A 115,343-nucleotide genomic window follows, 5' to 3' on the forward strand; every position below is an offset into this window, starting at 1 on the left:
TCCCGCGGCTCACCAGACGGTTGTACAGCCCCTTCTCGGGCCGTACGTCGGCGTACTGCAGGTCCACCAGATGCAGCCGGGCGGCGTCCCAGCCGAGGCCGTCCCGGCGCCGGTAGCCCTCCAGCAGCTCCCGCTTGGCGACCCAGTCCAGCTCGCCGGCGAGGCTCATCGGATCGCGTTCCAGCCGGTTCAGCACGTCCTCCCAGCGGGCCAGGACGTCCTTGGTCTGCTCGTCCGCGTCCGCGCCGAACCGATCCTCCACATACTTCCGGGCGAGCTCGAAGTACTCCATTTGAAGCTGCACGGCGGTGAGTGTCCGGCCGCTGCGCAGCGTGACCAGACGGGCGAGCGTCGGATCGTGCGAGACCTGGTGCAGGGTGCGTACGGGCTGGTCGACGGCCAGATCGACGGCGATGAAGCCGTCCTCGATCATGGACAGCACCAGAGCCGTGGTGCCGAGCTTCAGATACGTCGAGATCTCCGACAGATTCGCGTCGCCGATGATCACGTGCAGCCGGCGGTACTTCTCCGCGTCCGCGTGCGGCTCGTCCCGGGTGTTGATGATGGGCCGCTTGAGGGTGGTCTCCAGGCCCACCTCGACCTCGAAGTAGTCCGCTCGCTGGCTGATCTGGAAACCGTGCTCGTGCCCGTCCTGGCCGATGCCGACCCGGCCCGCGCCCGTGACCACCTGGCGGGACACGAAGAACGGGGTGAGGTGGCGCACGATGTCGGAGAACGGCGTCTCCCGCTTCATCAGGTAGTTCTCGTGCGTGCCGTAGGAGGCGCCCTTGTTGTCGGTGTTGTTCTTGTAGAGGTGGATGGGCTGGGCGCCGGGGAGCTGGGCGGCACGCTCGGCGGCCTCGGCCATGATCCGCTCGCCCGCCTTGTCCCAGAGCACCGCGTCACGCGGATTGGTCACCTCGGGGGCGCTGTACTCGGGGTGCGCGTGGTCCACGTAGAGCCGTGCGCCATTGGTGAGGATGACGTTGGCCAGGCCGATGTCCTCGTCGGTCAGCTGGCTGGCGTCCGCCGACTCGCGGGCGAGGTCGAAGCCACGGGCGTCCCGCAGCGGGTTCTCCTCCTCGAAGTCCCACCGTGCACGGCGCGCCCGGTGCATCGCCGCCGCGTAGGCGTTGACGATCTGGGATGAGGTGAGCATGGCATTGGCGTTCGGGTGGCCGGGGACGGAGATGCCGTACTCCGTCTCGATGCCCATTACTCGCCGTACGGTCATGCGGCCCTCCTTGCCCGGCGCCGCCCCCGGATGGGGTGGGCGCTCAAGTACCGCTGCGTCTTCGTTGCGTGCGCGGTGCCCGTCCCCACACTGCGCGACACGGCGGTACCGATGAGCCTAGAACGCCTTCGCGGCGGTGGGGAGATCATTCTGGTCATTCTCGGACCCCGTCGGACGACCCGCGACCCCGGAAAGCACCCGGCTGCGGGAGCCCGCACCGGGCGCCCGCAGCCGGACTGCCGTTTACAGGTACTGGCCGGTGTTCGCGACGGTGTCGATGGACCGGCCGGTGTCCGCGCCCTGCTTTCCGGTGACGAGAGTGCGGATGAAGACGATCCGCTCGCCCTTCTTTCCGGAGATCCGGGCCCAGTCGTCCGGGTTGGTGGTGTTGGGCAGGTCCTCGTTCTCCTTGAACTCGTCCACGCAGGCGGCGAGCAGATGGGAGACACGCAGACCCTTCTGGTTGTGATCGAGGAAGGCCTTGATCGCCATCTTCTTCGCCCGGTCCACGATGTTCTGGATCATCGCGCCCGAGTTGAAGTCCTTGAAGTACAGGACTTCCTTGTCGCCGTTGGCGTACGTGACCTCGAGGAAGCGGTTCTCCTCGGATTCCGCGTACATCTGCTCCACGACCGACTGGATCATGCCCTCGACCGCGGCTTCCTTGGAGCCCTTGTGCTCCGCCACGTCGTCGGCGTGCAGCGGCAAGGACGGGACCAGGTACTTCCCGAAGATGTCCTTCGCGGCCTCCGCGTCCGGACGCTCGATCTTGATCTTGACGTCGAGACGGCCGGGTCGCAGGATCGCCGGGTCGATCATGTCCTCGCGGTTCGAGGCGCCGATGACGATGACGTTCTCCAGGCCCTCCACACCGTCGATCTCGGCGAGCAGCTGCGGGACGATGGTGTTCTCCACGTCCGAGCTGACCCCGGATCCGCGCGTGCGGAACAGCGACTCCATCTCGTCGAAGAAGACGATGACGGGGGTGCCCTCGCTCGCCTTCTCGCGGGCGCGCTGGAAGACGAGACGGATGTGCCGCTCGGTCTCGCCCACGTACTTGTTGAGCAGCTCGGGGCCCTTGATGTTGAGGAAGTAGCTCTTCCCCGCGGGCCGGCCGGTCACCTCGGCGACCTTCTTGGCAAGGGAGTTGGCGACAGCCTTGGCGATGAGAGTCTTGCCGCAGCCGGGCGGCCCGTACAGCAGCACGCCCTTCGGCGGCCGCAGTTCGTGCTCCTTGAAGAGGTCGGGGTAGAGGTACGGGAGCTCGACGGCGTCCCGGATCAGCTCGATCTGGTTGCCCAGACCGCCGATCCGGCTGTAGTCGATGTCCGGGACCTCTTCGAGGACGAGCTCCTCGACCTCGCTCTTCGGCACGACCTCGTAGACGTAGCCCGACCGGGGCTCGAGCAGCAGGGCGTCACCGGGCCGGATAGTGGCGTCCAGCAGCGGCTCCGCGAGCCGCACCACCCTCTCCTCGTCGGTGTGCCCCAGCACCAGGGCGCGCTCGCCGTCCTCCAGGATCTCCTTGAGGGTGACAATGTCCCCGGCCCGCTCGAACTCCATGGCCTCGACCACGTTGAGCGCCTCGTTGAGCATGACCTCCTGGCCACGCTGGAGCTCGTCGAGCTCGACGCTGGGGCTGACGTTCACCCGGAGCTTCCGGCCACCGGTGAAGATGTCCGCCGTGCCGTCGTCGTTCGCCTGCAGGAAGACCCCGAAACCGGCCGGAGGCTGCGCGAGCCGGTCGACTTCCTCCTTGAGGGCCACGATCTGGTCGCGGGCCTCACGGAGCGTGTTCGCGAGCCGCTCGTTCTGTGCGGAGACGCCGGCCAGATTGGTCTGCAACTCGACGATCCGCTCTTCGAGAATCCTCGTGTGACGCGGAGAGTCGGCGAGCTTGCGTCGCAGGACGGCGATCTCCTGCTCGAGATAGGCAACCTGTCCCGCCGGGTCCTCTGGACCACGTCCGGGCCGGATGCCGCGGTTGATGTCGTCGTCGTGGGCTGCCACGGTCCTCACCTCCTCCAAGGGGAGCTGGACGCTTCCTGACCCTACCTGGGCCGGTGTCGGTTGAAACCCCTAGATCACAAAGACGGTCGGGGGTGTGTCCGATCTTCACCCTTGCGCACTCCCTTACGCCAGGGGAATACCCACCCAACAACATCGGAAAGCGACCGGTTGTATCGTCGAGACGGTCAACACCCGTCAGGGCTGGCTCCAATTGATTCCCGTACGCAGGAACGGCAGGCGAGATGACCACGCAGAACGACCCGCTCGAGGTGTGGATCGATCAGGACCTCTGCACCGGCGACGGGATCTGCGCGCAGTACGCCCCGGAAGTCTTCGAGCTCGACATCGACGGGCTCGCGTATGTGAAGGGACCTGCTGCGGAAGGGGTCGAGGCCGACCTGCTGACCGAGCCGGGAGCCACAACGCCCGTCCCCCTGCCGCTCCTCCGGGACGTGGTGGACTCGGCCAAGGAGTGCCCTGGCGAGTGCATCCATGTACGTCGCGTTTCGGACAGGGTCGAGGTCTACGGCCCCGACGCAGAGTGACGGATCACACACTCCCCGCGACGGGGAGCGCGATCAGCGCGAACTTTCCGTCCCGCCAGCGCCACTTGACCTTCCGCTGCTTGTCCGGGCAGCAGCGCGGCACGTTCTTGGAGGAGTAGCCCAGCAGCGTCGCGGAGACCGTACGGCCGCGCACCGCGAAGTCCGTGACGCTCAGCCCTTCCTTCGGGTCGAGGAAGGTCTCCGCGACCCGCGGGGCTCCGTTCGCGGTGGCGGGGTGGGTCAGGACGTAGATGCCGCTCGGCGGGGTGCCGAAGCCGGTCGCGCACCGCACGACGGCCACCGTCTCCTGCCGTCCGTCGCCGTCCAGGTCGCCCGATCCCCGGTCGATGACCTCCGGCTTCTCCGGTCCGCAGTCGACCGGATACACCGCCTTCTTCGGATCCGGTGCGCCGACCGGTGCGGACGCACTCGGTGCCGGGGTGCCCTGCCTGGCCGGCGGAGGCGTCGCGATGGCGCCGGACGGCTGGACGAGGGCCGAGACGCCCAGCACGGCGGCGAGTGCCGTCGCGGTGGCGATCCAGTGCACCGGACGGGCGCGGGTGTGGGGGAGGTCCGGCTGAGGCGACGGGAAGGACACAGAGCCTGGCGAGGGCTGCACGCTGGGTGTCTCCTGTGAGAGCGGAGCCGACGGGGTGGCCGCAATCGTGCCACATCTCACATCGGACCGGAAACGACCTCCCGCCCCCGGCGCGACCCGTCCGGCCGGCTCGGACGCCACGCCGCCGCCGATTTCCCGGCAGGAAGTCGGCGGCGGCGCCTGGGTGTTGGGGACAGGACGCGCCGTCAGGCGCCGTCGGGGCCGGGGCCGGCTTTCCGCTCCTCACGCGCGGCCGGCGCCTTTTGCTCCCGCCCGCCCGGCGCCTTTTGCTCCCGCCCGCCCGGCGCCTTTTGCTCCCGCCCGCCCGGCCCTGTGTAGTCCTCGCCGTAGGCGCCCTTGGCCGGCCGGCGGCGGCGCAGCGGAGGCTCCACGCCGTCCGCGAGACGACGCGCGGTGAGCAGGAAGCCGGTGTGGCCGACCATTCGGTGATCGGGGCGCACGGCCAGGCCCTCGACGTGCCAGGTGCGGACCATGGTCTCCCACGCCGTCGGCTCGTTGAAGGTGCCGTGCTCGCGGATCTCCTCGACGGTCCGGGCGAGCTGGGTGGTGGTCGCCACGTACGCGCACAGGATGCCGCCTGGGACGAGGGCCTTGGACACGGCGTCCAGGCACTCCCAGGGGGCCAGCATGTCCAGGATGACGCGGTCGACGTCGGTGTCGGAGAGGTTGTCCTGCAGGTCGCCGACGGTGAGCTGCCACGCGGGGTGGTCGGCGCCGAAGTAGCGGCGGACGTTCTCCGCGGCGATCTCGGCGAAGTCGGCCCGGCGCTCGTAGGAGTGCACCATGCCCTGGTCGCCGACGGCACGCAGCAGGAAGGTGCTGAGCGAGCCGGACCCGACGCCCGCCTCGACGACGCGCGCGCCGGGGAAGATGTCGGCCATCGCCAGGATCTGCCCCGCGTCCTTGGGGTAGACGACGGCGGCGCCGCGCGGCATGGACAGGACGTAGTCGGGGAGCAGGGGGCGCAGCGCGAGGTAGGCGACGTTCCCCGTGGTGCGGACGACGCTGCCCTCGGGGGCACCGATCAGCTCGTCGTGCGGGAAGGCGCCCTTGTGGGTGTGGAAGCTCTTCCCGGCCTCGAGCGTGAAGGTGTAGTGGCGTCCCTTGGGGTCGGTGAGCTGCACCTGATCCCCGACCTGGAAGGGCCCGCGACGGCGGGCGGCACCGGTCGGTTCGGACATGTGAACAGCGTACCCGGGCGCGCGGACGGGACTGGACACACCCTGGGAAGGCGACCGCCAGGAAGGCGTCCTCCAGGAGGGCGTCTTCTAGGAAGGCGTCCGCGCCATGGCCGCGACGAATGCGCGTTCGACGTCGGCGGTGGAGAGCACGCCGTACACCTCGCCCGTCTCCTCGACGACCAGATACTCGGTGGCCGGGGTGGCGCGCAGGGTGTCCAGGAGCTCCTCCCCGGAGAGTTCGGCGGAGATCCGCATGCCCTGCTTGATCTCCTGGGCGAGGCTGCTCACCGCGACCCAGGGCCGGCGGTGCTCCGGAACGCCCACGATGGCCGCCTCCCGGACCACCGCGGTGGGCGTCCCCTGGCCGTCGACGACGACCAGGGCGCGGGCTCCGGCCTCGTTCGCCCGGCGCAGCGCCTCGGACAGCGGGGTGTCGGATTCGACGGGGACGGCTCGGCGGGTGAGCGCCCGGACCCGGAGCTCGGGCAGGTGCTCGCGGAGCCGGGCCATCCGCAGGCTGTTCCCGGCGCCGGTCCAGATGATCGCGGCCAGGATGGCGGCCAACAACGCGTCCGTGATCGTGTCGACTCCGCCGACGTCCTCGCTCGAGCGGCCGAATGCGCCGCTGTGGGTGAGCAGCGGGAGCCCGACCAGGACGGCGACGGCCAGCGCGCGACCGGTCCAGGCCGCGGCGACCGTGCCGGTCATGGGCTTGCCGCTGAGCTTCCAGATCACGGCACGCAGCATCCGGCCGCCATCCAAGGGCAGCCCGGGCAGCAAGTTGAAGGCGGCGACGATGAGGTTGGAGATCATCAGGCCGGCGAGCAGCACACCGGGAACGGTGCCCGGCTCGACCGCCTGGACGCCCAGATAGAAGACTCCCCCCAGGACCAGCGAGAGCAGCGGTCCGACGAACGCGAGGACGAACTCCCGGCCCGGTGTCTCGGATTCCTTCTCGATCTCCGAGACACCGCCGAAGAACTGCAGCTGGATGCGGCGGACGGGCAGCTTGAAGGAGAGGGCGGCGACCGTGTGGGCCAGCTCGTGGACGAGTACGGAGGCGTAGAAGGCCACCGCGAAGAACAGCGAGACGAGGTAGCGCGCGGCGCCCAGATCGGGCAGGACACGGTCCAGCTGCCCGCCGAAGACCCAGGTGATGAGCGCGGCGACCAGGAACCAGCTGGGGGCGACGTAGACGGGAACGCCGAAGAGACGCCCCATCAGGAGACCGCCACCCGTCTCACGAGGGGTCCCCTTGCCACCTCCCCCTGCCGAAGCCTGGGGGCGTTCCCCCTGCGGCCTCCCGCTCTCGCCGCTGTCGTCCACGGTGTCCCCTCGTTCGCGTCGACCCCCGCTTCCGCCCGGATCGCTTCGTGCGATCCCACGATCATGCCGGGCAGAGGGCTCTGCCGTCGATGGTATGCGGCCGGATGTCAGTGACGGGTCATAGGGTCGTACGCCATGGAAGCCAGCACCGACATGACCGGCGGCGAAGCGGCCGCAAGCCCCGACAGCACCGATTCCTCGGGTGCGGGCCGCGACGGCGAGGGGCCGGCCTGCGAGCCGCCGGCGTCGCTGTCGCCCTCGCGGGCACGCGACTTCGTGACCTGCCCGCTGCTCTATCGGTTTCGGGTGATCGACCGGCTGCCGGAGAAGCCGAGCGAGGACGCGACCCGTGGGACGCTAGTGCACGCGGTGCTGGAGCGGCTCTTCGACGATCCGGCGGTGGAGCGTACGGCCGCGCGGGCGCGGTCCATGGTCGCGGGTCAGTGGGAGCGACTGCTGGCCGAGCGGCCCCGGCTCGCGGAGCTGTTCGCCGAGGACGGGGACACGCCCGGCGAGGAGCCCGAGGACGGTGCCGGGCCCGCCCAGATGCGGCTGGCGCGGTGGCTCAGCGAGGCGGAGCAGCTCGTCGAGCGGTGGTTCACCCTCGAGGACCCCACGCGGCTGGAGCCCGCCGAGCGCGAGCTGTTCGTCGAGACCGAGCTGGACTCCGGGCTGACGCTGCGCGGCATCATCGACCGGGTGGACGTGGCGCCCACGGGCGACGTGCGCATCGTCGACTACAAGACCGGCAGGGCCCCCCGGCCCGAGTACGCCGCCGACGCGCTCTTCCAGATGAAGTTCTACGCCCTGGTGCTGTGGCGGCTGCGCGGGGCCGTGCCACGCCGCCTCCAGCTCGTGTACCTCGGCAGCGGGGATGTGCTCACGTACGACCCGGCGGAGGACGATCTGCGGGCCGTGGAGCGGAAACTGCAGGCGCTGTGGGCGGCGATCCGGCGTGCGACGGAGACGGGCGACTGGCGCCCGCGCCGGAGCAAGCTCTGCGGCTGGTGCGATCACCAGGCCGTCTGCCCGGAGTTCGGCGGCACTCCCCCTCCCTACCCGCTGCCGGTGCCCCTCCCCCAGGAGTCGCCCGTTCCGCAGACCAGCCGCGTACCCGCCGGGGCGCCCCCCGTGCCCACCGTTCCGCGGCCCACGGTCCCGGCCGACTCCGCCGATCGCCCCCAGGGCAGAATGGGGCAGATCTAGCGAAGGAGCTCCTGTGGCGATCCGCGTCCTGCTGGTCGACGACCAGCCACTGCTGCGCACCGGCTTCCGGATGATCCTCGAGGCAGAGCAGGACATCGCCGTCGTCGGCGAGGCCGGCGACGGGTTGCAGGCCCTCGACCAGGTGCGGGCGCTCCAGCCCGATGTGGTGCTGATGGACATCCGGATGCCCCGGATGGACGGCGTGGAAGCGACCCGGCAGATCACCGGACCGGACCGCGACGGACCGGCGAAGGTCCTGGTGCTCACCACCTTCGATCTCGACGAATACGTGGTGGAGGCGCTGAAGGCCGGGGCCAGCGGCTTTCTGCTCAAGGACGCTCCCGCGGCCGAGCTCGTCCAGGCGATCCGGGTGGTCGCGGCGGGCGAGGCGATGCTGGCGCCGAGCATCACCCGGCGGCTGCTGGACAAGTACGCGGGCAAACTCCCGTCCGGCGAGGAGCCGGTGCCGGACACGTTGGACACGCTGACCGAGCGCGAGGTCGAGGTGTTGCGGCTGGTCGCTCGAGGCCTGTCCAACGCCGAGATCGCCGCCGACCTCTTCGTGAGCGAGACGACGGTCAAGACGCACGTCGGGCATGTGCTGACCAAGCTCGGGCTGCGCGACCGGGTCCAGGCCGCGGTCTATGCCTACGAGAGCGGACTGGTGCGGCCCGGCGCACAGTGAGCACGCCGGGCCGATCGGTCCCGGGCCGGGCAGGACCGCTCATCCGCCTGTGCCCTAGGAGCTCTTGCTGATCTCCCAGAAGCGGAAGACCGTCGACGCGTCGAGGGTCCACTCCAGGCCGGAGATGTTCTCCCGGGTCACCGCGTACTGCTTGCCCTGCCACAGCGGCAGCACCGGCACCTCGTTCGCGACGATGTTCTGCAGCTCGTGGAAGCTGGCGTTGGCGGCCGCCCGGTCGGGTTCGGCCGCGGTCGTCGGCATCAGCTGCTCGATGATCCGCTTGGACCAGTAGTTGTTGCCCAGCACATTGCCGTCGCCGAAGAACGGCGCGGTGAAGTTGTCCGGGTCGGGATAGTCGGGGATCCACTCCTTGACGAAGACGCCGTACTCCCCTTTCGCGATCCCCCTCTGGTACTCCGCGCGGGGGACGGTCTTCACCTCGACGTCGAACAGCCCACTGGCGTTCAGCTGCTGCGCGAGCGCCTCGAACGCGGGCGTGGTGCCGGTGGCGTAGCGCGCGGGCGTGGTCCACAGGGTCAGCTTCACCGTGCCCTTGATGCCCGACGAGCGGAGCGCCGCTGCCGCCTTGGCGCGCTGCGGGTGGTCGCCGTAGGTGTCGAAGAAGGCCGTGTTGTGACCGGTGATTCCGGCCGGAATGATCGAGTACAGCGGCTTGGCGGTGCGCTCGTAGGCATCGCGCACCAGTGCCTGGCGGTCCACGAGGTACGCGATGGCTCTGCGCACGCCCGGCTTGCCGGCCATCGGGTGCTTGACGTTGAAGACCAGGTGCTGGACCTCGGCACTGGTGCCCTCGACGACCTCCACGCCCTGCTGGTCACCGGTTGCGGCCTCCAGGTCCGCGATGTCCTTCATCGCCAGCCCCCGGTAGGCGAGATCGACGGTGCCGTCCTGCACGGCCTGCTTGAGCGCCTTCTGGTCACCCTGGAAGAACTTCATCGTCATGCCGGAGTTCTGGACCCTGGCCGGGCCCTTGTAGTCCGAGTTGACGGAGAAGGTGGCCTCCGTGCCGCGGTCGAAGGAGTCCAGCCGGTACACACCCGAGCCGACGGCCTCGCCATCGGTGCGCAGCGCGTCCTCGGGGTACTCACGGTGGTCCACGATCGAACCGGCGGCCGAGGCGATCTTCATGGGGAAGGTCGCGTCCGGGTTCTTCAGGCGGAAGACGACCGTCTTCTGGTCCGGCGTGTGGATGCTCTTGATGCCCGTGAGCATCACCGCCGGACCGTTCTTGTCGTTGATCTTCAAGGTCCGCCGGAAGGAGAACGCCACGTCCTCGGAGGTGAGTTCGTTGCCGTTGGTGAAGGTCAGATCGTTCCTGAGGACGCACGTGTAGACCTGACTCGTACTGTCGTCGAAGCCGCAGCGCTCGGCCGCCTCGGGTTCCGGGGTCGTGCCGCCCCGCGGGAAGCTCATCAGCGACTGGAAGACGTTGTTGAACAGCAGCCAGGAAGCCGGGTCGTAACCGGATGCCGGGTCGGTGGTCGTAACCCGGTCCGTCGTTCCCATGACCACCGGCTGTCCGGTACCTGCGGCACCCGCGTCATCCGAGCCGCACCCGGTGAGCAGGCCCGCAGCCAGTCCGGCCCCGAGGGAGGCAGCCAGCCACTGATGACGTTTCCGCACGGGAGTGTTCCTCACAGTGTTCTCGAAGGCGTTGCGATTGTTGTCGTCCGGGTTGCCGGACGGGTTCACCGTGCTGCGGTGGATCAGTCGCCGGCCGAGCGGCCCAGCTCCCAGAGCTGCAGCACATGCGAGGAGTTGAGCGACCACTCCACGCCCGTGATGTCCTCGCGGGCGGCGATGTACTGCTTGCCCTGCCACAGGGGAAGTACGGGCACGTCCTCCGCAACGATGTCCTGTGCCCGCTGGAAGCCCTTGTAAGCCCCGCTGCGCTGGGCCTTCTGGCGGGTCTGCGGGATCAGCTGGGTGCGGATCGTCTGGTTGTTGTAGGGCGTGTTGAGGAAGTTGTCCTTGGCGAAGAACGGCGCGATGAAGTTGTCGGCGTCGGAGAAGTCGGGGAACCAGCCCATGCCGTAAATCGCGTAAGCGCGCTTGGACTGCTCGGGACGGAAGGTCTTCCACGGCACCCCCTTGATCGACACATCGAACAGACCGGACCGGTTGAGCTGTGCCTGGAGCGTCTTGAACTCCTTGGCAGTGGCAGAACCGTAGTGGTCCGTGGTGTACGTGAGGTTGAGCCGTACCGGCAGGCTGATGTTGGCTGCGTTCAGTGTCTTGCGCGCTGCCGTCACATCGGGCTCGCCGTACTTGTTGAAGAAGGAGTTGACGTGCGAGCCGACGCTGGCCGGAATGATCGAGTACAGCGGATCGGCGGTGCGCTGGTACACATCGCGGACCAGCGCCTGGCGGTCCACCACCTGCGCCACGGCCTGGCGCACGGCCTTCTCGCCCGCCGTGGAGTCGTCGGTGTCGAAGGCGAGGTAGCGGATCTCCTGCCCGGGCATCTGGACCAGTTCGATGTCCTTGGCGTCGGTGCGCTCGAGCCGACCGATCTGCTCGGGCGACATGGACCGCCCCATGACGTCGATCTCGCCCTTCTTCAGGGCCTCCTCCATGGCCTCCGCGGAGGGCAGACGGCGCATCTCGACCTTGGGGTTCTTCAGCCTGACCCCGCCCTCGTAGTGCGGGTTCTTCGTGAAGACGGCTTTGACGACGCGACCGTTCTTCACCTCGGTCTTCAGGGAGTACGGGCCGGAGCCGTCGACCGCGAAGCCGTGCCGTAGCCGGCCTATGTCGTAGACCTGGCTGTCGACGATGGCCGCGGCGGGGGTGGCCAGCTTGTGCGGGAACGTCGCGTCCGGGCGCTTGAGGTGGAAGACGATCTCGTTCTGCGAAGGGGCCTCGACGGTGTCGATGTCCGACAGCAGGGACGACGGACCGGCGGGGTCCTTGATCTTCAGGCTGCGATCGATGGAGAACTTCACGTCATCCGCCGTGAGGGCGTGCCCGTTGGCGAACTTCATCCCGCTGCGCAGCGTGCAGCGGTACGACTCGTTCCGCCGGTCGGTGAAGCCGCACCGGGTCGCGGCTTCGGGCACCGGTTCGCCGCCGGAGCGGGGCAGCGCCATCAGCGTCTGCAAGGTGTTGCGCAGGACGTTCCACGAGCCGACTTCGTAGGCGAGGGCGGGGTCGAAGGGCGCCGGGTAGTCCTTCGAGACCACGAACTCGTCCGTGGTGCCGACGACGATGGGGCTGCCGCCCGTTTCCTCCTTCGAGGCCCCACATGCGGCCAGCAGCGGTGCCAGCAGGCCGGCCAGGGCCGGCAGCACAAGGGTCTTGCGATTCATCGTCGGAGGTCTCCTGCACAGCGATCATTCCCGGGGCGATACCGACGAGAGGGCTCGCTGGTCACGGGTTACGGCACATTCTTTCGCCATGAGATTAGTAGGAGGTGCCATAGGCGCCGGAACACCCCGAAGTTGAGGCGATATAACGCATGGATCACGGCCGACAGCTGTCCAGCATCTGGACGTTGGAACGATACGTGCACCGACCCATCAATCCGGACAGAAGGGTGGCTGCGCACTGCAGGAGAACCACTCTGGACCAGGCGGCGGGAGCCATGTCGAGAGGGCGGGGCGTGAGAAACGTCACTCATTCAAAAGTGGCTGAGGTGGCGCGGAAAATGATCGTTGCCTCGATTACGGAAAATAAGCGATCCGGTGCCCAGAGTTCCTGACTACTGCTGGGGTGGCCCCAGGAATCATGAAGCACATGCTGTGTGCACGTCAGTGCATTCCCGTGATGAGGCCGCGGAGAAAGGAAAGGTCGACTTCCTCGAGCGAGCGGACGACCGTGCGCCCGGCGGCGGGCTCGATCGGCACCACCGACGGTACGGCCACCACGACGCAGCCGGCCGCTTCGGCAGCCGCCACCCCGGTCGCCGTGTCCTCCACCACGGCGCAGCGCGCCGGGTCGGCACCCAGCCCGGTCGCGGCCACCAGATACGGGTCGGGGTGCGGCTTCGTCCGCTCCAGCTCGTCGCCGGCCACGGTGAGCGCGAAGTGCTCCGGGCCGATCGACTTGAGCACCCGGTCGATGATGCGGCGGTGCGAGGCGGACACCAGGGCGGTCGGCACCTGGTGGGCGGCGAGCTCGGCGAGCAGCTGTGCGGCGCCGGGCATCAGCGGCACTCCGCGGTCCACCAGCTCCTCGAAGCGGGCATTGAGCAGGTCGGAGAGCGCGGGCAGGGTGATCTCCGCGCCCGTGGCCTGGATGAGGTACGACGCGCTGCGCGTCATGGGGCCGCCGACGACCACCTCGCGGTGCTCCTCGTCGAGCATGTGGCCGAGTTCGGCGAAGACCTCGACCTCGGCGTCCCACCAGAAGCCCTCGGTGTCGACGAGAGTGCCGTCCATGTCGAGGAGCACCGCCTGGAGGGCCGATCCGTCGGCCGATCTGGTGTCGAGTGCGGGGACGATGCTGGTCATCCGTGCTCCTCTCGTCAGGTTTGCCCCCAGAGGGACAAAGGGGCCGGCCGCCGCCCCCAGGTGGGGCGCCGACCGGCCTGCACCGGACCGACCAGTGTACGACGCTTCGGTAACCGAACGGGTGGGCACACCGAGGCGGCACCGCGGAGCGGGCGGAGCCGCGTGGCGCCGCCGCCCGCCCGAATCTCCGCCCCTGCCTTCACCACGCGTTCCGGGCCGTGTCCCCCAGGCCCCGTGGATCAGCCCCGGCGTCTGGTGTGGGCACTCCCCCGGCTTCCTCCCTTGGGGGAGCACCTCCCGGGCCGTACGGCCCGGGAGATACCCACCTGGAGGATCCGGGGAAGATCGCGGACCGCTGTCTAGCGGGCGTTGAAGTACTTGGCCTCGGGGTGGTGGATGACGATGGCGTCGGTCGACTGTTCGGGGTGGAGCTGGAACTCCTCGGAGAGCTGGACGCCGATCCGCTCGGGCCGGAGGAGGTCGGCGATCTTCGCCCGGTCCTCCAGGTCGGGGCAGGCGCCGTAACCCAGCGAGAAACGCGCGCCGCGGTACTTCAGGGCGAACATGTCCTCGACATCGGTGGGGTCCTCGGCCTCGAAGCCCAGCTCGGCCCGCACGCGCGCGTGCCAGTACTCGGCCAGGGCCTCCGCGAGCTGCACCGAGAGGCCGTGCAGTTCCAGGTAGTCGCGGTAGGAGTCGGCCGCGAACAGTTCGGCCGTGGCTTCGCCGATTTTCGAGCCGACGGTGACGACCTGAAGGCCGACCACGTCGGTCTGGCCGGATTCTTCGGGGCGGAAGAAGTCGGCCAGACACAACCGGCGCCCCCTGCGCTGGCGCGGGAAGGTGAACCGCGTGAGCTCGGTGCCGTCGTCACCCAGCAGCACGAGGTCCTCGCCCTTGGAGTAGCAGGGGAAGTAGCCGTAGACGACCGCCGCCTCCAGCAGGTTCTCGGTGTGCAGCTTGTCGAGCCAGCCGCGCAGCCGGGGACGTCCCTCGGTCTCCACCAGCTCCTGGTAGCCCGGGCCACCTCCGGTACGGGCCTCCTTCAGCCCCCACTGGCCCTTGAAGAGCGCGCCCTCGTCCAGCCACGAGGCGTAGTCGGCGAGCTGGATGCCCTTGACGACCCGGCTGCCCCAGAACGGCGGCTCCGGGACCGGGTTGTCGGTGGCGACATCGGACCGTACGGCGCCCTGGTCCGGCTCAGGCTCGCCGATCTGGAGGTCCCGCTTGGGGACGCGGCGCTGCTTGAGCTCGGGGAGGGCGGCGCCGGGCACGCCGCGCTTGACCGCGATGAGCGCGTCCATCAGGCGCAGGCCCTCGAAGGCGTCGCGGGCGTAGCGGACCTCGCCCTCGTAGATCTCGTGCAGGTCCTGCTCGACGTAGGCACGGGTGAGGGCGGCGCCGCCGAGGATCACCGGGTAGTCGGCGGCCAGCTTGCGCTGGTTCAGCTCCTCCAGGTTTTCCTTCATGATCACGGTGGACTTCACCAGCAGCCCCGACATGCCGATCACATCGGCCTTGTGCTCCTCGGCGGCGTCCAGGATCGCCGAGACCGGCTGCTTGATGCCGAGGTTGACCACGTTGTAGCCGTTGTTGGACAGGATGATGTCGACGAGGTTCTTGCCGATGTCGTGGACGTCGCCGCGGACGGTGGCCAGCACGATGGTGCCCTTGCCCTCGTCGTCGGACTTCTCCATGTGCGGCTCGAGATGGGCCACCGCGGTCTTCATGACCTCGGCGGATTGCAGCACGAACGGCAGCTGCATCTGGCCGGAGCCGAACAGCTCGCCGACGACCTTCATGCCGGCGAGCAGCGTGTCGTTGACGATGTCGAGGGCGGGGCGGTCCTGCAGGGCCTCGTCGAGGTCGGCCTCCAGCCCGTTGCGCTCGCCGTCGATGATCCGCCGCTGGAGGCGCTCCTCCAGCGGCAGCGCGGCCAGCTCCTCGGCCTTGCCCGCCTTGAGCGACTTGGCGGTGGCACCCTCGAAGAGCTCCATCAGCTTCTGGAGCGGGTCGTAGCCCTCGGAACGGCGGTCGTAGATCAGGTTGAGGGCCGTCGTGACCTGCTCCTCGTCGAACCGCGCGATCGGCAGGATCTTGCTCGCGTGGACGATCGCCGAGTCCAGGCCCGCCTTGACGCACTCGTCAAGGAACACCGAGTTGAGCACGATGCGGGCGGCCGGGTTGAGGCCGAAGGAGATGTTGGACAGGCCGAGCGTGGTCTGCACGTCCGGGTGGCGGCGCTTGAGTTCCCGGATGGCCTCGAATGTGGCGATGCCGTCCTTGCGGGACTCCTCCTGGCCGGTGCAGATGGTGAAGGTGAGGCAGTCGATGAGGATGTCCGACTCGTGGATGCCCCAGTTGCCGGTCAGGTCGGCGATGAGCCGCTCGGCGATCTCCACCTTCTTCTCGACCGTACGGGCCTGGCCCTCCTCGTCGATCGTCAGCGCGATCAGCGCGGCGCCGTGCTCCTGGGCGAGGCGGGTGACCTTGGCGAACCGTGACTCCGGCCCGTCCCCGTCCTCGTAGTTGACCGAGTTGATCACCGCGCGGCCGCCCAGCTTCTCAAGACCGGCCTTGATCACGTCGACCTCGGTGGAGTCCAGCACGATGGGCAGGGTGGAGGCGGTGGCGAAGCGTCCGGCCAGCTCCTCCATGTCCGCGACACCGTTCCGGCCCACGTAGTCCACGCACAGGTCGAGCATGTGGGCGCCCTCGCGGATCTGGTCGCGGGCCATCTCCACGCAGTCTTCCCAGCGGCCCTCGAGCATGGCCTCGCGGAACTTCTTGCTGCCGTTGGCGTTCGTCCGCTCGCCGATCGCCAGGTACGAGGTGTCCTGCCGGAACGGGACGGTCTGGTAGAGCGAGGCGGCACCCGGCTCCGGGCGCGGGGAGCGCTCGGTGGGCCGCAGGTCGCGGACCCGCTCGACGACCTGCCGCAGGTGCTCCGGGGTCGTACCGCAGCAGCCGCCGACCAGGGACAGGCCGTACTCGCGGACGAAGGTCTCCTGGGCGTCGGCCAGTTCGCCCGCGGTGAGCGGGTAATGGGCGCCGTCCTTGCCCAGGACGGGCAGGCCCGCGTTCGGCATGCAGGACAGCGGTACGCGGGAGTGGTGGGCCAGGTAGCGCAGGTGCTCGCTCATCTCGGCGGGTCCGGTCGCGCAGTTCAGCCCGATCATGTCGATGCCCAGCGGCTCCAGGGCCGTCAGGGCGGCGCCGATCTCGGAGCCCAGCAGCATCGTGCCGGTGGTCTCGACGGTGACCGAGCAGATCAACGGAAGGTCGGCCCCGGCGGCGTCCAGGGCGCGGCGGACGCCGAGGACGGCCGCCTTGGTCTGCAGCAGGTCCTGGGTGGTCTCCACCAGCAGCGCGTCCGCGCCGCCGGCGATCATCCCCTCCGCGTTCTCCTGGTAGGCGTCGCGGAGCGCGGTGTACGGGGCGTGGCCGAGGGTCGGCAGCTTGGTGCCGGGGCCCATGGAGCCCAGCACCCACCGCTGCTGCCCGGAGGAGGCGGTGAACTCGTCCGCGACCTCCCGCGCGATCCGCGCCCCGGCCTCGGAGAGCTCGAAGATCCGGTCGGCGACCTCGTACTCCCCCAGTGCCGCGAGGTTCGCACCGAAGGTGTTGGTCTCCACGCAGTCCACGCCCACGGCGAAGTACGCCTCGTGGACCGAGCGCACGATGTCGGGGCGGGTGACGTTCAGAATCTCGTTGCAGCCTTCGAGCTGCTGGAAGTCGTCCAGGGTCGGGTCCTGGGCCTGGAGCATGGTGCCCATGGCTCCATCGGCCACCACCACGCGGGTGGCGAGCGCCTCGCGCAGTGCTGCGGCGCGGTCGGAGACGGCGACTGATGGCTTCACGGCCATGGAGATACTCCCTGGGATGCGACGGCTGTCGGCTATGCGCCCTGGGGGAGGGCGCACCCGGCCAGAGTAACGTTCGGCGCCCGTCCCGGCTCCGGACATTCCAGGGGACGGACAGCCACCGTCTTCATGGGCCCGGCGGCCCCTCGGCTGGGCGGGTGAACTCGTGTCAGTTCCGCCAGGTCGGCATGGACCGATAGTGTTCAGCATTGTCGAACCTGTGTGAAGGAGGTTGCCCGATGGCGCGGACGATCCAGTCGCTCGAGCGAGCGGCTGCGATACTGCGGCTGCTGGCCGGCGGCGAGCGCCGACTCGGCCTCTCGGACGTGGCCGATGCGCTGGGCCTGGCCAAGGGGACGGCCCACGGCATCCTCCGTACGCTGCAGAACGAGGGCTTCGTCGAACAGGACCCGGCGTCGGGCCGCTACCAGCTGGGCGCGGAACTCCTGCGCCTGGGCAACAGCTACCTGGACGTGCACGAACTGCGGGCCCGGGCCCTGGTCTGGACCGACGACCTGGCGCGCTCCAGCGGCGAGAGCGTCTATCTCGGCGTCTTCCACCAGCAGGGCGTGCTGATCGTCCACCACGTCTTCCGCCCCGACGACAGCCGTCAGGTCCTGGAGGTCGGCGCCATGCATCCGCTCCACAGCACGGCCCTGGGCAAGGTGCTGTCCGCGTACGACCCGGTGGCGCACAGCGAGGTGACCGAGGCGAAGCGGCAGCCCCTCACGGACCGTACGGTGACCGAACTCGACGACTTCGAGGAGATTCTCGACCTCACGCGCGCGCGGGGCTGGGCGTCCGACGTGGAGGAGACCTGGCAGGGCGTCGCCTCCGTCGCCGCCCCGATCCACAACCGGCGTCGGATGCCGGTGGGCGCGGTCGGCATCACCGGTGCCGTGGAGCGGGTCTGCGAGGAGGGCGAGCTGCGCTCCGGCCTCGTCGCGGCCGTACGGGACTGCGCCCGCGCGGTGTCCCGGGACCTGGGGGCCGGGCGCTTTTGACGCCCTGCTCACGCCGTGCCCCGCGGTCTCGGCGCAGCTCGCTGTCACGCTTGGACAACGGAACGAGATTGCGGTCCCGGGCCTATTGACGCGGTCGTAGCGGTCGAGAAAACTGCCGTTCACCGGTCGGCATTGTCGAACACCTACCGACAACTTCGCTATGGTGTGCAGTGCCACGGACCGGTGACCGCCCTCACCGAGGGCGCGGGCCAACGGGCGGGACCCCGTGGGCCTGCCTTCCTCTGGACGAAGGACAAGGAGTCGCTGGTGTCCAGCTCCGACATCTTCATCGGCGAGACCATCGGGACCGCCATACTCATCCTCCTCGGCGCCGGCGTGGTCGCCGCCGTCATCCTGAAGCGCTCGAAGGCATTCAACGCCGGCTGGGTGGCCATCACCTTCGGGTGGGGCTTCGCAGTCCTGACCGGCGCCTACATAGCCGCCCCGCTGTCCGGTGCGCACCTCAACCCGGCTGTCACGGTCGGCGTCGCAGTCTCGAGCGGCGAGTGGGGCAACGTACCGGTCTACTTCGCCGGACAGCTGCTCGGCGCGATGATCGGCGCCACGCTGGCCTGGCTCGCGTACTACGGCCACTTCAAGGCACACCTCACGGACCCGGAGATCGTCAAGGCCGAGGAAGAGCACGCGGGCCTGGTCGACCGGAAGACCGAGCCGGGCGCCGGGCCGGTGCTGGGCGTCTTCTCCACCGGCCCCGAGATCCGGAACACGGCGCAGAACCTCGCCACCGAGATCATCGGCACCACCGTGCTCGTCCTGCTGATCCTCACCTTGGGGCTGACCAAGGGACTGGGCGTCTCCGGCACCGGTGTCCTGATCGTCGCCCTCGTCGTGGTCGGTATCGGCCTCTCCCTGGGCGGCCCGACCGGCTACGCCATCAACCCGGCGCGTGACCTCGGCCCGCGCATCGTGCACGCCCTGCTGCCGCTCCCGAACAAGGGCGGCTCCGACTGGAGTTACGCCTGGATCCCGGTCGTCGGCCCGCTGATCGGCGGCGCCCTCGCCGGCGGTATCTACCAGCTCGCCTTCGTCTGAGCCGTTCCCGACCTCTTCCTCACCTCCAGGAGCACACCGTGACCGACGCGCACCCGACCGCCGCCTCCTCCCACGGGCATGGCCCGTTCATTGCCGCTATCGACCAGGGCACCACCTCCAGCCGCTGCATCGTCTTCGACCGGGACGGCCGGATCGTCTCCGTCGACCAGAAGGAGCACGAGCAGATCTTTCCGAAGCCGGGCTGGGTCGAGCACGACGCCACCGAGATCTGGACCAACGTCCAGGAGGTCGTCGCCGGCGCTCTGACCAAGGCGGGCATCACCCGTCAGGAACTCAAGGCCATCGGCATCACCAACCAGCGCGAGACCACCGTTCTGTGGGACAAGGCCACCGGCGAGCCGGTGCACAACGCGATCGTCTGGCAGGACACCCGTACCGACGCCCTGTGCAAGGAGCTCGGCCGCAACGTCGGTCAGGACCGGTTCCGCCGTGAGACCGGTCTTCCGCTGGCCTCTTACTTCGCCGGCCCGAAGATCCGCTGGCTGCTGGACAACGTCGAGGGCCTGCGCGAGCGCGCGGAAACCGGCGAGATCCTCTTCGGGACCATGGACTCCTGGGTGATCTGGAACCTCACCGGCGGCACCGAGGGCGGCGTGCACGTCACCGACGTCACCAACGCCTCCCGCACCATGCTGATGAACCTGCACACCATGGAGTGGGACGAGAAGATCCTGGCCTCGATGGAGGTCCCGGCCGCGGTGCTGCCGGAGATCCGCTCCTCCGCCGAGGTGTACGGCACGGCGACCGGCGTCCTGGAGGGCGTGCCGGTGGCGTCCGCGCTCGGCGACCAGCAGGCGGCGCTGTTCGGCCAGACCTGTTTCTCCGAGGGCGAGGCCAAGTCGACGTACGGCACCGGCACCTTCCTGCTGATGAACACCGGCGAGAAGGTGATCAACTCCTACAGCGGGCTGATCACCACCGTCGGCTACCGGATCGGCGACGAGCAGGCCGTCTACGCCCTCGAGGGCTCCATCGCGGTCACCGGCTCGCTGGTGCAGTGGATGCGCGACCAGATGGGCCTGATCAGCACCGCCGCGGAGATCGAGACCCTCGCGAGCTCGGTCGAGGACAACGGCGGGGCCTACTTCGTCCCGGCGTTCTCGGGTCTGTTCGCCCCGTACTGGCGCTCCGACGCCCGCGGAGTCATCGCCGGCCTCACCCGCTACGTCACCAAGGCACACCTGGCCCGGGCCGTGCTCGAGGCCACCGCCTGGCAGACCCGGGAGATCGTCGACGCCATGCACAAGGACTCCGGCGTCGACCTGACCGCGCTCAAGGTCGACGGCGGCATGACCTCCAACAACCTGCTGATGCAGACCATGGCCGACTTCGTGGACGCCCCCGTGGTGCGCCCGATGGTGGCCGAGACCACCTGTCTCGGCGCCGCCTACGCAGCCGGCCTGGCCGTCGGCTTCTGGCCCGACACCGATGCGCTGCGGGCCAACTGGCGCCGTGCCGCCGAGTGGACCCCCCAGATGGACGCGGACATCCGCGACCGCGAGTACAAGAGCTGGCTCAAGGCCGTCGAGCGGACCATGGGCTGGATCGACGACGAGGAGTAAACATGAGCACCCTGCAGAGCGTCCCGACTCTCGGGACGCCCCCGGCTGCCGGTTCCCGCACGAACCGCGCCGAGACCCGGGAACGGCTCTCGAAGGCCACGTACGACCTCCTGGTGATCGGCGGCGGAATCCTGGGCACCTCGGTGGCCTGGCACGCCGCGCAGTCCGGGCTGCGGGTGGCGATGGTGGACGCCGGCGACTTCGCCGGCGCCACCTCCTCCGCCTCCTCCAAGCTGGTCCACGGCGGTCTGCGCTACCTGCAGACCGGCGCGGTCAAACTGGTGGCGGAGAACCACCACGAGCGGCGGGTGCTGGCCAAGGACGTGGCCCCGCACCTGGTCAACCCGCTCACCTTCTACCTGCCGGTCTACAAGGGCGGCCCGGTCGGCGCGGCCAAGCTCGGCGCGGGCGTCTTCGCCTACTCGGCGCTGTCCGCCTTCGGCGACGGCGTCGGCAAGGTGATATCCCCGGCCAAGGCCGTGGCGGGCAACCCCGCACTCCGTACGGACAACCTGAAGGCCGTCGCCGTCTACTACGACCACCAGATGAACGACTCGCGGGTGGCCGTGATGACGGTCCGCGCGGCCGTCGAATCGGGCGCCGTCGTGCTCAACCACGCCGAGGTCACCGGGCTGCGCTTCACGCACGGCCGGGTGACGGGCGCGGAGCTCAAGGACCGCCTGGACGGGACCGAGTTCGGGGTGAACGCCCGGGTGGTGCTCAACGCCACCGGCCCCTGGGTCGACCACCTGCGCAAGCTTGAGGACAAGGACGCCGCCCCGAGCATCCGGCTCTCCAAGGGCGCGCACATCGTGCTCAAGCGCAAGGCGCCCTGGAAGGCCGCCATGGCCACCCCGATCGACAAGTACCGCATCACCTTCGCCCTGCCGTGGGAGGACCAGCTGCTGCTGGGCACCACCGACGAGGCATACGAGGGCGACCCGGCGGACGTCCGCGCCACCGAGTCCGACATCCAGCAGATCCTGGACGAGGCCGCGTTCTCGGTCCGGGACGAGCACCTGTCCCCCGACCTGATCACCTACGCCTTCGCGGGTCTTCGGGTGCTGCCCGGCGGCCCGGGCGGCGTGGAACAGGCGAAGCGCGAGACGGTCGTCACCGAGGGCCGCGGCGGGATGCTGTCCGTCGCGGGCGGCAAGTGGACCACGTACCGGCACATCGGCCGCACCGTGATGAACAAGCTCGCCACGCTGCCCGGAGGACCGCTGACCGAGGACATGGAGCCGGTCTCCAGCCTGGTGCGCCGCGTGCCGCTGCCCGGCATCGCCAACCCCAACGCCGTCGCGCACCGGCTGCTGGTGGACCGTGAGCCGGGCACCCGCATGGATCCGCTGACAGCCCGTCAGCTGGCCACCCACTACGGCTCGTTGTCCTTCGACATCGCCCGCCTCGTCAACGACGACCCGTCCCTGGGCGAGCGGATCCACCCCGACGGCCCGGAGATCTGGGCGCAGGTCGTCTACGCCCGGGACCACGAGTGGGCCGAGACGGTGGACGACGTGCTGCGCCGCCGTACGACCCTGACGATCCGCGGTCTGGACACCGACGACGTTCGGGCCCGGGTGCAGGACATGCTGGACCGCAAGGGCTGACCGCCCGAGGTACACGTCGGACGCCGGCCGGGGACCGCCCGGGCGGCGTCCGGCCGTTTCGGCCCGTATCGGGTACGGGGCATAATGAGCCAGACATCGGAGGTCTCGGCCCCCCACACGAGGCCGACCCCGGACAAGGGAGAGCGTTCATGGCCGTCACCGACGAGGCGATCGAGAAGATCAAAGGCATGATCGTCTCGGGCGCGCTGCGCCCCGGCGACCGGTTGCCCAAGGAGAGTGAACTCGCGGCGGAGCTGGGGCTGTCGCGAAACTCGCTGCGCGAGGCGGTGCGTGCGCTGTCCCTCATCCGCATCCTCGACGTACGGCAGGGCGACGGCACGTACGTCACGAGCCTCGATCCGCAACTGCTGCTCGAGGCGCTGAGCTTCGTGGTGGACTTCCACCGCGACGACACCGTGCTGGAGTTCCTGGCGGTCCGCCGCATCCTCGAGCCGGCGGCCACCGCGATGGCCACCACGCGGATCAGCACGGCCGAGATCGACGCGCTCGGCGCCCAGCTGGACGCCCTGGGGCCGGAGCCGTCGGTGGAGGAGCTGGTCGCCTGCGACCTGGAGTTCCACCGGGGCATCGTGCAGGCGGCCGGCAACTCCGTGCTGTGCTCCCTGCTGGACGGGCTGTCCGGGCCGACCACCCGGGCCCGCGTCTGGCGCGGTCTCACCCAGGAGGATGCGGTGAGCCGGACGCTGCACGAGCACCGGGCGATCCTGGCCGCCCTCCGCGACCGTGACGCGGACGCGGCCCGCTCCTGGGCGATGGTGCACATCGCGAGCGTGGAGCAGTGGCTGCGCACGACGCTCTAGCGCCGGCCGCGGGCCGGCCGGTGTCGGCCCGCGGGTCAATCCTGCTTCTCACCGCTCGCGAAGCGGGAGATGACGAGGGCGAGGATGATGATCGCGCCGTTGAGGAACTGATTCCACAGCGGCGGGACGCCGCCGAGCGTCATCACATTGACCACCAGCTGCAGGGTCAGAACGCCGGTCAGCGCGCCGAAGAGCGTTCCGCGTCCGCCGCTCAGGCTGATCCCGCCGATCACCGCGGCGGCGAAGACCTGGAAGATCCAGCCGTTCCCCTGACCCGCGGAGACCGAGCCGTAGTGTCCGGTGTAGAGGATCCCGGCGAACGCGGCGAGCACTCCGCCGATGCACAGCACGATCCAGGTGATGCGGTCGACCCGGATGCCGGCCGCCCTGGCGGCCTCCGCGTTGCCACCGATCGCGTACAGCGCACGCCCGTGCCGCAGATAGCCCAGCGCCGCACCGCCCGCCGCGAACAGCGCCAGGCAGATCCATACGGCTGCGGGCACACCCAGCCAGCTCGCCTTGCCCAGATAGCGGAAGGAGTCGGGCACGGTGACGATGGACTGGCCCTCGGCGATGCCGATGTGCAGGCCGCGCAGCATGGTGAGCATGCCGAGCGTGGCGATGAAGCCGTTGACCCGGAGTTTCAGCATCAGGAAGCCGTTCACCCAGCCGATCAGCGCGCCCACGAGCAGGCACACGGGGATGGCCGTCCAGGTGGGCAGCAGCTCCAGTCCGGCGAAGCGCGAGCCGCCGACGGGCAGCACCAGCCACATGGCGATCACCGGCGCCACACCGATCGTCGACTCCAGCGAGAGGTCCATCCGCTTGCAGATGAGGATCAGCGCCTGGGCGAGGACGAGCAGGCTCAACTCGGTGGACTGCTGGACGACACCGACGAGGTTGTCGGCGGTGAGGAAGGCCGGCGAGACGATGAACCCGATCAGACAGAGCACCAGGATGACCGGGACGAGCGAGAGGTCACGCCAGCGGGCGAAGTCGAGATGCCGGTGCGGGCGCTCGACCGGCTCGATCACGCGATCGGCGGTGAGCTGGGTGGTGTCGGTCATGCTGAAGCTCCCTCGTCGCCATGCGCTGCGCTGATCCCTTCCATCGCGGCCACCAGTTCGCGATCGGTCCAGCCGCTGTCGAACGTCGCGATCACCCGCCCGTGGAAAAGGGCGAGCACCCGGTCGCAGACCCGCAGGTCGTCCAGCTCGTCGGAGACGATCACGCCCGCGCTTCCGGCGTCGGCCACCTGCCGTACGACGCCGAGCAGCGCGTCCTTCGACTTCACGTCGACGCCCGCGGTCGGGCGGATGGCGACCAGCGCGCTGGGCCGCCGGGCGAGCGCCCGGGCGATGACTACCTTCTGCTGGTTGCCACCGGACAGACCGGACACCGGCTGGCCCGGTCCCGAGGTCTTGATGTCCAGTGCATTGATCATCGACTGGGCGAACTCCCGGGTTTTGGACGGCAGGACGATTCCGTACGGCCCGAGCTGGTCGGTGACGGTCAGCGTGGCGTTCTCGGCGACGCTGCGGTCCAGCACCAGGCCCTGGCGGTGCCGGTCCTCGGGGACGTAGCCGATGCCCGCGTCGAGCGCGTCGGGCACGCTGCCGGGGCGTACGGTCCTGCCACGTACGGCGATCCGGCCGGCGGTCGGCTTGCGCAGGCCCACCAGGGTCTCGCCGAGTGCGGTGTTGCCGCTGGCCGTGGCACCGGCGAGGCCCACCACCTCACCGGGGCGCACAGCGAGGTCGATGGGGTCGAACGCGCCGTCCAGGGTGAGGCCTTCGGCACGCAGGACCGGTTCGGCCGGCCCGCCGTTCTCCCCGCTCCCGGTGACGTCGGTCATCCCTGCGGCAGTACGCGGGGCGAGCGCGCTCCCCGCGACGGCGTGCCAGGAGGACGCGCCCGCGACCGCCTCCCCGGTCATGGCTTCCACCAGCTCCTCCTTGGGCAACCCGGCCACGGAGGCGGTGAGGACATGTCGGGCGTCCCGGTAGACCGTGACGGTGCTGCACAGCTCGTACACCTCCTGGAGGTGGTGCGAGATGAAGAGGAACGCGACGCCCTGGGCCTGGAGTTCGCGCAACTTGTCGAAGAGCCGCTGGATGCCCGCCGCGTCCAGCTGCGCGGTCGGCTCGTCCAGGATGATGAGCCGGGCGCCGAAGGACAGCGCCCGCGCGATCTCCACGAACTGCCGGTGCTCGACACTGAGGTCCTTGGCCCGAGCCGCCGGATCGACCTGCACCCCGTACTCGGCGAGCAGCTCGGACGCCCGCTCGCGCAGCCGGGGCCAACGGATCCACCGCCGCCCCCCGTTCTCCTCCTCGAAGCGGCCCAGGAAGAGGTTCTCGGCGACGGTGAGGTCGGGCACGACCATCGACTTCTGGTAGACGCAGGCGACCCTCGCCCGCCAGGCGGGAAGGTCGCCGAAGGCGGGCGCGGGCTCCCCGCCGAAGGTGACCCGGCCCGCGTCCGGCCGGTGCAGGCCGGTGAGCACGCCGACCAGGGTGGACTTGCCCGCACCGTTGCGTCCCACCAGCGCGTGCGACTCACCGGGGCGTACGGTCAGCTGGACGCCGGCGAGCGCGACGGTGGGCCCGAAGCGCTTGACGACGCCCTCGGCGTGGACCGCGGCGTGCTGCGCTGTCATGGCTACGGCTTCTCCAGCTGGTTGGCCCACAGCTTCTCGTCGTCCACGTTCTGCTTGGTGACGAGCGGGGCGGGCAACTGGTCCTCGAGTCCGCCCGGGATCTTGACGATCTTGGAGTCGTGATCGGTCGGACCGGGCTTGAACGTGGTGCCTTGCAGCGCGTGCCGTGCGTAGTGGAGCGCGTATTTCGCGTAGAGGTCGGCGGGTTGGGAGACGGTGGCGTCGATCTTGCCCTCCCGTATCGCGTCCAGCTCCTGCGGGATGCCGTCGTTGGAGATGATGGTGATGTGGCCCTTGGTCCCGGCCGGCTTGAGCAGCTTCTTCTGTTCGAGAAGGGCGAGGGTGGGCTGCAGGAAGACACCGCCGGCCTGCATGTAGATCCCGTTCAGGTCGGGATGCTGGGCGAGGGTGCTCTGCAGCTTGGCGGAGGCGACGTCGCCTTTCCAGTCGGTGGGCAGCTCGAAGACCTTGATGTCGGGGTAGTTCTGCCGCATGCAGCGGGCGAAGGCCTCGGAGCGGTCCCGGCCGTTGATGGAGTCCAGGGCGCCCTGGAGTTCGGCGACCTTGCCCTTGCCCTTCAGCTGCTCGCCGAGGTACTCGCAGGCCTTCTTGCCGTACGCCCAGTTGTCGGCCCGTACGACCATGTAGACCTGGCCCTGGTCGGGCCGGGTGTCCACGCTGACGACCGGGATCTTCTTCTCCGCTAGGCCGTCGAGCGTGGAGGCGATGGCGCCGGTGTCCTGCGGGGCCATGACGACTGCCTTGGCGCCCTGGTCGGTGAAGGACTGGACATTGGCGACGAGCTTGCCGATGTCGTTCTGGGAGTTGGACAGCGGCAGGGCGGAGACCTCGCCGCCCGTGATGCCCTTCTCCAGGTACTGCTGGTAGGAGTTCCAGAAGTCGCTGTCGGTGCGCGGCATGTCGATGCCGACCTTGCCGGTGGCGGCACCGTCGCTCCCGCGGTTGCAGCCGGCCACGGCGGTCGCGGTCAGCAGCACGGCACAGGCCACGGCGGTGGTGGTACGCGTCCGGTGCGGGCGCGGTGGGCGCTTCCTCGGGGTTCGCAGCATGGTTGACGTCCTTTGCGGTGTGTCGGCTCAGGGGGTGGGGCGCAGGCGCAGGCCCTGCATGCCGCCGTCCACCGCGAGCGAGGTGCCCGTGACGGCGCTGGCGGCGGGGCCGGCGAGATGGACGATGGCCGCCGCGACCTCCTCGGCGGAGACCAGACGGCCCATCGGCTGACGGGCTTCCAGGGCGGCGCGCTCGGCCTTCGGGTCATCCGCCTGGTCCAGGAGCCGACCGATCCACGGGGTGTCGGCGGTACCGGGGTTGACGCAGTTGACCCGAACGCCCTCGCGGACGTGGTCGGCGGCCATGGCGAGGGTGAGCGAGAGGACGGCTCCCTTGCTGGCGCTGTAGAGGGCGCGCTGCGGGAGCCCGGCAGTGGCCGCGATCGAGCAGGTGTTGGTGATCGAGACTCTGCCCGGGCGGTCGGCGGCAGCGCGGCGGAGATGGGGCAGGGCGTGCCGGGCGGTGCGGACCATCCCGAGGACGTTGACGTCCAGGACCCTGGTCCACTCGTCGTCGGGGTTGTCCTCGACGGTGCCGATCGCGCCGATACCGGCGTTGTTGACGACCGTGTGCAGGGCTCCGAGACCCTCGACGGCCTCGGCGACGGCGGCGCGTACGGCTTCGTCGGAGGTGACGTCGGCCTTGACGGGGAGGGCTCCGTCGGGGGCATGGGAGGGATCGCGGTCGAGGACGGCGACCCGCGCCCCGCGCGCCATCAGGAGGGTGGCGGTGGCGGCGCCGATGCCCGAGCCGCCACCGGTGACGAGGGCGGCCATCCCCGCGAAGTCGTGCGACTGCGTCATCCTGTGACCCCCTCGGGCTCCCGGGCCCGCCAGACGGGGCCGTCGGGATAGCGGTATGCGGCGATCGACTCCGGGCGCATACGGGCGGAGAAGCCCGGCGCGCGCGGGGCACTGTAGCGCCCCCCTTCGATGACGGCCGGGTCGATGAAGTGCTCGTGTAGATGGTCGACGTACTCGATGACCCGGTCGTCCCAACTGCCGGACACGGCGACGTAGTCGAACATGGCGAGGTGCTGGACCAGTTCGCACAGGCCCACGCCACCGGCGTGCGGGCAGACGGGGACGCCGTACTTCGCGGCGAGCAGCAGGATCGCCAGATTCTCATTCACCCCGGCGACGCGCGCCGCGTCGATCTGGACGAAGTCGACGGCTCCGGCCTGGAGCAGCTGCTTGAAGACCACCCGGTTGGCGACGTGCTCGCCGGTGGCCACCTTCACGGGCTGCCCGGCGCGTACGGCGGCGTGGCCGAGGATGTCGTCGGGGCTGGTCGGCTCCTCGATCCAGTGCGGCTCGTACGGCGCCAGCGCCCGCATCCAGCGCAGCGCGTCGGGGACGTCCCAGCGCTGGTTGGCGTCGATGGCGATCCGCACCCCGGGACCGACGGCGGCGCGGGCGAGCCGCAGGCGGCGGACGTCGTCGCCGAGGTCGGCGCCCACCTTCAGTTTGATCTGCCCGAACCCATCGGCCACCGCCTCCTGAGCGAGCTTGACGAGTTTCTCGTCGGAGTAGCCGAGCCAGCCGGGCGAGGTGGTGTAGGCCGGGTAGCCCTCGGCGCGCAGCCGGGCGGCGCGTTCGGTGCGTCCGGGTTCGGCGGCGCGCAGCAGCGCGAGCGCCTCCCCGCGGGTGAGGACGTCGGTGAGATAGCGGAAGTCGACGAGCTCGACAAGATCCTCGGGCGGCATGGCGGACAGAAACTCCCAGACCGGCTGCCCGGCCTGCTTCGCCGCCAGGTCCCAGGCGGCGTTGACCACCGCCCCCGCCGCCATGTGCATCACCCCTTTCTCGGGTCCGAGCCACCGGAGTTGGGAGTCGTGGGTCAGTTCCCGGTGGAGGGAGGCGAGATCGACCGCGGTACACGGGACGGGTCTGCCCACGACGTACGGACGGAGCGCGGTGATGGCCGCGGAGATCACATCGTTGCCGCGGCCGATGGTGAAACAGAAGCCGTGTCCCTCGGAGTGTTCGGTTTCTCCGGCCCCCGGCGCGTCGGTGTGCAGCACCACGTACGCTGCCGAGTAGTCGGGGTCACCGTTCATGGCGTCCGAGCCGTCGAGCTGATCCGAGGTGGGGAACCGGATGTCGTGGACCTCGAGCTCAGTGACGGTCGGAGTCATGCACGCCCCCAGCGAAGAACATCGGACCTTTAACGGTGATCCGATGTATAGCCCTGCGAGCGGCCGAGCGTCCAGAGGCTCTACTGGATTTTCACGACAACAGCTCGGATGAATCTCCTGGCGAGTCTGTGCAGGGGGCTGCGGGCGGAGCGTCGCCAAGTCGTAGGCTTGAGGCGCACACGCAATGGAACGGCAACCGGGAGGGTCGTTGGCGTTCTCCCCCCGGTCGGAAGGAGGCGCTGGGTGATCGAGCTCGAGGGGGTTCCCGAGCTGATCGACCCGGTCATGGTGGCCGCGTTCGAAGGCTGGAACGACGCCGGCGACGCCGCCTCCACCGCGGTCGGGCACTTGGACCGGGAATGGAAGGGAGAAGTCTTCGCTGCGCTCGACGCCGAGGACTACTACGACTTCCAGGTCAACCGGCCGCATGTCTTCCTGGAGGGCGGGGTCCGGAAGATCACCTGGCCCACCACGCGGCTCTCGCTGGCCAGGATCGGCGGGCCCAAGCCGCGCGACCTCGTGCTGGTGCGCGGCACCGAACCGAGCATGCGCTGGCGCTCGTTCTGCAACGAGATCCTCGGCATCGCCCACGAGTTGGGCGTGGAGATGGTGGTGATCCTGGGTGCGCTGCTCGGCGACACCCCGCACACCCGCCCGGTCCCGGTCAGCGGCGTGACCTCGGACCCGGAGCTGGCCCGGACGATGGATCTGGAGGAGACCCGCTACGAGGGACCGACCGGCATCGTCGGCATCCTTCAGGAGGCTTGCACGCACGCGGGCGTGCCGGCGGTGAGCCTGTGGGCCGCGGTCCCGCACTACGTGTCACAGCCGCCGAACCCCAAGGCGACGCTCGCGCTGCTCAACCGGCTGGAGGATCTGATCGGGATCCGGATCCCGCTCGGCGAACTGCCGGAGGACGCCCGCGCATGGCAGCTGGGCGTGGACCAGCTGGCGGCCGAGGACAGCGAGGTGGCGGAGTACGTCCAGTCGTTGGAGGAGGCGCGCGACACCGCAGAGCTGCCGGAGGCCTCGGGCGAGGCCATCGCGCGCGAGTTCGAGCGCTATCTGCGGCGGCGCGACGGCCAGCCGGGGCCCGGAGCGCCGGGGCACGTGACCGAGGGCGGCACGACGGCAGGAGGGCCGACGGCCGACGGGCGGGAGGGCGGCTCGTACCTGCGCGACACCTCGAGCGGGCGGACGCGGCCGCCGAAGCCACCAGCGAAGGACAGCGAGGACGAGCCGGGCTCCGGGCCCGGACCGGAATCCGCATCGGGCGACGACTAGGTCCTGTCCGGTCGATCAGGCCGGATCAGCGAGCGGCGTCTGGTGCAGGGGGCACCTCCCAGCGATAGCTGGGGGAGCATCGCAAGGCGGAGGTGGGGGCACCCCCAGCGGTAGCTGGGGGAGGAGTCCATGCGGTGGGGGCACCTCCCAGCGGTAGCTGGGGGCCATCGGCGACCGACGACAACGCAGCGAGGTGCGGTGCCAGGCGGTGCGAGCCCGGCATGATCGGCCGGACAGGACCTAGCCGGGCGGCGCCGAGCGGAAGCACGGACACCGAGTATCCGGACCGGCCGCTCGGCTGACGGGGTGTCGCCGGCGGGGCAGCAGCCCCCGCGGCTAATCGGGGCGCTCCCCCCGGCGGGAGGAGCGCCCCAACGCAGCAACAGTGATGGCTTACAGTGCGACGCCCAGAAGTGCGTCGACGGCGCGCGACACCAGGCCGGGCGCCCCCTCGTCGGTACCGCCACCGGACCGCTGGAGCTCGGCCCAGCGGTCGACCGCGGCGAGCGCGGACGGCGCGTCGAGGTCGTCGGCGAGCGCCTCGCGGATCTCCTCGACGAGCGCGTCGGCGGACGGCCCGTCAGGCCGGGAGACCGCCGCTCGCCAGCGGGCGAGGCGCTCGACGGCCTCGTCCAGCACCGCGTCCGTCCATTCCCAGTCGGAGCGGTAGTGGTGGGAGAGCAGCGCGAGACGTATCGCCACGGGGTCGACCCCTTCGCGCCGGAGGGTGGACACGAAGACCAGGTTGCCCTTGGACTTCGACATCTTCTCGCCGTTCAGGGCCACCATGCCGGAGTGCACATAGGACGTGGCGAAGGGGTGCTCACCGGTGAGGACCTGGGCGTGGGAGGCACCCATCTCGTGGTGCGGGAAGGCGAGATCGGAGCCGCCGCCCTGGACGTCGAATCCCATGCCGAGGTGATCGAGCGCGATGGCGACGCACTCGATGTGCCAGCCGGGGCGGCCGCGGCCGAGGCCGGCGCCGTCCCAACTCGGCTCGCCGTCACGGGCGGCCCGCCACAGGATCGGGTCGACGGGGTTCTTCTTGCCGGGGCGCTCCGGGTCACCGCCGCGCTCCGCGGAGAGCCGGCGCATCGTCGCCGAGTCGAGCCCGGAGACCTCACCGAAGGCGGGGTCGGACTCCACGGAGAAGTAGATGTCGCCGTCGAGTTCGTATGCGGCACCGGCCTCGCGCAGCCGCTCGATGAGCGGCACGATGCCGGGAATCGCCTCGACGGCCCCGATGAAGTGCTGCGGCGGGAGGATCCGCAGGGCGGTCATGTCCTCGCGGAAGAGGGCGGTCTCGCGCTGGGCGAGCGCAGTCCAGTCCTCACCGTCGCGCTCCGCCCGCTCGAGGAGCGGATCGTCGACATCGGTCACGTTCTGGACGTAGTGCACCTGCCGCTTCGTGTCGAGCCACACGCGCTGAACCAGGTCGAAGGCGGTGTAGGTCGCCGCATGACCCAGGTGGGTGGCGTCGTACGGGGTGATTCCGCAGACGTAGATGCGGGCGACGGGACCGGGGTCGAGGGTGATCGGGCCCCCGGTCCGCGTGTCGTGGATTCGGAGGTCGCGGCCACTGCCGGGCAGGGCGGGAACCTCAGAAGCGGGCCAGGCATACATGCCTTGAGCGTAACCGGACGCCTGTTCCGGATACGAACCGGACCAGCGGGGTTGACCGGAAAGGCACCCTTGCGGGAATGCGTCCCAGGTGGCCCGATACAGCCCGTTACCTCTTACCTCTGGCGGGGCGTGGCGCCGCCGGCCCGGCCCGTACGGGGTCAGACGGGCGGCCAGGGGATCGCCGGCCACCGGCCGCTCGGCTCGGGGTGACGCCCGGTCCGCAGCAGGGCCACGACCCGGGTGCGCACGGCCTCGAGTTCCGCGGCAGTGATCAGTTTCCCGAGGCGAGCCGCCAGCGGGCCGCCCTCGGACAGGTCCACCGACAGCCGCCGAAGCACGCCCAGCACCTCCTCCGTGAGCGGCTCGCCCGCCCACCCCCACAGCAGCGTGCGCAGCTTGTCGTCGGCGTTGAAGGTGACCCCGTGATCGATCGCGTACAGCCGCCCGTCGGCGGTCGGCAGCAGATGTCCGCCCTTGCGATCGGCGTTGTTGATCACCGCGTCGAACACGGCGAGCCGCCGCAGCCGCTCGTCGTCCGTGTGGACGAGCAGGGCGGTGCGCCCCTGCCCCACTTCGGCGAAACCGACCGCCTTCCACCCCGGTCCGGGCTCGTCGCCCTCGACCAGCGCCAGCAGCTCGACGTCCGCGTCGGCCTCGATCCACAGCTGGCACATGCCCTCGCCGTACGGCCCGTCACGCAGCACCGTGGGAGGCACCAGGTCCCAGCCCGTCGCGCGGGAGAGCTCGTACGCCGCCACCTCGCGCTGCGCGAGGGTGCCGTCGGGGAAGTCCCACAGCGGCCGCTCCCCGGCGACCGGCTTGTAGACGCAGGCGGCCCGCTGCCCGTCCAGCCGCACAGCGCAGTACAGCGCGGCGTTCGACGCCTCGCGGATCCGGCCGCGTACAGTCAGCTCGCCGCGCGCGAGCAGCTCGTACGCTTCATCGCCGTCCGGACGGTCCGCCGGTGGGGACGGCTTCGGCGGCGTCTGGGCCGACGTCACTCCCCGCGGCGGTATCCGTTCTGGCGCGGACATACGTGTCCCTCCGGGTCGAGCGGCAGGCTGCACAGCGGGCACGGCGGGCGTCCGGCGTTCACCACCTCGAGCGCCCGCTTGGCGAACGCGCGGGCCATGGGCCCGGTGAGCCGCACCCGCAGCATCGGCGGGCCGTTCTCCTCGTCCTGGAGCAGCCGCTCCTCGGCCTCCGCGAGGTCCTCCTCGGTCTCGGCTTCGAGCTCGACCAGGGCCTGCGCCTCAACGATCATGCGCTGCTCCTCGCCGTCCCAGGCCAGCGCCATGGTGCCGACCCGGAACTCCTCCTCGACAGGGATGTCGAGCGGCGCGGTGTCGGTGAGTTCGGCGGGGGCGACGGCCGGCACGGGAGCGTTGCCGCCGGTGCGCCGCACCACCTCGTCCAGCAGCTCATCGATCCGCTCCGCGAGCGCCGCCACCTGCATCTTCTCGAGCGCGACGGTGGTCGTCCGACCGGCCCCGGTCGCCTGGAGGAAGAAGGACCGGCGGCCAGGCAGCCCGACCGTACCGGCGACGAAGCGTTCCGGAGGGTCGTAGAGGAACACCTGACGGGACACGTCCTGCTCCCTTTTGCGTCGGATGCGGTCACTGAACTGGGGTGATCGAAGGGCCGTGACCGTCGGCCCTGCACGGTCACATGTGTCCGGGCCACGGTTGTCCACCCTACTGCGCACGGCGATCACGGTGCGCCCGCGGCACCGCCCACGGTCGCATCGCCCTCGCCGCCTGCCGTGACCCCACCGTCCGGCGGCGCCAGCGCGCCGAACTCCCCGGTGTCCCCGAGCCGGAGCAGGAACGGGCGCAGCGGGGTGTAGCGGATCGCGGTGACCGAGCAGGGCTCGACGGAGATGCGCTGGAAGAGATCGAGGTGCAGACCGATGGCGTCGGCGACGAGCGATTTGATCACATCGCCGTGCGAGCACATCAGGTACACCGCGTCCGCGCTGTGCTCCGCCTCGATCCGGGCGTTCCAGTCCCATACGGCGTCCACTGCACGCGCCTGCATGGCCCGTACGGACTCGCCCTCTGGCCCGGGAAACGTGGCCGCCGACGGATGCCGCTGCACGGTGCTCCACAGCGGCTCGTCGGCGAGCTCGGCGAGTTTGCGGCCGGTCCAGTCCCCGTAGTGGCACTCGCCGATGCGCTCGTCGGTGTGCAGCGGCAGATCCGGGCGGGCGTCCATCAGGGGGCGCAGGGTCTCCCGGCAGCGCTGCAGCGGGCTGGTGACGGCGGCGACGAGCGGCAGGCCCGCCAGCCGCCCGGGCAGCGCGGCGGCCTGTGCCGCGCCGCGCTCGTCGAGGGCGACACCGGGCGTCCATCCGGCGAGCACCGCTGCCGTGTTGGCGGTGGAACGGCCGTGCCGGACGAGGATCAGCGTGGGCATATCCGCAACCCTACGGGCTCTGGGAGCCCTGCCGCGGGTGCATGTCCAGGCCGGGGCAGGGCAGAATGCGCCGCGTGATCGTTGACTGTGCCATCTACCGGGACGGCCGCCGTGCCGAAGGCCCGGCCGACTTCTCCGACGCCCTCGACGAAGCGCGCGCCGAGGGGAACTCCTTCCTGTGGATCGGTCTGCACAAGCCGACGGAGAAGGAGTTCGAGCTCGTGACCAGCGAGTTCGGACTCCACCCGCTGGCCGTGGAGGATGCGCTCACCGCGCATCAGCGCCCGAAGCTGGAGGTGTACGACGACTCCCTGTTCCTGGTCCTCAAGCCGGTGATCTACGACGACACGGTGGCCACGGTGACCACGAGCGAGCTGATGGTGTTCGTGGGCGACTCCTTCGTGGTGACCGTCCGGCACGGTGAGGGTGCCCCGCTCGCCGAGGTCCGGCGGCGGCTGGAGGAGGACCCTGATGTCCTCCGGCACGGCCCGACGGCGGTGATGTACGCGGTGAGCGATGCGGTCGTGGACCACTACATCGACGTGGCGGCGGAGCTGCAGGTGGACCTGGAGGAGCTGGAGGGGGAGGTCTTCGCTCCGGCCGGTGGCGACACCAAGCACACCGCATCCAGGATCTACGCCTTCAAGCGTCAGGTCCTGGAGTTCCGGCGGGCCAGCGGCCCGCTCGCCGAGCCGATGACGCGGCTGTCGGGCCCGGGCGTGCCGTTCGTTCACGAGCACGCGCAGCCGTTCTTCCGCGACGTCAGCGACCATCTCACGCGCGCCAACGAGTATGTGGAGGGCCTCGACCGGCTGCTCTCCGACATCCTCGCGGCGCACCTGGCGCAGATGGGCGTGCGCCAGAACGACGACATGCGGAAGATCTCGGCGTGGGCGGCGATGGCCGCGGTGCCGACGATGGTGGCCGGCGTCTACGGCATGAACTTCCGGCACATGCCGGAGCTGACGACGGTGTGGGGCTATCCGCTGGTGGTGGTCCTGATGGGCGGCGCCGTGCTCGGGCTCTTCCGCCTCTTCAAGCGGCGCGGCTGGCTGTAGCCTGCGCCCTCTCCCGTCGTCGTACGAGAGACGGCGCGCGTCAGGCGAATTCCGGGGCCGCCGGGGCAGGGCCCCCCAGCGCGTCCAGCCGCTCCGGCATGCTGAGGCTGACCATCCGGCGCCAGCCGCCCAGCCGTTCGTACGCGTACACGGCGTGGATACCGGCCGCGAGCAGTGCCGCCTTCGCCTTCGGCCAGCCCAGGATGCGGCCCATGTGCGCCATGACCGCGAGGCTCACGTCGCGGTACACCCGGATCTCGGCCAGCGCGCTCTCCCGCAGGATCCGCTGGATCGTCCGGCCGTGGCCCGCGGCCGCGAGCCGGAGCAACTCCTCGTGGCAGTACGCCAGGTGGTTGTCCTCGTCATGGGAGATCATCTTGACCGCCCGGCCGATGTCCGGGTGGTCGGCGAAGTGCTTGCGCAGCAGTTGCATCTGCTCGGCGGCGCGCTGTTCGGTGACCCGGCTGTGCGCCAGATAGCTGACGATATCGAGCTCCGTCAGCGGTTGGTCGGCGCGCAGCTTCTCATGCGCGAGACCGATGCCCTGCCGCTCCAGCAGCATGGTGTAGTCGGTGTCCCCGGGGACGTCGACGGGATCGAGCCCGCGCTTGCGCAGCAGGGCGTTGAAGATCCTTCCGTGTTTGTCCTCGTCGGCGCCGTGCCGGACGATCTTGGGGCTCAGTGCGCGCTGGGTTTCCGGGACGAGTGCCGCGATCCGGCCGTTCTCCCAGCCTCCCTGCGCCTCACCGCTGGCGGCGATGGAGCAGAACAGCTGGAACGACTCGTCGTCGTCGAGGATTTCCTGGAACAGGCTCTTGGCCGAGAGCATCACTGCCACCTCCGTACGGGCGTCCGCAGAGACACAGTCAAAGCGGGTGCGCGGAGTCCGGCAACAGCTCAGTGGGGCGGCTCCGCCGAATGGAGGAGCGCGCGGGTGTGCCCGGCGCGTAACCACTCGGGCAGCGCCGCGTTGTGCTCGGTGACGGCCGTGGCGGGGAAGACCCCCGAGCCCCCACCACGGCCGCAGAAGCCTCTCGGCGCCTCTCCCCCGCTGTCCCTGGGTAGGGTGATTGAAGAGCCTGGAGGGGGTTGTGTAACGGGTGGGGAAGTTCAGCAAAGCCGCGCGGATTCGGCCCATGCAGCGGAGCGTGGGGCCCGTCGGCTCGGACTGGTCGTCGTACGAGCGCCTGGACGATGCCGTACGCGCCTATTTCCTGCACGCCGAGGTCGCGTTGGACGCCATCACGGGCGTGCTGGGAAAGCACCGGGTGCAGGGCTTCACGCTGGAGCGCGTAGTGGACCTGACGGAGGCGGGCACCTCGGTCTGGCAGGAGGCGGCGGTCTGTGACGGCCGGCGGCTCATCCTGTGGCACAGCGAGGAGGTGGTCGACGAACAGGTGCCGGGCGGCACGGTTCTCGACTCGTCCGTGCAGGTGCTGCCGCTGGGTTCGATCCGTCATGTGGGGATGCGGACGCTGGTCGGGCGGGACGCGTCCGGGCGTCCCGTCGACCGGGGGGTGCACCTGGTGCTGGCGACCGGCACCCCGCATGAGCTGAATCCGGTGCCGGGCGGGGACCCGGAAGCGCCGTTGACGGCGGCCAGGTTCCGGCCCGAGGCCTTCCGGTTCAGCAAATCACTGGAGGACGGCGGACCGGGACAGGTGGCGCGGCTGGTGGCGTTCGGACGGCTGCTGGGGCGGCTGGTGCCAAGCTAAGGCTCCACTGCCGACCGCCCCGCCGTCCGCGGGTCCGGCGTCTCGTAACGTCGCCCCTCCCACGCCTCACGGCCGGGCGTCCGCGGCCGTGCGGCGTGCCGTTCCGCGACCTGGGGGCACGCCCCCAGCTACCGCTGCGGGAGGTAGCTGAGGGAGCCGGCACCGGGGTTACTCGGCGAGGCCCGCGCGCTCCAGGGCCGCTACGCCCGCGCGCAGCGAGGCCAGGCGCTCATCGAGCGAGAAGCCCGCAGGCGCCAGGGACAGGGTGGTGACACCGGCCTCGGCGTAGGCCTGCATGCGGTCGGCGATGCGATCCACAGAGCCGAGCAGCGTGGTGGAGTCGATGAGCTGCTGGGGGACGGCGGCCGCGGCGCCGTCCTTGTCTCGGGCGAGGTACTTCTCCTGGATCTCGGCGGCTTCCTTCTCGTACCCCATCCGCTGAGCGAGCTTGTTGTAGAAGTTCTGCTTGGCGCTGCCCATGCCACCGACGTAGAGGGCGGTGTACGGACGGAAGAGATTCGCGAGGGCGTCGACGTCGTCGCCGATCGCCATGGGGACGGTGGGGACGAGGTCGAAGCCCTCAAGGGTCTGGCCGGCCTTCTCGCGGCCGGTGCGGAGGTGGCCGAGGGTGGTCTCCTCCGCGTGCTCGGGGGCGAAGAAGACGACCAGTGCGCCGTCGGCGATCTCACCGGTCTGCTCGAGGTTCTTGGGCCCGATGGCGGCGATGTAGAGCGGGATGTGTTCGCGCACCGGGTGCACGGTGAGCTTGATCGGCTTGCCGGGGCCGCCGGGCAGCGGCAGCGTCCAGTGCTCGCCCTCGTGGGTCAGCCGCTCGCGGGACATCGCCTTGCGGACGATCTCCACGTACTCGCGGGTGCGGGCGAGCGGCTTGTCGAACTTCACGCCGTACCAGCCCTCCGAGACCTGCGGGCCCGAGACGCCGAGGCCGAGGCGGAAGCGCCCGCCGGAGAGCGAGTCGAGGGTGGCGGCGGTCATGGCGGTCATCGCAGGGGTGCGGGCCGGGATCTGGAAGATGGCCGAACCGACGTCGATGCGCTCGGTCTGGGCCGCGACCCAGGACAGGACGGTGGGGGCATCGGAGCCGTACGCCTCCGCGGCCCAACAGACCGAGTAGCCGAGCTTGTCGGCCTCGCGAGCGACCGCGAGGTTGTCCGCGTCCATCCCGGCGCCCCAGTAGCCGAGGTTGATCCCGAGCCGCATGCCGCTCACCTTTACCCTTACCGATCAGTAACGTTCCTGCTCCGGGACTCTAGCGTGCGACGGGAGCGAGCCAAAGAGGGCGCCCGTTATCCACAGCCCGCCGCGTGCGGGCCTTTGGCCAGTAATCTCAACGGTCATGGAGCAGAGGCACCTCGGCCGCACGGGCCTTCGTGTATCGCGGATCGGACTCGGCACCCTCACGTGGGGGCGGGACACCGAAGAGCACGACGCCGCCGACCAGCTCAAGGCCTTCTGGGAGGCCGGCGGGACGCTCGTGGACACGGCGGACGTGTACGCCGACGGGGGCGCCGAGTATCTCCTCGGGCAGCTGATCACCGACCTGGTGCCGCGCCGCGACCTGGTCATCGCGACGAAGGCGGGCAGCGTGCCCGACCCCGAGCGCCGCTTCGACGGTTCGCGCGGCCATCTGCTCGCGGCGCTGGACGCTTCGCTGGAGCGGCTCGGCACGGACTACGTCGACCTGTGGCAGGTGCACGCCTTCGACCCGACGACGCCGCTGGACGAGACACTGCAGGCGCTCGACCTGGCGGTGAGCAGCGGCCGCGCGCGCTATGCAGGGGTGTCCAACTTCTGCGGCTGGCAGCTCGCCAAGGCGGCCACCTGGCAGCTGGCCGCGCCCGGCTTCCGCACCCGGCTGGCCAGCACGCAGATGGAGTACTCGCTGCTGCAGCGGGGCGTGGAGCGGGAGGTCCTGCCGGCCGCCCTGGATCTCGGGGTGGGGCTGCTCCCGTCCTCGCCGCTGGGCCGCGGAGTGCTGACCGGCAAGTACCGGCACGCGACCCCGGCCGACTCGCGGGGCGCCTCACCGGAGTTGGCCGCCTTCGTGGCCCCGTATCTGGACGAGACCGCGAGCCGGATCGTGGACGCGGTCGCCACGGCAGCGGACGGGCTGGCGGCGACGCCGCTGCAGGTCGCCCTCGCGTGGGTGCGCGACCGGCCCGGCGTCACGGCCCCGATCGTCGGCGCGCGCAACGCCCAGCAGCTCACGGCGGCGTTGTCAGTGGAGGCGCTTAGTCTTCCTGACGAGATCTGCGAGGCGCTGGACGACGTGTCGGCGCCTGTGCACCACTATCCCGACCAGGACTGGAGCACCCTGTGACCACGGACCGCCGCGCCGCCGAGGCCACTGCGCCAGAGGCCGCCCGCCCCGGCGCTGCTCCCCCGGCGCCGGACCGCCCAGATCTGACAGCCCTGGATACGCCACCCGCCCCCGATGACCGCGGTGACCGGTCAGAAGGCGGGACAGGGGCCGGGGAAGGCCAGGGCGGCACGGAGCGTGGGCGGCTGTCGGAGGAGGCGGCCGCAGCTGTGGGCGCCAAACTCGGTGGGCAGGCCGCAGAGTTGCTGGCGGCCGTGCGGGCCGTCGAGAGTGGGAAGGAGTCCGCAACCTCGTTCTTCACCACTGCCGTTACCACCTCGCAGCCCGCGGCCGGGCGCGGAGGAGGCGGCCCGGCCACCGCGGACCGTAGCCGTAGCGAGGCTCCGGCCACGGGGAGTGCCGGTGGGTCGGCCGCCGAAGGCCGGCCGGCTGCGGCCGCGCCCGCGCGGGAGCCTGGCCCGGCACAGCCGCCGCCGGGGCGACGCGTCCCACAGGGCGACATGGAAGCCGTCCGGCAGGTGCTGAGCGAAGGCGGCGCGCCGACCACGCTCGCCTCACAGGCGGTCGAGGTGCTCGGCGAGGCCGCCCCGCAGGCGCTGCGGGAGGACCCGTGGCAGCTGCTCGCCCTCCCCGGCGTTCGCCCCGAGCAGGCCGACGGCTTCGCCCGGGCCCTCCTCGGGTCGGAGTGCGGGCCGGGCGACGAGCGGCGGGCGCAGGCGCTCGTCCATTGGCTGCTGGAGCGGGCCGCTCTCCAAGGGCATACCGCTCTGGAACCCGCCCAGCTCACCGCCGCGCTGGCCGGGCAGTCCGTGCCGGATCCGGAGGAGGCGCTGCGTACGGCCATCGCGAGCGGTGGGGTGCTGGTGTTCCAGGACGCTCTCGACAGCACGGGCGCAGGGGGCACGGCGGCCGGAGACGGCGGGGGCGACGAGGAGCAGCCGGTGCGCGTGCTGCTGGGCCTCGACCGGTATGCGCTCGCGGAGGAGAGCCTCGCCGACGGTCTGGCGCGGCTGGCCAACACCTTCACAGCGGAGGAGGGTTCGGCATCCGGCCCGGACCCCAGCGCCCGGTACGTGCAGGGAGGTGCTCCGGCCGCCGAACGTCGAGGTGTCGAGCGCCCGCGCGCCGCCTCCCCGGGGTCCAACACCCTGTATCCCGGCTCCCCGGACCCCGACTCCCCAGGCACCGACTCCGCCGGCGTAGGCGGACTCGCCGGGACCATGCCCTCGCCCAGCGACTGGGCGGCTGCCGCCCAGGCCGCCGCCCCCTCGCCTTCCGCCGGCGAGCTGATCCGCGCGGTGGCGGCCAGTGGCCTGGTGGCCCACACCGGCGGCGAGGCCGCCCGGGCCGAGCCCGCGGCCGTCGTGGCGGCGGCCCGCGCGCTCGGTTTGCGGGCCTACGCCGCCGCGCACAGCGAAGACGGCCGCCGACGCCTCGCCCGCCTGATCGACGCGGCCGCAACGGGAACCACGCCCGCGGCGCACGCCGCCGCCGGGCCGGCACAGCCGGACACGACCGGATCGCCTGCAGGGCCCCAAGGTCCGGGTCCAGGAACCGGTGCCCGGGGAGAGGCCGAGGGGCGGGCACCGGGCATCGAGGGCCGAACGCCCGGTGCCGACGACCGGGATTCGGCAGCCGTTGGGCACGCGCCCAACGCCGGGGGACGCGCGGATGGCGCCGCGAGCCGAGGACCGACCGCTGTCGGCGGACTCCCCGGACAGGCCCCAGAAGCCAGCGAGCACGGTGGCCGCGAGGGCGTGGCCGGTCCCGCCGTCACCGTGGCCGGGCTGCTGTCCGGCGCCGAAGGCCCGGGCCGCGACGCGGACGGCGCGCTCGCACTCGATGTGCTCGCCGTACTGGACGCCCCGCAGCTCGACGTGGAGACGGCCGCCATGCTGGTGGAGTCCCTGCCGGACGGCGCCCGGCTGGTGCTGAGCGGCGACCCGGGCGTGCTGTGGTCGGCCGGGCCGGGCAGGGTCTTCGCCGATGTGATCGCCGCCCGCGCCTGCCCCCAGGTGGCCTCCCGCACCCCGGACCCGGGCCCCATCAGCGAGCTGGTGTCGGGCGTCGGCGTCGGCGAGTTGAACCAGGTGGCGGCGCCCGGCAAGGAGGTGGTGATCGTCCCGGTTCGGGACGCCGGAGAGGCGGTGCACCGCACCGTGCAGCTGGTCGCCGACTCCGTGCCGCGCGCGATCGGCGTGCCCTCGGAGCACACGCAGGTCATCACACCGGGGCATGGCGGCGCCGTCGGCACGCGGGCGCTGAACGCCGCCCTGAAGGAGCGGCTCAACCCCGGCCCCGGCCGCTTCGGCGGCTTCGACCCGGGCGACCGTGTGACCTACGCACCGGCCCCCGGTCGGACCCTGCCGGGCACGGTGGTCTCCGCTGATGCCGACGGACTGCATCTGGACTGTGCGGGCGCTGCCGTCCTCGTGCCTCCCGATCGCGTCGCCGAGACCGTACGGCACGGCTGGGCGGTCACCGCGCACCAGGCGGTCGGCCTGCGTTGGCCCGCCGCCGTGGTCGTGCTGCCGGGCGATGCCACCCAGACGCTGACCCGGTCCTGGGTCTACACCGCCTTCAGCCGTGGCGAGCGGCATCTGTCCGTGGTCCACGGTGCGGGCCATGCACTGCCCCGGGCGGTCGCCGAGGCGCCGGTGACGGAACGTACGACCCGGCTGGGGACGCTGCTGCAGACGCTCGCGCCGCCGGCCGGTTGAGCCCGGCCGACGGCGCGAGTCGTCGCGTTCGTCAAGGGCGGGAAGGGGCGCTCAGCGCCCGCGGGCGAGCGCGTCCCGTCAGTCCTCGTCCTCCTCGTCGAGTTCTTCGTCGAACACGGAACTGACGTCGAAGCGGCAGAGGACCCTCTCGGGGTCCGCCTGGTCGAAGGGTGCCTGCAGCCACTCCCCCGGCTCCGCCGGTTCGTCCGCGGCCACCACCCACAGCGTGGAGTCGCCTTCCTCCAGCCCGAATTCCTTGTGCCGGGAAGCGATCTCGTCCGGCTCGTACTCGCCGAACACCACCCCGAGCGCCGCGTGGACGCTGCTCCCCGCCTGGCTCCCGGCGTCGGCCTCCCCGGCACCGTTCCGCCGGTCGTCGACGGGCGCCGCGTCGGGGTCGAGGTCGGTCACCCGCTGGGCCTGGGAGAGCAGTCGCTGCGGTTCGACAACGGTGTAGTCCCGGCGGATCAGCACGCTCAGCGCGCTGGGCTCCTCCGGGCCGGTGTAATCGGGGATCGTGCCGTCGCTCGGGATCTCGAACGGCGTGACCTCGTCATAGGCGTCGTACAGCAGCTCGTCGTACTCCTCGGCCGCCGCGGCCAACTCGTTGAACGCGGCGGAGACGGCCGGATCATCCTCTCCCGACCGGCGTTCGACCGCGTCGAGGTGGCGGTCGAGCGCGGCTTTGATCGCCTCGGCGGCGGCACGTACCTCGGCAGCGGATGGCTGCGCAGCATCAGACATAGTGCAGACGCTATCCGCAGAGGGGCACTGCCCGCACAATAGATGCGATGCCGGAATACGAATTTCGCGACGTGTACGTGCCACGCGGGGTCTCCCGCAAGGCCACCACCCGTCTGCTGACCGACCATGCCGAGTACGGACACTGGGAGTTGGACCGACTACGTCTGAACCCGGACGGCAGCCGCCGAGTACGGCTGAAGCGCCGGATCATTCGCCAGTTGCACGCCACATGGTGAGATACAAAACGGGGAAAAGGGGAAAAGACGGCAAACCGATCGGACCCTGTACCCGCAGGGTCCGATCGGTTTGCCGTTGTTCAATTGTTGACCGCCCGGTCTACGACCTCGATGCCGCCCGGGAACGGCGATAGAGCACGGCCCCGCTGATCAGCAGCACGGCGCTCGCAGTGGCGGTGGCGCCGAGCATCTCGGTACCGGTCGCCGCAAGCTGCTCCTCACCCTTGGGAGCGGTGACGGTCTGCGGCTCTTCCACAGCGCCACCGGCACCGGGCTCACCCGGCTTGCCTCGGTCACCGGGGGCGCCCGGAGCCCCGGGCTTGGCCGGATGCCCCGGCTTACCGGGGTGCCCCGGCTTCCCTGGCTTTCCCGGCTTCTTCGGCTTGTGCGGCTTGCCCGCCTTGCCGTCGTTGACGCACTTGTTGCCGCCGGTGACGTTGAACGCACCGGCGCCCGTGACGTTGTTGCCGCAGACGTTCACCGGCACATCGATCGGCACCTGCACCGTGTTGCCCGAGAGGACACCACCCGAGTTGCTGCTCCCGCCCCGGGCCTTGGTGTCCTTCTTTCCGTCCTTGCCGCCATTGACGCACTTGTTGCCGACGGTGGGGCTGAGGACCCCGACAACCTGTGCCGTATTGCCACAGATATTGATCGGCACGCGCACCGGCACCTGGATCGTATTACCGGACCCGACGCCGGGAGAATTCCGCGCACCTCCTTCCGCGCCCGCGTCCGCGTGCGCGTAGCCCCCGGTCACGACGAGCATTCCGCTCGCAGCCGCAACCGTGATCAGGCTCTTTCTCGCGACCTGTCGCATAGGTTTCGTTCCCCTGCTGCCTATCTTCGAAAAGCTGACGGGCGATTGCCCGCTCGCGGATTCCCAGCGGCCTCGACATGCATGGCGCGCACCTCGGGCCCCGGGATCACACCCCTACGGGGCGTGACACAACGTCACGTGTGGACGCAGGTGTTGCCGAAGGCGGGATTCAGCAGCCCGATCTCGGAGACCGTCTCGCCACGGATGCGCACCGGCTCGCGCACGGCCGGCGACAGCCGCAGCAGCGACGACCTTCTCGATCACTCTTCCTCCTAGTCGGCAATGCGCTCCCAGCCGGGATCGCATTGCCTGTAACGAGGAAGGGGGAACGGAGCTACGGGTATGTTCGGTCCATCACTCGTTTCAGCTAAGTATCCGGAAACCCCCGATCAGCGGCTTTTCGTTTCAGTGCCACGATCATTCACCGGATTTCCTTGTCGCGATCTTTCCCGACCTGATCAACATTGATCGAGAAAACGGTCAAGCACGCGTACGCCGAATTTCAGTCCGTCCACCGGCACCCGCTCGTCGACACCGTGGAACATCCCCGCGAAGTCCAGCTCGGGCGGCAACCGCAGCGGCGCGAAGCCGAAACACCGGATGCCCAGGTCGTCGAAGGACTTGGCGTCCGTACCGCCCGAGAGGCAGTACGGCACGGCGCGGGCGATCGGGTCCTCCGCCCTGAGCGCCGACTGCATCGCCTCGACCAGCGCGCCGTCGAAGCTGGTTTCCAGCGCCTTGTCGGCGTGCACGTCCTCACGCTTGACGCGAGGGCCGAGGATCCGGTCGAGGTCGGCCAGGAACTCCTCCTCGTGGCCCGGCAGGAAGCGGCCGTCGACATGTGCGGTGGCCTGCCCCGGGATCACGTTGACCTTGTAGCCCGCGCCGAGCATGGTCGGGGCCGCGGTGTTGCGCAGCGTAGCCCCGATGATCTTCGCGATGCCGCCGAGCTTGGCGAGGGTCGCCTCCATGTCCTCCGGGTCCAGGGGGGTGCCGAGGGCGTCGGACAGCTCGTCCAGGAAGGACCGCACGGTCTTGGTGACGCGGACCGGGAACCGGTGGCGGCCGAGCCTCCCGACCGCTTCACAGAGCTCGGTGATGGCATTGTCGTCGTTGGTCATCGAGCCGTGCCCGGCAGTGCCGTCCACGGTCAGCCGCATCCAGTGCATGCCTTTCTGGGCGGTCTCCACCAGATAGAGCCGCAGATTCTCGTTGACCGTGAAGGAGAATCCGCCGACCTCGCCGATGGCCTCCGTCACGCCCTCGAAGAAGTCGGGGTGCCGGTCGACCAGGTGGCGCGCGCCGTAGACGCCACCGGCCTCCTCGTCCGCCAGGAAGGCGAGCACGATGTCGCGCGGCGGCCTGCGGCCGCTGCGCAGCCGGTCCCGTACGACGGCGAGGGTCATCGCGTCCATGTCCTTCATGTCGACCGCTCCGCGGCCCCATACGCAGCCGTCGGCGATCTCGCCGGAGAACGGATGGTGGGTCCAATCCTCCGCGTTGGCCGGGACGACGTCGGTGTGGCCATGGATCAGCAGCGCGGGCCGGGAGGGGTTCTCTCCCTCGATCCGCACCACCGTCGAGGCCCGGCCGGGGTGCGACTCGAAGATCTGCGGCTCGAGCCCGACCTCCGCGAGCTTCTCGGCGACGTACTCGGCGGCCGCCCGCTCCCCCGGGCCCGAGTGGTCGCCGAAGTTGCTCGTGTCGATCCGGATCAGCTCCCGACACAGGTCGACGACCTCGTCCTCACCGGTGATGCCGGTGGTCATCACGTCCGAAACCGACTCGCTCACACTGCCTCCTCAGGTTCGCTGCCGCGGACGCCCGAGTGCGGCCCCGTGGGCCGCGGTCGGGGGGTCCACCGCCATCCTCCCCCGCCCAGCGCCGCAGCCCAAGGCCGTCATGCCGCCGTCACACGGCCGCCACAGGCGGCGTCCTCCGCACCCGGCCGGGCCACCCGTCGGGGTGATCGGGCATGGGCCCGAGTTTGCTATGGTTGCCCCGTCGGGGACCGGCCCAGGGCCGGGCCGCGAACACCTTGTCCGGGTGGCGGAATGGCAGACGCGCTAGCTTGAGGTGCTAGTGCCCTTTATCGGGCGTGGGGGTTCAAGTCCCCCCTCGGACACGGACCATATCCCTAACTGGTGCGGGTCGAGCTTCGCCTCGGCCCGCACCAGCTGCTTTGAGGGCTCGTAGTCCAGCCGAGGACCCAGATGCCGATAGACCTCGGCCTTGTCCTTCGGCTCCGCCTCGGCGAGCACATCACGGATGCTGCCCAACGCCTCCACCAAGGCACGGATCTCCTGCCGGCTCATCCGCCGCCGACCGTTCGATCTGCGGGACCGCGCCAGCGCGGTCGTAGTCGATCTCCGGCCGGAGCGCGTCGAAGAGCCGGACAGATCGTCAGGCAAGGCCGCTCCTCACTGCTGGCCATGTAACTTCCACGAAGGTGCGTGATGAGTCGTGTGGGTGGTTCGAGGTGCGCCTCGGTGCTCGTCGAAAGGGCCGGAGCCACCGCAGACTCCGGTCCCGGGCAGGGTGAGCTCGACGCGTTCAGCGGTTTCACGGTCGCCGGCCAGTGCGGCGGCGATGGAGCGGACCTTCTCGTTGTCGGCCATCGCGAGGAAGTCGGCGCTCAGCGACGGTTGCCGCGGGGCCGCTTCTCCGACAGATCTGGGCCGCCGGTGATGCGGTGCCGCCGCCCCCGAGAAGGGCGACCAACATTCCCGCTCCAGCGGCATCAGAACGAGTCAGCGTGAGGGGCGCAGCCCAGCGAGAGTGACCGTGACGAGCCGGTGGACCGAGGCTTTCGACGGCAGACTGCTCGCAGCTGTGAGGGCGTGGAGACAGTAGCTCGCGAGCTCGTCAGGCGCGACATCGTCCCGGATGTCGCCGGTGGCTGCGGCATCGGTCAGCAGGTCTCGGATCAACTCGATGAGCTGCTGCTGCGCTTGGGCGACGTTCTCACCTCGATGCAGGAGTGCGGCGAGTTCGGCGCCGTGGTGCTCGCGGTGGTGGGAGATGAGCGCGTAGGCCTCGAGTACGGCTTCGACCCGTTCGCTGGCATCGTCGGCTTGGTTGCGGAGTTGGGCGAGATGCTCGAGGTGGGCGGTGATATGACGTTGGTGCCAGGCGTCGAGGATCGCTTCGACGTCGGGAAAGTACTTGTACAGCGTCGCTCGTCCGATGCCCGCCTTCTCAGCGATCTGCGACATCGTCACCGACGTCAGCCCGCGCTCGGTCACCAGCGCCCAAGTGGTCTCCAGAATCGCGTCGCGCACTGCATGACGGTGCGCCTCAATCGTCTCGTTCCATAGCCTCGGCACCACAACAGTGTACGTTACGACGATCTCGCGACACCACGATTGGATAACGACATCTTGTCTCGTAAACTCCTGACATGAGATCCGTAGCACCCGCGTAAGACGGACGAAGGACACGCACATGGCTGACTCGCCCTCCCACCCCGGCACCACCGGCGAAGGGCCCGGCCGCGAAGCGCCCCCCAGCGCGCCACGCTGGGCGAAGGTATTCGGGATCGTCGCGCTCGCCGCCCTGGTCGTGGCGTTCGTCCTCATGCACACCCTCGGCGGCGGCATGAGCAGCCACTGATCGTGAGGACCATGAACCCTCGCCTCCGCAAGTTCGCGCTCACCGCGCATGTCACAAGCTCGGTCGGCTGGCTCGGCGCCGTCGTCGGCTTCCTCGCCCTCGCCATTGCCGGTCTGACCAGCCAGGATGCTCAGACGGCGCGCGGCGCATATCTCGCGATGGAGGTAATCGGCTGGTTCGTCCTCGTCCCGCTGAGCCTCGTTTCGCTGCTTACCGGGCTGGTCCAGGCGCTGGGCACCACGTGGGGCTTGTTCCGGCACTACTGGGTTCTGTTCAAACTGCTGATAACCGTCCTCGCGACCATCCTTTTGCTGGTGCACATGCAGGTGGCCAGCCACATAGCAGGCGTCGCGGCCGAGAGGAGCCTCTCCAGCGGCGATCTCGTCGGGATGAGAATCCAGCTCCTGGCCGACACCGGCGCCGCCTTGCTCGTGTTGCTCGTGGCCGTGACGCTGTCGGTGTACAAGCCGAGGGGCCTGACCCGGTACGGGTGGCGTAATCAGCAGGAGCAGCGTCCGGCGTCGCAGCCGTAGATGGGCGACTCCTGCTGGCACGAGCGCCGCCCCGGTGCGCATGCAGGCGGCACACGGGTACGCCCGTGGCGCGCCGCAGCCGCCGTCCGCCCGAAGGTGACCGCACATGGAAATCCTCGCCTGGACCCTGATCGTCCTCGGATTCGCAACCACCGCCGCCTGCGCCGTCCATCTCACTCGCCGTCGCCAGCGCGACGCCTCGCAGCTGGCCCGCTCCCTCCACCGCACCGCACCCGCCCTCCTCGCGGTCGGTCTGCTGCCCCTTCCCGCGCTCCTTGCTACCGACGCGCCCGCGACCGTCTGGGGCCTGTGGGGCGCAGAAGCGATCGTCGCTGCCCTGGTCTACGCCGCCGCCGACGCCCGCCGCGACATCCCCGGCCCGGGGGCGGCGTCCCGAGCCCGGAGTGAGCCGTGACCACACGAGGCCCGAACGGAACGCAGACGGGCAGCCCAATCTGAACGTGCAGTGCTGCGCAGCGTGGATCTGGCGCCGACCTTGGGTGAGACCCACCGGTCCCCGAATACCGGACCTCCATGCGCGGTGGCGCGGCGGTGCACGTTGCTCGAGAGCCGGATGGAGACAGAGCTCACACAGCCACTGCGGCGTTTTTTATACGATTGACCAGATCTGTGACTGATTGCGTGAGGCATGTCCGTGCGACGCGAAGGCCATCGACAAGGAGATTCAGTGCATCGCTTTTCGCGCCTCGGCATACCCGTCGGCATCACCGCGGCCGGTCGTCGCCGAATACACGCTGTCGCGCTCGTAGCGGGGGCGGTAGGACTTGGTTTCGGCGGGCTGTATCTGGTGGGCCTGCTGGCGTCCGGTGACGACGTCCCCGCGGGCACCCGGGTGCGCGGCGTGGACATCGGGGGCCTGAACCGCTCGCAGGCCAAGGAGAAGCTGGACAGGCAGCTGGGTGCGGCCTGGTCGTCTCCGGTGAAGATGCGCATCGGCGACCGTACCGACGCCATCGACGCGCGTGCGGCCGGCTTCTCTCTGGACAGCAGGGGGACCGTCGCCCGTGCCACGCGACTGGGGGCCGACCCGCTGACCGTGATCAGCCGCTTGTTCACCTCCGGCGACCGCGACGTCGAGCCGGTAATCCGCGTGGACGAGGCAAAGGCCCGCGCGGTGCTGGCCAAGACGGCGAAAGCGCACGACCACAAGGCCCGGAACGGCGCGATCACCTTCGAAAAGGGCAAGCCGGTGCCTGTACAGCCGGTCACCGGTCAGTCTCTGGACGTGGACCGCGCACTCGCGGCCCTGAGCACCGCTGACCTCAGCCACGGGGCCGACCCCGTCCGGCTGCCGGTCCGGCAGACCGAACCCCATATCGATGCGGCAGAAGTGTCCCGCGCCATACGGGAGTTCGCCACGCCCGCGATGTCGGGCCCGGTCACCCTCACCACAGGCGGCCGTCAGATCGAAATCAGCCCGGCGACGGTGGGTGAGCACCTCTCGATGAAGCCGGACAAGACGAACCGGCTGACACCCGGCCTCGACGGCGAGGGGCTCCGCAACGATCCGGCGGTGGCCCGCCCCCTGGCGCTGGCCACCGACGAGGCGGTCGAAGCGAAACTGCGCCTGGACGGCGAGCGGGTGGTGGCTGAAGAGCGAACCCGGGCAGGAGGTCACGGCCAAGGCGGTCGAGCAAGCCGTACTGTCCCTGCTGACCAGGACCGGACCGGCCCGCACCGCAGCGGTAGCCACCGAGCGGGTGCAGCCGAAGGTCACCCGTGACACCCTCGACCGACTGGACATCAAGGAGAAGATGTCCAGCTTCACCGTCAGCTTCGAGCCCACCCCGTACCGCACGAAGAACATCGGCCGTGCCGTGGAACTGATCAACGGGTCGCTCGTGCTGCCCGGCGAGACCTGGAGCTTCAACCGCACCGTGGGTGAGCGGACCAAGGCCAACGGCTTCGTGGACGGCGTCATGATCCAGAATGACCAGTTCACCAAGGCGTCCGGCGGCGGCGTCTCCGCCGTTGCCACCACCGTCTTCAACGCCATCTTCTTCGCCGGTGTCAAACCGGTGGAGTACGGGGCTCATTCCTTCTACATAGAACGCTACCCGGAAGGCCGGGAAGCAACGGTGGCCTGGGGCAGTCTCGACCTGAAGTTCAACAACGACTCGGGCAACGCCATCTACATCCAGGCGAGTGCCACGGACACCTCCGTCACCGTCACCTTCCTCGGCACCAAGAAGTTCGACTCGGTCGAAGCGGTCACAGGCCCTCGCACCAACGTGAAGCAGCCGGGGAGTCGACCAGGGGCCGCGGAGAACTGTCAGCCGCAGACCCCGCTCGAAGGCTTCGATGTCAACGTTGACCGGGTCTTCAAGTCCGGTAGCAAGGAAGTCAAACGAGAGACTTTCAGGACCCAGTACGTACCCCGCGACAGCGTCACCTGCGAGTGACGAACTGCCAGGTGACCGGTTGACTACAGACCGCATGGTTGATCCGTGGCATTCCAGCAGGAAAACAGCCCTGGGCGGCACCACGGGAACACGCCGCGCGGCATCGGCATGCCCGAAAGGGCGGCCCAGCCTCACAATCGGACCGGATACCGCTGCGCTGGGTCATATTTCTTGCCGTGCCCGGGACCTTCGGGCCTGCGAGTCTGCTGGGCGCCGGCGCGCCAGGCCCCGCTGGCGAACCAGTCGGCAACCTCCTGCGCGCTCGGACGGTCTTCCGGCTGCTTCGCCAGCATCCGGAGCAGATACTCCTCGAACGCCCCGGGCAGCTCCGGATGCCGCAGCGAGGGTGGCGGGGCGTAGCGTCGACGTGCACGTGGAGCACGGCCGTCGAGGTATCTGCCTTGAAAGGTGGTTCGCCCACCACCAGTTGGTAGAGGACGCAGCCTAGGGCATACACGTCGGAGCCGGGTCCGGCGGGCTTGCCCAGCGCGCGTTCGGGGGCGAGATAAAGGCTGGTGCCCATGATGTGGCCGGTGCTGGTGAGCGCGGCCGCCGCGTCGTCGACGAACCGGGCTAAGCCGAAGTCGGCGATCCTCACTGTGCCGTGGGCGTTCTGCATGAGATTCCCGGGTTTGATGTCGCGGTGGATCACCCCCTCCCCCGGTAGGCCGCGGCAAGGCCGGCGGCCGCCTGGGCGGCGATCAGCCCGCCACGGCGCTCCCTCGTTGCGGCCTTTCCAACACCGAGCGGTGCGCAGGCATCCCTGATGAGAGCATTCCTTGCTGAGGACACAACGGGACCGAAGCACACTGGGGCGATGAGGTCCTGTCAGTCGCGGCACGAGCAGGCAACCAGTGCGCGGTCTGCGGCGACGAGGACAATGGCCGTGGCGGCGACGCCGGTGTTCTCAGGGAAGGACCGTGCCCGCTTGGAGTTGCCTTGATTGCAGCCGGCCGACGAGCCCCGCGACCTTCAACCACGCCGCGCTGTGTCGTGAGGCCCGCGACTGCTGCACGATCTTCTCGCGGACCTCACCGACATGCACGATCGCGCTCGCGGACAATCCCATCATCTGGGATCTGCAAGCGCGTTTTCCAGTACATGAATCGGATGCTCCCGGAAAGGGAGCCGACCGACCCGAATTCAGTCAGAGGCGGCGCATCCGGGCGGCGATCCCATGTCCGAGCAGAAGGTAAATCACGGCGGGCAGGCCGTAATTGAGGAGGACTCGCAGCCCTTCGGTTTCCATGGTGAAGATGTCCTGGGCCCATCCGGCGAGCCAGCTCGCCACGCTCTCCACAAAGCCGACAAAGACATTCCCCTGGTTGGCTTCGAGCAGGTACAGCAGGATCCACAGGCCCAGGAAGCCCGCTGCGATGTCCCCGATCGTGTGGATGATCAGAGCTGCCCGGTTTCTCCCCTCGCCGTCCCGTCTACGGCCATGGCCCGGATTGTTGCCATAATCCGGGTTGTTGGCATAGGCCGGGTTGTTGCCGTAGGGATCGTTTGCGGGCATGGGGTCATGGATATTGTTCATGCCCCCGCTGCTTGCCGAGGATGAGTTCGCTAAACCCTTCTGCCTCTGCGATTTCGCATCAGTCCTCCGGGCTCTCCACCCGCACCTCGAGCTGCGCCGCAAACGACGGGTGGGGGGCAAGCGGGCGCAGGTTTCCGTGTCGGGAGTTCGGCGCGCACGCCGAGCAAGCGTACCGGGCGGTTGTGCTCGAACAGCTCCAGCACTGCCAGCGCCAGCGCGGAGCCACGGAGGGGCGGCACCTGACTTGGCATGCCCTCCGGAGCGTGGCGGAACGTGCCCTGACCTGCCAAAACGCCCTCCGCGAGGGCGCCCCTGGTGTGACACTTGCAGCCACCGAGAACTGTCAACTTCTCGGCCCTGAAGGACCGAGCTTGTTGACTCAGTTCCTTTAAGCCAAGTCGCGCTCCCGACTGCCCCCTACGACAGGGCGGTCACGGGTCGCATCCACCACAAAGGCGTGCGGTCACGTCCCTCGCGGTGCGGGTCCGTTGACGAGAACCCACGCCGAGCGTGCACGGTTGCGCACGTTGACCCCGGCGACGACGTCGGCCGGGCCAGCGAGCCCGCACCGACGACAGCAGAAGTGATCCCGAGTGGGCCGGTTGGCCTTCGCGGTGTGCCCGCATCTGGGGCACATCTGCGAGGTGTAGGCCGCGTCCACCCAGATCACCGGCACCCCGGCACGCTCGGCCTTGTACGCGATGTACTGGTCGAGCTGGTAGAACGGCCAGGAGGAGAGCGCGGCCCGCTGGTCGCGGCCAGGCCGTACCCGGTCACGGATGCCCCGGAGCTCCTCCAGGGCGATCCCGCGTCCGGTGCGTTTCGCGACGGCCACGCACTCCTTGCTGATCGTGTGGTTGATGTGCGCGGCGTGCCGCGCCTCCTTCTTCGCCCGCCGCTTCAACCGGCGCCTGGCGGAGCGGGTCTGCTTGGCCTGCAACTCGGCCTTCTTGCGCGCCTGCCACCTGCGGTAGCGGGTCAGCCTCCGGCCGGAGTAGTGGGTGCCGTCCGAGGTGGTGGCGAGGTTGACGATGCCCCGGTCCACACCGATCCAGTCCACCGGATCAGCATTCAGCGGCTCGGCCGGCACCTCGCACACCGCCACCAGAAACCACTTCCCATCCCGGCACACCAGATCGTTTTCGCCTTTGCGGAACGCGGCGAGCGTCTTGAGCTGGTCAGGGGAGCCCACGAACCGCAGGCCCTTGAGCCGTCCCGAGGTGGTCCAGATGCTCACCGTCCCCGCATCGTGCTGCCAGGACAGAATGCGGTCATCGAACGGCTGCGCCGCATCCTCACGGAAGATCACCGGCTTCGAGGTCGCCTTCCCACGGCGCTTCGACCCCTCCGGGCCCAAGCGCCCCGCCCGCACATTGGCACGCAGCGTCGCGTAAGCGTCCACGACCTTCTTCACCGTGCGTACAGCTGCCTGCGCACCCAGCCCGAACTCGGCCTTCAACCGGCCATAGACAAGCTTCTGCACGTCATTCCGCGAGGTCACGCCCTTCTCGAACGCGACCGCCGACACCACGTTCGCCCCAGCGTTCACAGCGCGCAGAGTCGCTGCAAGCACCGACGCCTCATCCGGCGTCGGCAGCAACCTGACCTGCACCACGATCTTCACGCCTGCAGGCTAAACGGAGGCACTGACAACGTCCGCTGACCAACAATCTCGCAGCGATGCCGCGGCGCTCCGCACCGCAATCCCCAGGACGCTTTTCCTCCCGACCCTGAAGGACCGGGCCACCAATCGAGAAGTCCGGTGAGATCGCTGGAGCGCGACCGCGCGAACCGCTTCGGGGCGACATCCATAGGCGTCACGATGACGCGTGCGCGGATTGGCGCTCGATCGCGATGAGGGCGGCGTCATCGCCCAGCCGTCCGCCGACGTAGTCGAGCAGATCACGCCGGAGACGATGCAGGAACGCCTCGGGGTGGCTCTCGGTCCAGCCCGTGATTCGCTCGGCGAGTGGATAGAAGGCGCCGGTGGAGTCTCGGGCCTCGATGACACCGTCCGTGTAGAGCAGCAGGAGGTCTCCGGGCTCAAACTTGAATGCGTCGACGTGGTAGCGAGGGTGCGCCACCTCACCGAGGCCCAGCGGAGGCGCGGGTTGGTAGGCATCGATCGTCGTGGCACGGCGGTTTCGCAGCACAATCGGCGGTGGGTGCCCGCAGTGGACCATGTCGATACTGCTGCCCTGGTCGGGGATGTCCAGGATGACGGCGGTGATGAAGGTCTCCCCCACCCGGTCCGTCTCACCGGGTTCCGCCAGGTTCCAGCAGACGCTGCCGTCGAGAAAGGCCACCAGCTCGGCCAGCGTCGCCTGGCGGTGGGCGGCGGCTCGGAACGCTCCGAGCAGCAGGGCGGCGTCACCGACGGATGTCATGCCCTTGCCCCGCACGTCACCGATGATCAGCCGAGTGCCGGAGCTGGTACGCGCGGCCGCGTACAGGTCGCCGCCGATCTGGGCCTCGGCCTCGGCAGCAAGATAGAGGGAGGCGACTCGCAGCGGCCCGATCTTCTTGGGAAGCGGCCGCAGGACGACCCGCTGGGCGGTCTCGGACACGTACCGGACCTGCGTCAGCTCCCTGGCGCGACGCTCACGCAGCACGCAGAAGATCACAAGACTCGATCCGACCAGTATCAGGGCCCCGATCTGTGCCTGGTGGTTCGCCGAGAACAACTCGTCGCGATCGCGCAGCACAGCGATGAACGCCTGAGCCACCACGGCGAGGGCGGCGACCAGCCCGGTCAGCCAGGGACCGGCGAACGAAGCCGTGATCGCGGGGCCGGCGACCAGCAAAGGACCCAGGTGAATGTCCGGCGGCGCAAGGACGTCGATCACGACGATCGCCACCATCAATGCGATCGGTATGACGACCATCGCATGACCCGCTCGCGCCGACCGGCGAAGCACGGCGAGGCGCTGCAACACACCTCCTCTCTACACCTGACCCACCGCGGTGCGCACTACGAAGAGGGCTGGCCCGTCACCTCGGAGCCGAGCCAGCCTGGAGTGGACGGGGGAACACAACGAAAGCAACGGCATCGAGGTCGTGATTTGCGGGTCGAGAACCTCAACGATCTGTGGCCCACCTTGGGGCTTCTCAGGACTGCCGCCCGACGACAGCCATCCGCCGCCGAACAGGGCCAGAGACCGCGCCAACCCATGAGACGACCTCCCAGACCCCCGCAACGACTAGGGCCGCCACGGTGTCCGTGGCGGCCCTTTGGGTTGCGTTTTCGCAGTTCAGATCGTTTCTGCCCGGTGAGCGTCGGTGGGGCGGGGGGGCGAGCAACGGAGTGCCTTACCGACGAAAGGGGCCCCGCCCTCTTCGTCCGAGGGTGGAGCCGCGCGGCTTCTTCGCAGGTCAGCCGCATGCCTAGAGGGGATCGCGCTGGAGCCGAGCGAGCCTCTTTGCGCCATTGGCAGCGGCTCCCACGCGGATCGGCTCGAATAGATCCATGACGACGAGGGGGACGCCCCGGGCAGGGGCACGCCACACTCAGCTCCGACGGGCCGCCGCACGGAGGGCGCTGCCAGCCGCGTCTCGGCTGCGCGCTCCGTTGGGATCGCGGCAGCGCGGCCAGCGCCGCCGGGCCACGGAACGACCCCGCACAAGCACTGGGGTGTCAGGTACCGACGAGCCGCGTGCCAGCGCCGGGGACAGCAACCGTGCTGTCCCCAAGGGCACGGGCTGGTGGGCGCGACTGGACAGTTGGGCTCCTAGTGAGCATGGCCACACTTGCAGTCGCCGGTTTTACCTGGGTGTCGATCAAGCAGGTCAACAGCGAACAGGGCCTCACCCGGGAAGGACAGATCACCGACAGGTACACCGCCGCTGTCGACAACCTCGGCAACGACTCGCAGGGCGTGCGCATGGGAGGCATCTACGCCCTCCAACGCATCATGCAGGACTCTCCACGCGACCAGCCCAGCGTGGTCGACGTGCTTTCCCCCCTTCATCCGCGCCCATGCCCCGAAACCGAGAAGGGGCAGCACCGGCCCGGCCTACCCTGCTAACGATGTCGCAGCCGCACTCTGGGTCCTCCACGAAAGGGATCCCAGTCATGACGCTGCTGGTCACAGGGTGGACCTCTCGGGCGCGTACCTACGCGGAGCCCATCTGGGACGCGGCACCCGACTGAGCGGCCTGTTCACACAAGGTGCCTCGCTGAAGTTCATGGACCTGGACGGCGCGGATCTGTCCGCCGCGAACCTCTCTTTCCTGACACTGCGTTATGCGAACCTGAACGACGCAAACCTGTCCGGCACAATGCTGGTCGGCGCGGACCTACGCGCCGCGAACCTGTCCGGTGCGGACCTAGAGCCTGTTGCGAAAGTGTGCCTCTCCCATTGGCGAGGTCGGTCCAGCATGAATGTCAGACGTGTCTGTCAGGCTCTGGTTATGGAGATGACGCTGCAACTGACGATCGACTGTGCCGACCCGCAGAGGCTAGTGGCGTTCTGGAGCGAGGCTCTGGGATACATACCCGAACCTCCACCGGGGGGCCATGCCACGTGGCGGGAGTACTGGGCAGCCATGGGGGTGCCCGAGGAGGAGTTGCCTGTAGGTGCGGGCGACATCCCGGAGTCGATCGTCGATCCCGCAGGACAAGGGCCCCGGGTGTGGTTCCAGCAGGTTCCGGAACCCAAAGCCACCAAGAACCGAATACACCTCGACCTGAAGGTCGGCGGCGGGCGCGACGTCCCGTTGGCGGTCCGCACGCAGCGGGTCACCACCACAGTGGAAAGACTGATCAAAGCCGGCGCCAGCGTGCTTCGGATCACGGATGAGCCGGACATGGGGCAGTACGCCGTCCTGCTGCAGGACCCGGAAGGCAACGAATTCGACGTTGTCTAGGAATCATTTGGCCATGCTGCTCACAGCCACTCGGTGATCGCCGCGACGAGGACGGTCGCTTCGTAGCGGACCGCGAGCTTGTCGTATCGGGTTGCGACGGCACGGTGCCTCTTGAGCCGGTTGATGCCGCACTCAACGGCATGCCTTTCCTTGTAGTCGGCCTTGTCGAACTTCGGCGGCCTGCCACCACGGGGGCCGCGCCTTTTGCGGTTGGCGGCCTGGTCAGCCTTGTCCGGGATGGTGCAGAGGATCCCGCGTCGGCGCAGGTAGGCGCGGTTCTTGCGGGAGGCGTATGCCTTGTCGGCGCGGACTCGGCGGGGGCGGGTGCGTGGGCGGCCCGGGCCGAGCCGGGGCACCCGGATCCGCTCCATCACGGCCTCGAACTGCGGGGAGTCGCCGCGCTGCCCGGCCGTGATCACGATGGACAGAGGCTTCTGTTGCTGCTCGACGGCCAGGTGCAGCTTGGTGGTCAGCCCGCCGCGCGAACGTCCGAGCGCGTGGTCGGCTTGCTCGACAACGACCCCACCGGGCGGCTCCTTCTGGAGATCCCCCTCTTTCTCGCACTCGCGGCGTGCTGGTGGGCCCGGCATACGGTGGAGTCGATGTTGATGTCCCAGGCGATCAGGCTCTCGGCGTCCGCACGGGCCTGCAGCGCGGTGAAGATCCGATGCCAGGTGCCGTCCCGCTGCCAGCGGCGGAACAGGTCATACGAGCGCATCCACGGGCCGTACTCCGCGGGCATGTCCCGCCAGGGGATGCCGGTACGGACCCGAAAGCGTACGCCGTCGATCAACTGCCGACGCGGCCATATCGGAGGCCGACCGGACTTCCTGCCCCTGGGCAACAGTGCTTCCAGCACTGCCCACTGTTCGTCCGTCAGATCTCCACGCGACACAAAGCAAGATCATCTCATGCTCAAGATTCACTTTCGAAACACGCCCTAGGTGGGGCGCTTCTGTCCGGCGCGGACCTACGCGGCGCGAAGCTGCGCGGCGCCACTGAGGACGGAGACGCCGACGTCAGTGTGCAAGAGCTCCTGACTGCCCGGCTCGATAAAGGCACTCAGCTGCCAGAGAAGCTGGAGAACGATCCGCGAGTTCAGAAGGCCATGGCATCGGAAGGCAGCGGCTGAGCACCGCGCAGCGCGGACGCCTCAGGCATCGCTAGGGCTTGTCCGGTCGATCAAGCTACCGGCTTGCGGTAACGGACGTACTCGTTCTGTCGCCGGAACCCTACGCTCTCGTAGAGAGCGTAGGACCGGTGCGGATTCGCCGTGCCCGTGTACAGCCGGGCAGTCGCTGCACCCTGCTCGCGCAGGCTGCGCAGCCCGTCCAGCAACAGGGCCCGGCCGATTCCGAGACGTCTCCGATCAGCCCGGACACTCAGCTCTTCGACCTCGCCCACGGTCCGGTCGTAGCGGCGGATGGAGCAAAGGGCGACGCCGACCATCAGGTCCCCCTCCCACGCGGCCCTCCAACATGCCGCGTCGGCAGTTTCGACGAAGTCCTGGAAAGTCCACTTCTCCGTGAAGGCCGTATCCGCATATGAATCAACAACCGTCTTCCAGGCCGCACGGTAGTGGCTTGTCCTGACAGGCCCCGTCCTTATCCCGACCGGCAACTCGCTGCCCCGCTCGGGCAGCTGCCGCAGATCGCACAGTTCCAGCTCGACCAGGCTGAAGACACGTCGGTAACCGGCCCCGAGCAGAAGCGCCGTGGCATCCTGCTCGGAGACCATGGCGTTCGCGCCGAACGCTGCCGTCAGCGCCGTTCCATGCTGCCTGACGAGCTGGCGAATCCGCTCTTCGGCCCAACTCAGCATGGCTGAGCCGATTCCTTGGCCACAATGCTCGGGCAGGAGGTAGCCACGGTGCAGGTACAGCCACGTACCGTCCCGCTCCTGCCACCACCGGATCGTCGAGTAGCCGACGACGTCCCCGTCATGAACCACCAGGATCTGGTTCTCGGACGGCTCATCCAACGTGGCAGAGACTTCGGCGATCTCGGCCTCTGTCGGGAGCCCTTCCACAACTGAGTGGACATCGACCCTCTCGCTCTGCACAACCCAGCCGCACAGCGGCCATGGCGCCATGGTCTGCGTCGCCGCGATACGGCCGGAAACCGAAGCCGACTGGGAGATCAAGAGACGGAAGGCGACGACCGTCGTTCACGCCCACACCAACCTTCCCTTCAAGCCCGACCTGCTGAGTTCACCGGTCAGTGAGCGTAGGCCGTTCCGATCAGACAGCGGAACGCGTTTTCCACAGCATGACCGTTCGTGGAGACCTGACTGACGACGCGTGAGCGTAAGGCCGACACACTGGCCGTGCCCGAGGCACTCATCGACCGAAAGCCCCTGAAGAGCCTGTCCGACGTCGACTGGCACTAACACGAGACAGGAGCCAGCGCGCCAGCTCCCCCGGCCGCTCCGGCATGGACTGCTCGGCAATCAGCGCACGGCCGTACCGTGCCGGAGATCCGCAACCTGCGCAGATCTCCGGCACGCTGCATCCACCGCTCTGCTGCTACGCAAGATCACGGCAGGAAATTTCGGCCATCGAAGATCTCCACCAGCTAGTCGAAGACGGTGCGGGCTCACACGGGTGCCATCCGTGGTGATGGCGGCGGTGAGGCCTGGAGGGCCAGTTGCGGGAGCGGCGCTCATATCGTCGGACCGCGCCCCGGGCGGGGACGTCTAGGCGGAGCCTGCACCGGTCCGTGCAGCAAGCCCCTCCCCTGGCAGACCTGGACAAGGTGCTCAAGACCGGCGAGGTGCAGCAGTAACCGACGTACAGCAGAGAGCGATCGTGTTGCGGGGAACTGGGGGCGTGGTTGCATGGAAGTACGTGTGCTGAGTGGCGCGGGCCCGAGGCCGAGGAGGCCGCCCGAGCCGCAGTACACGCCAGGTGTCGCCGTTGAGCACTTTTCCGCGCGTACCGGAACGTAGTGCCGCCCGCGGAGCGCCTTCAGCCCATGGCGCCTCGGAGTCGGTGGCGACCAGGCGGCTTCTGATACGAGTCCCCCCGATGTCGAGCAGAGCCCTCGGAGGGAGAAGGCACGATGACGAAAGTCGTCCGCCACCCGCCAGGCAAGGAGCGGCCACGCAACGCCCCGATGTGGAGTTTGCCGCTGAGGCGTGCGGGGGCCTGGGCCAGGTGGGCTCTAGCGTCCCGCTGGCACAAACTGATGACCCGCTGGGAGGCTCACCGCGGCACCACACGGCCCAAGAAGTGGCGCAGGTGGAGCTCTTACACCAACGCGACGCGAGTTTTCTGCCTGTTGACTGCACTTGTGGTCCTCGCCTGGTGCGCGGAGGGCTTGTACATCGTGGCCACCGGGGAAACGACCCCCTTTGAGACCTGGCGGAAGGAGAATGCAGGGTTCGACACACTCATCCGCTTCGTCGGCCCGGTACTCACCGCCGGAATCGCCACGGCGCTCTTCCTGTTCTTGTGGTACAGCTGGACCAAGCGGCGCTACCTGGCGAAGGCGCGGAAGGCGCCCGAGGAACTGGTTCTCACTGCAGGACCGGATATTGCAGAGATCGTCGGGCGACAAGAGCTCGCCCAGGTCATCGCACAAAGGCTCCGCGACCGCAGTACCCGCAGACCCTATCTGCTGGTCGGCGGCGTGGGCTCCGGAAAGACCGCGGTACTGGTGCGACTCACCGAGTTGCTGGCCCGGCAGCACGCCGTCCCCGTGCCCATCCGGCTGCGCGACGCCGCGGACCAGCCCTACCTGAACTTCGAGCAGATGGCCAAGCAACGCTTCTCCGAGGAGGCGCCTCAGGGCATCCTGGCGCGCACCAAGAACGAGAGGGTCTGGCAGCAGTTGCTCGCGGACGACAAGCCGGTCGTCATCGCCGACGGGCTGGAGGAGGCCGTCCTGGACGAGAAACTCCAGGACAACCGGGACAACATCATCCGTCGCGCCATCGAGCGCGCCTACCAGGAGAAGCTGCCACTGGTCATCGCCTCCCGACCGCACACTCCCCTGGAGGGGACCCGCTCTGCGATCATCGATCTGGAGCCGCTCAGCGAGGAGGCGGCGCTAGAGTTCGTGGAGTCGCACGCTCCTGAGGCGGACGAGCGCCGACTGGATTGGATCGTGGAAACCGCGGAGGTCACCGAGTCACCGATCTACCTGCAGATCGCACGGGAGCTGCACAACCACGACGCCCTTGAGCGCGACCGCCCCCGGAACGACCCGCAACGGTTGGACACCCGCAGCGGAGACCGCTCCACGCTCCGGCTGTGGCTACTGGAGACCTGGTACCACGCCCTGGTGGACGGCAAACTGCACGACAGCGTCGAACTGCTCCCACAGGACCGCAGCGACACCCTCGAGGTCGTCTCTGCGCTCGCATGTGTCGGACTACTCCAGGACAAACTCGAGGTCGCCTTCGCGGACCTGCTGGACAAAACCGTCCACCCCAGCCTGCCGCAGCGGGCTGGGACCAAGGTCGAGCATCTCTGGACGCAGCAACGCCGATTCGACCCGTACGGCAAGCGCGGGAACGCCCTTTCCGGGTGGCACCGCGAACAGATCTGGAACATGCTTCTGGCGAAGCTCAGCGAGGAGAGCCGGCGTCCGCTGGAGGGGAACATCGGCCAGTGCCACGCCGCACTCGCCCGCTTCACGCGCAACGCGGACCTGCTGCAGTTGGTCGAAGCGTTCGAGAAGAAGGTCCGTTTCCCGCACAGCATCCTGCAGGCGTATTTCGGCTTCCGGATGCTCCGGCATCTGGGCGAGCATCGCGCCGGTGCGCTCATTGCGCAGATGCTGCAGCCGCCCGGGCCCAGCCGTGAACTGCTCATCGCCCTGGTACTGCTCTCCCGTGAGCGGGCGGCCTCGCGCGCGGGAGAGAGAAGTAGCGTTACAGCCGAGGCGAAGAAGTACGTCCACGGGGTGTTGCAGCAGGCTCCACTGAGCGGCAAGACCATCGCCGAGCGACTCTATGACGCCGCGAACGAGCGCATGGACCCGAAAGCTTTCGACCTCTACGCGGCTGCCCTGGAGATCGAGAGCGTGGAGGACAGACCGAGACTGCTGAAGGCCATCACCGACAAGCTGCAAGCACGCTGGCACAGCATCAAGGGCGACAGGCGAACCCTGGACGAGGCGAAGCTCAGACTGGTCAAGCAGTTCGGCGCTGCCCTGCGCGCGGCCGCCAAGAAGACCGACACCACACCGCTGTACGAGCAGCTCTTCAAGCTAGGCATCAGGGACAGCTCCTACTCCATCCGCCTTGCCGCCGCCCAGGAGTTCGGCAACGGCGGCGACCCGGCGTTCGCCGTGATCCGCCAGTGGATCGGCACCCACCCCGACCCGGTGACGGAGTACCAGGCACGGGTCAACGAGCTGAGGGACAAGAAGAGGCAGAAGTACGACGCGTCCGCGGCCGCGATGGAGAAGGTGTCGGCTATGAGGAGGTCGCCGCGGACCGTGCGCGAGAAGATGGAGCAGCTCAACCTCGAACGGCAGGAGATCTTCCGGCGCTACCGGGAGAACCGGGTCCTCCTCTGGCGTGAGTTCGTGATGCGGGCCTGGCTGATCCCCATGCTTCTCGGCTCCGTCAGCGACGGCCACCGTGACGAGGCGCGGCAACGCCTCATGAAGTGGCTTCGCCACCTCGACCCCAAACACACCGGCGGAACTCCCGACCTGCCGCTCTCCCTGGAGAACGCCCTGGCCCAGGGCTTCAAGTACGCGGCCAACCGGCGCAAACGCCATCCCCACACCTACCACGGCGGCCGCACCGACCTGATCCGTCATGCGGAGACCATGCTCCAGCAGACCCGGTGCTGGTACTCGCAGCTCAGCCTGCTCCAGGCACTGTGCCTGTGGGAGCTGCCGGACAGCATCGCCCGCGACGAGCACGGCAGGAAGGCCGCGGCAGCGCAGTGGGACGGCCACGACGGCGCGCGGGAGGCCACCGGAGGCTATCGCGGCACGACCGCCGTGCAGACCGTGGAACGGTGGCTGTCGATGGCCGGCTCCGCCCGGGCCACGGCCGCCCCCGCCGCACGGGACGGCGCCGAACCCCGCAAGAAGGAACCCCTGCACCCGTTTATCGCCGAGGCCGGTGACCTGGTCGCCCTCGCGCTGGAGACCAGACGGCCCGAACGCTACATCTGGATCGACGAGAAGGGCATCGCCGACAACATCGGCTCCCGCACCGGCGGCCCGCAGCACTACCGCAAGCACAACCTGTGGATCCCGCCGTCGGTCGGGTGGAGCACCCTCGACTGGCGCGCTCAGCGCCTCGTCGCCGACGTGCTGGTCATGATGAACCTCATCGAGCGCGACGGGCAGCCGGACGAGGTCGAGGACCGGCTGGACCACGCGAACCAGCAGAGCACGCCCCTGCCGCCCTGCATCACCACGGACCGTACCCCGCTGCACCCCAAGCTGACGGTCGGCACCTCCGACCCACCAGCGCCGGGCACCACCTGCCTGCCCACTTGCAAGTTCAAGTTCTGCCCTTACCCGCCCCGGGGCACCCAGCCCCGGACCGAGATCCGCGAGCCCTTCTGCCGCCAGCAGCAGGCACTGCTGCCCGGACGCGTGCGCCGCCGCTTCCCCAGGACCATCCGCAGGAAGACACCTCACTGGGTCAGCATGCGGGTCCGGGAACTGCACCAGTTCTGGGAGGCGATGGCCGACCGCACGCGCAGCTAGGGCGGATAGCGAAAGTGGTTCCGGAGCGGTTGTCGGACCGCTCCGCTACGTTGCCGCCATGACGGAATTCGTACTGGTTGCAGGCGCGTGGCTCGGATCGTGGGCGTGGGACGAGGTGGTGCCGGAGCTGCGTGCGGCCGGCCACGGCGCCCACCCGTTGACGCTGTCCGGCCTCGCCGACAAACAAGGCGTGCCGGCTGGGCAGCAGACCCATGTACAGGACATCGTCGACGAGGTCGAACGCCTCGATCTGCGCGACGTCGTCCTGGTCGGGCACAGCTACTCGGGCATCCCGGTCGGTCAGGCCGCCGAGCGGATCGGCGACCGGCTGGCCCGCGTGGTCTTCGTTGACTCCAATGTTCCGACCGACGGCGAGTCGTTCGTCTCCGGCTGGTGGGAGGGCCCGGCGAAGCTGGAGGCTTCGATCACCGGGAACGGCGGTTTCTGGGCACCGCTGACCGCGGCCGACTACGACGGACAGGGCCTTACCAATGAGCAGATCGCACGGATCGTGGGCGGCTCGACGCCGCACCCGGGTGCCTCTCTGGCCGAGCCGGCCGTGTTGGCACGGCCACTCGGCGAGCTTCCGGCGACGTACATCAAGTGCCTGCTCGACGGCGCCGAGCCGAGCGACGACGTGGCCAAGCTGCTGAACAGCGAGCACTGGCGGCTGGTCGAGATGGACACCGGCCACTGGCCGATGTTCTCCCAACCACGCGAACTGGCGCGGATCTTCCTGGACGCAGCCCGGGAGTGACCGCAGTTCCATGCCGACGGGCTCCTTCTGGAGGTCGGCGAGGTCCGACAGAGCACGCCGGACACCGCGCCCCAGCCCCTTCGGGCGGCCCCGGCCTGGCGGCTCGCGATCTGCGAGCATCGGGGAATGACGGGCACCCACCTGGACATCAAGGACCTCATCATCGACTGCGACGATCCGGAGCGACTGGCCTCGTTCTGGTCCCAGATCCTCGGGAGATCGATCGCAGCGAGGTCGGGTCCGTATGTCTGGCTCGCGTGTGGCAATGGCCCAGGAGTGGGCTTCCAGAAGGTCACCGAGCCAAGAGTCGGCAAGAACCGCATTCATTTCGATATCGCCTCGCCGGACCCGGCTGCCGATCAGGGGCGGGCCGAGGCGTTGGGCGGTCGGCTACTCCAGCAGTATGTGGCGGGAGGCTTCCTGGTCATGGCCGACCCCGAGGGGAACGAGTTCTGCATCATCCCCGAGGGGGCGTTCGAGCTCGACAACGACGGGCGTGCGAGCTACCTGAACCACAGCACCTCTCCCCAGTCACCCTGAGGTTCATCCGCCGGGGTCGGAACGCGACTCGAACTTGGTCGCTTGCCTGGGCATTCGCCGGACGCACTGGTGGCCCCGGCCCGATCAGGTGCTCCGACCAAGGACACACGTGACCAGACCGGGGCCGTGGAGATGAGTGTGCTGCAACAGCCCGTAGGGTTCGTTGTGAAAGTGCGTATAGCAATTCGTTGATGGCAGCGACCAGCACGGTCGCGTGATAGCGGTGAGCGAGCTTGTTTGTACGGCCGCGGAATGCGAAATGGCGAGGTGCCGTTGACGGTCGGCAGGAGCCGAAGGCTCACCCGGTGCAGCCAGGCCCGCCGCGCACGCGCCGCACGAGGTCGTCGGCGGCCTCTGGCCACTGGGCGTGGTCGAAGGCGAAGCCCGCTTCGAGCAGGCGGCCGGGGGCGACGCGGCGGCTTTTCAATAGGAGTTCGGTGTCCGAGCGCAGCGCGAACGCGCCGAGCTCGGCCATCCACTTCGTTGCGGGCAGGCCCACCGGAACACCCCACGCGGCGCGCAGCGCACGCATGAACGTGCGCTGCGGCAGAGGAACGGGAGCGGCGAGGTTCACCGGCCCGGCGATGTCGTCCCGGTCGGCCAGGAACTCGACGGCGCGGACAAAATCGCGGTCGTGGATCCATGACACGTACTGCGCGCCGCCCGCGACCGGGCCGCCAAGGCCGAGCCGCGCCAGCCGCAGCAAGACGTCGAAGACGCCGCCGCGATCGGGACTCATCACCATGGCAGAGCGCATGGCGACCTTGCGCGTGTACGGGGTTCCGGCTCGCTCCTGCGCCCGCTCCCACGCTTTTGCGATCTCGACGCTGTAGGCCCAGTAGCCAGGGACGCCGAATTCAGTGCCGCCGATCACGCCGGTCGCCTCGTCGTTGGGCGCGTCGAAGCGGTGGGAGTAGACAGTGGCAGTGCTCATCTGCAACCAGACCCGGGGAGGCCGCGCGGCGGCTGCGATCGCCTCACCCACAACCCGGGCGGAGTGCACACGCGAATCCATCATGGCCTGCAGATTGGCTGCGGTGTAGCGGCAGCTGACGCTGCGTCCGGCCAGGTTGACCACGACGTCGCTGCCGTCGATCTCCTCCGCCCATGGACCCAGGGTCTCTCCGTCCCAGCGGACTTCACGGTTGCGCACCGGCCGTCTGGTCAGGACCACAACTTCATGGCCTGCGGCGGTCAGCGCGCGGTTCAGGATCGTGCCTACCTGTCCGGTTCCCCCGGGTATCACTATCTTCATCAGGCTCCCCCTTGGCGTGTGGGGGCGAGCCTAGCGCAGAAAGTTGAACGCGTTCAAAAGTGAGTGATGGCCACATCACGGGGACCCAGCACAGATCTGGGCTGCGGAACCGGGAGGACTGCGGGTTGGTGGACCTCGCGCCGGCTTGGCGCCTGTGCCTGAACCCCCTTGCGGGCCCCTGGGCCCCGTCCGGGCCCCTGGAAGGACCCTGGGCCTGGCCCCTGAAGACGCGGTGAGAAAGCTGCAACGCTTTCCGGCGGAGGCGCTGGTCACCGCTGTGAGCGAGGAGCACCCCGAACACGAGCGCAGCGGAGTGCCTTACCGATGCAAGAAGGCTCCACCCCCAGAGCCGGGGGCGGAGCCTAGCGGCCGTTTCCGCAGGCCAGACGTCTTTCGTCAGACTATCGCGTCGACCCCGCCCATCGACTGCCCATCCGCGGTATTCGCAGCGCCCCTGCCCACGGGGGAACCGACGGAGTGCGCTGGGCAGTAAATCGTGCTCTGCGCGCCGGTCGCCCTCGGGCGCGACCCTCGGCTGTTCGAAAGACCCGGCCGTTCCACTCGAGGATCACTCTCCCGCGCTACGGGGCGGCATAGCAGGCGGCATCAGGCCGACGTTCTACGGCCGGGGAGTCGCCCCGGCTGCCGGCAGCACACCGCCTAATCTGCCAGAACCGACGTCCCATCATGAAAGGAAGATCTCTTGCCTTCTCGACTCAACCCGTACATCAGCTTCGACGGCGACGCCCGGCAAGCCATGGAGTTCTACAAGGAGATCTTCGGCGGCACCCTGGCGGTGAACACATACGGTGAATTCGGCGAGAAGCAGGCCGGAGACGCCGCCGACAAGATCATGCACAGCATGCTCGAGACCGACAGTGGCTTCACGCTCATGGGCGCCGACACCCCGCCCGGGATGGAGCACAAGCCCGGGAACAACATCTCCGTGAGCGTGAGCGGGGATGACGCCGACGAACTGCGCAGCTACTGGGACAAGCTCTCCGCAGACAGCACGGTCTCGGTCCCGCTCGAGAAGCAGATGTGGGGCGACGTCTTCGGCATGTGTACGGACCGCTTCGGCATCACGTGGATGGTCAACATCAGCGAACAGCAGGCCTGAACGGACAGCGCCGCGCCAGCCCCTCCCCGAGGCAGCTGGCCGCTCCACGCCAATGACACGGGATAGCCCCGGCCGTCAGGCCGGGGCCACCCGGTGGGTCAGTTCACTTCGGCATGGCTCTCAGCGCGCGTCTGGGAGAGGCGTTCGGCTCGCTGGTCTCGGGCGATGGCGAGCATCCGCGATCACGGCGGGGGTACGGGCCCACGGCGTGAACGACCTCGCCGTGACCAGGGCGGCACAGGCGTATCCCACTGCGGCGATCAGGCCCCACGCTGATGCGATGTGCCGACGGGAGACAGCAGCCCTACCACGAGCGCCGACACCACGCACACCACCAGCACCGGCCAGTCCCATCGCCGCCTGCCGCGAGAGGACTTGCCTGCGGAGCAAGCCTCCGACTCCTGCTCTCGAACAGCTAGTGACATCAGACATCAACCCTTGAAGAGCACATGAGGATCGTTGAGGGGACCGCGGCGAGAGAGGTCCCCCCGGCGCCGGAGTACTTCCGGGAGGCGTTCCGCATCACGGCGCTGAGGGGGTGGCGGTGGTCCGGCCACGGGGACGTCCCGGAGCTGGGCTTTGGTGGACTCGGATGACTCGGGACGGGCGGACGTTGGGGCGGCGGGGGCTCTGTTCGAGGGAGCGGAACGTCGTCCGGCAGAGCGTCAGAAACAAGGCGAAGACGGGGAGCCAGGCCACGCGGGCCGCCACCCAGGTGAGGTTGTCCGGGAGGGTGTGCAGCCCCGGGAGGTGGCCCAGGGGGAGACCTGTGGTGGTGGTCGCCATCAGGGACGTCTGGTGCCAGAGGAAGATCGTCATCGCGGAGAGGTTCACCAGCGCCACCGCCGCCCAGGCCAGGGGGCGGTGCATGGCGCGGCGCAGACGGTCCCGCAGCAGCAGGGCCAAGCCGCACTGGGCCAGGCCGAAGGTGACGGCGGCCAGCGTCGGCGGGTTGAGGTTGGAGACCCCGGCGCCCGAGACGCCGACCATCGATGCCGGATAGCCCGCCCAGGCGACGAGTGCTGTGGTCACCGCAGCCCCGCCGGTGAACAGGAGCCAGCCCGCCCGGCGGCGGTCCAGCTCACCGCGGGTCCAGGCCGCGCCCAGGACGTACGGCACCAGCCAGCCCGCGGCCACGTTCACCCAGCCGAGCCAGGAAGGGCCGCCCAGGCCGAACCGCAGCAGGTCCACGTGGAGTACGACGGCGAGGGGCCACAGCAGGTGGAGCCGCGTCAGGAGGGGGGTAGCCGCCGTCAGACCGGCGAAGACCACGAGGAACCAGAGGGGTGAGAGGGCCAGTTTCACGAGCGTGCGGATCGTCTCGAACTCCGCTCCTGCGAGGAGGAGGGCGACCGTGATCACCGTCCACACGGTCAGGACCGCGGCCACCGGTTTGAACAGTCTGGACAAGCGGGCGGCCAGCCAGTGTCCGTACGTCGTGCCGCGGGCGCGCGCCGAGGCATAACTGCGGGTCGCCACATGGCCGCCGACCAGGAAGAACACGGCCAGCGTCTGGAAGACCCAGGAGATCGGGGCCAGCCAGGGCATGTGCTGCAGCGGGCTCGCGGTGTGCAGCGCGCGGCCGTCCGCGACCAGGGCGGTCACCAGCCAGTGGCCGAGCACGACGCCGAGGATCGCGAGGGCGCGCAGGGCGTCGACGGCCCGGTCCCGCTCCACGGGGGTGGCCGCGTCGACCCGGTCGGCGCCCTGCCGTATGCCCTCCCACGCGCGGCGCCGGATCGTCCCACGCCCGGACTCGCGCACGGCTTCACGCACGGGTCACCTCCGATGTCTCGCCGAGGACGATCCGGGCCAGGTTGGTGAGGGAGGCCGAGCCCGGTCCGAAGTAGTCGCTGTGGCCGCCGTCGCCGGCGGCGAAGACGCGCGCGCCGAAGGCCGGGGACACGGGGTCGGTGCCGAAGCCGACGGTCGTGCCGAACAGGTCGGCTCTGACGTGCGGGACGTTCTCCACCCAGTCGTCGGCGCCGCGCGCCGCCCAGATGCGGGCCGGTGTGTGCAGGCCCGCGGCCGAGCCAGCGCCGGTGCCGGGGCTGCCGATGAACGCGATGTCGTCCACGTCCAGGCCGGAGGCGGCGCGGCCGCAGACGACCGCGCCGTACGAGTGGCAGAGCAGGGAGATGTGGGCATCCCCGCCCGCTATGCCGCGCAGCTCGCGTACGAACGCACGCAGATGCGGGGCCGCCTGCTCGGCGCGGCCCGTCGTGAGGACCGTGGCGCTGACCGTGCCTGGCGTCTGGTAGCCGAGCCAGGCCACGACCGCCGTACGGGTGCCGGCGGGGGCCTGCCGGGTCAGCTGGTGCTGGAGGGCGACGGCTCCCGCGCGGAAGCGGTCGTACGTGTCGAGGCTCGTGTCGGAGCCCGGGACCAGGACGGCGACGCGATCGGCGTGGGCGAGGTCCCCGAAGACCTCGGTCGCCCGGCCGGAATCGCGGCCGTCGAAGGCGAGGAAGCGGCGCGAGGGGTCGGCCATGGCACGGTCCGCCGCGGCGCGGTGGGTGTCGCCGTGGGCGGCGGCCACGCGGGACGCTTCCGCGGCGTTGGCGCGGTTGGCCGCGTACGCCTCGTCCAGCGTGGCGGCCGTGACCGGCGCGAGGACCGCGGGGGCCGGGGCGGGGATCCGGGCTTGGGCGGCGGCGGAGAGAGGAGCCACCACGGCACCGGTGATGAGGGTGGCGAGGAGGGCGCGGCACCATCTGTGGGTGCGGCGTGGCTTCTTCGTACGGCGGCGTGTGGCCTCTTCCGCAGCCTCGGTCTGTACTTCGGCCGCAGTCTGCTCTTCAGCTGTCGTCTCGGTGGCGAGCCCCATGGTCGTCTTCCCTTCCAGTCCGCCCGGCCATCGGGCTTGGCTGGTTGGGAAGTTACGGATCCGGGCTCGTCGTCCACGTCACGCCGGAGAGCCCTTCTGCGACGTAGCTCTCAGGTATTACGGGTATGAGAGGGCCGCGTCACCACGCCAGTTGCGCGATCTCCTCCGCCACCACCGCACGCGTCCACCGCCGGGTCGATCAGCGGGAAGTGGCCGACGTCCTCCAGGAGCGTCAGGCCCGCCACCTCGCCGGCCTTCGCCGCCGCGTCCGCGTACGACTCGGCGACCCCTGCGGGGCGTCGACGTCCGTACGTCCCTGGACGAAGACAGAACGCATCCTCCGGGCCGTCGTCACCGGCCTGACACAGGAAACCGCACCATCCCGGCACTGGCCAACAGCGCACTCCGCACATTCTGCTCAACACTCTCGTCGGCGTGCCGCCACCAGCGGCTACGCAACCGCCTTCACCGCCGCGGCCGCACTGCTGCTCACCGGAGCCGCACTGGCCACCTGGGCTGCTGCCCTCCCGCCGCACCACCACGCCATGACCTCACTTCACCCGCGTATGAGTGAGCCAAGGGCCGAACGGGGGGTCTCGGAACGGGATTTGAGGCTGAGGTCACGGGGGTCACATAGGCTCGGCGAGTGGCGAAGTACTTCGACGTGCACCCCGAAGATCCGCAGCGACGCGTCATCGGCAATGTGGTGGAGAGCATCCGCTCCGGCGCTCTCATCGCCTACCCGACAGACTCCTGTTTCGCCCTGGGATGCAAGGTGGGCAATCGGGAGGGGATCGCCCGCATCCGGGCGATCCGGCATCTCGACGAACGACACCACTTCACCCTCGTCTGCCGGGACTTCGCGCAGCTGGGCCAGCTCGTGTACGTCGACAACAACGTGTTCCGCGCGATCAAGGCCGCCACACCCGGCAGCTACACCTTCATCCTCCCCGCGACGAGGGAGGTGCCGCGCCAGCTGCTGCACCCGAAGAAGAAGACGGTGGGTGTCCGGATTCCCGACCACGTCGTCACTCAGGCCCTGCTCGCCGAGCTCGGTGAGCCGCTGCTTTCCAGCACACTGCTCCTGCCCGACGAGGACGAGCCGATGACGCAGGGCTGGGAGATCAAGGAACGCCTTGACCACGTGGTGGACGCCGTCGTCGATTCAGGGGACTGCGGCACCGAGCCTACGACGGTCATCGACTTCTCCGGCGGGAGAGCCGAGATCGTACGCAGTGGGGCGGGCGACACCACGCCGTTCGAGTAACCGTCCCTCTTCGGCCGACGCCCTTGGCGACCCCGTAAGAGGTGCCGCCAGGGTGTTGGGTACCTGTACGTGTTGACCAACGGCAGGTCCCGCTGGTCGATGCGGTCAAGGCCCCAGGACAGGGCCGGAGTCTGAGTGCCCGTGATCTTCACCGTGCGGCTCTGCTGCACGTACTTCACCGCCGGGTTGGCCGCGAGCCGCTCGGCCGCCGCCTGGCACCCGCACCTCGAAGCCCCGCAACGCGTGGCGGTACGTGTGCCCGACCGTCCCCCCGTACCGCTCCGCGAGGCTGCGGGCGTTGTTCGAGACCGCATCCCGCGCCACGGTGTCCTTGAAACCACGATGTAGGAGTCGGCGACCGCGGTCGCGCCGCCCGCGTTCAGGATCGTGACCTCGGCAGGAGAGGCTCCTGCCTGAGGGCTGACCGACACGGTGCACAGGATCGCGGCCATGCCCGCTAATCCGAGCCGCGTCAGCCATCGGTGCCGGACCAGACCTACAGTGGGGTTCGTAAGAAGTCGGTAACGCCTCTCGCCGCACGGCGCAGGCTCGTGCGCATCGAGCAGGCTGAGGTTCGTGCTGCACACGGAGATGAAGAGCGCCGTAGCTGGCGGGGACGGAATCGAGGTCCCCCGGGCCCGGCGACCATTTAACTCGTCCTGGTGAATGCTTACCCTCGATGGTCCTGTCAGGAAATGGCCAGCACTATCCGGCAGGCATTTTCATCCGCGGTTCTGGCTTCGATCCCCCGCGTGCCCTGTTACCCGCCATGCGCCACTGCCTCACAACAAATACGGCAGGTAGGTGCGCTCTGTCCCAAGGCGAGCTGGCGGACGACACGGAAACGGCTCATGCCTCATAGCAAGACATCCAGAAGAGTTCAGGTGGGACCTGACCACGGTCAACGACCAGAAATACGTAAAGCTCAGACTGTCAGGGCACCAGTACTGCCCGGCCGGACACCCGTCCTGCCTCGACGTCGTGCAGCACGTCGGCGGCCGCGTCGAGCGGGAATACCGTCGAGTCGACCGCCACGTGTCCCTGCGCCACCAGGTCCATCAACGCCACCAGGTCAGCGTGGGTGCCGACTTGGTTGCCGAGGATCGTCAGCTCCCGATTGATCATGTCGAGGTGCTCGATGCGGACACCGCCGCCGTAGCCGACGATCGCATATACGCCGCCCTTGGCCAGCATGCCGAGGGCGTACTCAGGAACATCGCCCTCGCCGACCAGGTCAAGCACGATGTCGGCGCCCCGCCCGGCGGTGAGGTCGCGCACCGCGCTCGCGGCTGAAGGTGCCGCCTGTTCGAGCACGACATGGGCGCCGAGCCGTCGCGCCGCCTCCGCACGGTTCGGGTCTATCTCGACAACCACCACCCGGGCGGTCGTGAGCAGCCGGAGCAACTGCACCGCGATCTGCCCGACACCGCCTGCTCCGAACGCGACAACCGTCGATTCAGGCGAGGTATACGGGACCAGACGGCGCACCGCGTGCATGGCGGTGAGGCCGGCGTCGGCGTGCGGCGCCAGCGGTGCGGGGTCGGTGCCGTCGGGCAGACGAACGAGCGACCGGGCCGTGGTGCGCATCAGTTCGGCGTAGCCTCCCGGCCAGCCGTCCACGCCGGGGAACCTCCAGGATGGACAGTGCATGTCGTTGCCGATCCGGCACGCCCGGCAGTGCCCACAGGTGACGGCGGGATGGACGAGGACCGGATCGCCGACCGACAGGTGGGTCACGGCCGGCCCGACCGCATGTATCCAGCCAGAGTTCTCGTGACCGAGCGTCAGCGGCAGACTCGGATGAAATGCCGCATCCAGCTCCCCGTGCAGGATATGCACGTCGGTGCGGCAAATGCCGGCGCCCGCGATCCGGACGATGACGTCAAATGGGTCGTGTAACTGCGGTTCCACAGCATCGACGACCACGAGGGGCTTGCCGTACGAAATCACCTGCGCCGCACGCATATCACCACTCCTGACCACGCGGCCACCCCGCCTCATGCGACGGGCGGAAATTGACCCCGGTCATTGTGTTGCGGGCCTGCGAGGGGGTCAAGTTTCCGTTGTCGCCGCTTTCGTTGGCCGACGGACGTGGCCTGTCCCGGAAATCGAGGCATCGGAGGTTGACGGATATGAGGGCGCAGAGTAAAAAAGCGCACGTCTTTTAACAAAGCCAACACGACTGGAGCGGCTGTCGCGTTGACGATGCACCGAGGAGGAGCCCCGCCATGATGGTGCCAGCCACTGGCCCGGTGCTGTCGATGCAGGGGATCACCAAGCGATTCTTCGGCACCACGGTGCTTGACGGCGTCTCGCTGACCTGCCACAGCGGCGAGGTGCACGCGATCGTGGGTGCGAACGGCGCCGGCAAGTCGACATTGATCAAAGTGCTCGGCGGCGTGTACCAGCCCGACGGCGGCCAGCTGGTTCTCGACGGCAAGCCCGTACGGTTCCGCGCCCTCCACCATGCGCTGGCCCGCGGGATCGGCGTCATCCACCAGGAGTTCACCCTGCTGCCGGAGCGCAGCGTCGCCGACAACATCCTGCTCGGCCGGGAGCCACGGCACCGCCTGGCCATCGACCGGAAGGCGATGCATGCGCAGGCTCGCTGTCTACTATCCGAACTCGACGCTGAGCAGATCCCGACCCATCGGCTGGTACGGCGGCTGACCGTCGCCCAACGGCAGACTGTGGAGATCGCCAAAGGGCTCTCCCATCGCCCGCGCATCCTGGTGATGGACGAGCCGACGGCCGCGTTGGCCCCGGCCGACGTCACCGCACTGTTCCGGCAGGTGCGCCGGTTAGTCGCCCGAGGGCTGGCCGTGCTGTACATCTCCCACCGCCTCGACGAGGTGTTCCAACTTGCGGACCGCGTCACGGTGCTGAGGGACGGCCAGCATGTGACGACAAAGGACGTGAGCGCGGTCAACGCCGTAGAGCTCGTCCGGCTGATGGTCGGCCGTGACCTGGCCGGCCGCGAGAGCCAGCCTCCACCCCCTGCCCGGACCGGCCCCGTCCGGCTGGCGGTCCGTGGTGGCCAGGGGCGCAAGTTGAGCGGCATCGACCTCGAGGTGCGCGGCGGGGAAGTCGTCGGCGTGGGAGGGCTGGACGGCTCGGGCCGCTCCGACCTGGCCCGTGCGGTGTTCGGCGTGGACCCGTTCCACGCGGCGGCAGTCGAGGTCGACGGGCGGCGCCTGCGCATCCGGTCGCCCCGGGCAGCGATCAGAGCCGGGATCGGTTACGTCAGCGCCGACCGCAAGACCGACGGGCTTGTACTGCCGTTGCCCGCCACGGACAACGCTCTGCTCGCCGTGCGTGCGCTCGGCCGTCACCCGACGCAGGAGGCAGGCGGGACCTTGTCCCGGCTCGCCCAGCGGGTCGGCCTGGCAACCGAACTGCTGCGGCGGGAATCTCGGGTGCTGTCCGGCGGCAGTCAGCAAAAGGTCGTCCTGATGAAGTGGCTCGCCACCCACGCCGGGATCTATCTGTTCGACGAACCGACCCGGGGTGTGGACATCGGTGCCAAGACCGCAATCCACGAGCTGATACGCGAGCTCGCCGACGCCGGCGCGGCCATCCTCTTGATCTCCTCTGAACTGCCCGAGCTCGTCGCGCTGAGTCATCGCATCGTCGTGATGCACCGCGGCGTCATCGCCGGGGAGTTGCCCACCGGCGCAAGCGAAGAGGCCATCATGCTCCTGGCGACCGGGCAGGGCGGCAGCGACGCGGGCCCGGGCGGGCGCCGGTGACAACGCTGTCGTTCCCCTCCGACCTGACCCGGATACTGCGCTCCGACCGACCAGAGGGCTCCAGCCTGCCGATCTGGCTCACTCTCGGGGCCGTATTCGTCGCCGCGTGGGTGGTCGTCGACGCAGGCGGAGGCAGTTTCGTCACCGTCCAAAACCTGCAGAACATCGCACAGCGCACTGTCGCATTAGGACTGGTGACGGTAGGCCAGGCTATTGCCGTCCTCGCCGGATCACTCGACCTTTCGGTCGCGTACGTGGTGAGCGTGTCAGCGATGACCGCATCGGTCGTGATGGCCGGTGACCCCGACCGCATCCCCATCGGAGTGGCGGCCGCGCTGGCCGCCGGTGCGGTCGCCGGGCTCGCGAACGGGTTGGTGATCACGCGGCTGCAAGTCAACGCGTTCATCGCCACACTCGGCGTCGCGATGATCATGCGCGGGGCTCTCAACGCAACATTCGACAACTACGCCGGTGCCGTCCCCGACCAGTTCCAGTCGCTGGGCTACGACGTGGCGGCCCTGGTACCAATAGGCGTCTTCTTACTCGCCGCAGTGGTTGCCTGCGTCTGGTACCTGATGCACCGCACCCGCTTCGGCCACCACGTGTACGCCGTGGGAGGCGACGCGGAGGCGGCGCGGCTTTCCGGCGTCCGTCCGCACCGTGTGCTGCTGGCGGTGCACGTACTGTGCGGGCTGTGCGCCGCCACCAGCGGACTGTTTCTGGCGAGCCGACTGGGCGCCGGGGCTCCGTGGGTCGGTCCCGATGGCGGGTACGACCTGGAGTCCATCGCCGCGGTCGTGCTGGGCGGAATCGCGCTGGCCGGCGGGAAGGGGCGGCTGCTTGGCGCCCTCGCGGCCGTAGCGATCCTGGCTGTCGTCGACAGCGTCTTCAATCACTTTCAGGCCGACCCGTTCCTGCGCACCCTGGTCCGCGGACTGGTCATCGTCGGGGCGGTCGCGCTCTACGCGCACCGCGGCGAACGCGAGCTGTCGTGACCGAGACCGGGACCGAACGGGTCAGTGCCCACGACGCCAACGCGGCCACGAGCGGGTGGCGCCGGCTGCGTATCCGAGTGATCCCGCCGATCCCGCCGATCTGGCTGGTCCTCACGGCCGTGGCGGCCATCGTCGTGTGGCGAGACCCGCTGTTCGCCGAACCGGCGTCGCTGGCGGCGTTCCTGAAGCGGTCCGCACCGCTGCTCGTGCTGGCGCTGGGGCAACTCTTCGTCATCGTCGCCGGCGAGTTCGACCTGTCGGTGGGTGCGCTCATGACCGCCTGCGTGGTGATCGCCGCCAGAGTAGGAGAGGGCGACCCGAACCGCACCTGGTGGATCATCCTGTTGCTGGTGGGCCTCGGCCTGCTGGTCGGTCTGGTCAACGGCGTGGTGACCGTGCTGCTGCGCGTGCCGTCGTTCATCACCACGCTGGGTGCGATGTTTGTGCTCAGCGGCGCGGTGTTCCTGTGGACCGGAGGCTCGCCGACCGGCGCGCTCGCGGAGAATCTGCGTCAGTTCGGGCGGTCGACCATGACGGGGGTACCGCTGCTCGGCTCACTGCCGTATGCGGTGCTCGTCGTGGTCGTGGTGGCCGTGCTGGCCACCGTGCTGCTGCACCACACACGGTTCGGGCACCAGTTGTTCGCGGTCGGTGGCGGGGTCCGCGCCGCGATGCTCTCCGGCGTCGACGTCTGGCGGATCCGTACGGCCGGTTTTGTGATCTCCGCGCTGTCCGCGGTGGTCGCGGCCGTCCTGCTGGCAGGGTTCGCCGGCCTGTCCGCCGATGCGGGTGCGGGTTACGAGTTCCAGGCCATCACCGCGGTGGTGCTCGGCGGAGCTGTGCTGGGCGGGGGCCGCGGAACGACAGCCGCCACCATGGGCGGCGCCCTGACCCTGCAGGCGTTGTTCACCCTGCTCAACCTGTTTGGTTACGCCAAGCCCCTGCGCGACAGCGCAGAAGGGCTTCTCATCATCGCGGCCGGCGCTTACACGGCGTACCGGACGCGGCGGTCGGGCTAGGAAGGGGTATTTCATGCGGAGAAGCACATCGGCGGTCACCGCGGTACTAGCGGCGACCGTGGCCTTATTGGCCGCCGCGTGCGGCACGACCAAGCCCGACGGAGGGCTCAAACCGAGGGGAGCTCAAGGAAGCTCCGGCGCCGGACAGACGAAGTTCTTCAACCAGGCCGACTTCGACCGCCAAATGAGCCAGCGCACCGTGAAGCCGGAGGGCGACCCGGCGAAACCGTGGTTGCAGATGATCAAACCCTCCCTGGTGGACACCGGCAAGTACACCAAGCCGGGGGGAAATTGGCACGTGTGCTTCTCCAACGCAAGCCTGGATAATCCGTGGCGGGTGACCGGCCTGACCACGATGAAGGCGGAGGCGAAACTCCACCCGGAGATCAGCAAGTTCACCGTCGTCGATGCAGGCGGCAAGGACGACAAGCAGATCTCCGACCTGGCCGACCTGCAGACCAAGGAATGCGACGCCCTGATCGTGTCGCCCAACACCACAACCGCGCTGACTCCTGCGGTGAAACGGGCGTGCCAGAGCGGCGTACCGGTGATCGTGTTCGACCGCGGAGTGACGACGGACTGCCCCATCTCGTTCGTGCACCCGATCGGCGGATACGCCTTCGGCGCGGCCTCGGCCGAATTCATCGCGAAGAAGGCCGGCAAGGGTGGCAAGGTGCTCGCTCTGCGCATTCTGCCGGGCGTGGACGTGCTGGAGAACCGGTGGGCGGCGGCAAAGGTGGTCTTCGAGCGGGACGGCGTTGATGTCGTCGGCGTGGAGTTCAACAACGCCGACCCGGCCAAGGCAAAGACCATCGTCGGGGATTACCTGCAACGGTTCGGCAAGCTCGACGGGGTGTGGCTGGACGCCGGGTTTGCCAGCGTGGCCGTGGCAGAAGCGTTCGTGGATGCCGGCAAACCGGTCCCGCCGTTGACCGCCGAGGACCAGCAAGACTTCCTGACGTTGTGGCAGAAGAAGAAGCTGACCGCGATCGCCCCCACGTACCCGGTATATCAATGGCGGACAGCCGTCATCGCCGCCACGAAAATCCTGTCCGGCAAGCAGGTGCCCAAGGAGTGGGTCCTGCCCCAGCCGGTCATTACTGCGGACAACCTCAGTCAGTACCTGACGCCGGGCATGCCGCCGCTGTTCTTCTCCACTTGCGGCTGCCAGAAGATGCCCGGCTTCCCGAAGAACTGGGGCGGAAAATAAGCACCCCGGCTGATCTGGACCCACCAGCTCGGCCGGATGCACTAACCGAAGATGGAAAAGGTGGAACCCGATGCCGATACGCGGAACAGCACTCATCGTTGCGTTAGCCGTCGCGACCCTGGCGACTGCCGCGTGCAGCAGCACCCAGCCGGTGAGCGCCGGCCAACCGAGCAAAGCGCCGAGCACCGCCGCCAAGAAAAAGACCGGCCAGTCGAAATACTTCAACGAAGCTGATTTCAATGAGCAGATGGCTCAGCGCCGGATCGCCCCCCAAGGAGACCCGGCGACACCGTGGTTGCAGATGATCCAACCGTCCCTGGTGGACACCAGCAAGTACGCCAAACCGGGCGGTAATTGGCACGTGTGTTTCTCCAACGCCGACCTGGCCAATCCGTGGCGGGTGAACGGCCTGACCACGATGAAGGCGGAGGCGAAACTCCACCCGGAGATCAGCAAGTTCACCGTCGTCGATGCAGGCGGCAAGAATGACAAGCAGATCTCCGACCTGGCCGACCTGCAGACCAAGGAATGCGACGCCCTGATCGTGTCGCCCAGCACCACAACCGCGCTGACTCCCGCGGTGGAACGGGCCTGCCAAAGCGGCGTACCGGTGATCGTGTTCGACCGAGGAGTCAAAACCGACTGTCCAGTGTCGTTCGTGCACCCGATCGGCGGGTACGCCTTCGGCGCGGCCTCGGCCGAGTTCATCGCGCTGAAGGTCGGCAAGGGGGGCAAGGTGCTCGCACTGCGGCTGCTGCCCGATGTGGACGTGCTGGAGCACCGGTGGGCGGCAGCAAAGGTCATCTTCGAGCGGGAAGGCGTTGATGTCGTCGGCGTGGAGTTCAACAACGCTGACCCGGCCAAGGCAAAGACCATCGTCAAGAAGTATCTGAAGCGGTACGGCAAGCTCGACGGGGTGTGGCTGGACGCCGGGTTCGCGAGCGTGGCCGTGGCCGAGACGTTCATGGCTGCCGGCAAACCGGTCCCGCCGTTGACCGCCGAGGACCAGCAAGACTTCCTGGCGTTGTGGCAGAAGAAGAAGCTGACCGCGGTAGCCCCCACGTACCCGGTCTATCAATGGCGGACAGCCGTCATCGCCGCCACGAAAATCCTGTCCGGCAAGCAGGTGCCCAAGGAGTGGATCCTGCCCCAGCCGGTCATCACCTCCGATACCCTGCCTAAATATCTGACGCCGGGCATGCCGCCACTGTTCTTCTCCACCTGCGGCTGCCAGAAGATGCCCGGCTTCCCGAAGAACTGGAGCAAAATCTAGTCACTCCGCACGCGACCGCTCGGCCAGTTCTCTCGAGCTGGCCGAGCTGGGTGCTATCGGGCCTGCCTGCGTTTCGAGGTGTGTTGGAGCACCGTAATCAAGGCGTCCCGGACAGACAATCGGTCGCGTGCGTCAAAGGTGATGAGCGGCGTGCCGTCGTCGATCGCCAGTGCCCACCGCAGCTCTGCGAGGTCATGGTTCAGCTCGCCATCGAAGAGGTTGATGGCCACCACAAAAGGCAAGTCCAGCTTCTCGAAGTAGTCGACTGCGGGATAGCAGTCACTGATACGACGCGCGTCCACGATGACCAGAGCGCCGAGCGCCCCGCGGGACAGGTCGCGCCACATGAAGCCGAACCGCTCCTGCCCCGGCGTGCCGAACAGGTACAGCTTGAGACTCTCGTCGATGGTGATGCAACCGAAGTCCAGCGCGACCGTCGTTGAGGTCTTCGCTGGGACCTCGTCGGTGCGGTCGGTCGTGGCGCCGACGGAGGTGAGCAGGGCCTCCGTGCTCAGCGGGCGGATCTCGGAGATCGCCGATACCGCGGTTGTCTTGCCCACCCCGAAACCACCGGCGATGACGATCTTCACGGGCATCGGCGGCCGCTGCGGACCGGACCGCCGCTCAGCGGAGAGCTTTAAGCCCACGGATGACCCTCTCAATCACGTTCGTGTCCTGCGAGAACGGCAAGCTCGGGCGTTGGACGAGGAGATAACCCTGCGCCGCGAGGTCGGCCACGAGCACCCGGGTGACACCGATGTGCAGATGGAGGCTGGCGGCCACCTCACCGACCGACATCGATGTCGCGCACAGCTCCACGATGTCACGCTGCTCGAACGACAACGGGGCCGTCCTACCCAGTTCCGTTGTCATGACTTGCGACTCGATCTCCAGCGTGTGGTCCACCGGCTCGGCACGCCCGGACGTCAGCAGATACGGCGGCAGTCGTGAAACGGCAGCGTCCGGTTCAGGTGCGGCGTCGCCGGGATCTCCACGCGTGGCGGAATGCGATCTCACTTCGCTGGACGATGGCTCATCGACACCGCCCAGTTTGTCGTCCAGCATCGGCTTCAGGATCCCACGGTGTGCTTCAGTTCCTTGATGAGGCCGGGTGAGAGCGCTTCGCTGGCCCGGTTGGCGAACACCGCTATCTCGTATGCGACGGTGCCCAAACTCACCTGGTTGGACGCCAGCACACCCAGGACACAGCCCATACTCAGGGTGCAGATGAGCAGATATCCCTGGGCGAGTTCGATCACTACCTTGTCCGGCTCGCCGAGCGGGTAGGACTCCGCTACGCCATGGGCGAGGTTGAGCGTCGTTGAGCAAATCGCTGCGAGACGGTCAGCGTTGGCCCGCTCCAGCTCGGGTGACAGCGCAATCAGCAAACCGTCCGACGAGACGGCCATCGTGGCGTGCACGCCCGCGGTGTCGTCCGTGAAACGCTTGACCAGCCAATTGAAGTTCTTCGCTTCGGCACTGACATCAAATCCGGGCGCAGTCATCGTCTGCTCTCTCCCTGCGAGGTGGTTGCGAATCATGGCTGTTCGGAGTCGGGCTCTTCCTTGGCTTCCGCCCAGGCTGTGGCAAATCCGTCATAAGCCATGCGTTCGGCGTCGGGATCACGTTGCGGTGCGGCAGTCACCCGGCGGGCGGGGGTGCTGGGGGGTGAGTGGCGGAGGCCGGGTGGCAGGCTGGCCCCGGGCGTGCGACGTACCGGTGGCGCCGAATGCGTGCTGGCACCCGGCGAGTCGGCGGCTCGTGCGAACCCGCTCTGGAGACCGTCCATCGCGGTACGCAACGCGGACGCGTCGTGCACATGACCCGCAGTTGACTGGTCGGGCGACGGTGGTTCAGGGACAGGGAGTTGTGCGCCCGGCACCCGGCGCTTCAGAGACTCTCGACGTTCCTCCGCCCCCACCGCTGCTGGCGCCTCGCCCGCCGACACGGTCGGACTGGCCTCCACACACTCGGCGGCCGCATCCCGTGCGGCTGTCTGCGGCTGTGCCGTCTCCGTCGCGGACCGCGAGGAACTGCCGGGAACGATCGGTGCCGTGGCGGCAGCGGTACGCGGTGGCGAGATGGCCGGCCGCCGGGAAGGGGCGAACGGCACCTGCTCCGGTACGGACCGTGCCGCGGCGGTGCCCGGGGAGTAGAGCGAAGGCGGAATGGCGACCGTGGCGGTGATGCCCTGGCCCGGCGTCGGTACCAGCTCGACCGCGAGTCCGTGCCGACGGGCGAGCCGACCGACGACGAACAGGCCGAGGACGCTGGTCGGTGCGATGTCGAGCCGTTCGCGCTCCACCAGCCTGCGGTTCTCCTCGGCCAACCGCTGCGGTGCCATCCCGATGCCGTGGTCGACGATGCTGACCTGGCACCACCCGTCGTCGCTCAGCGTGGTACGCACGTCCACGGTCGAATCCGGTGGTGAGCACGCCGTCGCGTTCTCCAGCAACTCGGCGAAGACCAGGACGAGGTCCGACACCAACGGACCGGCCACGGTCCCCTCGTGCAGCGTATGGAGGTTGACCCGCCGGTAGTCCTCGATCTCGGCGAGCGCCGAGCGCAGGACCATGGCGAGCGGTGCGGGCGCGGCGATCCGGTTCTCGTCCTTGGCCCCGGCGACGACCAGCAGGTTCTCCGCGTTCCGCCGCAGCCGGTTGGACAGGTGGTCCAACCGGTACAGCTCACTCAGCAGGCGGGTGTCCTGCTCATCGCGTTCGAGCTCGTCGATGAGGATGAGCTGACGCCGCACCAGATTCTGCGTTCGCCGCGCCACGTTGGCGAACATCAGGCTGACATTGCGGCGGGTGACGACCTGCCGTTCCAGCAGCAGGGCTGCGGTGGCCTGGACCTGGTTGAACGCACCGGCGAGTTCGCCCACTTCGTCGCTGGACAGCACGTCGATCGCGGTCAACCGAGGCGACTGCTCGTCCCTCTGTTCGGCATCGGTGACCCGCATCAGTTCGGCATTGGTCAGGTCGGTCACGACCTTGGCGGCACGGGTCAGGCGCTGCAAGGGATGGGCGATCGACCGGCTGATGATCACTGCGAGAGCAATGACCAGCGCGAAGAGCACCGCGGTCCCCACACCCACCGTCCATGCGGTGGTGCTGGCGACGTCCGCACGTCCCACGGCGGCGTCGGTGATCTGGCTGGACACACGGTCCTGGGCAAGTCGGCGCAGCCCCGCCTGTGCCTCGGCTCCGGCGAGAGCTCTACGCGCGAACGTCTGGACCGCGTCCGGGTCGCGAGGGTCGGGCAGATGTTGCGCCAGATCGTCGATTCGACGCGCCGTCTCCCCCTGGTCGACGAGCACGACCAGCGCCGCCTGGTCGACGTCGGCCTGCTGAGCGAATCGCTCGGTGAACATCTGCGTTTGCGCCGACGCATGGGTCAAGAGTTCCCCGCCGGCTGAAGGGTTGACCGCCGCGGCGATGAGCGCCATGCCACGCAGCGCGCTCTCCTCATGGGCGCGCAGCATCGAGTCAAGTGCGGTGAGCTGCTGCGTCCCCTCGGCGTCACTGGTTCGCTGCGGTACCAGCCGCAGCGCGTCGATCAGCGCGTCGATCACCGCGTGATAGGCGCGTGCGACGCTGTCCAGCGGCGCGCCCCGGTGCCGGGCGCTTTGGCGAAGTTCGGCGAGCGAGCCCAGGCGCACCAACGCGCCGGATAACTCGTCGGAAGCATTCGAGCCCAGCGACCGGCGCACGGACTCGGCGCTGTCCTCGACGGCCTGTTGCTGAAGCAGCATGGTCGTCGGTTCGGCGTCCCGGTCGGCCAGATATCCGGCGGTGATCAGCCGCTCCCGCTGCAACTCCCAGATGAGCGTGCCCAGCTGACGCGTCGTGCGAGCGGAGTCGGCCGTGGTCTTCGCTGATCCGGCGTTCTGGATCTGGCCGGCGAGGAACGGCACGGCGACGAACACGACGGCAATCAAGGGCAGCAGGAGCAGCAGGTTCAGCTTCCCCCGGACCCGAAGCCTGTCGATGATCAGCACGGTCCTGTCGTTCCCCTCGTTTCTGCCGCGCGTTGCGCGTTTACCGACTGGGTCGTTAGCAGCTCATGCGTCCGCAAAGTCGGGGGTGCGTTCGGGACGGTCGGGTCCGACTTGTGCGGCGTCGGCTGGATGACCGCGGTCAACGGTCTTGTCGCCGGGAGCGCCGGCACCAGGTGCTGCTGGCGCGGGTACCCGCAGCCACAGTAGAGCCCCGAGGGCCAGCGGGACGACCGCGCCGACGAGCAGCAGAATCCGGTAGTGCCTGGTGTGTTCCGCAGCCTTCGCCGTCAGCTGGGTGTCCAAGGTGTTGAGTACCCCGGTTTCCAGCGCGAGTGCCGCCCTCTTCGCCCGGGCACTCGCCCCGTCGATACTGTCACGGGCGCCACTGTCCGACCCGCCGGGCCTGGCTGTCGCCTGGCTCAGCCGGTCCGTTGCGGAGACGAATGTGTCAAGCGGTGCGAGCAGGCGGAGATCGGCAACGTGGCCGGCCGTCTGGCCGGAGCCGGCCCGCAGCAAGACGCCGATTCCGCCAGCGGCCCGGGCGAGCCGATCTTCGGCGACCGCCGATCGGGGATCGGACTGGGCGGCGGCCCGGGCAGGTTGGGCCGACGTGGTGCCCGCTGCGCTGTCAGCCATGAACGCCAGCGCGGCCACCTCGTCCGCGGACACGACGACATCGGGGAGCCGGCGCAGCGCCACGTCGAGCAGCGGGTACGAACTCGCGGGACGGCCGCTGGCCTGGGACGAGTCGGCGATCCGGGTGAGCAGCGCCTGAGTGAGCGCGACCGGCGCGGCATACGCACGGAACGCGGCAGAACCACTGGTGTTCCGGGCGAGTGTGCTGTCGATTTCGTCGGACAGCCGATCCCACCGTTGCCCGGCCTGCAGCAGATCGCCGAATCGGCGGTCGACGCCGTTGACCTCCTTGGCGGCGGCTTTCAGCTTGGAGACATCGACGATCTCCGCCCGTACAGCCGCGCTCCGCACGTCGACCAGTGCGCCTAAGAGCCTGCTGAGTGGCCGGGCGTAGGCGGTGGCGGCGCGTTCGGTCGCCACGCTCTCGGCCGCGTTCCGGTTCAACATCCAGAGCTGGCCGAACATATAGACCACGGGTGCGAGCAGCACGACAGCGAGAATCATTCCGTAGATCTGCTTGGCACGTCGGCGTGGCCTGTACCGCGGGCTGTGTGGCGTGGCGGATTTTGTCATGGTCATCGACTGCCCTTGAGAGTCGAGAAGCGACGAGGAACTGGCTCGGATCTCCTGCGCAGAAGCAGGAGATCCCTGCGTAACCGGTGGCATCGGTGCTGCGCTGACAGGGAGCCGGGTGGCGGTCGCGCTATCGCGATCCTGGTTATGACGAGGTTCATGGCTCGATTCCTGATCTGGTCGGTGCGGGCTACACCGTGTCCGCCCGCTGTGGTCAATCTGACGCTTGCTTGACAAACCGCTCGTCCAGCAGACCGGCCGATGAGGGGCGTTTCTCGACCATGCCGGCGTCGACGATGAACTCGGCGATTTGGGCAGCCTGGTGGTTCAGGTGCTTGGGAGTCGTACCAGGCGTGAACGCGTCGAGTGCCTGTCGCCGCGTGAAGAGGGTTGTTCCGGCGGCATAGGTCTTGTACTCATCGATGCCCACGCCGCTCGCCTTGGCCATGATGTCGATGGCGGCTTCCTTGTGGTTCTTGATCCACTCAAGTGTGTCGAACCACGTGTCGACCATGGCCTGCACCAACTCCGGGTGCTCGTCAATCAGATCAGGCCTGACCACCAGGTGGTTGGGTATGGCACCGGGGAACTCGACGGACGTGGCGATCGCATGGCTGCCGGAACGCTGCAGAGCCTTCGTGGTGAACGGCGCTGACGCACTGACCGCGTCCACCTCACCAGCCGCGAACGCCGCCGCTGCCGCTTCCCCGGTGGACTGCGGTTGCAGTTTCACGTCCTTCTGGTCCAGCCCTGACTGCTTGATGGCGAGCAGCAGCAGGTAGTGGTTGGCGGTTCCCTGGACAACCGCGATCTTCCGACCCTTAAGGCCGGCGACACTAGTGATGCCGCCATGCGCAATGATCTTGTCGTTGCCGGTGGAGTTGTCGTTGACGAGAACAATCTTCTCTTTCGCTCCGGCACTGACTGAGATGAGTGTGTCGTTCAGCGTTTGGCTATTGGCGTCGAGGGCGCCGGTTTCCAGGGCGAGGAGGCTGTCGGTGTAATTGCTGTAGTACTTCAGCTCGACATTGACGCCGTGCCGGGCGAATAACTTCCGTTCCTTCGCGACCTGCCACGGCAACCAGCCGGGCCACGCGGTGACCCCCAGCGTGATTCTTGTCGTGTCCACTTTTTTGGTGATGGGTCCAGAGCCCGCGATGAACCCCGCGCCGAGTATGACGAGGCCAAGCACAATGGACTGCAGGCGCAGGTAGGGGCGACTGAACATGTCTCTCCTACGGTGTGACTGCTCAGGCCCCTGTGTGACCTGGGCATAGTCGGTTCGTTGGTCGGTCCGTGGGCCTCACCAGGCGTCGTCTGCGATGCGGGAGCCCGATCGCCGTGGACGCGACGCCCTCGGGGTGCGTGTGGGGCCAGGTCTTCGACCCCACGGCTGATCGTGACCGCGTACCGGATGCTGAAGTTGGGTTGCGCGCGCGGGCATGTTGCCGGCACCTCGATCTCCGAGGGCTTCGCCGCGAGCGCCCCGACGCGGGCCGAGTCCGTGCCGGCACCGTTCGCCGACCGGGTCAAAACTCTGTTGCAAGACGAGCAACTCGTAACGCTTAAAGGCACGAACCGCTGGCTGACCGTGCGCGCCTAACTCTCCGTCGCCCGCAAGCACGGGCCTCAACCCCCTTGCCGCCCTCCGCGACCTCTTCGCCGGAAACCTCTGGCTGCCATCCGCGCACGCGCAATCAGGGACCTGAGCAGTCACCCTACGGTTATCGCAACGGACCGGGACGGAGGGCGCACTTCTCGGTAAATGTTTCGCGCAGATCGACCGGCTGACAGAGTATACGGAGCGGGGCCCGTCAGGAAGATCTTGTAAGTCCGTGACCTGAGAGGGCGGCGGGGCGATGACCACCGCCCCTTCGGAAGGGCAAGATCGCGTGACTGAGACGCACAAGTCCGAGCCTGCTGGCGTGGCGATACCCACGTGTGCGGGGCGAGGCGAGCCTCGGCCCCGCACAACGTTGCCTTCCGGGCTCGTCCCGGCCGTCCGCGTTTCAGACCCGCCGTCAACTTCCGCCTTCAGGTCGGTGTTGAGCGAGCGAGGCTCAGGGCTTCCCGGCGATCTGCTGAAGGGCCTTCTCGGCACCGGGGTTCAGCGGAACGGGTTGCGTCCGGCCGCCCTTCGCGGGATCGATCTCGGCCGCGGCCGGGTTCACCTTCTCCAGATCGCCCCTCTTACCGTAGATCAGCTTGACGATCTCCGCGGCGAGGCTGGGATCGAAGTCATCCTTCACCAGCAGCACGTTGTCCACCACGACGGTCGGAACGTCGTCCGGCTGCTTGTACACCGACGCCGGCATGGTGCCCGACTTGTAGACGTCGCCGTACTCCTCTTTCAGCGCGGTGAGCTGCGGGGTGACGTCCAGGAAACGCACCTTCTTCTTCAGCGTGGTGGTCAGGTCGGTGATGCCACCGCTGGGCAGTCCACCCGACCAGAAGAGCGCGTCGACGGTGCCGTCCTTCATGGCGTCCACGGTCTCCGGCAGACCGAGCCGCTGCGCCTGCACGTCCTTGTCGGGGTCGAGTCCGGCGGCCTTGAGCAGCCGACGGGCGATCACCTCGGTGCCGGAGCCGGGCGAACCGGTCGAGACGCGCCTGCCCTTCATATCCTTCACGGACCTGATGTTGGAGTCGGCCCGGACCAGCACTTGGGTGTAGTTCGGGTAGAGCCGGGTCAGAGCCTGAAGCGGCTGTGGCTCGGTGAACGTGTCCTTCCCCTCCACGGCGTCGCCGGCGGTGTCCATGAGCGAGAAGGCGATGTCGTACGTGCCCGCCTCGAGGCCCTGGATGTTCTGCACGGACGCGCCCGTGGCGGTTGCGATGGCCCGGTAGCCATCGATGTCGTCCGAGATCAACTTGGCGAGGCCGCCGCCGAGTTGGTAGTAGACGCCAGTGGTGTTCCCAGTGGCGATGGTCAGTCGGCCGCCGTGGTCGCTGCCGCCCTTCCCGTCTGACTGCTTGCCCCCGCAGGCGGTCGCGGCGAGGGCTATGACGAGGGCAGCGGCCGCCAGGCGTGCGGCGCGCAGGCGATGTCTCATGAGGGGAGGTGTCCTTTCGTGAGGAGTGCTTCTTCCCGGGTCAAGGCAGCGGCGGGGAGCGCCCCGGCCCGCTGTCGGCGGCGCACCAGGTGGATGCCGAGGGCGAGCGCGAGCACCGCCGATCCAGCGGTGATCGAGACGGGCTCGAGGTAGAGCAGGAGGAGCGCGGCGACGGCGCACAGCCCGCGCTCCAGCGGTCCGGCCGACCCCAGCAGCCGGCCTCCGGTGGCCGCGGCCAGCGCGGCGACCGCGACCGCGGAGACGGCCGTGGTCCAGATGACGCCCGACAGGCTTCCCTCGCCGAGCAGCCGTGCCCCGTTGTCGGTGAGCACGAAGGCGAACGGCACCAGGAACGCGGGCAGGGAGTACTTCCAGGTCGCCATCATGGTGCGCATCGGATGGCCCCCGGTGATGGCGGCGGCCGCCGCGGCGGCGAGCGCCGTGGGCGGGCTGACCTCGGACAGCACGGCGTAGTAGAAGATGAACATGTACGCCTCGTGGGTGGCGACCCCGAGGGAGGTCATGGCCGGCGCGATGATCACCGCGGCGATGATGAACGAGGCGGTGACGGGGACGGCGAGCCCCAGAACCGACACCGAGACCGCTGCGAACAGCACCGTCAGGACCAGTTTCACCGTCGCGTTGTCGCCGACGGCACCGGCGGCGTCGACGATGATCGCGGCCAGGTTGAGACCGAGCCCCGTCTGGGTGACGACCGCGACGACGACCCCGGCCGCAGCGCAGGTGGCGACGACCGGAAGCACCGATCGGCTGCCTTCGGCGAGCGCCGCGTACAACCGCCGTGGCGTCATCCGGTGCTGCGGGTCCAGGAACGAGAGCACGAACTGCACAGCCGTCGCGTAGACCACGGCCTTGAACGGTGGCTGGCCCAGCGCCATGAAGCCGACGATCAAGAAAAGCGACAGGAAGTGGTAGCCGAACCGGCCCAGCAGCTTCAGCGCCGAAGCGCGCTCCGTGCGCTCCGACTCGACGGCCTGCGCCCGATGGTTGCGGGCGTCGATCTCGACCGCGAGCAGGATGCCCAAGTAGTACAGGAGCGTGGGCACCAGGGCGTAGAGCAGGACGGTGAGGTAACTCTCCTTGAGGTACTCGGCAATGACGAACGCCGCGGCGCCCAGAGTGGGCGGGGAGAGGATCGCACCGATCCCAGCGGCGGCGAGCACCCCGCCGCCTTGCTCCTTGCCGTAGCCGGCCCGGCGCAGGATGGGCCAGGCGACCGAGCCCAGGCTCACCGTGGTGGCGGTGCCGGAGCCGGAGACCGTGCCGAGCAGGAAGCCCGCGGCGGTCACCGTCCGCCCCGGGGCACTGCGGGAGCCGCGGAAGGCCGCGAAGGACAGGTCGATGAAGAACGTGCCGGCTCCGGAGAGGTCGAGGACTGCGCCGTAGATGGTGAACAGGACGATGTAGGTGGCGGCCACGCTCAGCGGTATGCCGTAGACCCCGTCGGTGCCCATGAAGAGGTGGGCCGCGATCGCGTCGATGTCGAACCCGCCATGCGCCAGCGACCAGTCGTAGGGCAGCAGTCCGCCGTAGTAGGCGTAGAGCAGGAAGGCCGCACAGAAGGCCGGCAGCACCCACCCGGTGGTCCGTCGGCAGGCCTCCAGAACCAGCAGCACCAGGACGACTCCGGCCGCCACGTCGAGCGAGGTGGGCAGCTGCCGCCGCTCCAGGAAGCCGTCGAAGTCCAGCAACGGGTAGACGCAGACGGCGAGAGCGACGGTGGCCACCATCCAGTCGAACCATCCGGGATCGTCCCGAGAGGCGGCCGGTCGCGCGTCGGCCGGCGTCGGGCGGCAGCGGCGCCAGGGAAGGCGCACCGCCGGGACGCGCACGGTGCCACGGTGGGTGAGGAAGATGAGCGGCAGGCTCACGGCGAGGAAGATCGTGAGGTGGTACTGACCACCCTTCCGCAGGGGGAAGAAGATCGCGTAGAGCACGAAGACGGACAGCGCGACGCACACCACGGCCACGGCGGCGGCCACCCGGGGTGAGAGCTTGCGAGCCGGCCGCTCCTGATCGTATTCGGCCACCAGTTCCTCGACGGTGGGTTGCGCCGACTCGGACGATGGCGTTGCGCTGCTCATCTCGGCCACTCCTGCCACGGGACGGGGACGTTTCGTCTAGGCCCCGACGGTGGCAGCGGTCACAAGCCGGCAACAGAATCCGCGTGATGACTTAACACAGGTTTAGGATTTCGTGACGAGGGTCACGTCGGCGCCGGCCGCACACGCTGTGGCTCTCATGGGCCGTGTGGCCCCCACTGCGGCCCCTGGCTGGCCGCTGCGGCTCGGCGGCAGCGGTGCATACCCCGGCGGGCCCGGCGAACCGGGAGGCAGCGTGCGGATCCTGCTGGTCGAGGACGACGACCGGGTCGCCGGCGCCCTGACGGGTGCCCTGCGCCGCCATGGGTACGACGTGCGGCGGGCGGCCACTGCGGCCGACGCGCTGGCCGCCCCTCCGGTCGACCTCGTCCTGCTGGACCTCGGCCTGCCTGACCGGGACGGGATCGAGGTGTGCCGCAAGCTGCGGGCTCGGGGCGGCGTTCCGGTCATCGCGGTGACCGCGCGCGGAGGCGAACCCGACCGGGTCCGGGGCCTGCGCAGCGGCGCGGACGACTACGTGGTGAAGCCGTTTGGCACCGCCGAGCTGCTCGCACGGATCGAGGCCGTGCTCCGCCGCAGCATGGGCCATCGCGCGGAGCAGACCGGACGGCTGACCGTCGACGGCGTCGAGATCGACCTGGGTCGGCGCACGGTCGCCGTGGACGGACGGCTGGTGGCCCTGACCCGCAAGGAGTTCGACGTCCTGGCGCTGCTGGCCCGCGCGGGCGGCGCCGCCGTCCCCCGAGACCGCATCGTGGTGGAGGTGTGGCAGACGACGTACGAGGGGATGTCCCGCACCCTCGACGTCCATGTGGCCACCATGCGCGGCAAGCTGGGGCGGGCGAGCGGGCTGGTGCAGACCGTGCGCGGCTACGGGTACCGCCTCGCCGCCGGGGCCGGCTGACGGGTAGGACGCCACCATGCGGCGCCGACTCCTCGTCATCGTCTTCGTCCTGGTCGCCGGGCTGATCGTCGCACTCGGCGGGCCACTGGTGCGGGCTTCGGCGGAGCGGGTGTTCCAGACCTCGTTCATCGGGCGGGTCGAGGACACGGCGTGGTTCGCGGATACGGCCGCCTCGGCCCTGGAGTCGGGGCGGACCGGCCGGTTGGAGGCCGCCGCCGACCGCTACGACGAGCTCTACGACTCCCGGGTCGTGGTGGTGGACGCCGACCGCCGGGTGGTGGTCGCCTCCCGGCCCGTCGACCTGGATACGCCGCCGGTGCGGGGTGCGCTGTTGCTGGCGTTGGCGGACCGGCCGCCGGAGCAGCCGAGCGTGGTCTGGCCGTGGGACGATCAGGCGTTCGTGCTGGCCGAGTCGGTCAAGCGGGACGGCCGGGTGCTGGGCGCCGCCGTGATCGTCTCGCCGACCGACCGCCCCCGTGCGGCGGTGGCCGAGCATCTGACGCTGGTGGCGCTGGGCTGCCTGGCGGCACTGATCGTCGTGGTGCTCGCGGTCGCGGCACCGGTGGTCCGCTGGGTGCTCCACCCGGTCGAGGACTTGGACCGGGCCGCGCACGAGGTCGCCCTCGGCCGCCTGAAGACCCGGGTCTCGGAACGGGAAGGGGCGCCTGAGCTGCGTCGCCTCGCCAACAGCTTCAACGTGATGGCGGACAGCATGCACGCCTCCCAGGAACAGCAACGCGCCTTTGTCGCGCAGGCGTCGCACGAGCTGCGCAACCCGCTCACCGCGCTGCGGCTGCGGGTGGAGAACCTGGAGGAGTTCGTCGACGACCAACGCGGCCTGAGCGAGCTGCACTTCGCCGTGGAGGAGGCGGACCGGTTCGGCGAGATCCTGGACGCCCTGCTGCGCATGGCCAGGGCCGAGGCGTCCGAGGCCGAACGCGGCCCGGTCGACGTCTCCGCGGTGGTGAGCCGCCGGGTCGACGCGTGGCGGGCCGCCTATGCGCGGGCGGGTGTCCGGCTGACGGCGGATGTGCCGGACGGGGTGGGTGCGCTGTGCCTTCCCGACTGCCTGGACCACGCACTGGACACCCTGCTCGACAACGCGCTCAAGTTCGGCGGCGGCACACCCGTCGACATCTCGGTCACCCGCGTCCCGGACGGTGACGACGCGAGTGGCGCCCGGGCGGAGGACAGGGGCGGCCGGACCGTGGAGGTGACGGTGCGCGACACCGGCCCCGGACTGTCCGCGGAGGAGCTGGCCAAGGCGGGCGGGCGGTTCTGGCGCAGCCCCCGGCACCAGAACGTCCCGGGCACCGGGTTCGGCCTGGCGCTCACCCGCACGGTGGTGGAGGCGGGCGGCGGCGAGCTGCGCCTGGCGACGACGGTGCCGCACGGCCTCGCCGCGACCGTACGGCTGCCTGCCGCGCCTGCCCCGTCGGGCGCCGTCCCGACCACTGATCCGGCCTGAACAGGCCCTCAGGGGTGCGCCTCGCGGTACCAGCGGGCGGCGCCCGGGTGCAGATCGAGCGGGTGGGTGGCGATCGCCGTACGCCGGTCGAGGCGCCGGGCTTCCGGGTGGGCGCGGATGAGCGGCGCCTGCCCCTCGAAGAGCAGCCGGGTCAGCCAGTACGCGTCCGCGTCCGGCATGTCCCGCCGCACCACCAGGAAGTTCGGAACGGTCACCGTGGTCACCGCGCTCTGCGCCCCGTAGACGGCGGCGGGCACGGTGGTCTCGGTGTAGAGCTCGCCGAAGGAACGGGTCAGTGCCCCGACGACGTCGCCGAGGTCGACCAGGCGGATGGACGTGGTCCGGCGCAGCGCGGTGATCGCTTCGGTGGGCAGGCCCCCGCTCCAGAAGAAGGCGTCGATCCGCCCGGCGTCCAGGGCGGCTGCCGACTCGCGCACGCCCAGCCGCAACGCGGTGAGGTCCTTGTCCGGGGTGAGCCCGGCGATGTCGAGGATGCGTTCGGCGATCGGGGCGGTGCCGGAGCCCTCGGCGCCCAGAGAGACCGGCCGCCCGCGCAAGCTCCGCACGCCGTGGATGGGGCTGTCCGCTCGGACGACCAGCTGCACGTAGTTGTCGTAGAGGGCGGCGAGGGCCACCAGGGGCAGCGGGCTGGAGAAGGGCGGGCGCCCGGTGACGGCATCCGCGGCGGAGTCGGCGAGAGCGAAGCCCGAGTCCGCCTGGCGAGTGGCCACCATGCGCAGGTTGTCGACACTGCCCCCGGTATGCAGCACCTGGACGGACGTCTTGGGCAGCCGGCGCCCCAGGAGGTCGGCGTATCCTGCGCCGTAGTCCGCGTAGACACCACCTGGGTTGCCCGCGGCGACCCCTATGGCGCCGGTCGGGCGAGGCGGCTCGTCCCTCCCTGAGCACGCAGCGAGGAGCAGCGCCACCGCGACGGCGGCTGCGAACCAGCGTGCCACCCGCATGTGGGCCTCCTTGGCCTGTCGTGCCGCCTGCCCGTCGCCGCGCCCTCACCTCAGGGCCTCGAAAGAGCGAAGGGTCGCCCCGACGGACCGACTCGATCAGCCTAGCCGAGCGGCGGGGGCCGTCCGTCCGCCGTAATGGATGGCAGGGACGGTGCGGCGCAGAGCGCCGCCCCGCGCGTGTGGCGTCTCGTGGTGGCGTCACTCCCCGCGGTGGTGGATGAGGTAGGTGGCACCCGGGACGGTCTCGAAGGCGATACGGCCGTCGGTCGGGCACCGCTCCGGGCGCCTGCCCGCGGCCGGGCGGCATGAACACTACGAGACCGCGTCAACCACAAAAAGGCCATTGCAGGTTGCTGAACTAACGCCATCTGCGGCCTCTCGCCGTAATATTGACGAATCGTTCCGGGGCTCGATGAGATCGCCGCACTGGCGGCCGTCCTAGGAACAAGGCGCAGCCCGCGACATTAAGAATTAAGCGTACGGTCATGAATTCTGGACCTGGCCTCTGGGGACCGAGTAAATTGCATACTCACACGCCGAATTGACCGTACCAGAAATTCGACCACCTGTTACGAGTGGCCCCATTCCTCGACCGCGGGATTCGGAACCTCGGCCCATGGCTGTTCTGCCGCCGCCTGGCAACTCGGAACGGATCGACTTCAGAGGCAGGCCCGCCGTGCCCGGATGGGCCGAGAACGGAGGCGAACGTGAAGAGAAGCCGTCTGTCAGGCGCGCTCGGTGCCCTGACCTTGACCCTGGCCGCGGGAGCAGTTGCCGGTGCCGCCGCGCCGGCTTCAGCAACGTCAGCAGAGGCGCGGGGCGCCCCGACGGGCGCCGCCGCGGCGACCGTCGAGGGTGCGGCCGGCGACATCAATGACAGCGGCGTGGTCACCGGGTACGTCTATGCCGAGAGCGGCAACACCCGGCCGGTGCGATGGAACGCCGACGGGTCGATCCAGGACCTGGGCACCCTGCCCGGCGATGTAAATGGCAACGCCTGGGGAATCAACAACGCCGGCCAGATCATCGGCAACTCGTGGACCGGCGATGAGAACCGTCAAGATGTGCGGTGGAATGCCGACGGCAGCATCACGGCGTTGAGGCCGTTGCCGGGCGAAGAGAACGGCAGCGTGCACGGGATCAACGACAGCGGCATCACGGTCGGCTTCACCTTCGGGGACGGGATGCACGCGGTGAAGTGGTCCGTCAGCGGCGTCCCGACCAGGCTGCACGGCCTCCCCGGCGAGAAGAACAGCTATGCCAAGGGCATCAACAACGACGGCACCGCCGTCGGATGGTCCGGGCTGGCCGACGGCACCACCTCCGCCGCGCGATGGGACGCCGACGGCACGTTCACCGCACTGCCGCCGCTCGACGGCCACGAGGGCAGCAGCGCCTATGCCATCAACGGTAAAGGCGTGGCGGTCGGGTTCTCGTACGACAAAGAGACCTCCTCGGCCCACGCGGTGCGGTGGGCCTCGGACGGTACGGTCACCGCGCTCCCCGCCAAGCCGGACATGAAGCACAGCAAGGGCGTGGACATCAACGACGACGGCACGATCGTCGGCAACTCGCAGAGCAGCACGAACGTGATCGGTGCGGTCCGGTGGAACGCCGACGGAACCATCACGGACCTGGGCAAGCTGCCGGGCGACGCCAACAGCGATGCCAAGGGCGTCAACGCCGGCGGCGCGGCCGCAGGCGACTCCTCCAACCCCAACAGCCCGCCGCACCCCGTTATGTGGCGGGCGGACGGCACGCTGGTCGCCCTCCGCGGACTGTAGGAGGGCGAACGCCGCGCGTCGCCTGTTTCCTCGACCGCGGCATTCGACGTCTGAGTGGCTGGCCTGTTGCCGCTCGGCAACTCGGAACGGATCGACTTAAGAAGCCGGCCCGCCGTGCCCGGATGGGCCGAGAACGGAGGCAAACGTGTGGAGAAACCGGTTGTCAGTTGTGCTTGGTGCCCTGACCTTAACCCTGACCGCGGGAGCAGTTGCCGGCGCCGCCGCGCCGGCTTCAGCAGAGGCGCGGGGCACCCCGGGGGGCGCCGCAGCGGCGCCCGTCGAGGGTTCGACCGGCGACATCAATGACAGCGGCGTGGTCGCCGGATACGTCTATGCCGAGAGCGGCAACACCCGGCCGGTGCGATGGAACGCCGACGGGTCGATCCAGGACCTGGGCACCCTGCCCGGCGATACAACGGGCGAGGCCTGGGGAATCAACAACGCCGGCCAGATCATCGGCAACTCGTATACCGACGATGAGTATAGGCGTCAACAGGTGCGTTGGAATCCCGACGGCAGCATCACGGCGTTGAGGCCGTTGCCGGGCGAAGAGAACGGCAGCGTGCACGGGATCAACGACAGCGGCATCACGGTCGGCTTCACCTGGGGGGGCGCAATGCACGCGGTGAAGTGGTCCGTCAGCGGCGTGCCGACCAGGCTGCACGGCGTGCCCGGCGAGACGTACAGCTATGCCAAGGGCATCAACAACGACGGCATCGCCGTCGGATGGTCCGCGCCGCAGGACGGCTACGCCTCCGCCGCGCGATGGGACGCCGACGGCACATTCACCGAACTGCCGCCGCTCGACGGCCACGAGGCCGCCGAGGCCAGGGCCATCAACAGTAAAGGCGTAGCCGTCGGAGACTCGTACGACGAGCAGACCAACACGCTCCACGCCGTGCGGTGGGCCCCGGACGGTACGGTCACCGCGCTCCCCGCCAAGCCGGACGTGAAGGGCAGCGAGGCCTTGGACGTCAACGACGACGGCACGATCGTCGGCTACTCGCAGAGCAGCACGAACGTGATCGATGCGGTCCGGTGGAACACCGACGGCACCATCACGGACCTGGGCAAGCTGCCGGGCGACGCCCAGAGCGAGGCCGAGGGCATCAACGCCGGCGGCGCGATGGCGGGCGACTCCGGTAACTCGCAAAGCCCGCCGCACCCCGTCATGTGGCGGGCGGACGGCACCATCGTCGCCCTCCGCGGCCTGTAGGAAGGCGGCACCGGGACACCGAGGTACGGGCGGCCCCGAGGGAGCACCTCGGGGCCGCACCCGCTCAGCTGTCGTCCCACCACCAGCGGATGCCGAACGCTCCCGGCCCGAAGTCCACAGCCAGCGCATGCGCGCACCTTGAACTGTCCAACGTGAGGCGCCGGGTACGACACGGGCCACCCGCCGGCTCGCTGAACTCCTCGCACCCGGCGGGCAGCGCGTCCGGGTGGAAGACCACCTCCAGCAGGTACTCGCGACTCTGCATCCGCAGCGTGCGCCCGCACCAGTCGGACATCCTGGGCAGCGAAGGGGTGTGGTACACGAACTCGTGCTCAGTGATCAGCGTGTCGCCCTGCCGCAGCGGCTGGTCGAACAGCAGCTCGGCAACGAGGATGCCGGCCCCGGCGTCCGTCAGGACGCGTCCGGTACGGCAGTTGCGCAGCCCGTACAGCTTCGGCAGTGGTTGGCCGATCTTGTCGGTGTAGAAGACCACCACCCACCGGTCCGGACCATCCTGGTCGGCCCGCAGGACCTGACGTACCCGCAGTGAGCTCTGCGCGTGGCGGGCGCCGACCCGGACACGGTCGTGCTGGTTGAGGCGTACCAGGTGCTCGTCCCACCGGGTGTCCACCCCGGACAGCAGCCGCGCCACCTCCTCCTGCTGCCCCCACAACGTACCCAGGGGGAGCATGCGGGACTCGCGACGGCCCCGCCCGCGGGGCCGTGGCCGGCTGAGCAGCCTGCTCAGCGCGCCGACCGGAACCTCCAGGACCTCCTCGAGATGGTGCAGCGCCCGCAGGGATCCGGCCCGTTCCGGCTGGGTACGGCCGCTCTGCCAGTAGCTCAGCGTGGCGACGCTCACCGGCGTGCCCCGGTCGTACAAGCGCTGCTGGATGCGGTCCAGGGGCAGGCCGCTGGCCGCGATCGCCGCCCGAAGGGCGTACGGGAACGAGCCCTGTTCCGACCGCGGAACGGGCACCCGCCCGGTGGTGTCGGCGTCCGTCACCATGTGCGACTCCTCGAGTCGAGGTGGTGGGCCGGCGTACCGGCCCACCACCTCCTGCGGTCATCGACCCGCGATTGTCTGATACGCCCTGGTGATCGTCTGGGTGACCGCGTTGCCGTGCACGTCCTCGGCCGTGATGCGCAGCGACACGTAGCCGTCACCCGCCGGGTGGTTCAGCACTGCGCCACCGCGGTTGCCGGAGAAGGAGGTTCGCGCCGGCGTCCAGGTCGCCCCGTCGTCGTAGGACGCCTCGACCTTCAGCGCGGCCAGCCGTACGGCGGGGGCGCCCGGCTGCGACTGCGCGGTCAGCACCAGCGGGTACAGCCGGCCCGCCGGCGCCCGGCTCTGTTCGTCGACCTCACCTGTGGCGCGTACCACCAGCAGCGGCAGCGGCTTGGCCGGAGCCGAGGCGCCCGGTTCGTCGAACGTCCACGTCACGTCGGCCTTGGTGCCGACCACCGACCACGGCACCTCGCGGGTGGCGGTGGCGTGCAGCGTGTACGTGCCGGCGCTGTCCGGGATCTCGAACCGACCGAACGCCGCGTACTTGGACGTACCGATCACCGTGCCGTCCCGGGACAGCGTCGTCTTCCCGGTCACGCCGTCCGCGACGCCGTTGTACACATGCGGGTCGCTGGACGAGAACAGGCTCACCCCGACCTTGAGCGCGGGCCCCTCGCGGAACACGCCCCAGCCGAGGGACGGGTCCCCGAACGCAGGCCCGATCGGCGCAGCGTTCCAGTGCGACCGGTAACGGCCGGGCTGGTACGAGCGGTACGACCGGTGGTTCTCGTAGTCTCCCGACGTCGAGGTGCTGACCTGCAGCAGGTGCGCCCAGGTGACGTCGGGCCCTGCGGTGTAGTACTCGGTTCGCCGGCTCGGCAGCGCGTGGGAGAAGGAGTCCGTCTTGCCGCTGCCGGCTCCGAAGGGATACCTGGCGAAGTCGGATCGGACCGCGAAGTCGGTCTTCGCGCCCTGGGTGTGGTAGTGAGCGTCCACTGTGGCCAGATCGCTGTCGGCCACCCGGAACGTAGTGTCGGCCGGGACGCCGCCGGACTTCCAGAACGCCAGGTGGTAAACGGATCCCGCGGGATCGCTGTCGGGAGCTGCGGACGCGAGGGTGGCTCCGAAGAAGAACGCGTGGCGATGGTCGGTCACACGTATGCCGCTCGGTACCGCGCGGAGCTGGGTGCGCGGCGTGCCCGCCACGGCGACGACGCCGCTCGCCTTCTCGCTGCCCGAGTAGAGGCCGAGCTCGCCGAACTGCCGCTTGGCGCCGACCTGGTCGACCACGGCCTCGACCGGCTTGCCGGCGGCGGGGTCGAACGTGAGCGAGGTGTCCTCGGTCAGCGCCACGTTCGCCCGGGACATCACGGTGGCCACGGTCGGCTGCTGCGTGTTGCCGGGGTCGCTTGAGACGTCGAGTACGTTGACGTCCCAGTCCCCCTTGACCAGGCGCGCCGTGGCGACGCCGCTGCGGTTGAATTTCATGGGGCGTACCTCGCCGGTGGTCGTATTGACCAGTTGGGCGAAGGCGTTCTGGAACTTCCCGTTGAGGCCGCTGTCGCGGACCGTCAAGGTGTAGCTCTCCGGCTCCAGAAGGGTGCCGAGCGCGGTCTGCACCACGGTGTCACCGGCGGTCGCGGTGAGTCGGCCACCGTAGAAGCCGGCCACCCCGGCCGAGGGTTTGACGGCGATGGCGACCTCGGCCGTTCCGTGCGCGGGCACGGTGACCTCGCTTGCGGACGCGGTGAACAGGCCCGCAGGGGCCGGCTTCCCGTCCGGTCCGGTCACGGCCAGGTCGAGCTTGAGCGTCGCATCCGCGTCGCCGTCGTTGCGATAGGTCACCTTCTTGACGACGGGTTCCTGGCTGTGCGGCCAGGGGAAGAACCCGTAACTGAGGCTGCCCCCCGTCGCCCACACGCGCTGCTTGACGGCGCGGCCCACATCGACCCGCCCGGCGCCTTGATCGAGGATGCCGGCGGTCGGCTTGGCGGTGCTCATCAGCGCCGGCTTGAGCTGGGTGGCGCTCCAGTCGGCGTGCTGTTGAGCCAGGATCGCCGCCGCGCCCGCCACGTGCGGCGTGGCCATCGACGTGCCGTTGAGCTTGGCGTAGTTGTCGTCCACCGGGTTGTGGTCCCCGACCGGCGTGCCCTTGGCTCGGGCGGCCACGATCCCGCTACCCGGCCCGCCGATGTCCGGCTTGACGGCGTGGTTGCCGACCCGCGGGCCCCGGCTGGAGAAGGAGCTGGTCTCGTCCTGCTTGGTGACGCTTCCTACGGACAGCGCGGCGTCGGCCGTGGACGGGGAGCTGACGCTGTACGCGCGAGGGCCCTCGTTGCCCGCGGCGATGACGAACAGCGTGCCGTGCTTGGCGGTCAGCTCGTTGACGGCCACTTCGATCGGGTCCGTGCCGTCGCTCGCACCGCCGCCCAGGCTCATGTTGACCGCTTTGGCCTTCGGCGCGATCCACTCCATCCCGGCGATGATCGCACTGTCCGGGCAGCCCTCGCTCATGCAGACCTTGCCGTTGACCAGCATTGCGTCCGGCGCGACGCCGCGGTACTTCCCGTTTGACGCGGCGCCGGTCCCCGCGATGATGCCTGCGACATGGGTGCCGTGGCCGATCTCGTCGCCGCCGGCCGGATCCACGCCGGTGAAGTCCTTCGATTCGACGACCCTGCCGGTCAGATCGGGGTGGTCGGCCTTGATGCCGGTGTCCAGTACGCCGATGTTCACGCCCGCTCCGGTGAAACCGGCCTGCCAGGCGGCCGGGGCGCCGATCTGCGGCACGCTCTCGGCCAGTGTCGGGTGGGCCATGCCGTCCAGCCACACCTTCGCCACGCCGGCGGTCAGGGTACGCGGTTGCTTCGTGTCGCCGGTGAGCCACTTCCAGAACGTCGCGGCGTGCTGCTTGTCCTCCCGTACGGCGGCGCCGTTGATGCTGGGCAGCTTCCGGGTGGTCTTCACGGCGGGCGGCGCGGTCGCCGCCTTAGCGGCACCGCGGGCGTACCTGACGAGGAGGGGCAGGTGGCGGGCGGACTTGTCGGTGAAGCCGTCCCGGACCAGCCGGGTGACGTTGAACAGCCGGGAGTCCAGGCGGTCGGCGGACAGCAGCGACGCGGCATCCGCGGGGATCACGCTGGTCTCGCTGCCGGACGGTCCGCGCCGGGCGCTGCGGACGAAGGCGATGTGCTCCCGGCCGGCAGCCGGTTCGATGCTGACGGACTCGGCGCCGGGCCGGCCGGTCACATGGACCCGGTCACCGGTGATCAAAGTGACCGTGCGGACCGCTCCGTTGGCCCGTGCTGCGGCCGCGGCGACCGAGACGGGCTCGTCGGGCCGGGCGACTGCCTCCGACGCCGGCACCGCGGTCGCCAGAAGGACCGCAGAACTGAGGATAGCGACTGCTCGTAATCTCACGGGTTGCCACTCCTTCGTCAGCGCGCGCTGCGATGCGGCGTGCATGACAACACTAAAGGTCTGGACCAATACCCTTCGTGTCGGATCTCCGCCGCGTCGGCATTCCGACGCGCCCTCCGGACGCACCAGGAGCGGCGTTCGCAGCGGAGCGACTTCGTACCGCCGTAGCCCTTACCCGGGCGGGGGTGCCGTCGTGGAGCGGATGACGAGCTCCGGGTCGAACAGCAACTCCCCCACCGGCACCTCCCGGTTGGCGACCAGGGCCAGGACGCTGCGACCCACCTCGGCGGCGAGCCGGTCGGAGGGTTGCCGCACGGTTGTCAGCGGCGGATCGAGGAACTCGGTGATCCGCGACCCGTCGTACCCGACGACCGACACGTCGTCCGGGACGGAGTACCCCTGCCGACGGATGCCACGGATCGCCCCCAACGCCATGTAGTCGCTGGCGGCGACGATCGCCGTGACGCCCAGCCCGAGGAGCGTCGTCGCCGCGGCCTGACCGCCCTCGACGGTGTACGCCTGCCGGATCACCCAGCGCCCGGGGTCCTCGATCCCGCGCTTCTCCATGGCATGGAGGAAGCCCTGAACGCGCTTGTCCGCAGGGTGGTTGCCGGTCGGGCCCGACGCCATGCCGATCCTGCGGTGGCCCAGTCGGTGGAGATGGTCGACGGCCAACTCGGCGGCGAGCAGATCGTCCGTGGAGAAGACCGGCGCGGGCCGGCCGTCGGCGAACTCACCGTTGATGCCGACGTACGGGATGCGCCGGGCACGCAGCATCTCGTACGTCTCGGTGTCCGCGCCGTCGATCGTGTTGGACGCGGAGAGGAAGACCACGGCGGCGACGCCCTTGTCCACGAGCGAGGTGATGAACTCGCGCTCCTGCACCCCGCCCGGAAAGGCGGGGCACAGCACGGTCTTCAGTCCGTGCGGGGCGAGCGCGGACTCGATCCGCTCGGCGACGTCGGCGAAGAACGGGTTCGACACGAACTCGGTGACGACGGCCACGAGTTGGCCGTGGGTGGGCCGCTCGTAGCCGACCTCGGCCATGGCCCGCTCGACCGCCTCGCGGGTCTTCCTCGAGACGCCCTGCCGCCGATTGATCACCCGGCTCACGGTCGCCTCGCTGACCTGGGCACGGAGCGCGACCTCGGTGATGCCGACTTTCATGTGGTCCTTTCCGTGATGGCCAGTGTGGCCAGCCCCATCCGCGGGACGGGCAGGGTGTGCAGGCCGGGCGTGAGGCGGGGGCGGCAGCGCTCGATGATACGGCCGGAAGGGTCGTGGACGGTCAGCTCCGCGGCCCTCTCCGGACCACTGCACTCCAGCACGAGCCGGTCCGCCGTCGCGCCGTTGACCAGCACGATCTCCCGATAGTCAGCCGGCTCGACCGGCACGGTCCGCTCGCTGTGCACATCGAGCACGAGCACCCCGTCCGCCTCCGACTCAACGAGCGTATAGAGATCGTCGGGACGGCCCGGCTCGACGGTCCCGTCCAGCAGCGCCCCCCTGAGCCGCCGCCACTGAGCGAGCCAGAAGGCCAGCGCCTCCCGGTGTTCTTCGGTGAGCCGGTCGAGGCGTACGGAGATCTGCGGTACGGAGTGCAGGGTGCCGATCAGCTGCCGGGCCGCGGCCTCGACGGGTGCGTCCAGGTCCCACAGCAGCATGTCGGAGTGGACCGCCCCGCCCACCGCCAGAAGCGAGGTGTCGAGCGTGCGCACCCGGTTCGCGGTGGCGTCGGCCGGGCAGTCGAAGGAGCGCAGCATATTGCCGTAGGGGGCCATGCCGGGCCCGACGTACGGCTGACGCAGCTCCAGCAGCGGCTCGGGATGTACGGCCTCCAGCGCGGCCCGCACCTCGGTGAGCAGGTCGGTCATCGCTCGTCCCACGTCGCCGCCGCCGTCGTCCGCATAGGCCATCGCGTCGTTGAGGAAGTCGACTTTGAGGCCGTCGAGTCCGTAGTCGCGTACCAGCGCGGTGCACAGCTCGACGACGTGGCGCCGCACCTCGGGCCGCCGTGGGTCCAGGACATGCGCTCCCGGCACCCGGCCCCGCGCCGGGGCGCACGCGACCCACTGATCGAAGCATTCCGCGTCCGGGCCGAGCAGCAGCGGCGCTATCCACGCCATATAGCGCAGCCCCATGTCCTGTACGCGGGCCACATGGGCGGCGAAGTCCGGGAACTTGGCGCGGTCGGGCCGCCAGTCGCCGCAGCCGGCGTAACCCCGGCCGTGCCCCAACTCCTGCCAGCCGTCGTCGAGGATGAGCACCCCACAGCCCAGCCGGGCGGCGAGCTCCGCCTGCCGTTCGACCGCCGTGGCGTCGACGTTCTGGTTGAAGGCGTACCAGGTGGAGTAGACGGGCGTACGGGCGGCGTCGGGCACCGGCATCGGCGTCACCGGCCCTCCCCCAGCTACCGCTGGGGGTACCCCCGGCCCTGCGGCATGGGGAACCCCAGTGGCGAACCAGCGGCGCAGGACACGCATCGCGGCGGCTACCGAGGGTGCCCGCGGCACGAACAGCAGCCGGTGCGGCTCCTCGGCGGCGGGCAGCTGGAGGTGGACCACATGGGTGTCGTTCTCCTCCGAGACCCCGAACCGCAGGCTCGCCTCGGGCACCGGGTCGGCCGCGGCGAAGGTGAGCAGCGTGGCGCCGGAGTGGTCGTACAGGCAGCCCGCCGCATGCCCGTCGACCAGCGAGACCCGGGACCGTCCGGCCCAGTCGGCGAGCAGGGTGCGCTGCCATCCGCTCTGCGGATGCCAGTATCCGGCGGCGTCGCCGAGCGGCACGGAGAGCCGGATCTCCACGGGCTTGGGCACATCGGTGCCTACGCACAGCATCCGCAGCCCACCGGGGAGTTGACTGATGTCCAGGAGCTCCCAGTGGACCTCGGCGCCCGGGGCGAGCACGGCGATGCTCACCTCGTCGAGCAGCGGCTCGTACGGCACCTGGATCAGGCCGGCCGTCGTGACGGCGTCGTCGTCGCTCAACACGCTCGCTCCTTCGGTGTTCGGTTGGCTCACTCCTTCACCGCCCCGGCCAGCAGCCCGGAGACGAAGTGCCGCTGCAACAGGAGGAACACGACGGCCATGGGAATCGCAGCGACCGCCGTTCCGGCCAGGATCGCCCCGTAGTCGGTGGACTCGACACCCTGCAGCGAGGCCAGGGCCACCGGGATCGTGAAGGAGGCGCCGTCCCGCAGCACGATCAGTGGCCAGATGAAGTCGTTCCACTGGTAGAGGAAGAGGAAGATCGCGAGCGCGGCGAGCGAAGGCTTCATGGGGGGAAGGGCGACCTTCAGGAAGAGCCGGAACTCACCGCAGCCGTCCATGCGGCCGGAGTCGAGGAATTCATCGGGCAGCACGGCCATCGACTGCCGCATCAGGAAGATCCCGAGGGGCAGCGCCAGATTGGGCATGATCACGGCCTGGTACGTGTTCAGCCACTCCAGCTCCGCCATCAACTGGAACAGCGGGATCAGGGTGACCTGGGTGGGAATCACCAGGCCGAGCATCAGGAGACCGAAGAGCGGATCGCGGCCGCGGAAGCGATACTTGGCGAAGCCGTACCCGGCGAGCGTGCACACCACGCCCGCGCACACCGTGTAGATGACGGCGATCAGCAGGGAGTTGGCGACCACCCGGCCGAACTGAGCGTCCGTCTGCAGCGTGGACAGATTGGCCAGCAGGTGGCCGCCGGGCAGCAGCGCGGGCGGGCTGCCGAAAATCTCCTTCGCGGTGTGCGTGGAGGCGACGACCACCCAGTAGAACGGGATGAGCACGGCGGCCAGCACGATGGCGAAGGACGAGGTCAGCAGGATGCCGGCGGTTCGGGAACGGGGCTTCATGGCTTGTCTCCCAGCACACGGAACTGGATCACGCCGAGGATTCCGATGAGGACGGCGAGCACATAGGCGATGGCCGACGCATAGCCGAAGTCGAAGTACTTGAACGCGTTCTGGTACAGGTACACGCCGATGGTGAGCGTGGCGTTGTCCGGCCCGCCGCCGGTGAGGACATACGGCTCGTCGAAGATCTGCAGGGTGCCAATGGTGGAGAGCACCGTGGTCAGCAGGATCGCGGGGCGCAGCCCGGGCAGTGTCACATGGCGGAACGACTTCCAGGCACCGGCGCCGTCCACGGCGGCGGCGTCGTACAGCTCGCCCGGGATGGTCTGCAGCCTGGCGAGCAGGATCACCGCGTTGAAGCCGGTGTAGTGCCAGGTCAGGGCGATCCCGAGGGAGATCTTGGCCCAGACCGGGTCGTTCAGCCACGGCACTTCAGCAGTGCCGAGGAAGCCGAGCAGCCAGTTGACCAGCCCGTAGTGCTGGTTGAGCAGCACCGAGAAGATGATCCCGTACGCCACGAGTCCGGTGACCATCGGCATGAAGAAGCCGAGCCGGAACACCGAACGGCCGTGGAGCAGCCTGGAGTTGAGGGCGACCGCGAGGCCGGTGGCCAGGGCCAGCATCACCGGCACCTGCACCACCAGGATGACGGTGGTGTTCTCCAGCGCCGTCCAGAACAGCGGATCGTCGAGCAGCCGCGTGTAGTTGTCGGCACCGACGAAGACGTCGACCCCGTCGACGGTCTTGTAGAGGCTGAGGAAGAAGGACCAGCCGATGGGGTAGAGCTTGAAGGCCGCGAAGAGCACCAGCGCGGGGAGCACAAAGAGATAGGGCGCTGGACGCCGGCGGCGCCGCGGGGCCGGTGCGGCCGCCTCCGCGACGGCGAGCACCGGCGTCGGCTCACGGACGGCTGTGGTCATCGGACGACCGTGCGCCCGGTCTGCTTGGCGAGCTGTTCGGCGGCATCCCGCAGCACCTTGGCAGGGTCGGCCTTCTTCAGCAGCACCTTGGTCTGGGCGTCGGTGACCAGCTTGAGCGCGCGGGCGTAGTCGGCGGAGTAGTTGAAGGCCGGCGACGGGGCCTTGAGCGCCTCCAGGAAGACCTCGCCCTTCTTCTGGCCGCTGAAGAACTTCGACGGCTCGTGGAAGACCGGATCGTCGTAGGCCTTCATCAGAGCGGGTGCGATGCCCTTGGACTTGTAGATCTTCACCTGCGAGGCGGGCCTGGTCAGCACGTACTCGATGAAGGTCCAGGCGGCGGCCTGGTTCTTGCTGCTGCCGGCGATGGCGAGATGGGTGGAGTTCACGGTCGCCGCGGTGGCGCCGCCCCGGCGGACGGCTGGTGGGAGGCGGACCTTCCACTTGCCGGCCTCCTCCGGCACGAGACCTTCGATGATGCCGCCGAACCATGTCGGGAAGGGCAGTACCGCCGCGGTGCCCTTCTTGATCGAGCTCTCCAGGGCGCTCCAGCCGCCGGACAGGTCGCTGACCAGCCCGGCGTCGTTCATCTCCTTGATGATCGTCATCGCCCTGACGCCTTCAGGAGAGTCGAGCGTGATGTTGCCGTCGAGGTCGAAGTAGAACTTGCCCTGCAGCTGCAGCAGCATCTGGAAGAAGTTGGCCGAGTCGGCCTGGGAGGCGGGCTTGTCGATGCCCAGAAGATACGTCCCGGTCTTCTTCTTGATCTTCTTGCCGGCCTCGATGGCCTCGTCCCAGGTCTGCAGCGCCTCGCCGTCGACTCCGGCCTTCTCGAAGATGTCCGAGCGGTAGTAGAAGCCCGCGGAATTGGCCTCCCAGGGGAGGGCGTTGACCCTGTTCCCCTTGGGGGAGACGGTCTCCCACAGGCCCTGCGCGAAGGCGTCCCGGTGCTTGCCGGCGCCGAGTTTGCTCAGGTCCGCGAGGCCGTTCGGGAACTTCTCGACGTATCCCGGCAGATAGTCGACGCCGATGTGCAGCACGTCCGCGAGGCCGTCGCCGCCCGCCGCCATGGCAGTGGTGATCTTGTCCCAGATGGCCGGGTTGCCGATGTCCTCGACGGTGACCTTGATGTCCGGGTACTTCTTGTTGAACTCCGGTATCAGGGCCTTCATTTCGGCGGCCGGGCCCTGCCAGCTCCACACGGTGACGCTGCCCTTGTTCTTGTCGCCCGCGCTGCCGGTCGCACCCGTGACCCCCGTGCCGGAGCAGGCGGTCAGGCCGGTGAGCCCGGCCCCCGCGGCGAGGGCACCGCCGATCCGGAGAACTCTGCGGCGTTCAACATCCATGGCTGACCCCTGACTTGGCCCATGAGGAAGTGGAAGGAAGCTGACGGGCCGGGACGCTAGCCCCGCCACCGCGTCACTTGCAAGAGTTCATTGAAAACTTTCTGCCTCGCACGGCAATGAGTCTGCCGCAGGCGACGAAAGTCACGCATGACCCCTATGCGGGTGCTGAACGGCGTTGCTAGCGTGCGCCGTTCGGAGCCACCCCCCGCAGCTCCACGTCGCTGACGACCCCTGGAGTACCCGATGAGGCCTGCCAGACTCCCTCTGCTCACCGCGCTCGCCCTGCTCGTACCCCTCGCCCCGCTGACTGCGGCAGCCGGCACCGCGGCCGCCGGCCCCGCGCTGCTCACGGTCACCAACCCGGGCTTCGAGCAGGGCTCAGAAGGCTGGACGTTTACCGCCGGCACCGGGGTCGCCACCAACTACCCGCACGGCGGCAGGCGGCTGGTCTATCTGGACGAGGGAGCCGGGAAGAAGGTCAGCCAGACCGTGACCGCGATCGGCGCGGGCAGGTACGACATCTCGGCGTGGATCGCGACGGGCGGCGCGAACGGTATGTTCGTGGTACGGGTCAACGGCACCGCCGCCGGCACGGTGAAGCTGCCCAGCCGCTCGGCGTACGGCCGCTACACCGTCAGCCGTGTCGCACTGAACCCGGGCGACAAGCTGGAGATCGCCTTCGAGTCCGGCGACAGCTGGGTCAACGCCGACGATGTGATGCTCTCCCCGGCCGCACCCGCGGACCCCAGGGTCAGCTCCTCGGACCCGAAGATCGTGGAGATGTTCGGCTGGTCGAAGCGGAAGGCGGGCAGTTGGGTTCATCTGCCCGGCACCACCGGCCCGCTCAACGTCGACGAGAACAATCCCTCGGGCTCCGGCTCGGGCACGTACGCCCCCTCCTACTGGGCCGGATACGCCAACCGGAGCGGCTACTACGCGCGCGACATGGCCCACCAGCTGGCGGGCGCGGCCGTCCTCGGACTGCATGCCGAGAACCAGTCGATGCTGCGGTCGTATGCCGCCTCCGCCACCTCGGAGCACAAGTACTACCCGGTGTGGGCGTTCAACTTCGACGCCAAGACCTATCTGAGCATCGATTACAAGAGCCCCACCAACTTCGTACGCGAAGTCCCCGCGCCTTTCGAACTGGTGGAGAAGGCCAACCAGGCCTACCGCTGGAGCGGCGACAGCGGGTACGTGAACGACCCGGTGCTGTGGGACTACTACCGCCATGCGACGAAGGACTTCGTCGAACTGCACGACGGCAACAAGCCGAATGGCGTCGCCGAGGGCACGGGCAACGGCATCTTCGCGGGCGCCGCCAGCTACAACGAGCAGGGCCATGAGCGGCTGGCCGAAGCCGGTGACGCGATCGCCTCGCAGTACCAGGCGTACCGCGCGATGGCTGCCCTGGCCCGGGACAAGGGCGACACCGAACTCGCCGCGACGTTCGGCAAGAAGGCCGCCGACCTCAAGTCGTACTTCAACTCGGCCTGGAGCGGCAGTGGTTCGGGCGGCGCGATGGTGCGCGCCTACAACACCGGCGGCCAGGCGCTCACCGGCTGGGGCAAGGAGAACAGCTGGTTCATGCCGATGAAGCAGATCATCGACCCCGGAGCCCGCAACGACGCGTACCTCGACTACATCGACCAGCAGGCGAGCGGCGGCGGCAAACCGAGCAACATCGAGGCGATCACGTATCTCCCCGACACCTTCTTCAGGAACAACCGCAACGACACGGCCTGGAAGTGGATGCAGTACGTCTACGACCAGCGGAACGTGCAGCACGTCAACGCCAAGCAGGGCCCGAACGGCGACTACCCCGAGGTGTCCTTCACCCTCCTCGGCCAGACCGTGGAGGGCCTGATGGGGGTGGCCCCCGACGCCCCGAACACGGCACTGGTCACCCAGTCCCGGCTGCCCTCGGGCATGAGCTGGCTGCGGATCGACGATCTGTCGATCGGCGGCAACACCTTCAGCCTGCGCCATGACGGAGCGACCAAGTCGACCCTGACCAACGGCTCCGGGCCGGACTACACCTGGGAGGCGCGCTTCCCGGGGGAGCACAGCTCGGTCACCGTGGACGGCATCGCCCGGCCGGCGGAGACGAAGGTGGTGGACGGGGTGACGTACACCTACGCCACGGTGTCCGTCGCCCGCGGCCGGACGGTGACGGTTCAGGTCGGCTGAGGCTGCATCGTCGGCGCCGGAAGGTCATGACCTGACGACAGATTCGCCCGCGGTTGTGGGGCCGTGCCGGTGGCGGGAGACTTGATCCGTAGGGCGACTCACGGTCGCTGCGACCGGCGGCCCTGAGGTCATTGACGGCCTCCGGGGTCAAGATCACCGGGTCCAGATCACCGGCGCCACGGGAGGTGGACCCCATGCCCCGCATCACCGTCGCAGTGGAGGCGACCATCGGATCCACCATCGGTCCGGCCCGCTTCTCGACGGAGGAGCTCACGACGCAGGGCTGGCCGGTGGGCAGAGGATGGGTCCCGGACACCCTCGACGAGGACGCCGACCCGGTCGAGGCCCTGGTGCTGATGCCGGAACCTGCTGTCGGCGGCGTCTGGGTACGGGCTTGGCCGGTGGCGGTCCTCCATCTGACCGTGCAGGACCGTCCCGAGGATGACGTCGTCTGCGTGGCCGACGACCCGTCCTGCGGAGAGCTCGTGGCTGCCGGCGACCTGGCGTCCTGGCGCGCGGAGCCCGACGCCTGGACGACCGCCCTGGCCAGGCTCAGTCCCGGACCCATTGGGGTGGTGACCGGCTACGGGCCGCGTGAGGAGGCCGAGGCGCTGCTGGCGCAGGCACATCGCGCCTACGAGCGGCTCACCGGCTGTCTGGACTGAGGCACCGTGCTCCTGGTCCCGGTGAGGCGATGGTCCGCACGCAGCCGCGAGGTTGCCCGCGGCTGTCCGTACGGGGCCCGGTCATGACAGCGCGGCCGGTACGACGGTTGATCATTCTACGGCACGCCAAGTCGGCCTGGCCCGAAGACGTGGCCGACCACGACCGGCCGCTCGCTCCGCGCGGGCGGCGTGACGCCCCGGCCGCGGGCCGCTGGCTGCGCGACGCCGGCTGTGCACCCGACCTCGTCGTCTGCTCCACCGCCCGCCGTACCCGCGAGACCTGGGACCTCGTCGCCAGTCGGCTCGACGCGAGCCCGCAGGTGGTCCACGACCCGCGGCTGTACGGCGCCGACGTGCCGGTGCTGCTCGACGTCGTACGCGAAACCCCTGCTCACATCGGGACGCTGCTGCTGATCGGCCACAACCCGGGCCTTCAGGAGCTGACGTTGCGGCTCGCCGGTGAGGCGGCCGGCACCGCACTCGAGCGGGCCCGGACGAAGTTCCCCACGTCCGCCGTCGCCGTGTTGACCTGGCAAGGTTCCTGGTCGGAACTTGCCCCTGGGACAACCCGGCTGACCGAGTTCGCCGTCCCCCGCGGCGCAAAACCCTGACCGTGGTGGAGCAGCAGACGACACAGCCCCGAGCCACTGGCCGGGGCTTCTCCATCCCCTCGTAGCCGAGGCGGAGCAGCCCGGGGTGCCCCGCCGATGCACATCGACACCTGACTGTCCGTCACGTATGTGCTCTCACCTGGCTATTGGTGGCCGAGGTGACGGGAATCCGACACTTGGCCGCCGACACGGTGACACGGCCCGCGGCAACCCGTAGCCTCCAGTATTGGTCTAGACCGCCATGTCAGCACTCATGACCAGCGCGCGCCCAGGTCTCGGCCAGGGCCACCCAGCGCTGCCCATGGAAGGCGGTAACCCCCCATGACCAGATCCATGCTCAGCAGACCCCTGGCCCACCTCGCGGCGGCGATCGTCGTCCTGCTCGCGTTAGCCGTGCTCGAGCCGGTGACTGCTGCGGCGTCACCGGGGCCGGGCTCCCCCAAGGGTGACCGCGGCAACGGTTCCCTGCGCCCCGGTGCACCCAACGCCCCCCGGCTCGCGGTGTCATCGACGGTCTGCGACGGCGACGGCAGCAGCGGCAAGCGGGTCCAGGCCCTCTACGTACGGGGCGACGCCCAGGCCGACCGCTACCAGCAGTACAAGGGCACGTTCCAGACCTTCGCCGACCAGATCGACGCCGCGTTCGTCGAAGGGGCCGGCCGCACCGGCGGAACCAGGCACGTCCGCTTCGTCCACGACGGCAACTGCCGCGCCGTGATCGACAACGTTGTCATCCCTCAGTCCGCGATGAGCAGCGTCGACAGCATCACCAATGAACTCAAGGCGCGCGGCTACAACCGTTCCGACCGCAAGTACCTCTTCTACCACGACAGCAGCGGATGCGGGCTCGCCTACGGCAACGGCGGCGACGACCGGCCGGGGGCCGACAACCCGTACAACGCCGGTCCGCACTACGCCGCGATGGGCACCGGCTGCTGGACCTGGCAGGCCAGCGCACACGAACTACTGCACAACCTGGGAGCGGTCCAGCGGAGCGCGCCCCACGCCACCCAGTACGGCCACTGCTGGGACGACGAGGACATCATGTGCTACGACGACGGCGGGATACCCAACCCACCGGGCGGTCTGCAGAAGCTCTGCTCGGGCGCGCCCGAGAACCAGATCGACTGCCGCAACGACGACTACTTCCACACCAATCCGCCGTCCGGCAGCTATCTGGCCACCCACTGGAACGTGGCCAACAGCCAGTACCTGATCTCCACCGGGAGCAGCAGTCCGACCGGAGAGATCACCGGCATCGGCGGCAAGTGCGTGGACATCTCCAGCTCCAACACCGCGAACGGCACTGCGATCCAGCTCTGGGGCTGCAACGGAACCGGTGCGCAGCAGTGGACGGTGTCCGGTCAGACCCTGCGTGCGTTCGGCAAATGCATGGACGTCACATCGGGCGGAACCGCGGACGGCACGATGGTCCAGCTCTGGGACTGCAATGGAACCGGTGCGCAGAACTGGGCCGCGCAGGCGGACGGGACGCTGCGCAACCCGCAGTCGGGCCGCTGCCTCGACGCGACCGGCCAGTCCTCCGCGGACGGCACCCGGCTGCAGATCTGGTCCTGCCACGGTGGGTCCAACCAGGTCTGGCGGCTGCCTTCCTGATTCCGCAGACGTCGGATGTCCGCCAATTCGTCTGGACCAGTTGACGATCCGCCGCTAGATCGGAAGGTTCGGCACCCCCCATGAATCTGGATTACGGAAGGCACATCGACTCGTGAAGAAATTCGTCCTGCTGTCTGCGGTGGCTGCTGCGGTGGGGAGTCTGACCGTGGTCGCCACCGGTGCGATCGCCGGCCCCGCGGCCCCGGCCGCGCCCGCCCTGGTCATCGAGAGCCTCGACGGTCCGGTGACCAGCAAGGAGATCAGCAGCTTCGTCGATCACATGAAGGCCGTCCAGCCGCCGACGAACAACATCGGCAACGCGATGGTCTACGGAGCGGGCGGGCGCAACCTCGAAGCCCTCGGCCAGATGTACGAGGTCAGCGGCAAGACCGAGATCCTCGACCAGAAGATCAAGTACGCGGATACGTTCCTGGCCGGCCGCAACAACCCGCAGTCCGGCCGGGTGCTGTGGACCGGCAAGCGCGAACTGGCGTGGCCGAACAAGGAAACGTCCGCACCGGATGCGACCTACTCCGGGACGGAGAACGGCGACGTCATCGCGCACATCGCGTACGCGGCCAAGACGATCCTGCAGAAGAAGTCGCTGTGGGACACCAAGGTCCCGTTCGGTGATCCGCACGGCTACGGGGCCACCTACCTGGCGCGGGCCAAGACGTACGTCAAGGAGCTCGACCGCACCATCGACACCTTCCTGGCGCCGCACTTCGTCAAGTCCGGCAGCAACCGCTTCTACTTCCCGGACACCGATGCCTGGTCGAAGATCGGCCCGCGTTACGAGAGGAGCCGTGGCAAGCCCGTTCCGTGGAACCAGCAGGCGATGCTCGGGGGCGGCTTCCAGCGGCTGGCCGAGTGCCACCAGCTGCTCGGGGACGATCCGGCTCGGGTGTCCCGGTACGACGCGATCGTCAAGGCGAACATCGACTGGTTCCTCAGCGATGTGAAGGAGAAGACGGTCAATGGACAGCGGGTCTACGACTGGGGCTACTCGCTGGGCCGCACCTCCGAGGACGTCGGCCACGGTGCGTACGACATGCTCGGCCTGTACCGCGCCTTCACCAGGAACGCGTACCAGGTCCCGAAGGACAAGGTGCAGACGTTCGCCCGGACCCTGAACAGGGTCATCTACCTGGGGAGCAACCAGTTCGCCAAGCGGGTGGACGGCACGGGTGGCACCCAGAATCACATGCTGGGCGAGTGGCTGGGACTGGCCTCGGTCGACGGCGGCGTCTACAAGAACGTGGCCGCCGCGGACGTCGCCTCGGGCCGGCCCAAGAGCACCCCGGCGCTGCATGCCGCGATCGTGTGGGTCAAGGACGCCCGGCACAAGGGGACGTTCCCCAAGTGATGGACGCCGTGGAACGACGCGGCACGTGAACGGGCAGCCACCGGCTGATCACCCGACATGCCGACGGTGGCGCCCAGGCGTTGCTCGCCTGGGCGCCACCGCGCTGTCGCCGGTTCCCCTCAACTCATCGGATCTATCGAACCGCACCTGGCCGATCGAGAAGGTACGCGGACGCCTCTGCCACGGAGAGAGTGAAGATGCTCGTGCGTCGTCGGAAACGGGTCGCCGCCTGCCTCGCAGGGTTGCTGCTCACCATCGGTCTCAGCGGCAGCGGCACCGCTGCCGTCGTACAGTCAGCCCCGGACCGGGCGATATCCGCGGCCGGGTCCCGCGCGGTCACGCTCGTGACCGGTGACCGCGTGCGCCTCACCACCGTGCCCGGTGTGGCCCAGCCGGCCGTCACCATCGAGCCAGGACCCGGCCGCGGACAGCGCATCCAGTTCTTCCAGACCGTGGATACCAGCAGCGGCTTCAAGGACGTGACGGTCACCCCGTCCGACGCACTCCCGCTGGTGGAGCAAGGCAAGCTGGATCGCAGGCTGTTCAATGTGAGCGCGCTGGTGCGCAACGGATTCGACCGCTCCGGCGATACCCTGCCGCTGATCGTCTCCCATGAGGGCCGCGCGCCCCAGACCGTGCTCGGCAAGGTCACACGGGTCACGCGCGCGCTGCCGAGCCTCGATGCGAGCGCGGTCGCGGCCAAGGACCTGACCTCGGGAGCCTTCTGGCACTCGCTCACCAGGAACGGTACGGCCAAGCTGGCGGCCGGCATCGGCAAGGTCTGGCTGGACGGCACCTCGCATCTGATGCTGGATCGTAGCGCCGCCCAGGTGGGGGCGCCCGCCGCCTGGAAGTCCGGCATCACCGGCAAGGGCGCCACCGTCGCCGTGGTGGACGGTGGTTACGACCCCGGCCACCCCGACCTCGAAGGTGTGGTCACCGAGGCCCGCGACTTCACGTCGGATCCGTCCGGCACCAAGGACGGCAACGGCCACGGCACACACGTCGCGTCCACGGTGGCCGGTTCCGGCGCGGCTGAGGGCGGCACGTACCGGGGGATCGCCCCGGACGCCAAGCTCCTGATCGCCAAGGTCTGCAAGACCGACGGCTTCTGCCAGGATTCGGCGATCATCTCCGCAATGGAGTGGGCCGCGGACAAGGGCGCCAGGGCGGTGAATCTCAGCCTCGGCACCAACGAGGCCTCGGACGGCACCGACCCGCTGTCCCAGGCCGTGAACAAGCTCACCGCGGAGACCGGCACGCTGTTCGTGGCCGCGGCGGGTAACGTGGGCTTCGTACGCCACCCGGTCAGCTCGCCCGGTGCCGCGGACGCCGCACTCACCGTCGGCAGCGTCACCAAGGCCGACGCGCTGAGCGACTTCTCTCGCGTCGGGCCCAGGATCGGCGACTTCGCGGTCAAGCCGGACATCGTGGCACCCGGCCAGAACATCGGCGCGGCCCGGGGGGCCGGAACCGCCCTCGGGTCGCACAGCGACATCCCCGGTGACGGCCCGATCAACGACAACTACACCCGCGCCAGCGGTACGTCGATGGCCACCCCGCACGTCACCGGTGCCGTCGCGCTGCTCGCCCAGCAGCACCCGAACTGGAAGGCCGAGCAGTTCAAGGCCGCGCTGACCGGCTCCAGCAAGCGGCTGCCCGAGCTGACCGTCTTCCAGCAGGGCGCCGGACGGCTGGACGTGGCCAGGGCCACCGCCCAGAAGGTGACCGCGCAGACCAGCGTCAGTTTCGGCAAGTTCAGCTGGCCGCGCGGCGAACCGGTCAACAAGACGATCCGCTACCGCAACTACTCCGCCGCTCCGGTCACCCTCGACCTGAAGCTCGACAGCGGTGCGCCCGCCGGGGTGTTCCGGCTCGGGACCGAGCAGGTCACCGTGCCCGCGGGCGGATCCGCCGAAGCCGAGGTCACGATCGACC

The 115,343-nt window shown here is 69.2% G+C and carries 90 protein-coding genes, 1 tRNA gene and 5 pseudogenes (2 of these 96 cut by a window edge); 43 read left to right on the forward strand and 53 right to left on the reverse strand.

Going from position 1 to position 115,343, the window contains the following annotated elements:
• A protein-coding gene (gene dop, locus ACTWQI_RS04805) for a depupylase/deamidase Dop (protein ID WP_443267725.1) crosses the window boundary here: on the reverse strand, positions 1 to 1,234 show its 5' portion. It extends 278 nt beyond the left edge of the window; the window shows 1,234 of its 1,512 coding nt (coding positions 1-1,234); its start codon is at positions 1,232 to 1,234; its stop codon lies off the left edge, out of view.
• A 243-nt stretch (positions 1,235 to 1,477) separates the two neighbouring features.
• A complete protein-coding gene (gene arc / locus ACTWQI_RS04810) occupies positions 1,478 to 3,244 on the reverse strand; it encodes a proteasome ATPase (RefSeq protein WP_443267727.1) in 1,767 nt (588 codons plus the stop codon).
• 242 nt (positions 3,245 to 3,486) lie between these two features.
• Here arc and ACTWQI_RS04815 point away from each other — a divergent pair, with 242 nt between their 5' ends.
• Positions 3,487 to 3,789 (forward strand): ferredoxin, encoded by a 303-nt coding sequence (locus ACTWQI_RS04815; protein WP_443267729.1) that lies wholly within the window; start codon positions 3,487 to 3,489, stop codon positions 3,787 to 3,789.
• A gap of 4 nt (positions 3,790 to 3,793) precedes the next feature.
• Here the strand turns inward: ACTWQI_RS04815 and ACTWQI_RS04820 are convergent, their stop codons facing one another.
• The 3 genes from ACTWQI_RS04820 to ACTWQI_RS04830 form a co-directional block, all read right to left on the reverse strand.
• The gene (locus ACTWQI_RS04820; protein ID WP_443267731.1) at positions 3,794 to 4,408 is read right to left on the reverse strand and encodes a hypothetical protein; all 615 of its coding nucleotides are present in this window, start codon (positions 4,406 to 4,408) and stop codon (positions 3,794 to 3,796) included.
• 185 nt (positions 4,409 to 4,593) lie between these two features.
• Complete coding sequence (locus ACTWQI_RS04825) at positions 4,594 to 5,589, reverse strand: tRNA (adenine-N1)-methyltransferase (protein WP_443267732.1); 996 nt, start codon at positions 5,587 to 5,589, stop codon at positions 4,594 to 4,596.
• Between the two features lie 87 nt (positions 5,590 to 5,676).
• Positions 5,677 to 6,915: a site-2 protease family protein gene (locus ACTWQI_RS04830; protein ID WP_443267734.1), complete on the reverse strand. Its 1,239-nt coding sequence runs from the start codon at positions 6,913 to 6,915 to the stop codon at positions 5,677 to 5,679.
• 135 nt (positions 6,916 to 7,050) lie between these two features.
• Between ACTWQI_RS04830 and ACTWQI_RS04835 the strand changes: the two genes are divergently transcribed.
• Positions 7,051 to 8,121, forward strand: a complete 1,071-nt coding sequence (locus ACTWQI_RS04835; RefSeq protein WP_443267736.1) for a RecB family exonuclease — start codon at positions 7,051 to 7,053, stop codon at positions 8,119 to 8,121.
• A 13-nt stretch (positions 8,122 to 8,134) separates the two neighbouring features.
• Complete coding sequence (locus tag ACTWQI_RS04840) at positions 8,135 to 8,806, forward strand: response regulator (RefSeq protein ID WP_443267737.1); 672 nt, start codon at positions 8,135 to 8,137, stop codon at positions 8,804 to 8,806.
• A 54-nt stretch (positions 8,807 to 8,860) separates the two neighbouring features.
• Here the strand turns inward: ACTWQI_RS04840 and ACTWQI_RS04845 are convergent, their stop codons facing one another.
• From ACTWQI_RS04845 to metH, 4 genes are all read right to left on the reverse strand, one after another.
• Positions 8,861 to 10,450: an ABC transporter substrate-binding protein gene (locus tag ACTWQI_RS04845; protein ID WP_443267739.1), complete on the reverse strand. Its 1,590-nt coding sequence runs from the start codon at positions 10,448 to 10,450 to the stop codon at positions 8,861 to 8,863.
• Positions 10,451 to 10,533: 83 nt separating this feature from the next.
• The gene (locus tag ACTWQI_RS04850; protein ID WP_443267741.1) at positions 10,534 to 12,135 is read right to left on the reverse strand and encodes an ABC transporter substrate-binding protein; all 1,602 of its coding nucleotides are present in this window, start codon (positions 12,133 to 12,135) and stop codon (positions 10,534 to 10,536) included.
• A gap of 441 nt (positions 12,136 to 12,576) precedes the next feature.
• Positions 12,577 to 13,278: an HAD family hydrolase gene (locus ACTWQI_RS04855; RefSeq protein ID WP_443267743.1), complete on the reverse strand. Its 702-nt coding sequence runs from the start codon at positions 13,276 to 13,278 to the stop codon at positions 12,577 to 12,579.
• Between the two features lie 359 nt (positions 13,279 to 13,637).
• Positions 13,638 to 17,144 (reverse strand): methionine synthase, encoded by a 3,507-nt coding sequence (gene metH / locus ACTWQI_RS04860; protein WP_443267744.1) that lies wholly within the window; start codon positions 17,142 to 17,144, stop codon positions 13,638 to 13,640.
• A gap of 236 nt (positions 17,145 to 17,380) precedes the next feature.
• Here metH and ACTWQI_RS04865 point away from each other — a divergent pair, with 236 nt between their 5' ends.
• The 5 genes from ACTWQI_RS04865 (at position 17,381) to ACTWQI_RS04885 (ending at position 23,212) form a co-directional block, all read left to right on the forward strand.
• Positions 17,381 to 18,145 carry an IclR family transcriptional regulator gene (locus ACTWQI_RS04865; RefSeq protein ID WP_443267746.1) on the forward strand — a complete coding sequence of 255 codons (765 nt, stop codon included), beginning with the start codon at positions 17,381 to 17,383 and terminating at the stop codon, positions 18,143 to 18,145.
• 267 nt (positions 18,146 to 18,412) lie between these two features.
• Positions 18,413 to 19,198 carry an MIP/aquaporin family protein gene (locus ACTWQI_RS04870; RefSeq protein ID WP_443267747.1) on the forward strand — a complete coding sequence of 262 codons (786 nt, stop codon included), beginning with the start codon at positions 18,413 to 18,415 and terminating at the stop codon, positions 19,196 to 19,198.
• 38 nt (positions 19,199 to 19,236) lie between these two features.
• Positions 19,237 to 20,781: a glycerol kinase GlpK gene (gene glpK, locus ACTWQI_RS04875; RefSeq protein ID WP_443267749.1), complete on the forward strand. Its 1,545-nt coding sequence runs from the start codon at positions 19,237 to 19,239 to the stop codon at positions 20,779 to 20,781.
• Positions 20,782 to 20,783: 2 nt separating this feature from the next.
• Positions 20,784 to 22,391: an FAD-dependent oxidoreductase gene (locus ACTWQI_RS04880; RefSeq protein WP_443267751.1), complete on the forward strand. Its 1,608-nt coding sequence runs from the start codon at positions 20,784 to 20,786 to the stop codon at positions 22,389 to 22,391.
• Between the two features lie 149 nt (positions 22,392 to 22,540).
• Positions 22,541 to 23,212: a FadR/GntR family transcriptional regulator gene (locus ACTWQI_RS04885; protein ID WP_443267752.1), complete on the forward strand. Its 672-nt coding sequence runs from the start codon at positions 22,541 to 22,543 to the stop codon at positions 23,210 to 23,212.
• Between the two features lie 35 nt (positions 23,213 to 23,247).
• On the opposite strand, the gene ACTWQI_RS04890 is transcribed toward ACTWQI_RS04885, so the two are convergent.
• Genes ACTWQI_RS04890 through ACTWQI_RS04910 form a run of 5 tightly spaced genes read right to left on the reverse strand, consistent with a single transcriptional unit; the run spans position 23,248 to position 29,079 of the window.
• Complete coding sequence (locus ACTWQI_RS04890; RefSeq protein WP_443267754.1) at positions 23,248 to 24,279, reverse strand: ABC transporter permease; 1,032 nt, start codon at positions 24,277 to 24,279, stop codon at positions 23,248 to 23,250.
• The gene (locus tag ACTWQI_RS04895) at positions 24,276 to 25,871 is read right to left on the reverse strand and encodes a sugar ABC transporter ATP-binding protein (RefSeq protein WP_443267756.1); all 1,596 of its coding nucleotides are present in this window, start codon (positions 25,869 to 25,871) and stop codon (positions 24,276 to 24,278) included. Before ACTWQI_RS04895 ends, ACTWQI_RS04890 begins: the two co-directional genes overlap by 4 nt.
• Before the next feature lie 2 nt (positions 25,872 to 25,873).
• Positions 25,874 to 26,941, reverse strand: a complete 1,068-nt coding sequence (locus ACTWQI_RS04900) for a sugar ABC transporter substrate-binding protein (protein WP_443267758.1) — start codon at positions 26,939 to 26,941, stop codon at positions 25,874 to 25,876.
• Between the two features lie 27 nt (positions 26,942 to 26,968).
• Entirely contained in the window at positions 26,969 to 27,745 is a 777-nt protein-coding gene (locus tag ACTWQI_RS04905) for an SDR family NAD(P)-dependent oxidoreductase (protein ID WP_443267760.1), read from the reverse strand.
• Positions 27,742 to 29,079 carry an enolase C-terminal domain-like protein gene (locus tag ACTWQI_RS04910; RefSeq protein ID WP_443267762.1) on the reverse strand — a complete coding sequence of 446 codons (1,338 nt, stop codon included), beginning with the start codon at positions 29,077 to 29,079 and terminating at the stop codon, positions 27,742 to 27,744. Before ACTWQI_RS04910 ends, ACTWQI_RS04905 begins: the two co-directional genes overlap by 4 nt.
• A 243-nt stretch (positions 29,080 to 29,322) precedes the next feature.
• Here ACTWQI_RS04910 and ACTWQI_RS04915 point away from each other — a divergent pair, with 243 nt between their 5' ends.
• Positions 29,323 to 30,363: a PAC2 family protein gene (locus tag ACTWQI_RS04915; protein ID WP_443267764.1), complete on the forward strand. Its 1,041-nt coding sequence runs from the start codon at positions 29,323 to 29,325 to the stop codon at positions 30,361 to 30,363.
• A 393-nt stretch (positions 30,364 to 30,756) separates the two neighbouring features.
• Here the strand turns inward: ACTWQI_RS04915 and mshC are convergent, their stop codons facing one another.
• The 4 genes from mshC to ACTWQI_RS04935 form a co-directional block, all read right to left on the reverse strand.
• Positions 30,757 to 31,986, reverse strand: coding sequence for a cysteine--1-D-myo-inosityl 2-amino-2-deoxy-alpha-D-glucopyranoside ligase (gene mshC / locus ACTWQI_RS04920; RefSeq protein ID WP_443267766.1), 1,230 nt, complete (start codon positions 31,984 to 31,986; stop codon positions 30,757 to 30,759).
• A 158-nt stretch (positions 31,987 to 32,144) separates the two neighbouring features.
• A complete protein-coding gene (locus ACTWQI_RS04925; RefSeq protein ID WP_443267768.1) occupies positions 32,145 to 33,020 on the reverse strand; it encodes an SCO1664 family protein in 876 nt (291 codons plus the stop codon).
• On the reverse strand, positions 32,984 to 33,574 hold the full coding sequence (locus ACTWQI_RS04930; RefSeq protein ID WP_443267770.1) for a DUF3090 domain-containing protein: 591 nt from the start codon (positions 33,572 to 33,574) through the stop codon (positions 32,984 to 32,986). Before ACTWQI_RS04930 ends, ACTWQI_RS04925 begins: the two co-directional genes overlap by 37 nt.
• A 122-nt stretch (positions 33,575 to 33,696) precedes the next feature.
• Entirely contained in the window at positions 33,697 to 34,401 is a 705-nt protein-coding gene (locus tag ACTWQI_RS04935; RefSeq protein WP_443267772.1) for a histidine phosphatase family protein, read from the reverse strand.
• A gap of 65 nt (positions 34,402 to 34,466) precedes the next feature.
• Between ACTWQI_RS04935 and ACTWQI_RS04940 the strand changes: the two genes are divergently transcribed.
• Positions 34,467 to 35,459, forward strand: coding sequence for a magnesium and cobalt transport protein CorA (locus ACTWQI_RS04940; protein ID WP_443267774.1), 993 nt, complete (start codon positions 34,467 to 34,469; stop codon positions 35,457 to 35,459).
• Positions 35,460 to 35,499: 40 nt separating this feature from the next.
• Here the strand turns inward: ACTWQI_RS04940 and ACTWQI_RS04945 are convergent, their stop codons facing one another.
• Positions 35,500 to 36,288, reverse strand: coding sequence for a ferritin-like domain-containing protein (locus ACTWQI_RS04945; protein WP_443267776.1), 789 nt, complete (start codon positions 36,286 to 36,288; stop codon positions 35,500 to 35,502).
• Between the two features lie 307 nt (positions 36,289 to 36,595).
• Here ACTWQI_RS04945 and ACTWQI_RS04950 point away from each other — a divergent pair, with 307 nt between their 5' ends.
• Complete coding sequence (locus ACTWQI_RS04950; RefSeq protein WP_443267778.1) at positions 36,596 to 37,174, forward strand: hypothetical protein; 579 nt, start codon at positions 36,596 to 36,598, stop codon at positions 37,172 to 37,174.
• A gap of 168 nt (positions 37,175 to 37,342) precedes the next feature.
• Here ACTWQI_RS04950 and ACTWQI_RS04955 read toward each other — a convergent pair whose 3' ends face one another.
• On the reverse strand, positions 37,343 to 38,395 hold the full coding sequence (locus ACTWQI_RS04955) for an LLM class F420-dependent oxidoreductase (protein ID WP_443267780.1): 1,053 nt from the start codon (positions 38,393 to 38,395) through the stop codon (positions 37,343 to 37,345).
• 136 nt (positions 38,396 to 38,531) lie between these two features.
• Here ACTWQI_RS04955 and ACTWQI_RS04960 point away from each other — a divergent pair, with 136 nt between their 5' ends.
• Positions 38,532 to 39,515, forward strand: a complete 984-nt coding sequence (locus tag ACTWQI_RS04960; protein ID WP_443267782.1) for an aldo/keto reductase — start codon at positions 38,532 to 38,534, stop codon at positions 39,513 to 39,515.
• A gap of 500 nt (positions 39,516 to 40,015) precedes the next feature.
• Complete coding sequence (locus ACTWQI_RS04965) at positions 40,016 to 42,235, forward strand: helix-hairpin-helix domain-containing protein (RefSeq protein WP_443267784.1); 2,220 nt, start codon at positions 40,016 to 40,018, stop codon at positions 42,233 to 42,235.
• A gap of 78 nt (positions 42,236 to 42,313) precedes the next feature.
• Here the strand turns inward: ACTWQI_RS04965 and ACTWQI_RS04970 are convergent, their stop codons facing one another.
• Positions 42,314 to 42,979, reverse strand: coding sequence for a hypothetical protein (locus tag ACTWQI_RS04970; RefSeq protein WP_443267785.1), 666 nt, complete (start codon positions 42,977 to 42,979; stop codon positions 42,314 to 42,316).
• A gap of 47 nt (positions 42,980 to 43,026) precedes the next feature.
• Between ACTWQI_RS04970 and ACTWQI_RS04975 the strand changes: the two genes are divergently transcribed.
• The gene (locus ACTWQI_RS04975) at positions 43,027 to 43,215 is read left to right on the forward strand and encodes a DUF5703 family protein (RefSeq protein WP_443267787.1); all 189 of its coding nucleotides are present in this window, start codon (positions 43,027 to 43,029) and stop codon (positions 43,213 to 43,215) included.
• 100 nt (positions 43,216 to 43,315) lie between these two features.
• Here ACTWQI_RS04975 and ACTWQI_RS04980 read toward each other — a convergent pair whose 3' ends face one another.
• The 3 genes from ACTWQI_RS04980 to ACTWQI_RS04990 all read right to left on the reverse strand — a co-directional run bounded on the left by ACTWQI_RS04980 (position 43,316) and on the right by ACTWQI_RS04990 (position 45,804).
• Entirely contained in the window at positions 43,316 to 44,035 is a 720-nt protein-coding gene (locus tag ACTWQI_RS04980) for a chaplin (RefSeq protein ID WP_443267789.1), read from the reverse strand.
• Between the two features lie 134 nt (positions 44,036 to 44,169).
• Complete coding sequence (locus ACTWQI_RS04985) at positions 44,170 to 44,259, reverse strand: chaplin family protein (RefSeq protein ID WP_443267790.1); 90 nt, start codon at positions 44,257 to 44,259, stop codon at positions 44,170 to 44,172.
• A gap of 234 nt (positions 44,260 to 44,493) precedes the next feature.
• Positions 44,494 to 45,804 carry a M20/M25/M40 family metallo-hydrolase gene (locus tag ACTWQI_RS04990; RefSeq protein ID WP_443267927.1) on the reverse strand — a complete coding sequence of 437 codons (1,311 nt, stop codon included), beginning with the start codon at positions 45,802 to 45,804 and terminating at the stop codon, positions 44,494 to 44,496.
• 271 nt (positions 45,805 to 46,075) lie between these two features.
• Between ACTWQI_RS04990 and ACTWQI_RS04995 the strand changes: the two genes are divergently transcribed.
• Positions 46,076 to 46,160, forward strand: a tRNA-Leu gene (locus ACTWQI_RS04995).
• A 295-nt stretch (positions 46,161 to 46,455) separates the two neighbouring features.
• Here ACTWQI_RS04995 and ACTWQI_RS05000 read toward each other — a convergent pair.
• A pseudogene (locus ACTWQI_RS05000) lies at positions 46,456 to 46,662 on the reverse strand (hypothetical protein); the annotation flags it as partial.
• A gap of 123 nt (positions 46,663 to 46,785) precedes the next feature.
• Complete coding sequence (locus ACTWQI_RS05005; protein ID WP_443267792.1) at positions 46,786 to 47,316, reverse strand: TetR/AcrR family transcriptional regulator; 531 nt, start codon at positions 47,314 to 47,316, stop codon at positions 46,786 to 46,788.
• Between the two features lie 163 nt (positions 47,317 to 47,479).
• On the opposite strand from ACTWQI_RS05005, the gene ACTWQI_RS05010 reads away from it, so the two are divergent.
• The 4 genes and pseudogenes from ACTWQI_RS05010 to ACTWQI_RS05025 all read left to right on the forward strand — a co-directional run bounded on the left by ACTWQI_RS05010 (position 47,480) and on the right by ACTWQI_RS05025 (position 50,603).
• Positions 47,480 to 47,647 (forward strand): hypothetical protein, encoded by a 168-nt coding sequence (locus ACTWQI_RS05010; RefSeq protein WP_443267794.1) that lies wholly within the window; start codon positions 47,480 to 47,482, stop codon positions 47,645 to 47,647.
• A gap of 11 nt (positions 47,648 to 47,658) precedes the next feature.
• Entirely contained in the window at positions 47,659 to 48,180 is a 522-nt protein-coding gene (locus ACTWQI_RS05015; protein WP_443267796.1) for a hypothetical protein, read from the forward strand.
• A 106-nt stretch (positions 48,181 to 48,286) separates the two neighbouring features.
• Complete coding sequence (locus tag ACTWQI_RS05020; protein WP_443267798.1) at positions 48,287 to 48,595, forward strand: hypothetical protein; 309 nt, start codon at positions 48,287 to 48,289, stop codon at positions 48,593 to 48,595.
• Between the two features lie 234 nt (positions 48,596 to 48,829).
• Positions 48,830 to 50,603 (forward strand): annotated as a pseudogene (locus ACTWQI_RS05025) (VanW family protein).
• Here ACTWQI_RS05025 and ACTWQI_RS05030 read toward each other — a convergent pair.
• The 4 genes from ACTWQI_RS05030 to ACTWQI_RS05045 all read right to left on the reverse strand — a co-directional run bounded on the left by ACTWQI_RS05030 (position 50,590) and on the right by ACTWQI_RS05045 (position 55,025).
• On the reverse strand, positions 50,590 to 51,222 hold the full coding sequence (locus ACTWQI_RS05030; protein ID WP_443267929.1) for a protein kinase domain-containing protein: 633 nt from the start codon (positions 51,220 to 51,222) through the stop codon (positions 50,590 to 50,592). The pseudogene ACTWQI_RS05025 and the gene ACTWQI_RS05030 overlap by 14 nt on opposite strands.
• 528 nt (positions 51,223 to 51,750) lie before the next feature.
• The gene (locus ACTWQI_RS05035) at positions 51,751 to 52,119 is read right to left on the reverse strand and encodes a hypothetical protein (RefSeq protein ID WP_443267930.1); all 369 of its coding nucleotides are present in this window, start codon (positions 52,117 to 52,119) and stop codon (positions 51,751 to 51,753) included.
• A 484-nt stretch (positions 52,120 to 52,603) separates the two neighbouring features.
• Complete coding sequence (locus tag ACTWQI_RS05040) at positions 52,604 to 53,764, reverse strand: RNA-guided endonuclease InsQ/TnpB family protein (RefSeq protein ID WP_443267800.1); 1,161 nt, start codon at positions 53,762 to 53,764, stop codon at positions 52,604 to 52,606.
• A gap of 193 nt (positions 53,765 to 53,957) precedes the next feature.
• The gene (locus ACTWQI_RS05045; protein ID WP_443267932.1) at positions 53,958 to 55,025 is read right to left on the reverse strand and encodes a PP2C family protein-serine/threonine phosphatase; all 1,068 of its coding nucleotides are present in this window, start codon (positions 55,023 to 55,025) and stop codon (positions 53,958 to 53,960) included.
• A gap of 852 nt (positions 55,026 to 55,877) precedes the next feature.
• Between ACTWQI_RS05045 and ACTWQI_RS05050 the strand changes: the two genes are divergently transcribed.
• The 3 genes and pseudogenes from ACTWQI_RS05050 (at position 55,878) to ACTWQI_RS05060 (ending at position 57,006) form a co-directional block, all read left to right on the forward strand.
• Complete coding sequence (locus ACTWQI_RS05050) at positions 55,878 to 56,165, forward strand: hypothetical protein (protein WP_443267802.1); 288 nt, start codon at positions 55,878 to 55,880, stop codon at positions 56,163 to 56,165.
• 67 nt (positions 56,166 to 56,232) lie between these two features.
• A pseudogene (locus tag ACTWQI_RS05055) lies at positions 56,233 to 56,457 on the forward strand (pentapeptide repeat-containing protein); the annotation flags it as partial.
• A gap of 93 nt (positions 56,458 to 56,550) precedes the next feature.
• Complete coding sequence (locus ACTWQI_RS05060) at positions 56,551 to 57,006, forward strand: VOC family protein (RefSeq protein ID WP_443267933.1); 456 nt, start codon at positions 56,551 to 56,553, stop codon at positions 57,004 to 57,006.
• 20 nt (positions 57,007 to 57,026) lie between these two features.
• Here ACTWQI_RS05060 and ACTWQI_RS05065 read toward each other — a convergent pair.
• Positions 57,027 to 57,901 (reverse strand): IS5 family transposase gene (locus tag ACTWQI_RS05065; protein ID WP_443267804.1). Its coding sequence is split into 2 segments (ribosomal slippage): positions 57,027 to 57,508 and positions 57,508 to 57,901, totalling 876 coding nucleotides; the frame shifts between segments, so codons are not numbered across the junction.
• A gap of 287 nt (positions 57,902 to 58,188) precedes the next feature.
• Positions 58,189 to 59,182, reverse strand: a pseudogene (locus ACTWQI_RS05070) (GNAT family N-acetyltransferase).
• A 1,102-nt stretch (positions 59,183 to 60,284) separates the two neighbouring features.
• Between ACTWQI_RS05070 and ACTWQI_RS05075 the strand changes: the two are divergent.
• The 3 genes from ACTWQI_RS05075 to ACTWQI_RS05085 all read left to right on the forward strand — a co-directional run bounded on the left by ACTWQI_RS05075 (position 60,285) and on the right by ACTWQI_RS05085 (position 64,983).
• Complete coding sequence (locus ACTWQI_RS05075; protein ID WP_443267805.1) at positions 60,285 to 63,686, forward strand: NACHT domain-containing protein; 3,402 nt, start codon at positions 60,285 to 60,287, stop codon at positions 63,684 to 63,686.
• A 58-nt stretch (positions 63,687 to 63,744) separates the two neighbouring features.
• A complete protein-coding gene (locus ACTWQI_RS05080) occupies positions 63,745 to 64,443 on the forward strand; it encodes an alpha/beta fold hydrolase (RefSeq protein ID WP_443267807.1) in 699 nt (232 codons plus the stop codon).
• Between the two features lie 126 nt (positions 64,444 to 64,569).
• Complete coding sequence (locus tag ACTWQI_RS05085) at positions 64,570 to 64,983, forward strand: VOC family protein (RefSeq protein ID WP_443267808.1); 414 nt, start codon at positions 64,570 to 64,572, stop codon at positions 64,981 to 64,983.
• Between the two features lie 298 nt (positions 64,984 to 65,281).
• Here the strand turns inward: ACTWQI_RS05085 and ACTWQI_RS05090 are convergent, their stop codons facing one another.
• Positions 65,282 to 66,238 carry a TIGR01777 family oxidoreductase gene (locus ACTWQI_RS05090; protein ID WP_443267810.1) on the reverse strand — a complete coding sequence of 319 codons (957 nt, stop codon included), beginning with the start codon at positions 66,236 to 66,238 and terminating at the stop codon, positions 65,282 to 65,284.
• Between the two features lie 703 nt (positions 66,239 to 66,941).
• Here ACTWQI_RS05090 and ACTWQI_RS05095 point away from each other — a divergent pair.
• A complete protein-coding gene (locus ACTWQI_RS05095) occupies positions 66,942 to 67,358 on the forward strand; it encodes a VOC family protein (RefSeq protein WP_443267812.1) in 417 nt (138 codons plus the stop codon).
• Between the two features lie 522 nt (positions 67,359 to 67,880).
• On the opposite strand, the gene ACTWQI_RS05100 is transcribed toward ACTWQI_RS05095, so the two are convergent.
• The 3 genes and pseudogenes from ACTWQI_RS05100 to ACTWQI_RS05110 form a co-directional block, all read right to left on the reverse strand.
• Positions 67,881 to 69,074, reverse strand: a complete 1,194-nt coding sequence (locus ACTWQI_RS05100; protein WP_443267934.1) for an acyltransferase family protein — start codon at positions 69,072 to 69,074, stop codon at positions 67,881 to 67,883.
• Positions 69,075 to 69,126: 52 nt separating this feature from the next.
• A complete protein-coding gene (locus tag ACTWQI_RS05105; protein WP_443267814.1) occupies positions 69,127 to 70,185 on the reverse strand; it encodes an alpha/beta hydrolase in 1,059 nt (352 codons plus the stop codon).
• 139 nt (positions 70,186 to 70,324) lie between these two features.
• Positions 70,325 to 70,516, reverse strand: a pseudogene (locus ACTWQI_RS05110) (alpha/beta hydrolase); the annotation flags it as partial.
• A gap of 315 nt (positions 70,517 to 70,831) precedes the next feature.
• On the opposite strand from ACTWQI_RS05110, the gene ACTWQI_RS05115 reads away from it, so the two are divergent.
• Positions 70,832 to 71,452: an L-threonylcarbamoyladenylate synthase gene (locus tag ACTWQI_RS05115; protein ID WP_443267816.1), complete on the forward strand. Its 621-nt coding sequence runs from the start codon at positions 70,832 to 70,834 to the stop codon at positions 71,450 to 71,452.
• Between the two features lie 933 nt (positions 71,453 to 72,385).
• Here the strand turns inward: ACTWQI_RS05115 and ACTWQI_RS05120 are convergent.
• Entirely contained in the window at positions 72,386 to 73,417 is a 1,032-nt protein-coding gene (locus ACTWQI_RS05120) for an NAD(P)-dependent alcohol dehydrogenase (RefSeq protein WP_443267818.1), read from the reverse strand.
• 263 nt (positions 73,418 to 73,680) lie between these two features.
• On the opposite strand from ACTWQI_RS05120, the gene ACTWQI_RS05125 reads away from it, so the two are divergent.
• The 5 genes from ACTWQI_RS05125 to ACTWQI_RS05145 all read left to right on the forward strand — a co-directional run bounded on the left by ACTWQI_RS05125 (position 73,681) and on the right by ACTWQI_RS05145 (position 79,698).
• Positions 73,681 to 75,201, forward strand: coding sequence for a sugar ABC transporter ATP-binding protein (locus tag ACTWQI_RS05125; protein ID WP_443267820.1), 1,521 nt, complete (start codon positions 73,681 to 73,683; stop codon positions 75,199 to 75,201).
• A 110-nt stretch (positions 75,202 to 75,311) separates the two neighbouring features.
• Entirely contained in the window at positions 75,312 to 76,196 is an 885-nt protein-coding gene (locus tag ACTWQI_RS05130) for an ABC transporter permease (protein WP_443267822.1), read from the forward strand.
• Positions 76,193 to 77,215 carry an ABC transporter permease gene (locus tag ACTWQI_RS05135; protein ID WP_443267824.1) on the forward strand — a complete coding sequence of 341 codons (1,023 nt, stop codon included), beginning with the start codon at positions 76,193 to 76,195 and terminating at the stop codon, positions 77,213 to 77,215. The genes ACTWQI_RS05130 and ACTWQI_RS05135 overlap by 4 nt, the downstream gene beginning before the upstream one ends.
• Positions 77,216 to 77,228: 13 nt before the next feature.
• On the forward strand, positions 77,229 to 78,425 hold the full coding sequence (locus ACTWQI_RS05140) for an ABC transporter substrate-binding protein (protein WP_443267826.1): 1,197 nt from the start codon (positions 77,229 to 77,231) through the stop codon (positions 78,423 to 78,425).
• A 70-nt stretch (positions 78,426 to 78,495) separates the two neighbouring features.
• Positions 78,496 to 79,698 carry a substrate-binding domain-containing protein gene (locus ACTWQI_RS05145; RefSeq protein WP_443267828.1) on the forward strand — a complete coding sequence of 401 codons (1,203 nt, stop codon included), beginning with the start codon at positions 78,496 to 78,498 and terminating at the stop codon, positions 79,696 to 79,698.
• A 53-nt stretch (positions 79,699 to 79,751) separates the two neighbouring features.
• On the opposite strand, the gene ACTWQI_RS05150 is transcribed toward ACTWQI_RS05145, so the two are convergent.
• The 6 genes from ACTWQI_RS05150 to ACTWQI_RS05175 form a co-directional block, all read right to left on the reverse strand.
• Positions 79,752 to 80,294: a GTP-binding protein gene (locus ACTWQI_RS05150; protein WP_443267830.1), complete on the reverse strand. Its 543-nt coding sequence runs from the start codon at positions 80,292 to 80,294 to the stop codon at positions 79,752 to 79,754.
• 28 nt (positions 80,295 to 80,322) lie between these two features.
• Complete coding sequence (locus ACTWQI_RS05155; RefSeq protein WP_443267832.1) at positions 80,323 to 80,763, reverse strand: DUF742 domain-containing protein; 441 nt, start codon at positions 80,761 to 80,763, stop codon at positions 80,323 to 80,325.
• Between the two features lie 5 nt (positions 80,764 to 80,768).
• A complete protein-coding gene (locus tag ACTWQI_RS05160; RefSeq protein ID WP_443267834.1) occupies positions 80,769 to 81,203 on the reverse strand; it encodes a roadblock/LC7 domain-containing protein in 435 nt (144 codons plus the stop codon).
• Between the two features lie 32 nt (positions 81,204 to 81,235).
• Positions 81,236 to 83,698, reverse strand: coding sequence for a nitrate- and nitrite sensing domain-containing protein (locus ACTWQI_RS05165; RefSeq protein ID WP_443267836.1), 2,463 nt, complete (start codon positions 83,696 to 83,698; stop codon positions 81,236 to 81,238).
• A gap of 63 nt (positions 83,699 to 83,761) precedes the next feature.
• Positions 83,762 to 84,838: a hypothetical protein gene (locus ACTWQI_RS05170; protein ID WP_443267838.1), complete on the reverse strand. Its 1,077-nt coding sequence runs from the start codon at positions 84,836 to 84,838 to the stop codon at positions 83,762 to 83,764.
• Between the two features lie 283 nt (positions 84,839 to 85,121).
• Entirely contained in the window at positions 85,122 to 86,135 is a 1,014-nt protein-coding gene (locus ACTWQI_RS05175) for an ABC transporter substrate-binding protein (protein ID WP_443267839.1), read from the reverse strand.
• A gap of 171 nt (positions 86,136 to 86,306) precedes the next feature.
• Here ACTWQI_RS05175 and ACTWQI_RS05180 point away from each other — a divergent pair, with 171 nt between their 5' ends.
• Positions 86,307 to 86,510, forward strand: a complete 204-nt coding sequence (locus tag ACTWQI_RS05180; protein WP_443267841.1) for a hypothetical protein — start codon at positions 86,307 to 86,309, stop codon at positions 86,508 to 86,510.
• A 457-nt stretch (positions 86,511 to 86,967) separates the two neighbouring features.
• Here ACTWQI_RS05180 and ACTWQI_RS05185 read toward each other — a convergent pair whose 3' ends face one another.
• Both ACTWQI_RS05185 and ACTWQI_RS05190 read right to left on the reverse strand, forming a co-directional pair.
• A complete protein-coding gene (locus ACTWQI_RS05185) occupies positions 86,968 to 87,960 on the reverse strand; it encodes a TAXI family TRAP transporter solute-binding subunit (RefSeq protein WP_443267842.1) in 993 nt (330 codons plus the stop codon).
• A complete protein-coding gene (locus tag ACTWQI_RS05190) occupies positions 87,957 to 90,065 on the reverse strand; it encodes a TRAP transporter permease (protein ID WP_443267844.1) in 2,109 nt (702 codons plus the stop codon). The genes ACTWQI_RS05185 and ACTWQI_RS05190 overlap by 4 nt, the downstream gene beginning before the upstream one ends.
• A 253-nt stretch (positions 90,066 to 90,318) precedes the next feature.
• Here ACTWQI_RS05190 and ACTWQI_RS05195 point away from each other — a divergent pair, with 253 nt between their 5' ends.
• Together ACTWQI_RS05195 and ACTWQI_RS05200 are read left to right on the forward strand one after the other, a co-directional pair.
• Positions 90,319 to 90,987: a response regulator transcription factor gene (locus tag ACTWQI_RS05195; protein ID WP_443267936.1), complete on the forward strand. Its 669-nt coding sequence runs from the start codon at positions 90,319 to 90,321 to the stop codon at positions 90,985 to 90,987.
• A 16-nt stretch (positions 90,988 to 91,003) separates the two neighbouring features.
• On the forward strand, positions 91,004 to 92,455 hold the full coding sequence (locus ACTWQI_RS05200; protein WP_443267846.1) for an ATP-binding protein: 1,452 nt from the start codon (positions 91,004 to 91,006) through the stop codon (positions 92,453 to 92,455).
• 8 nt (positions 92,456 to 92,463) lie between these two features.
• Here ACTWQI_RS05200 and ACTWQI_RS05205 read toward each other — a convergent pair whose 3' ends face one another.
• Entirely contained in the window at positions 92,464 to 93,420 is a 957-nt protein-coding gene (locus tag ACTWQI_RS05205) for a TAXI family TRAP transporter solute-binding subunit (RefSeq protein WP_443267848.1), read from the reverse strand.
• 707 nt (positions 93,421 to 94,127) lie between these two features.
• On the opposite strand from ACTWQI_RS05205, the gene ACTWQI_RS05210 reads away from it, so the two are divergent.
• Both ACTWQI_RS05210 and ACTWQI_RS05215 read left to right on the forward strand, forming a co-directional pair.
• A complete protein-coding gene (locus ACTWQI_RS05210) occupies positions 94,128 to 95,204 on the forward strand; it encodes a hypothetical protein (RefSeq protein WP_443267850.1) in 1,077 nt (358 codons plus the stop codon).
• 169 nt (positions 95,205 to 95,373) lie between these two features.
• Complete coding sequence (locus ACTWQI_RS05215) at positions 95,374 to 96,420, forward strand: hypothetical protein (RefSeq protein WP_443267937.1); 1,047 nt, start codon at positions 95,374 to 95,376, stop codon at positions 96,418 to 96,420.
• Between the two features lie 64 nt (positions 96,421 to 96,484).
• Here the strand turns inward: ACTWQI_RS05215 and ACTWQI_RS05220 are convergent, their stop codons facing one another.
• From ACTWQI_RS05220 to ACTWQI_RS05250, 7 genes are all read right to left on the reverse strand, one after another.
• Positions 96,485 to 97,429, reverse strand: a complete 945-nt coding sequence (locus ACTWQI_RS05220) for a hypothetical protein (protein ID WP_443267852.1) — start codon at positions 97,427 to 97,429, stop codon at positions 96,485 to 96,487.
• 57 nt (positions 97,430 to 97,486) lie between these two features.
• The gene (locus ACTWQI_RS05225; RefSeq protein WP_443267854.1) at positions 97,487 to 100,849 is read right to left on the reverse strand and encodes a S8 family serine peptidase; all 3,363 of its coding nucleotides are present in this window, start codon (positions 100,847 to 100,849) and stop codon (positions 97,487 to 97,489) included.
• A 171-nt stretch (positions 100,850 to 101,020) separates the two neighbouring features.
• The gene (locus ACTWQI_RS05230; protein WP_443267856.1) at positions 101,021 to 102,016 is read right to left on the reverse strand and encodes a LacI family DNA-binding transcriptional regulator; all 996 of its coding nucleotides are present in this window, start codon (positions 102,014 to 102,016) and stop codon (positions 101,021 to 101,023) included.
• Positions 102,013 to 103,839: a glycoside hydrolase family 36 protein gene (locus ACTWQI_RS05235; RefSeq protein ID WP_443267859.1), complete on the reverse strand. Its 1,827-nt coding sequence runs from the start codon at positions 103,837 to 103,839 to the stop codon at positions 102,013 to 102,015. Before ACTWQI_RS05235 ends, ACTWQI_RS05230 begins: the two co-directional genes overlap by 4 nt.
• A 26-nt stretch (positions 103,840 to 103,865) precedes the next feature.
• Positions 103,866 to 104,693: a carbohydrate ABC transporter permease gene (locus ACTWQI_RS05240; RefSeq protein WP_443267861.1), complete on the reverse strand. Its 828-nt coding sequence runs from the start codon at positions 104,691 to 104,693 to the stop codon at positions 103,866 to 103,868.
• Entirely contained in the window at positions 104,690 to 105,613 is a 924-nt protein-coding gene (locus ACTWQI_RS05245) for a carbohydrate ABC transporter permease (protein ID WP_443267863.1), read from the reverse strand. The genes ACTWQI_RS05240 and ACTWQI_RS05245 overlap by 4 nt, the downstream gene beginning before the upstream one ends.
• A complete protein-coding gene (locus tag ACTWQI_RS05250) occupies positions 105,610 to 106,956 on the reverse strand; it encodes an ABC transporter substrate-binding protein (protein ID WP_443267864.1) in 1,347 nt (448 codons plus the stop codon). Before ACTWQI_RS05250 ends, ACTWQI_RS05245 begins: the two co-directional genes overlap by 4 nt.
• Positions 106,957 to 107,199: 243 nt before the next feature.
• Here ACTWQI_RS05250 and ACTWQI_RS05255 point away from each other — a divergent pair, with 243 nt between their 5' ends.
• The 6 genes from ACTWQI_RS05255 to ACTWQI_RS05280 all read left to right on the forward strand — a co-directional run.
• On the forward strand, positions 107,200 to 109,146 hold the full coding sequence (locus tag ACTWQI_RS05255) for a hypothetical protein (RefSeq protein ID WP_443267867.1): 1,947 nt from the start codon (positions 107,200 to 107,202) through the stop codon (positions 109,144 to 109,146).
• Positions 109,147 to 109,340: 194 nt separating this feature from the next.
• A complete protein-coding gene (locus ACTWQI_RS05260; protein WP_443267869.1) occupies positions 109,341 to 109,811 on the forward strand; it encodes an inorganic diphosphatase in 471 nt (156 codons plus the stop codon).
• Between the two features lie 83 nt (positions 109,812 to 109,894).
• Entirely contained in the window at positions 109,895 to 110,422 is a 528-nt protein-coding gene (locus ACTWQI_RS05265) for a SixA phosphatase family protein (RefSeq protein WP_443267870.1), read from the forward strand.
• Positions 110,423 to 110,743: 321 nt separating this feature from the next.
• Entirely contained in the window at positions 110,744 to 112,039 is a 1,296-nt protein-coding gene (locus tag ACTWQI_RS05270; RefSeq protein WP_443267872.1) for an RICIN domain-containing protein, read from the forward strand.
• A 112-nt stretch (positions 112,040 to 112,151) separates the two neighbouring features.
• Complete coding sequence (locus ACTWQI_RS05275) at positions 112,152 to 113,405, forward strand: hypothetical protein (RefSeq protein ID WP_443267874.1); 1,254 nt, start codon at positions 112,152 to 112,154, stop codon at positions 113,403 to 113,405.
• A 197-nt stretch (positions 113,406 to 113,602) separates the two neighbouring features.
• Positions 113,603 to 115,343, forward strand: the 5' portion of a protein-coding gene (locus ACTWQI_RS05280) for a S8 family serine peptidase (protein WP_443267876.1). 1,643 nt of this gene lie beyond the right edge of the window; only the first 1,741 of its 3,384 coding nucleotides appear in the window; it begins with the start codon at positions 113,603 to 113,605; its stop codon lies beyond the right edge, outside the window.

Origin of the sequence: Streptomyces sp. KR80 (assembly GCF_052245555.1) — a bacterium.
Classification (GTDB): domain Bacteria; phylum Actinomycetota; class Actinomycetes; order Streptomycetales; family Streptomycetaceae; genus Streptomyces.

Excerpts from the sequence above, each read along its gene's own strand:
- ACTWQI_RS04815 (WP_443267729.1), top strand. The coding sequence starts at position 3,487 with ATGACCACGCAGAACGACCCGCTCGAGGTGTGGATCGATCAGGACCTC.
- ACTWQI_RS04825 (WP_443267732.1), bottom strand. The coding sequence starts at position 5,589 with ATGTCCGAACCGACCGGTGCCGCCCGCCGTCGCGGGCCCTTCCAGGTC.
- ACTWQI_RS04835 (WP_443267736.1), top strand. The coding sequence starts at position 7,051 with ATGGAAGCCAGCACCGACATGACCGGCGGCGAAGCGGCCGCAAGCCCC.
- ACTWQI_RS04850 (WP_443267741.1), bottom strand. The coding sequence starts at position 12,135 with ATGAATCGCAAGACCCTTGTGCTGCCGGCCCTGGCCGGCCTGCTGGCA.
- ACTWQI_RS04855 (WP_443267743.1), bottom strand. The coding sequence starts at position 13,278 with ATGACCAGCATCGTCCCCGCACTCGACACCAGATCGGCCGACGGATCG.
- metH (WP_443267744.1), bottom strand. The coding sequence starts at position 17,144 with ATGGCCGTGAAGCCATCAGTCGCCGTCTCCGACCGCGCCGCAGCACTG.
- ACTWQI_RS04865 (WP_443267746.1), top strand. The coding sequence starts at position 17,381 with ATGGCGCGGACGATCCAGTCGCTCGAGCGAGCGGCTGCGATACTGCGG.
- ACTWQI_RS04880 (WP_443267751.1), top strand. The coding sequence starts at position 20,784 with ATGAGCACCCTGCAGAGCGTCCCGACTCTCGGGACGCCCCCGGCTGCC.
- ACTWQI_RS04885 (WP_443267752.1), top strand. The coding sequence starts at position 22,541 with ATGGCCGTCACCGACGAGGCGATCGAGAAGATCAAAGGCATGATCGTC.
- ACTWQI_RS04890 (WP_443267754.1), bottom strand. The coding sequence starts at position 24,279 with ATGACCGACACCACCCAGCTCACCGCCGATCGCGTGATCGAGCCGGTC.
- ACTWQI_RS04895 (WP_443267756.1), bottom strand. The coding sequence starts at position 25,871 with ATGACAGCGCAGCACGCCGCGGTCCACGCCGAGGGCGTCGTCAAGCGC.
- ACTWQI_RS04900 (WP_443267758.1), bottom strand. The coding sequence starts at position 26,941 with ATGCTGCGAACCCCGAGGAAGCGCCCACCGCGCCCGCACCGGACGCGT.
- ACTWQI_RS04905 (WP_443267760.1), bottom strand. The coding sequence starts at position 27,745 with ATGACGCAGTCGCACGACTTCGCGGGGATGGCCGCCCTCGTCACCGGT.
- ACTWQI_RS04910 (WP_443267762.1), bottom strand. The coding sequence starts at position 29,079 with ATGACTCCGACCGTCACTGAGCTCGAGGTCCACGACATCCGGTTCCCC.
- mshC (WP_443267766.1), bottom strand. The coding sequence starts at position 31,986 with ATGTATGCCTGGCCCGCTTCTGAGGTTCCCGCCCTGCCCGGCAGTGGC.
- ACTWQI_RS04925 (WP_443267768.1), bottom strand. The coding sequence starts at position 33,020 with ATGTCCGCGCCAGAACGGATACCGCCGCGGGGAGTGACGTCGGCCCAG.
- ACTWQI_RS04935 (WP_443267772.1), bottom strand. The coding sequence starts at position 34,401 with ATGCCCACGCTGATCCTCGTCCGGCACGGCCGTTCCACCGCCAACACG.
- ACTWQI_RS04940 (WP_443267774.1), top strand. The coding sequence starts at position 34,467 with ATGCGCCGCGTGATCGTTGACTGTGCCATCTACCGGGACGGCCGCCGT.
- ACTWQI_RS04945 (WP_443267776.1), bottom strand. The coding sequence starts at position 36,288 with ATGCTCTCGGCCAAGAGCCTGTTCCAGGAAATCCTCGACGACGACGAG.
- ACTWQI_RS04950 (WP_443267778.1), top strand. The coding sequence starts at position 36,596 with ATGCAGCGGAGCGTGGGGCCCGTCGGCTCGGACTGGTCGTCGTACGAG.
- ACTWQI_RS04955 (WP_443267780.1), bottom strand. The coding sequence starts at position 38,395 with ATGCGGCTCGGGATCAACCTCGGCTACTGGGGCGCCGGGATGGACGCG.
- ACTWQI_RS04960 (WP_443267782.1), top strand. The coding sequence starts at position 38,532 with ATGGAGCAGAGGCACCTCGGCCGCACGGGCCTTCGTGTATCGCGGATC.
- ACTWQI_RS04965 (WP_443267784.1), top strand. The coding sequence starts at position 40,016 with ATGGAAGCCGTCCGGCAGGTGCTGAGCGAAGGCGGCGCGCCGACCACG.
- ACTWQI_RS04970 (WP_443267785.1), bottom strand. The coding sequence starts at position 42,979 with ATGTCTGATGCTGCGCAGCCATCCGCTGCCGAGGTACGTGCCGCCGCC.
- ACTWQI_RS04975 (WP_443267787.1), top strand. The coding sequence starts at position 43,027 with ATGCCGGAATACGAATTTCGCGACGTGTACGTGCCACGCGGGGTCTCC.
- ACTWQI_RS04980 (WP_443267789.1), bottom strand. The coding sequence starts at position 44,035 with ATGCGACAGGTCGCGAGAAAGAGCCTGATCACGGTTGCGGCTGCGAGC.
- ACTWQI_RS04990 (WP_443267927.1), bottom strand. The coding sequence starts at position 45,804 with ATGACCACCGGCATCACCGGTGAGGACGAGGTCGTCGACCTGTGTCGG.
- ACTWQI_RS05010 (WP_443267794.1), top strand. The coding sequence starts at position 47,480 with ATGGCTGACTCGCCCTCCCACCCCGGCACCACCGGCGAAGGGCCCGGC.
- ACTWQI_RS05015 (WP_443267796.1), top strand. The coding sequence starts at position 47,659 with ATGAACCCTCGCCTCCGCAAGTTCGCGCTCACCGCGCATGTCACAAGC.
- ACTWQI_RS05020 (WP_443267798.1), top strand. The coding sequence starts at position 48,287 with ATGGAAATCCTCGCCTGGACCCTGATCGTCCTCGGATTCGCAACCACC.
- ACTWQI_RS05030 (WP_443267929.1), bottom strand. The coding sequence starts at position 51,222 with ATGCAGAACGCCCACGGCACAGTGAGGATCGCCGACTTCGGCTTAGCC.
- ACTWQI_RS05035 (WP_443267930.1), bottom strand. The coding sequence starts at position 52,119 with ATGCCCGCAAACGATCCCTACGGCAACAACCCGGCCTATGCCAACAAC.
- ACTWQI_RS05045 (WP_443267932.1), bottom strand. The coding sequence starts at position 55,025 with ATGGTCGTCATACCGATCGCATTGATGGTGGCGATCGTCGTGATCGAC.
- ACTWQI_RS05050 (WP_443267802.1), top strand. The coding sequence starts at position 55,878 with ATGGCCACACTTGCAGTCGCCGGTTTTACCTGGGTGTCGATCAAGCAG.
- ACTWQI_RS05060 (WP_443267933.1), top strand. The coding sequence starts at position 56,551 with ATGGAGATGACGCTGCAACTGACGATCGACTGTGCCGACCCGCAGAGG.
- ACTWQI_RS05080 (WP_443267807.1), top strand. The coding sequence starts at position 63,745 with ATGACGGAATTCGTACTGGTTGCAGGCGCGTGGCTCGGATCGTGGGCG.
- ACTWQI_RS05085 (WP_443267808.1), top strand. The coding sequence starts at position 64,570 with ATGACGGGCACCCACCTGGACATCAAGGACCTCATCATCGACTGCGAC.
- ACTWQI_RS05090 (WP_443267810.1), bottom strand. The coding sequence starts at position 66,238 with ATGAAGATAGTGATACCCGGGGGAACCGGACAGGTAGGCACGATCCTG.
- ACTWQI_RS05105 (WP_443267814.1), bottom strand. The coding sequence starts at position 70,185 with ATGGGGCTCGCCACCGAGACGACAGCTGAAGAGCAGACTGCGGCCGAA.
- ACTWQI_RS05120 (WP_443267818.1), bottom strand. The coding sequence starts at position 73,417 with ATGCGTGCGGCGCAGGTGATTTCGTACGGCAAGCCCCTCGTGGTCGTC.
- ACTWQI_RS05125 (WP_443267820.1), top strand. The coding sequence starts at position 73,681 with ATGATGGTGCCAGCCACTGGCCCGGTGCTGTCGATGCAGGGGATCACC.
- ACTWQI_RS05140 (WP_443267826.1), top strand. The coding sequence starts at position 77,229 with ATGCGGAGAAGCACATCGGCGGTCACCGCGGTACTAGCGGCGACCGTG.
- ACTWQI_RS05145 (WP_443267828.1), top strand. The coding sequence starts at position 78,496 with ATGCCGATACGCGGAACAGCACTCATCGTTGCGTTAGCCGTCGCGACC.
- ACTWQI_RS05150 (WP_443267830.1), bottom strand. The coding sequence starts at position 80,294 with ATGCCCGTGAAGATCGTCATCGCCGGTGGTTTCGGGGTGGGCAAGACA.
- ACTWQI_RS05155 (WP_443267832.1), bottom strand. The coding sequence starts at position 80,763 with ATGCTGGACGACAAACTGGGCGGTGTCGATGAGCCATCGTCCAGCGAA.
- ACTWQI_RS05160 (WP_443267834.1), bottom strand. The coding sequence starts at position 81,203 with ATGACTGCGCCCGGATTTGATGTCAGTGCCGAAGCGAAGAACTTCAAT.
- ACTWQI_RS05170 (WP_443267838.1), bottom strand. The coding sequence starts at position 84,838 with ATGATTCTCGCTGTCGTGCTGCTCGCACCCGTGGTCTATATGTTCGGC.
- ACTWQI_RS05175 (WP_443267839.1), bottom strand. The coding sequence starts at position 86,135 with ATGTTCAGTCGCCCCTACCTGCGCCTGCAGTCCATTGTGCTTGGCCTC.
- ACTWQI_RS05185 (WP_443267842.1), bottom strand. The coding sequence starts at position 87,960 with ATGAGACATCGCCTGCGCGCCGCACGCCTGGCGGCCGCTGCCCTCGTC.
- ACTWQI_RS05190 (WP_443267844.1), bottom strand. The coding sequence starts at position 90,065 with ATGAGCAGCGCAACGCCATCGTCCGAGTCGGCGCAACCCACCGTCGAG.
- ACTWQI_RS05200 (WP_443267846.1), top strand. The coding sequence starts at position 91,004 with ATGCGGCGCCGACTCCTCGTCATCGTCTTCGTCCTGGTCGCCGGGCTG.
- ACTWQI_RS05205 (WP_443267848.1), bottom strand. The coding sequence starts at position 93,420 with ATGCGGGTGGCACGCTGGTTCGCAGCCGCCGTCGCGGTGGCGCTGCTC.
- ACTWQI_RS05220 (WP_443267852.1), bottom strand. The coding sequence starts at position 97,429 with ATGGTGACGGACGCCGACACCACCGGGCGGGTGCCCGTTCCGCGGTCG.
- ACTWQI_RS05230 (WP_443267856.1), bottom strand. The coding sequence starts at position 102,016 with ATGAAAGTCGGCATCACCGAGGTCGCGCTCCGTGCCCAGGTCAGCGAG.
- ACTWQI_RS05240 (WP_443267861.1), bottom strand. The coding sequence starts at position 104,693 with ATGAAGCCCCGTTCCCGAACCGCCGGCATCCTGCTGACCTCGTCCTTC.
- ACTWQI_RS05245 (WP_443267863.1), bottom strand. The coding sequence starts at position 105,613 with ATGACCACAGCCGTCCGTGAGCCGACGCCGGTGCTCGCCGTCGCGGAG.
- ACTWQI_RS05250 (WP_443267864.1), bottom strand. The coding sequence starts at position 106,956 with ATGGATGTTGAACGCCGCAGAGTTCTCCGGATCGGCGGTGCCCTCGCC.
- ACTWQI_RS05255 (WP_443267867.1), top strand. The coding sequence starts at position 107,200 with ATGAGGCCTGCCAGACTCCCTCTGCTCACCGCGCTCGCCCTGCTCGTA.
- ACTWQI_RS05260 (WP_443267869.1), top strand. The coding sequence starts at position 109,341 with ATGCCCCGCATCACCGTCGCAGTGGAGGCGACCATCGGATCCACCATC.
- ACTWQI_RS05265 (WP_443267870.1), top strand. The coding sequence starts at position 109,895 with ATGACAGCGCGGCCGGTACGACGGTTGATCATTCTACGGCACGCCAAG.
- ACTWQI_RS05270 (WP_443267872.1), top strand. The coding sequence starts at position 110,744 with ATGACCAGATCCATGCTCAGCAGACCCCTGGCCCACCTCGCGGCGGCG.